Here is a 115343-nt window from a genome sequence, read left to right as displayed (position 1 = left end):
TTATGCAAACCTGTTAGTTCATCAGTCAGCGATAACTGCCTTACTTCCATTTCTGCTTGTTTGCGTTTGCGAACTTCCTTAATCAGCTCCATGTGAGCGATCGCCTGACGGCTCAAGCGGTGCAGTCCATCCAACTGCTTATCGGTCAGATAACGAGGAATTGTATCAATGACACACAACGTCCCTATGGGGAAGCCATTAGGCGTAACGAGTGGCGCACCTGCATAAAAACGAATCTTTGGATTACCTTTAACTAAAGGATTGTTAGCAAAGCGATCGTCCCGGATGGCGTTGGGAACTACTAATATATTATTTGGTTGAAGAATGGCGTGAGAGCAAAAAGCCCACTCTCTGGGTGTTTCAATGGCTTCTATCCCTACCTTAGATTTAAACCACTGGCGATTGGTATCAATTAAGCTGATTAAAGCGATCGGAGTCTTACAAATGTAGGCAGCAAGAGCAGTCAGATCGTCAAATGCTTGTTCGGGCAGAGTATCTAGAATATTGTAGTCTTCCAAAGCTTTAAGTCTTTCTGCTTCATTTTGAGGTAGAGGAGCAGGCTGCATTTTTACAGATGAGTGTCTGAACCTTGAGCAAGAGAGTTTGTGTGGCAGAAGATATTGCTGCAACTGTAGAATTACTTTCCTAGCATCAAGACTGTGGGATAAAAACATCTGTGCCAGGATTAACAGTCTTTTGACCGCGCAGAAATATTGTATTACTTTATGTTCTTCATGCCTTTGGTTTACTCTGTTGTCCATTTCGCTCTGACTATTGCTGTGCAAATTCCCTGAGTATATGGATGCTTACAAGGTCTTATCCCCGCAGCCAGGCTAAAACTTATCAAAATGGGCTGAAAATTATCAAAACTTATCAAGTTACTAAAATACTTCGCAAAAACTTAATATTTTTGAATACCGCTAATTTGCGTAGATACAAAGATAAGTCTAATTTACTTTAATATTGATATATTTAGGCAAACTAAGTGAGTTAGTGAAGCTGGGGCAATACGGTTCGGTCAAGGGGTACACTCCACTACGTTCTGGTCAGAATGACACTAATAATCTTCGGACTTTTGCAAGAGACTCCATGAGCGATGCTCACAAGGAACAATGAAAATGATGTTGTCACAATTCTGCGTTGTTTCAGCCTCTACTTTCAACGCAGGTCTATTGAAACTATCAACTACTTCTGTCGAATAGGAATCTCAATCACAAACTCTGCACCCTTTCCAGGTTCGGAAATACACTCAATCTTGCCCTGATGTTTTTCCACGACAATTTGATAGCTGATTGATAATCCTAAACCAGTACCTTGTCCCACTGGTTTAGTAGTAAAGAAAGGGTCAAAAAGTCTTTGTTTAACATCGGCATTCATCCCTATGCCATTATCCTTAATAGAGATAACTACCCAATCAGAATTTACTACTTGGGTACGAATTTTAATATTACTTGGATTTTTACTAATTTCTGCTGCTGTTCGTTCTTGGTTGAATTTACTCAGAGCATCAATACCATTAACCAAAACATTCATAAACACCTGATTTAATAGCCCTGCATAACATTCAACTTGTGGTAATTCACCATAATCTTTAATAATTTGAATAGCAGGATGCCCAGACTTTGTTTGAAGATGACTCTGTAAAATTAGCAAAGTACTGTCAATTCCGTCATGAATATTGACAGGTTTCATATCAGCCTCGTCTAACCGAGAAAAGTTACGTAATGTCAACACAATTTCACGAATGCGCTGCGTACCGATTTTCATAGAAGACAGCGTTTTAGGTATGTCTTCTTTCATAAAATCAAAGTCAATGTTTACCAAAAATTCATCAATTCCTGGTGCGGTGTTGGGGTATATCTCCTGGTAAAGGTTGATTAAGGTAAGTAGATTATGCATGTACTCATCAATGTGAGTAAGGTTCCCGTGGATAAAGGTGACAGGGTTATTTATTTCGTGAGCAACACCAGCTACCATCTGCCCCAAACTGGACATTTTTTCTGTTTGAATAAGTTGTGTTTGTGTAAGTTTTAATTCGTGTAATGTCTGTTCTAATCGCAGATTTTGCTCATTCAATTCTTTAGTTCTTACTGCTATTTTTTCTTCTAAACTCGTATATAATTGAGCATTCTCTAAGGAAATAGCTGCTTGCGAAGATAAGAGCTTTAATATTTGCAATCTGTCAGGAGTAAATGCTCCAGCAGTCAAATTGTTTTCTAAGTAAACTAGACCTATAAGTTTGCCTTGATGAATGATAGATGTACACAATATAGATTTAAGTTTATTTTTAGCAATATAAGTATCTGCTGCAAACCTCCCATCAGAATTTGCGTTTGCTAAAACTACATCTTCTTTAGTTCTTTCTACATAATTGATCACAGATACAGGCAACTGCTGACTAGTTTCAACTAGTATTGATTGACCTACTACCAATTCATCTTTATCTACAACTGCTTTAGCTTCAATGAATAGTTTACCTTCTTTTTCTAGAATCAGAAAACCAGTTTGAGCGCCTGCATTTTCAATTACAATTTTCATTAATTTTTCTAGCAAATTGCCCAGTAAGATTTCTTCTGATAGGGCTTGTGATGCTTTAATAACAGTAATTAAATCTAGTCCACTAGCTTTAGTGTTAGCAGTAGATGCAGTTATATTAGTATTGATTAGCCCTACTTGGTCTATTGTTGATGCCTTGGAAACTAAGTTTGGGTATCTCGACTCTAAATCTTTTACTTTAGCGATCGCACCCCAGCGAACATACCCATAGTAAGCTTTCATCATGTATAATGAGGCAAACTCATTTCTTCCTAGAGTTAGATAAAATTCTGCTGCTCGTTCATAAGCTAGGGTCTCTTCTTGAGTATATCCAGAACTATTTGCGCCCCGAATAGCACGGTCATAATATTCCATTGCTACTAGAGTTTGTCCTAAAACTCGTGCCTTTTCTGCCTCTACAAGATCATACTTATGCTGATTATTAACCGGAGCATGAAAAGCCCATTTTTGCAATTGTTTTTGATTTGCTTCTACTTTTTCTAGTGCTTCTCTAAAATCAGTCTCGTTATTTGAAGTTGACTCAGAAAACTGATATTGATGGAGAGCAAGAAGGGCCAGTGATTGATAAAAAGTATATTGAGCTAAATGCACAGTTCCGGCGACTGCAGCTTCGTATTTTTGAGCTAACTTAGCATTCTCAACAGATTGAATATAAATATTAAAATAATAGTAAACAATAGTTTTTGCTAAATATGCAAAAAAAGTTGCTGTATTATTTCCGGCAACTTTCTGCATCATTAATTCATTGAAACTTTCGCCTTCTAGATAACAATTATTTTCTAATTCTGAAGTCAAATCCAAAATCATTTGCTTCAAAATTCGCACAATAAAGATAAAATGGTCTTGTTTTATCTTATGTGCCAAAGTTATATATGGGTGAATTCTCCTCTCAAGAATTCCCAAATTTTCTCCAGCAAAGAAAGAATGCCAACAAGCTAGTATACCATTATAACCTGCATACTCCATATCCCCAACTTCTAAAGCAAGTTTAAGCCCATCTTGGAGAGGTTCTATTGTTTCTTGAATATGCTCTTTCCAATGGCAAATGAAAATATTAAACAGTCCGTAGACTTTACATTTTAGCTCTTTAGCATCAAACTGATCTAATACTTTTAAAGACAACTTACCAAATTGATATCCTGACTCAATATCCTGAAGATAACCACATAAAACTAATCCAAAAGAAGCATAAGCGTGGGATGCTAAAGATGAATTACCATATTTAAAACAAAGATTTACCAATGTAAAAGAAATTAACGGTACAAGTGTAGGTTCAACAAAATAAGCAGGAGGTAGTGCTGTCCTAAGCATCCTCATCGCAGCCAGTTTATTAGCATCATTCATTTCTGGCAGATGAGCTAAATCTTCAATAATTAGATCATCTGGTGGAGCTGTTGATAAAGACACTCCAAGCATATTGATAACTGCTAAATTTATGTCTAATGCTTCTTGCATCCTAGTCTGAGAAATATAGTACTGAATTTTTTTCTCATATACTTTAACTTTATCTAAAATAGTTTTACTATGCTGTATAACACTTTCAAAAAGTGCTTCGGCTTGCTCAAAATTCGTGTTTAAGTATGCTGTTTCTATTGTTTCTGTATGCAAAGAAAGAGTCAATTGATAATGTTCATGCCAGCTCTCATCTGCCAGCATTTCTAAACCTAGCTTAAAAAACTTGAGAGCGGATTCATAAGCAGCCGAATCCTTGGCTTTGCACCCAGCTATGAGATTCAATTGAGCCAAATTATATCTTTCTTCTTGTAAAACTACTAATTCAGCACCGATATTTAGCTGGTTAGCAATATCAAATATTTTTTCCTCTAGTGAAGTCTGGTCTATATTCTTTAAAAGTAATCGACCAATTTTTAGATGAACTTCCTTTTTTTGATTATCGGGAATTAAAGCATAAGCTGCTTGTTGTACTCGATCATGCAGAAATTTATAATCAATTACAAAATCATCAACCTGCTCTAAAAGTTGCGGCAATTTGTAAGCATCATTTAGAGGCAAAATTAGACCATCTTGAAGTGCTTCCCAAATTTCACCTGCTGTATCCTTTCGAGATTTTTCATTAATAACAGATAGTATATCCAAATTAAAGTGGCTGCCAATACAAGCAGCCAACTTTAAAGTTTCCTGAGTATTATTCTGTAATTTTTGAATTTTACCGATCATCAACTCTACAACATTATCAGTGATTTCTACCTCTTGAATTTGCTTAATTTCCCATTGCCAGCGACCTATACTCAAATCAAATGAAAGCAGATTTTTCTGATAAATAAACTTGAGTAACTGAGTTAAAAAGAAGGGGTTTCCACCAGTTTTATTAAAAATTAACTCTGCTAGGGGCTTAGCTTTTTGTATATCACATTTAAGTGTGTCGAGAATCAGTTGATATACGTCTGTTATTTTTAAAGGCTGGCAGATAATTTTCTTAACACTTACACTAGTCTTTTCAATCTCCTGCAACATCAACATTAATGGATGAGTAGTATCGACCTCATTGTCTCGATAAGCTCCAATCATTAATAGATATTGACTATCGGTATCTGTAGTTAATAGCTGAATTAGTTTGAGTGAAGCTGAATCTGCCCATTGTAAATCATCCAAAAAAAGAACCAATGGATGTTCTTTTTGGGCAAACACACTTATGAACTTTTGAAAAACTAAATTAAAACGATTTTGAGATTCCGTTGCTCCTAATTGTGGTACTTCTGGCTGTTTGCCGATAATCAGTTCCACTTCAGGAATTACATCAATAATAATTTGAGCATTAGGAGCCAAAGCCACTAGTAGCTTTTCTCTCCAAGCAGCTAGCTGTGCCTCACTTTCTGTCAGCAATTGTCGTGTCAGTTCTTGCAGGGCTTGAATTAGAGAGACATAAGGAACATTCCGCTTAAACTGCTCAAATTTACCTGTGATAAAATAGCCTCTTTTTTGTATAACAGGCTTATAGATTTCACTCACCAATGCAGACTTACCAATTCCAGAATAACCAGCAACTAGTAATAACTCTTTTTTCCCTTGATTTACTTGTTCAAAGGCAGTCAATAAAGTATCTATTTCAGCTTCTCTACCATATAGTTTCTCTGGAATTTGCAGTTGGCTTGATTGATCCTGTTGACCAATTTGAAAGCTAGATATTTGAGCAGTTTTCTCTAGTTGATTGAGACAATTTTCCAAATCAGTTTTAAGACCAAAAGCACTTTGATATCTATCTTCAGCAGTCTTGCTGAGTAACTTCATGACAATTGCAGAAATCACTTGAGGAATCTCAGGTATTAACTGATTTAGTGGTACTGGCTGTCTCGCAATATGACAGTGTACTAATTCCATTGGATCAGCAACATTAAAGGGTAGCCTACCTGTAAGCATTTCATAAAAAGTGACTCCCAAAGAATAGAAGTCTGTACGATAATCAACTGACCGATTCATCCGTCCTGTTTGCTCTGGAGACATATACGCTAGAGTCCCTTCGAGCAAATCAGGATTACTAAGTTTAGGTTTTTCTTTGGAAAGAAGAGATGAAATAGAAAAATCAATAACTTTAACTTGATGTGTTTCTTTGTTAACAAGAAGATTTTGCGGTTTAATGTCTTTGTGAATAATATAATTTTGATGTAGTTCACCTAAAGCTTGGGTGATATAAATTCCTATTTTCAGAAAATCGAATAATTCGATTTTTTGGTTTTTTATAATGTTGTAAAGAGATATTCCATCAAAGTTTTCTAATATTAAAGCCAAGCTCTTGTTATATTTTTCTAAGCTATGAGCTTTAATAACTCCTTTTATATCTAAATTTTTAATTAGCTCATACTCATGTCTTAATCCGGCAATATCTTTTAAGTCAGGATCTTCTAATTTTAATAATTTAATAACTACTAATTTGCCGTCTTGATTTCTTCGTGCTCGATAAACAGCGGTCTCTATTTCATCATAAATTAGTTCTAGAATTTCGTAGTTAGATAAGTTGATCATGGCTTCTGATAATATTCAAAACGGTTTTTGAGTCTTTTGAAAGGCTTATAAGGGAATCCCTAGCATAATCGATACATTCACAAGGTTAGTTTTAAGGCTAACTTTGTAAGTGTATCGATTGTACAGCTAGTATAGGTTTTAGCAACCCAATTAGTGCTTAATTCTGTTCAGATTGTCAAAATTACACAATTGAAATTCAACGTATCCTTAGAGCCAAGAATCCGACTCACGAATAATTTCCTTTGTATACTTGATCTGAAACTGTTGCTGTAAAATTGCTCGCGTCGCTTGCATTGCTGACATTACCGTAGCCTCGACACATCCAGAATTGTAACCGTTGTTAATCCAGTCACCTGCCAAGTAAAGGTTTTCAAACCCAGATTCGTCAGTTTTGAGACGATATTTAGTACTTCCAGGCACAGAAAGCACATAGCGCTCTGTAGGATTGATGTTAATTCGCCAGTATTGAGCGTCAAACCGTTCGACCCCTTGACGATTTTGAAAATCTACAAGCAAATCCCAGTTCAACCCTTGAGGGTTTTCCGGGAGAGTAACATCAGGCCAAAGATGTCCAATGTGATTTTTGAGGAAATTAATCGCTTGTTTCTCTATTTTTTTCTGTTCTTGTGCTGGGAAACCATATTCACTGTTGGGAGGAATTCCTGGGTCTGCAATCACTCCAGTGAAATAAGCAACGTTATAAGGATAGTGTTCAGAAGGCCAGTTTTCTCGTTGAAGTAACTCGCTCATATCTGCATAGACATCGAGAGGCTCAACATAAGCACCTAGCACAGAACTGGGCAACTTCCATCCTAATTGTGGCAAGCTAGGCTTGAGCCATAGCTGTCCGCCTTGAGTGGTAACTGTTTTGACTTGAGTTACCATATCGCGCCATTTTTGATGAGCCGGATTTTTCTGGGCATGAATTAATTCATCACACAAAGAGGGTAAAGCGGCTATAGAAATGCCAAGAAGTACAATATCAAAGTCGCCATTTTTAGCACTGAGGGTAAATTCTTCTACAGGCTGCCACGGTGTCCAATATGACTCTAAGTCAATGTCTTTTTCCTGGAGCTTTTTAGCCTCTTCATCCACAATCTGATCGTAGAGAGGCTCAGTGGGCCAACAAAGGAGGTCTTTAACCTTAATGAGCGGTTGATATTCCTGCTCTGGATTTTTTAAATTAATCTGACGAGCCATTGTAATACTGGCTATGGAATTTTGGTCTTCATCTAAGTGCAACTGCTTGGCGACATGAAAGAATTTAAATTTAACACCTCGACGCTCTAACACTTTATAGAGCGGAGCAATAACAGTATCACCCATCCCTGCTTGCATTTTCCACATGATCGCACCGTTGTACTGGAAAATGATCGTTGTGAGGATGCGAATAGCTGTTCCTGCTGCTAATTGTGGCTTAGCAACATTGCCCTCTGGAAACCCATAAACGAGGTCGTATAAAACTCGAACAAACGCAGAATTGACGCTTGCTTCCCGCGCTCCGTGTTTTCGTAGCCACTCCTTATAGTCATACTCATCTAAACTATCTAGGGAGCGATAATAAATTACCTCATCTATAAATAAACCACGGATATTTGCTAGTGCAAGGTCAATTAGTGTCAAGCGCCAAATGGTATGAGCATTTAGCCCAATATTAGCTGCTAGTTGACCGTGCAAGTGTTCTGTAAATCGCTCTACAAGCTTCAGAATTAGCTGGCGATGTTCACGTCTGTGAGTCTTAGGATTAATGGGCAGTAATTGAGCTAAGTTATAAGCAAGATTCAGAAACACTTCTTCGGAACTAAAGTCAAGTCCCTCTAAAGCTGTTCTGATATCTTGGTTGATGTTCCCAAGCCATGCTCCCCAACGACTAGGTTCTTTAAGTAATAACTGAATAAGCTGGTCAGAAAGTTGCAAGATGCCCCCATCACAGAGAAATTCGAGAACCTCTTTGCCAAATGCCATCTGTTGAGTGAAAGCTTCTAAGCAGCCTGAATTCTGAGAATAGCTATTCGTAGGCTGGAACTGCTTACATTCTGTATACATTTGCAGAACGAATTTAATAGTTGTACAAATGTGCTTCCACATCGAACAAGTACGACCACCTTGCCACGGAACTAAAGAATTTGTCGGAAAGTCGAAGGGCAAGTTTATCCAATGCTGATTGATGTATTCTTCTAAAACAATCAGACTGTGGGGCTTGAATGCGTCTTCTATAGTACTGAAAGGCCCATTGCCTCCTAATTCGTCATAACATTGCTTGAGCAGACGAAAGGCATTCTCATAGAATCCAAAAAAAATGTGCAACCCATGTTCTTCAATGCGGTAATCAGGCTCATGATAAGGTTCATGGGGTTTGATGTTACGTCCACTTGCACACTTTCCTCCCAAACGCCAACCCATTTGATAAATAGTAATTTCGTAAAGACTTTCCCACCCTGGCTGGCTTGTTAATTCAAATGCTGTGGTTAAAGATGCTATTCCTCCGCCCAAAATAGCGAGCTTTTGTGGTTTAAATTTTTCAGACATGGTTATTTGTCCTTATGTGATAACTATGAACAGGCAATAATTATTGAAAATCAGGCTTATGGCAATGGGCATAGCAAGAGAGATTTTCATCTTTCGTTGTGAGTGCAACTCATAGAGTCTTTTCCATAAATGCTTAGATTGTCATGTTGAGTGGAGTGAGATTCTTTTCTACCCAAGCAATCCACACCCTGCGGGTACTCTTTTGGAGAACTCGTAGAGTAGCCGCTTCTGCGGCTACAGAATGACATCCCTGATTTTTGGACTTTTGTAAGAGGTTAAATGATGAATAGCAAAGACGGTCTTAACGAAAAGTATTTACAACTTAAAAACGCATTAGCTAACGTTAGTTAGGTGAGCAAAAGTTATGCTCATTTCTGTGGTGCTTGCCAAACAGTAATGCCATTATTGAGAATGAAGTCGAAATTAAGCAAGAAAGCCAGCTTAACAGGAATACGTGTTGATTCGCTTCCTGGAGAATACCCTTTGTGCAAGCCCATATCTTGAACAAGAGGTTGGCTAGCGTAATTATTTATTGTTAACTCAAATTGATCGCCGAAATTCTTGAAGCCTAGGAGCTTTCCACTATAAAAGGTTTGTAGCTGCATCGTGGACTCAAGTAGCGCTTGGTAGCACGCTCGTTTGCTATCTTCGACATCGCGCAATTGCTTAAGACTAACGAAAGGCAAATCTTTCTCAATGAGGTAATCAAGCAGATTAAAAGGTAATCCCAAACCAGGAATAATAATCTGACTATTGTTGTCAAAAAGTAAGCCAGTGATCTCTCGGATTACTTGTTCAAAAGTGTCCCAAGTCTTAATTGCTTGATGTTTATCTCCTTGCCCAATTCGACGGACTTCTAATAGTCGCTCATCTTTAGCTTTGGCTTCGGGAGAAAATTCTTTAAATACCAATGTATCTGCGGTAAATAAATCTGGTTCCTGATCAATTGTTGGAATGTGAAGCTTGCCAAGTTCTTTCATGAAACCATACACTTCTCGTCCTGAAACTAAGACGGGTGAATTATTAACATAAAGGTAAGGCAAGAACCAAGCAAGACGTTCTGCAACAAAGAAGGGCCCGATTTTTTTCCCGACTACTGTCAACATCCAAAAAACTGCTTCCGCTTCATCTACTTTTCCTTTGTCACGATCAGGCGGATAGATGGAACTTAAGGAGTCTATAGTGTTGAAAGTAAGGATGACATAGTTTGTGGCTGGGCGATATTCGATTTCCCCGTTACTTGGATTGTTGAGATATTTATCACACATCTCTTGGAGCTTTGTCATTGAACCTTCGATGACAAAGCCATACATTTTTGTCCCTTTGATTTCATAGGGTTGATTAAAAGCCTGGCCATCTGCTCGTTCAATATATTGAGGGTATGATGGGCGAGCACCTCCGCAGAAGTAGGTTTTAACAAAGCTAGTAATGTCTTGCTCCATGTTTTTGCCTTTAACCGCCAGATCTTGGAGCAGTTGATCTGGTTTTTGTTGGATCTGGGTGAGGTAATTGGTTAAGTTTTGCGGTTCTTGAAGTAGTGCAGTAAATGCACTCATAGCACCTAGGGCTGTATGAAAACTAGTCTGCATTTGCTGAGATGGGTTATTGGGATTCAAAGGTCTGATCTATAGAATTCCCAAAAAGTTATCTCAAGTAACAATCTACATATAAAAAATACTAAATCTTTAAGTTGAAGATGCAGGCGATCGCTATCTTATCTTTCAAAGCGCAAATTGGTCTCAGCATTAATTGTGACACTAACAGCGTAAATACTATTTATGCAATAAATAATACTTAGGGAAGAATAGGTGAAATAACTGAAAGTCAAAAAAATGAGAGAGAAGCAAATTTTTCTTCTCTCTTCTTGAGTTTTAGTTAGTAACTTCTATCCTAACTATTTGAAGTTTCTTGGGAAAACTTCTTATGAATAGTTCTAGTGGGTTCGCCATCAGAAGCTACCGTCATGAGATAGTCAATTAAGCCATCCGAAAAAGGAACACGTAAGTGGAAAGTACCATCTGGTTTAATTTTGATGGTATGACCACCAAGGGTTACGGTTGTATTTGGTTCTGTTGCTCCGTGGATAATTAACTCTGCATCTGCCACAAACCAGGAATCTCCGTGGGGACGAGTGAAGATACGAACAATACTTGAACGGGCTATAAATAACCAGCGATTGTCATCAGTAGCATAGCCAATTTCAGCCATGTAGTCGCGATCGCTCACTGGAATAGCCACAAAGCGATCGCGTGTTACTTCTTCACATTCATACTGCTGTACAAGCTGAGGACTCTGATAACTCAAGTCAATATCAGTGACATCATAAAGCCGCACGATTAATTGAGAGCTGCCCTGTTGTCGCAGTTCTTCCTTTTTTGTGTCGGAAACGTACCAAGAGACATAAGCCCACTTGGGAGTACGGGGTGTGAGGATAATACTGCTTTCCTCATCTGCATTTACCAAGCTAGAGGCTGTTGTGTTGACTAAAGGTACATTTTCCTCTGTGGTATCAGTATGCAGAGGACTAAAGACACGAACAATGCCTGAACGGGCTATGAGCAACCAGCGATCGTTATCAGTAATGTAACCAATTTCAGTTATGTAGTCGCGATCGCTCACTGGAATAGCCACAAGTCCATCGCTTGTTGCTTCTTCAGATTCATACTGCTGTACAAGCTGAGGACTCTGATAACTCAAGTCAATATCAGTAGCATCATAAAGCCGCACTACTAATTGAGAGCCGCCCTGTTGTCGTAGTTCTTGCTTCTTGGTGTCGGAGATGTACCAAGAAACATAAGCCCACTTGGAAGTACGGGGTGTAAAGACAATACTGCTCTCTTCATCTGCATTTTCCAAGCCAAAGGCTTCTTCTACTGGTGCATTGTCAACCGTAGTATTACTTGGTGCTTGTATATTTAATTCCGCAGTTTCCTCAATGCCATAAACGCTAGCCCATGCTCCCATTGCTGCACCTGCTGCTAAAGTAGCATCACCAGCAAAGTTTGCTATAGGTGTTTGAGTGATATCTTTCTCTGAGATAGGCTCTGGCTGAGATACTTCCTCTGGCAAATCGGCAGTTGGTTCAGCTGCATCCGCTACCACATTCAATACTTCTTCTGGTAGATCTGGCAATTCGGGAATTGAGGTTGTGACTTCCGCCGAAGATATTTCCACTGTATTAGAGTCAGATGAGACTAATTCAGCAGAAGTACTGTCTTTAAGAGCCTCATCAGTTACTTGTGTTTCTGAGCCTTTGCCGGAGATGGTGGTAGTAGACAAGATGCTTGCGGCATCTGTATCTTGAGAGGTGATACTTTCTAGCCAGTCAAATTCTGCCTGAAGTTCTTCTTCTGTTGGGTCTTGAGTGACTTCTGTGTCCCAATAATCTTCTAATTCAAATGTCAATTCTGATACATCTGGCAATTCAGGCAGCACAGATGTTACCTCAGACACTTTTGAAGAATCAGGCGATTCCACAATTGAGTTAGGGATTTCAGCCGCAGGTAATTCTACATCGTCGGCTGCTTCTTCTGGAACATTAGGCAATTGAGGATATGAATTATTGACGACAGCCGCAGGTGCTTCTATATCCCATGCTTCACTAGATTCAGGACGAGTTACCTCAGTATAACCATTTACTACTTTTGTCTCATTAGTTTCTTTCCCGGAAATTGCAGACCACAAAGCTGCTCCTGCTCCTGTTGCTAGGGAAACACCACCGATTAAGGCTGCTCCTCCATTGCCAATGTGATTTTCTGCTCCATTGGATGCGGCTGAGGTTGTGCCTTGACTCTGGTTGGAGACATTATTTGATTGTGCAAGATTGGATGTTGCTTGAGGTGTCTGTGCCAGTTCAGATGGTGTTTGACTGTAGATGCTGAAAGAAGTACGCTCAGGAGCTTCCGACGTTCGCGGACTAGGTGAATCGGCGCTATCTGATTGTAACTTCGGGTGTGTTGAGTCAACAGAAGTTGCTCCGTTAACGGAAGAAGCTACACTGGCGTTTAGCGTCGTTGTTGGTATATTTTCTTCACTAGGCTGATTAGGAGATGATTCCGGTAGGTTTTCTTCCCCAGTTGACGATGAGCGTCTTCCTAAGAACCACCAGAGTAACAATCCACCTGTAGCAGTAACAAACAAAGGCAATAGTAACCAAAATGGGGTTTCCCTGTTCACAGCTGGATTGTTAGCAGGAGGGACAAGCGCTTGTTCGCCAGCAGGAGTAGCCGCAGGAGTCACAAACGGCTCGCTATTTGCGTTAGGTGAAACTGTTGCAGCAGGTGTAGTCTGTGGATTGGGTGAATCTGTTGTAGCAGGTGTCGGCTGAGTGACTACTTGCGATAAGCTTGAGGCGATCGCTTCTGCTTCGATTGTTCTAGCTTGTTCTATAGCCTGCTGTCCTGGCGGTGCAAGTGTAAAGCCAAGAAAGCTCGCTACATTTGGGCTAGGATTTTTCTTGTAAATGTAAACTAAAGGTTGCGAGAAAGGATATTTAGGATCATCTGGCAAGGTTTGATGCAGTTTGAGAACTCGCACGCCTTCCAACTTCGACACCTGATTAGCTAGCACATAGCTGATGCCGTCTTTGCCTAGTTGTTTGACGATTTCGGCGGTATTATCTTCAGCTAGTTGGGTAGCATTAGAGCCTGTGGCAAATTTAGCATTCTTGAAGGCTGGATAATCACGAAAATTCTCGCGGGTATCACTCGTTTCTGGGCGATCAATTACCCGAATCTTACCCGCTGATCTGCCTAGTTCCGACCAATCCGTAATTCTTCCCCGAAAAATCCGCGCGAACTGCCGACTGGTCAAACTCTGCTTAAAAGGATTTTCCGCGCCTACCACGATCGCAACTTTCTCTCGGCGCAAGCGGACTTGCTCTAGACCTTGGGCTTTTTCTTTTGGCGTCAAGCCACGACCGATTGCTGCTATGTCGATGTTGCCATCTAGTAAGGCTTTTAGTGCCGCATCTGTGCCGTTAGCCGCAATTTCAACTTTTGTCCCAGAAAATTGTTTTTCAAAATTTTCTTTCAAGCTTTGGTTGATTGTAGCCAAGCTACTTGACCCATCAATCCGTACTGTCGTCCCATTATCCACTGTTTGCGGCAGTGAAAAAGAGGGAGTATCAAGTGCAGATTGTGCCAGCATTGGTGCTGACACAAACATAGTTGCTGCTACAGGAGTCGTCGCTAAGGCAAGCCATAATGCCAAACTGACTATCGAATTATCTTTTTCTTGTTGCCACATATGCCCCTTATCAAAGTAAAGGAAATAGAAAGCCCGCCAGCCCTAATCATTATCTTTTTATGAATGATGGAGGAGACGCGCTAATTATACATCCCTGTTATCTTTCTGCTCGGTTTTGGTGGATACTAGTGTAAAACTATACTTTAAATCTACTTTGGCTTGTCTCAAAGTTATATTTAGCGACTGTTTATTGTTTTTTTCCGTATTTCAAATCAGCGCTTAAATCCAGAATTAAAGAGACTTTGGCTCATTTTAGGATATAGTTTTTTCAATTTGATTCTAGTGTTAGTTATCGGCCTGATTCAGATTAATTAAAATCATCAGAGCATTCATATTATGATAATTTATACCTTGATTGCAGAGTTTATTTACTTAAAATCCTGAAGGATTTATAGTGCAACTTATACCACGTTATTAGCATGTCGCCGCAATTATGGATTATTGAATTACTATAAAGTGGCTAAGTTTAATAAATTAAACATAATTTAACAATTTAGTGAAGCATCCTTCTTATAACAATGACAATCTGGCTTATCAATCAGTGACTCAACTAGGGCATTCAAGGTAGTAGCAGCTAAGGCCCCACCTCCTAAAGTTCCTTTAATAGTAATAAAAGGCACTTCGTTTTGTGTTAGTTGTCGCTTAGCGGCGGGAGCATGGCTAAAGCCGATGGGCATTCCAATCACTAGTGCAGGCTGAATTTTCTGGTTTGCAATGGCTTGAGAAGCTTCCAGTAACACTGAGGGAGCATAACCAATCACTAGTACACAACCCTTAGTTACTTGTTGCAACTTTTCTCGCCATTCCTGATGTTGCCAAAAAGCCAGTTCTGCCTCTGTGACAGTCGTGACGTGGGGATTATCAATTAATGTTTCAACTTGGCATCCCAAGTGAACTAATCGCGTTTGATCCAAAGCAGCAGCGACCGTGGGGATATCTACAACAATCCGACAGCCTGATTTGAGGGCTTCCCGACTAGCAGCGATCGCATCTTTACTCAATTTCACAAACGACACCAAGCTGACATCGCCACAAGCCAAAACCAACTGAGAAATTAAGTGTTGTTCAATTTCCGAACGGTGAGATAAATCAGGTAACAAGCGTTGTAGCGATTCGGGAAAAGCTTCTGAGTGCGTATGAACTTCGGCATCCAACCCACTCCAGAGTTGTTCGAGTCCTCCTAGTCCGGCTTGGGTTTCGACATCGAGTAATTTGAGTTGTGCCAAGACTTCAGCTTGCATAATTTGACAATGGCGATCGCGTCCTAGCAATCCTTCTAGTGCTGATGCAGTTTGCCGCAATTGGACAATTTGTTGCATGACATCTCGATATTGCTGTTGAAGTTGCCCGATCATGTTTATAGTTGTGTCTGCTTCTGGTTCCACTTCCAAAATGTGGCGGATATGGTTTAGTTGGAACCCTTGTTGTTTGAGTGCTACAATCCGTTGCAATCTGAGGACATCTTTCTTAGTGTAGAGACGATAATTGCTAGGCGATCGCACTGGTTGCGGTATTAGCCCCAATTGATGGTAATGCCGCACCATCCGAGGAGTTAAACCGCCTCCCACTGCATCAGTAAGTTCTTTAATAGTTAAGCAACTAGTATTCATCGGCAGCATATTATCTTTCTCACTGCTTCTCTACTTTATGCTTTATATACCCAGTAAAGATAATATCGTTCACTATCCACCCAAGCTCTCTCAAAGTTCTTGATAGGAATAATCTTTAAATTGTTTGAGTTTAAATTTAGTTTTTTATTTAAAATTAGTAAAATTTTGTTTTTGCTCTCTTGAGTCTTTAACAAAGAAGTAATTTGTCTTAATATCTCAGTTTGTTCGACATTTTGACGACCTTTTTTAAATATGGTAAAACTCCCCATTCTTTGAACTTCAGGATAGTAAAATTTCCGATTAAGATAACCTGATAATGCAGCCATATTTGCATCTCGACTAGCAACCATAAATTCATTCTCTAACTGAGATTTTTGAATGTAATGAGCCGTTTCATGACTAGCAGAAAATGGCATGATTAAATCTCTTGAAAAACTGCAAACTCCTCCAATAAACTGGATATAAAGGATTAACATAAAAGCAATATGATGCCATTTATGAGCCAATTTAAGTGAATTTTGTCGGATAGAAAGTTTGTTAATCAAAAATGTAGACTCTTGATAATAACTTTCCAGCCATAACGCGGCTATAAAAATTAAATAAAAATGACCAAAATGTCGAGGCGCACCTAAAAACCTTAAGTATGTAAATGCAAATATTATACAATTACCTATGGAATAGAAAAAGAGAGGAAATGGCTTTACACATAATTTAATTAAGGTTAAAGCTACAATAACTAGGGCAATTAAAGCACAAATAACTAAATCTAGCCATCTTTTATGTGATGGTATGATTAACAAAAAACTACCAAATAATCTACCTATGCTTCTCAACCAATGACGTATATCTAATTGAATCAACCATCCATTGTTTAACCCTCCATGAAGATAACTATCTGCCGGAGGAGTAATAATATAAATGGCTAAAAGAAAAGAAAATATGATAATAGCAATACTTAAAAATAAGTCATATTTTTGGCTTTGACTAAAATATTGCTTTCGATGTTCACTATCTAAACAAAATTCTACTAGCAAAGTCAATGACAAAGAAAATGATATAAATAAAGCATGTACACTACTATTCGCTAATAAACCCAATAATATCGCTAAGTAAAAGTAAGTTTTTTTTCTCGATGGGAAACCTATACAAAAGATAAAAATAAACAACATGCTGAATGCATAGTTTCTAGAAATTAGAAGATATTCATAAAAAGGAAAAAAGCCAAATGAAAAAAGAAGTTTTTGTTTGTAGTTAAAGGGGCTGTATAAGCAAAAAATAGCAACTGAAACAATTGTAATCGCCCAATGAAAAATTTGCATAACAACGGGAGTGTCAGCAAATTTCCTCAAAAAGGCAAGAGAAAAATACCACAGAACAGGATGTCCTTCATAATTAATATTTGCAATTAAGTTTCCAAAAGATTCACTGTCTCTGACAATTAACCAGGGATTTAGTTCATCTCGCCACATCGAATGGTTAAGAATACCTATTAAACCGAGAGCCGAAAAAATAATTATAATAAACCAAGGAGAACGAAAAGATAATATTGAAATATGATTGATTACTTTTTTGACTAGCATTGTTAATTAAGAGTTTTTTATCAAAATTAAAACTTTTAAAATAAATTTTCTTTTAACAATAAGTTTGTTAAAAGAAAGTTATTTCATATTTTTAAAGAGATCAACTTGTATTATTTGATAAAGCTAAATTCAAAATTTACTAACCTGCAAAATAGATACATTATTTCTAGTTTAGGATACAGCAAATTACTGAGGTTTCGTGATTTTTATGAAATTTAGAGTAAGTTTTTAATCTGTGCCTTTGTATGTTTATGACCTAGTAACTCTTGACATTAACATTAGTGTCAAGGTTTAGCGTGAGAAAGTCCCTGTTAATTCAACTCTCATGTACCCACAGCGTTTTACCCAATTTACCAAAGAACATACAGACACCTTAGCAGCCTTGCTCTGTGGCTTGCTGTTATTTCTCGGATGGTTCGCCTTGCATTTTGGCTGGTTGGGATTAGCGTTACTGCTGTTACCTGCTGCTTATGTGATAGGTGGTTACGAAAGTGCGCGTGAGGGATTGACTACTCTATTTAAAGAAAAAGAACTGGATGTAGATTTGCTGATGATTGTGGCGGCTGTTGGTGCTGCTAGTTTGGGCTTATGGCGAAGGGAATACTATTTAATTATTGATGGGGCGATTTTGATTCTCATCTTTGCTATAAGTGGCGCACTAGAAGGCTATGCAATGCGGCGAACTGAGCGGAGTATCCGCAGTTTGATGAGCCTAACACCAGACACAGCAAGGGTTTTGCGTCAGGAAAGGGAAGAGGAGGTTTCCATCAATCAGCTCAAGGTTGGTGATGAAATTGTTGTTAAACCCGGAGAGCTAATTCCTACTGATGGAATCATTGTGTCTGGTTACAGCACTATTAATCAAGCTGCAATTACAGGAGAGTCTTTACCTGTAGAGAAAACTGTAGGTGAGGAAGTATTTGCAGGTACACTCAACGGCTATGGTGCGTTACAAATTAAGGTACACAAACCAGCGGAAAGTAGTTTGATTCAGCGGGTGATTCGCTTGGTAGAACAGGCGCAGACTGAAGAACCGCCTTCGCAACAGTTTATCGATCGCTTTGAACGGGGATATGCAAAAGTAATTGTGGTAGCTGGGGTATTGCTAGCAATTTTGCCGCCATTTCTTTGGGGTTGGAGCTGGGAAACTACGATTTATCGCGCTTTGACTTTTTTGGTGGTAGCTTCTCCCTGTGCGCTGATGGCTGCAATTATGCCAACTCTGCTTTCAGGAATCGCCAACGGTGCAAGACAGGGAATTTTATTCAAAAATGGCGCTCAGTTGGAGAAGATTGGCAAAGTCCGGGCGATCGCCTTTGATAAAACTGGTACTCTAACAACAGGACAGGTGCAGGTATTCCAGGTAATTACAGCTAGTAAATACACGCAGACAGATGTATTGCAAGCAGCAGCAGCGGTGGAATCTGGCTCAGAACATCCCATCGGTAAGGCAATTGTGCAGGCGGCTAGTGATTTGGATTGGGTTAGTGCGGTTAAAGTGCAAGCGGTACCCGGACAGGGAATTGTGGGAATCGTCAAAGAACAAAAAATGATTGTGGGGAATGCCGCTTTTGTGCAACAGTATGTGATTGATTTACCTGAAGAATTGCGGGAAATGGCTCAATCCCTGGAGCAAGAGGGGAAAACCGTCGTTTGGGTAGCACAGGGACAGGAGGATAGGTATCAGGTGATGGGTGCGATTGCAATTGCAGACGAAGTGAGAAAACAAGCAGCCGCAACTATTACCCGCTTAAAGAAACTGGGAGTTGAGCAAATTGTCATGTTAACGGGGGATAATGAGGAAACTGCTCACAGCGTCGCCCAAGCGGTTGGGATTGATCGGGTATACGCCCAACTACTACCAGAAGATAAACTGGATATTATCCGTCGTCTACAGCAACAGTATCAAACTGTGGCTATGGTAGGAGATGGGATCAATGATGCACCTGCTCTAGCTCAAGCATCTGTAGGCATAGCAATGGGAAAAGCTGGTAGCGATGTTGCATTAGAAACCGCAGATATAGTACTGATGGCAGACAGGTTAGAAAAAATTGCCGTGGCGATACATTTGGGTAGGCGATCGCAAGCCATAGTCAAACAGAATATAGTCGTAGCATTAGGTTTTATTATGTTGCTTTTGGTGGGTAACTTTTTGGGAAATATCAACTTACCCATTGGCGTAATTGGGCATGAAGGTTCTACAGTGTTAGTTACTCTCAGTGGACTCAGATTGCTTAAATAAGTCAGTCATTGGCAAAGGTATAAATTCAATTTGTCCTGTTTTGCTATTCCGCACAACTTTAACTAAATGAATATTTTCTTGCTGGCGATCGCCATTTGGTTTAAAAGAGATCACTCCTGTGACTCCAGTTGCTTTAAAATTAGTATCAGCCATTGCCTGCTGCACATTTACACGACTGAGTGATGGGGTTTTTTCCAAAGCTGTCAGCAATGCACGAGTTGCATCGTAAGATAGTGCAGTATGCCAGTTTTCTGCTTTTCCCCATAATTTATCAATTTGTTTAGGTAATTCTTGCTTAAGAATACTTCTAGAATGCCAAGGTATAGCTACTACTGAGCCTGCTTCGTTTTCTGCTATTGCCTTGATTAGCTTGTTACTATCCAAACTATCGCCACCAACTATTAAATATTTATACTTTTTAGCATATTCGATTACTTGAACTGCTGGATCTGAGGTCAAACCGTCACTTGTAGGAAATAAAACTATAGCATCTGCTTTCTGTTCTCTTACCTGATCGATAGTGGATTCTAAATTATCAGACAAAGGTATCTCTGCTACTACTTGTCCACCTAATTCCGAAAATCTAGCTTTCATTTGTGCTTGTAGAGATTTACTATAGTTACTACCAGGATTAAAAAATATCGCTGCTTTACGTTTATTTTCTTGTTTGAGATAGTCAGCTAAAGTTTTGGCAATGACACGATTACTAGGAACAACACGAAAAAAGCAATTAGGATAATTTGTTTTACACACCGTTGACAAATCTTCAGATGTCGCTGTGGCAGAAACTAATAACAAGTTTTGTTCTTGATAAACCTTGACAGCTTCTATAGTTGTATCACTTCTGAAATGACCTATAACAGCTAAAACATCACGTTTTTTTACTAAATTTTCTGCTATTTTTTGGGAATCTTCAATTTTATTATTGTCACTAACAACTAAGACTTTTAAGCCAATTTTTTTAGTTTTATAGTCTCGATTAAATTCATCTTGTGCTTGAGCAACACCACGTAAAATCTGTCTACTTGAGTTGATACTGTCGTTATTGTTATCGCTGATAGGAGCGACAATAGCAATAGTGTAAGTTTTAATTTTTTCAACTGCGAGGCGGGCATTATTGAGGTAAATTAAAGCTTCCGGGTCATGATATTTTTGCCATGCTTGCTCTAACCAAATAATTGCTTCTTGGTAATTACCTGTTGCGATCGCCTTTACGCCCCTTTCTTTCTCTGGTAATTTGGTATTAATATTTGGCAAAAGAATTTCTTCACCACAACTCATATAGTCACCTAGCGGGAAACTCCTGAGCCAAATTTTTGAACACCCATCTACTCCATTTAAATACCAGTAGCCGCTAGGTAATCCCAGTCCAAATAAAATAGCAGCACCAGCTACCCAACTTGGAATACGCGGTAAAATAATAGGATTATTGAGGCGTTGCAAAATTACCTGCGTATTTTCAGGACGATTTTTCCAGTATGGCTCCATCATTTCGTCGAGTAAATCGAAAAGTAATCGCCTTCTGAATTTATCTAACCAATCTATCCAGTAACTTGAGTTATATGGTACTTTATCTCGCCAAATTAACTTAGCTGTTTGGTGATCTTCCTCAATGTTAAAAGGAGGTTTTCCAGTTAGTAAATGGACAAAAGTTCGTCCCAAAGCAAAGAAATCTGATTGCGCCACTGCGTTACCTTTCATCTGCTCTGGTGGTGAGTAACCTGGCGTACCAATTATTGTATGCTCTTGATGTTGCTGTAAATAAGTTTGTGCTAAATCTCTGACTGCTCCAAAGTCAATTAACACCAGTTGTCCATCTGGTCTGAGCATGATATTTGTCGGTTTAATATCGCGGTGGAAATATCCTTGAGCGTGAACTTGAGCTAAAATTTCTACTAGTTGCTTGAAATAGGCGATCGCTTGCTCTGGTGTTACAGGTTTATGATCGTGATTCTCTAACCATTGTTGCAAATTTAAACCCTCAATTTTTTCCATTACTAGGCAGTGTAATGGCTCTGGAAAATCGGGAAATTTCAATTCAAAATATCCGTCTGGATCAACTTTAGGAACTCCTGAATTGTTTAAGCGGCTCAATACCTCAGCTTCTCGCTTAAATAAATTGATGACTTTGTGTTTTTTTACTAAATCACTAAACCGAGATAGACTCAATACTTTAAGGACTTTTTTAATCCCGTTATCTTCTACCTCAAAAGTTCTAGCGAAGCCTCCAATACTCAAAAGTTTAATTACTCGATATCGATTTTCTATTAATAGATTTGCCCCACAATTACGGCAGAAAACTTTGCCGTTGTCATTCATTGGGTCAGCAGGGTTTGTACAATTGGGATTTAGGCAATAGCTCATATCTATCAGCTAAACGAGTATTTTAGTGGGGCAATCTGATCAATTCATCTAGCGCAGGCAACATCAACGGACAAGATACCCACGCTCTCAAGGCGTAAATTTGCTTGCAACCAAATTCACCCTAATACTTTTCGGATAAGCGCACTCTAAATCTCCTTTGTAGTATGGGTAAGGGTTAAAGGGTAAAGGGTAAGAAATAAATTTCAGCCTTTCCCCCTTGACCAAAAGGTATTGAAATCTACCCTGCACATCACAATTAAATTAGAGTTAAATTTATAATTTTTTAATAAAAATCAAATATCTTTAGTTTATAAAAAAATCAGCTTAATTCATCAGAGTTGTGATTAGAGAACGAAAAATAGTCAACAATGAGTACGACTGATTAATAACGATCATAGGATCTTCTTTGTTTATTTGTAGCTACATGCTTAGTAATGTATAATAAATTCCGGGAGTTCAGGCTGCTTGTCAAGTATTAAATTGCTTGCTAGTGCTGCTAAAGTATGTTGTATGTCTAAATCTGCAATTACCATTACCGTCAAATTATTTGCTGCTTATCAAGAAGCCTTTGGGGTTTCAGAACTGGTACTGAGAATTCCATCTGGTACACCGGTAAGTGCAGTATGCGATCGCCTCATAGCTGAACACCCTGAACTTACCCAATGGCGAGACGTAACTCGCTATGGGATTAATCTAATATTTGCCGAACCAGATACCCTATTGCAAGATGGCGACGAAGTAGTTTTAATTCCACCCGTCAGCGGCGGTTAAGCCTATTTCACCTTGGCGCGGAAGCGAATAAAGCCATAAGAGTTAGTTGGCGTACCAGATTGAGATGCTGCGGGTAAATTGGGTAAATCTGGACTGCGGGTAATATTCACCACCACAGCCCCATTAGTATTAATACCGCAATATGACGGTGTAGCTGGATCGTTAGCAAAATAAAAACGTCCGCGATCGCCTGAGTCTTCTATGTTGGTAAAGTAAACCGTAGGCGTATTAGAACTAATAGCAAAGGCAATACCTTGATTTGCTGTTGTTAAACCACCATCATTGGGAGTTTTACCATTAAAAGCAGTAGGAATAAAAGCAGTATTAACAGGAACTAAATCACAGAATTTAACATTAGTAGAGTTGCTAGGGCCCTTGGAGAGGAAGTAAATGGTGTATTCTAACTCATCCCCTGGCTTGACAGTGCCAGCATTAATCAATCCTCGTAAGTAGCTAGCAGGCCATTTACTATCATTATCGTCAGCAGCATGGGGTGCTGGTACATAGTTGGTAGCACTAACAGCAACATCGCTGCGACCATCCACAATATCATTTAAGTCCTGGCTATTAATGCGGGTGATGCGTTTAACTAATAAAAGCTTGGGAGTAGCAGTAACAACATTTGATGCTGTGAACAAAGTCGGATCATCGTCTGCGGTGTCGTTGGGATTGTTACCAGTATTCACATTATCGTTAGCAGTTTGTGAAAAGAAATTGCCGAGGGTAGGCGGGTTAGTAGTAGCGCCAGCAGAGTCTGCGTCAGTGAGCGCTGTGCCAACTGTTCCAGAAGGATTATCGGGTGTGTTAAAGTTAGCAATTGCCTGGTTACTGATTGCATTACCACCATTGGCATTATTAATTGTGGCAGTGATTGCGATCGTGATCGTGTCGCCTACACGCAAAGTACCAGAATTAGTAACAGCACCAGAGCCGTTGTAACTGGAATTGCGTGTAATATTATTCTCCGGAGTACTAGCAGTAATTGCCGCACTTACAAAGGTTAATTGTGCAGGCAAAGAATCATTAATGACAAAGTTGATAGCATCAGTGTTGCCTGGACTTAAGTTGGAGTAAGTTATTTGATACTGAACAATATCACCTACGGTAACTGTAGCGCTACCATCATTGTCTGTTAAGAAGCGAACAGATTTAGTTCCTCTAACATTTGCCTGGTTGTTTGTAGTAATCACTAGGGGAGTAGTTACTGCTTGACTAGAAAAGAATGTCCAAGTATCTATCCCCTTAAAGTCACCATAGCCGCTATTAAACTCATGCTCGCCTAGGGTACTATTTATTCCTCTGGCGGCATTACGGGGGTTAGTAACTCCTGTGCTACCCAAATTAATTAGTGTGCCATTAGCTGTTGTGTAATTGCTGTCGTTGTAATAAATTGTGGTTGAGCCGATGTTTTGTCCATTTTGATCCAAAATGTTGGGAAATGCCGCAGGAGGGTTTTCCATTGTAATTTTGAAGCCCGAAGGATTATTCTCAGCATCCAACATAGGAAAGTGATATTCCCCCACCCGGCTGGTAATTTGGGCATTGTAGGGCGCATTATTCGCCAAGGGTTGCAGGTTAACTCCATTAGCATCCTTGCCATCCCAAAACACCACATTAGAGCCGGCAGACACCGGATTTTGTAGCACTCTGTCAGCACTGGGGTCAAAAATGCCGTCGTTGTTGGTGTCAATGATGAGCTGATAACTTCCGGCTGTAGTAGAACTAAAACTAAAATAGCCCCCCACCCCAATGTAAGTTTGGTTCCCACTCCCCCCAGTCCCTCCAGTAAATTGGAAAGAAGTCGGTACTGCTGGAACAATTGGTGTTAAGGAAATACTTAAAGTATTTAGAGTCAGAAAGTCGGGTCGGTTAAAAAAAACTAAGTGGGTTATGTCCGTTGCTGTATCGGCAACATCGGGACGTTGGACTCTAACATTGCCAGCAAATTGGAGAGTATTATCAGTAGCACCACCAGCAGAATGGTAAACAGTGCTGCCATTTGTTTGGTCAATATACCCACGGCTATTAGCAAAAAAGACAAAGCCAAAGGGATCAACTCCATTCATATCGGTTTCGTACCGATAGCCATCTTTAGTTTGAATATAAAGCTTGGAGTTAAGTCCTAGGTCACTGGGAGCACCTAAACCAGCATTTGCTCCCATACTCATAGCAATGAAGTTAGTAAATACCCGCCCCTTTTGAGTAGTACCGTTACTATTTCTAACTGTGATATCCCAAGCAGCTACCGCATAATTTTGGTTGCCATCTATAGGGAAAGGATCAGTTACTCTTACTGGAGGAGGTTGAGCAGTAGCAGCAGGGTCGGGCGAACGAAACTCGACTGTATAAATACCCGTTTCTGTAGCAGTAAACTTGCAAGGGTCGTACCCACCTGTATTTGGTAAAGGGCCTGCTGTTTCTTTGATAACAGTGTTAATGAAACCCACACCAGTAGTGGCATTAACATTACAAAAACCATTTTGACCACCAAAGGGACTTGTATAAACAATATCTTGTGGGTTAGAGAAACTACTTTCAACACTAGAGCCAAGATTAACAGTTTCTCCTTGTTGAACGTAGACTTGAAATTTCGGTTTCCTGGTAATACCGGCAATAGTCGAGTTTGACCATTCCAAATAAGGTCTGTAACCACCATCGGAGACTAATTCTTTGCTGCCCTCAGCCCAGCCAGGCTGTATTCCCTGTCCCAGGATACATAGAAAAAAGGTTAAGTTACCCAATAATCGCCTTTGGTCGCTGCTTAGCAAGTGACATTTCATTTTTATGTTCATAAACAGTTTTTGCATTTGGCAACTATTATTTCCGGGTTAAGAAAAAGAGTAAATTAGGACATTTGCGTTAGGTTCCATGATGCTGTACTGACGATAAAAAGTATCTTCAGCTTTTAGATTACCCAAGGCGTAAGAAAATCTACCATTCACATTCACATTCCCTGTAGAGACGTTGCAATGCAACGTCTCTACAATGGGATTTTTTTAAATTAGTATTAAATAAAAATTTCATTGCATAATTCTAATAACAATACGCAATCAAAAAAAATGTCGTATTGCGACGTCTCTACGATGGAAGTATAAATATCACATCCATAAATTTGCAGTATTATTTTTGTCTTTGTCCCATTTGGTGGGATTATTAATGATATATTCTCGAATGCGGTCTAAAGAACCGTCAGCACGAATAATGTGTTCATAAAATCGGTTTTGCCAACCAAAATCTTCAAAACCATTTTTCCTACACCAACGGGTAACGGCAGATTTGTATGATCGCGCGATCGCGCCCAATGAACCCGCTTTAGGAGATATGTTAGACATGAATTGTTGTTGTGTAATGTTGCATAATACATCACGTTTTGTAGAGACGTTGCATTGCAACGTCTCTACATTTTGGGGGCGGTCGATCACAATAATGCCGTGTACGTGATTGGGCATGATTACATAGATATCGATGTAGATGTAATCAAAATGGTTGGGAATATCTGACCAGAATTGTTGGGCTATTTCTCCAATTGCAGATAACCGCATCTCACCCTCATTAATATTCCCAAATAAATGGAAGCAATCGCTCGTACAAATTGTCAGGAAATACGAACCGTTGGCAGCATAATTCCGATTTTGTAACCGAGTTGACTCGACGCGATATTTACCCTTAAATTTTGGTTTGGTTATAATGACAATTCCAAATTTGCGCCGTGTAGAGACGTTGCAATGCAACGTCTCTACACAACGTTTAAATTGATTCTGTTCTCTTCGGTTCTTGTTGCTGGGGTGGTGTAATTTTTTGCTGTCCAAAACCATCAAATAATTCGTTGAGTTTAACCGTTAAACCTAAATAGAAGCCACCTGCGGAACGTGTCCCGGAAAAATCTCGGTCATCGACTTGACCAAAAACATATCCAGTAGAAAGACGCAAGTTAGGAGTAAGATAGTAGCCTGTTTCTATAACAAAGCCTGTTTCAGTGTAGTTATCTTGACCAATCCAGCGAGCTTCACCCACTAAATCCATGCTGTATCCCAAACGATATGTAGCTCGGATTTGCGCTAGATTTACCATACTAGTGCCAGCTAAATCACTGGCTATGTAAGATGTGCTGTTACGCAAGGCATACTTGCCATAAAATTCCCATTGCCAATTGGGTGCATAGATAGCTTCTAAAGCAAAGGTATGGTCTTCAGAACCCGTACCAGTGCCTAAAAAAATGGTGTCAGGAATCACAGCGGGATTTTGACGATATTCATACCGCAACAAAGCATTGAACTGATCGTTGTTGGGGTCGCGGTAGGCTAAACCCAGCTTTAAGTTAACCGTATCTCCCAGTAGTCCCGTCAGCTTTTGATTAGAAGAATTGGCTTGTTGATAGCGGATTAAGGCTGTGAGAGCCGGAGAAATCTTACCCGTAGCAGCAGCAGAAATAACAGTGTTGGAACCACCAGACGAGGTGCGATGCTCGTAGCGAGCGCTGGCCTGAAACTGCGGATTATCACTGTATTCTAGTCCGACGCTGTAGCTATCGCCTCCATTAAATGCGATCGCCGATGCTGCTTGACCAAAGGCGTAAGGTTGAGCAAATTGCTGACCCGTCGCAGTCCGTCCGAAGAAGCTGCCAAATACGTGTTCATAAGCTAAGTTCAACCGCAACCCAGGAGCAATAGACCAACGGTTATTTAGACCAATTGCCCCTTGGGTAGTCATTTCGTTAGCACCACCCAAAATAGAATAACGACCAGTCAAAGTGGTATCGGGCCCAAGTTTGTGTTCACCGTTGACACTTAAACTGGTGATGGAGTTACCCAAAAATTGACCACGAGTGTAAAACTGTTGAGCAAGACTAACATTGACACCAGGAATCACCGCCCAATTCAACCCCAAGACGGTACGGTCTGGATAAACACTATCCGTATCAGAAGATAAGGTGAGTTCATTTTGCGCTTGGAAAGTCAGGTTCTTGACGATGGGAACTGAAAGGCGTGAACGCAACTGATCAGAATTACTATTTAGAGCATTGCTAGAGATGCGGTCTTCCCGATGACGATGAATCCAATCCACATCAACGGTAGCGCTACCCAAGCGTTGTTGAATGCCGGCAGTAATTGTTGTTAACGAATTATCAACTTTACTACCGGGTATCGCCTCAGAACGTGGTGCAAACAGTTCCTCAAAAGTATCTAGCGGTTGGGGTGCAATACCGAAATTATCTTCGTGGTCATATTGCACTCTGACGTTAGTGCTTGAGGTCAATTTTCCTGTTACCTGCGCTCCATAGCGAGTTTGTCCTGGGACAAAGCTGATAGTGGCATTATTAGCAAAGCCTGTATCAGCAAAGCGATAATAGGCCCGACCTTGAATACCATTAGCAATCTGTCCCTCAGCTTCCAAGCGGTAGGCATCACCGCTAACCTTTCCCATGAATTCAGAATCATTAGTAGAGTGGGCATATTCTGCGATTAACTTACCCTTGTCACCTAAAGCGATGAGTGCATCTGCGCCATAGAGTTGAAAGTCACGCACCCCCTGATTTTCTTGAATATAAGTTGCTCCTAACCAACTTTCAGAGTTGAGTTTACGAGAGAGGTTATATTGCAGGCGACCAGCATAGATATTGCTATCAGAGTCTTGGCTGTCATATTGATAGCTAACAACAAGCCGACGTACTAATACTTGTCCAGTCTGATCAATATCGGTGCGAAGCAGAGGTTCGCGGAATAATAAAGTACCGCGATCGTAATCTATCTCATAGTCTGGCCCTCGATTTAGTTGTTTGCGTTCTAGTACAGTCCCAGGACGATTGAGTTCTTCTAACTCGATAAAGACATTTTCGCTACCTGGTTGTAGTAGTCTGCGAGAGAGGAAATAATAACCACTAGTGCCATCGGGAGCAATGGTATCTCGTTGAAACCCTTCTAAGTGGTTGCCATAAAAACCTGTAATTTGTAGGTTTCCTAGGTTGTAGTTAGCTTTAAAGCCGTGAAGCTGACGAGTGATAGAAGTAAATTGCTGTGATAGACGAGCAAATTCTTCAGTATTGTAGTCACCCCACATGGCGTAATCAGGAGCAGATCCGGGGATACGAGTTGAACGCTCGAAACGCAGAAATACGCTATCAATTGAAGGGGCGATCGCATCAACTTTGGAGCTATCGCCGTAGACAGGATAGTTTTGCTCGCTAAATTGGTAGGTTCTAAATAGGCGATTATCACAGTTGCAATCTTCGTTGAGACTTCGAGAACTGTTGTATGCACCCGTAAACAGCCACTCACCGATCGCACCCGTCGCAAATACTGCTGAGTGAAAATCCAATTGCGTTCTATTGTCTTTGTCAGGAGGCAAGAAATCACGGAAACTTCCATAATAATTTGTCCCTCTAGCACCCAAACGCAAATCCACTACCCCTGTCACCAAGCTGGGACGCAATGCTGTTTCAAATTGCAGTTGGGTGAAGGCTTCTAAATTATTAGCTATTGCTCGAATTCGGACAATTTGCGCTTTGAGATGCGATCGCAAAGTAGCCGTGAATTGTCCTGCTTTCGCCTCCACCTGAAATCCAGGTTGATCGGGTTTGTAGTCAGTTCCAACCAAATCCCCAGCCGAAGGTATCAGGGTGACAACAGCATCCCGGTTAGAGCGATTACCATTTGCATCCACAAGTTGACCCCGAATTGTAGCCGTGGAACGTCCATCCGCTGGTATCCGAGATTCAACCGTTTCTATAGTTAGTTGCTGTGGCGCTCCTCGTACCGCTATCCGCACTGTCACAGGAAGTTCTGTCGTTCCCAATACTTGTGCAGAGATGGTGTTATCACCTTCTTTTAACGAGACACCGTACCATGTCTGCGTTACTAAGTTAGTGCTGACATCGCTCTGTGTCCGTCCCACTAAAGAAGGGTCTACCAACTCGCCATTCACTCGCAATTCCACCTGACTACCAACGGGAAATTGCACAATCACAGTGGTAGCTGCGACATCTACAACACTGTCAACCGTGGGCGTCAGTATTTTTACGGTTGTTGAGTTTGGGGAGGGGGGAATTTTGTCTTTGTCTTCAGCTACTACTGCAATTTTCTTTAAGCCTTTGGGTAATTGGGTATTAGTTGCTGGTTGAAATGGTTGTATTTCTCTTGTGTTTTTGGCTATTGCTGCAATTTCCCTTAAACCTTTGGGTAATTGGGTATTATTTGCTGGTTGAAATGGTTGTATTTCAGTACCAGTTGGCTTAAAATTTTGGGTTGTAGTTTCAGTGGATATGCTGTATCTTTTGTAATTTTCTTGATTATTGATACTAGTAACAACTGGTAAAGATGTTGTGGAAAAGAGGTTTTCGCTAGTTTGAGTTTGTATTTGCATATCCTCAATGGCTTCAGCTTTGACTATGGTGGGATACAAAACGAGGCTGATAGCTCCTATAAAAAACCATGTCCATAAGAGACGTGGTTTTTGGTCATTGGTAATTTTTCCATATCCCATATCCCGTATCCCCCAAGCAGCGAGGCGGCTTGACGACAACGCCACAAACAAGGTTCTCTCGCCGCTTTCCATAAAGTGAAGTCTCGGTTTCATTTATTGACTTGCTCCTGGAAAGTGGGAGTGACAGCGAAGTTCATGCGTACCAAACCCCCAGGCTCTAAGCGCACCAAGCGAGATTGGCTATTGCGTTCCCGAAATTTCCGGTTGGGCGCTAGGGTGTAACCGGGGAGACTACTGAGGTCTAATACACCCGTGTGGCTTCCAGGCAAGACATTGGCTAAGGAGAACAAACCGTTAGGATCTGTGGTGATACGGTTGCCATCCTCCATAAAAATCACTGCATTGGGTATCCCTGGTTCACCAGGTTGCTGTTCACCGTCAAAGTTTTTATCAACAAATACACGGCCGATGATCGTGCCACAATCTGAGACAATCCCCGGTCGAATTTTCAACTGATGTGTTACTGGGCCATCCTTGGTACTAAAACCGTTATCAGCACGTTGTGCATTGACGATCGCACTGTTGCGACCATTACCTCGTAGAGAATCACTCGTTAGTTGAGCAGCATAGGCAATATTTAGGACTTTCTCTGTAGGAATTATTGCCTGTGTGCGAAATAATACAGTATTGCCGTTACGTTCTGAGGTTATGGTAACTGGTTTACCATCGAGTTCACCTCGCACAGATTTAGGCGAGAAGTTAAATCCTAAAGGCAGATTGTCAGTGACAACTACATTATTCAAATCACTATCAGCCAGATTTTTCACTGACAGGCGATAAATCACCGTATCTCCAGGTTCAGCAGTGGCGCGATCGCCTGTTTTGATCACCTGCACCTGATTTGCTTGACACATATTTGTGGTAAGTTCAAATGCTAATAAGTCCAGTCCCACTACTTCTGCATTCGGAACAAAGACAACTGTGCCTTCTATCTTGGTGTCGCCTGTAAGACTAATTGGTTGACCGTCTAGAGATGTAGCAATATATCGAACTACACCGTTATTAACACTGACAGTACTTCCAACAATTTGAATCTTGAGCCGTCGCTGCTTGTAAATTGAATTTTGTGGTGGATTAACTACAAAAATGTAGGTTTTTCCTGCATCTGTCTGACCTTTACTCGGATCAAGTAGAAAATTATAGATACCTGCGGGATTATTTGTAATGAAGTAAGGGTTACTATTCTCAGTGTTCGGTGCTTTTCCACCAGGAATATTGTTGTTAGCAATATCAGGTAACTCTGTCCGAGTCAAAGAAGTCAATTTTCCTAATTCTGTCCCTGTTGGATCACTAAGATTCGGTTCGTATAAGCTGACTGAAAAACCTTTATAGTCAGGTATAAGTGCGCCTGCACAACCTAAAATCCGCCCTATTGGGTCAATTAATGGATTAGGACTCAGATTAATCTGACTAGAAATTCCTTGAAAATTATAATTACTGGTAGAATCTGTATAAGTATAAGTAGCTTGATTTATTAAGTTGATTACAGACTGAAGACCAACCTGATTGTTATTATGTTGCGCGATCGCTGGTATCGGTGTGGTATGCAAAACACTTCCTAAAAGAATAGTTGCTGTTAACCGTCGCCACCAGCGCTTACTAGAAGTAATTTGCTTTTTGCTGTTAGGAAGAATCACTTAACATATCTCCTCTGGGTCGCCACATCTTCTGTTAATTAATGGATTTGCTATCTCTGAAATCTATAACTTTTAAATAGCATTTACCCACAAGCTAACTGCTGCAAGTAGTTCCACTGGCTCTTTCAAAATCTATTTCTCTTAGTGTCTTAGTGGTTAAAAAATCAATTTTCTAACCACTAAGGCACAAAGACACTAAGGTGAAAATCCTAAAATTAGGGAAATGATTTTTACTCTGAACAACGCTGATTATTGTTAGCTAATTGCAAATCAACGCACCTGGGTTTGATAAGTTGCTTTGACTATCGTCTTCGCCGCCACTGATGGAACTAGCAATCGGATGTGGGTGTAAATACTCGCTGGTGCTGGTTTAGTTTCCACTTTGCCGTTGGGGAGAGTGACTTTAATAGTGGGATTTTCTACAAAACTGCGTCCGCCATCAATGCTGTAGGTAATTTGGGCATTGTTGGTGATATTGGCAGACTTCAGCACATATAGCATTCCTTGAGGAATAGGTTGATTGAGAGTTAAATTCTTAAGTTGGCGATCGCTCTTATTTTCACCAATCAAGGTATATCTCAATATGTCTCCTGGTCGCACCATAACCTGACCTTTCAACGGTTCCCATTTCTGGCTTTGCTTACCCTGCTGATCCTTTGACACCACTTGCTTTTCTGCTTCTAAGCGCAATTGTATTTGCCCTTGAGTTTTGATATTCTGAGCAACAGCACTTCCAGATTGCCAGAAAGAAGCCACTCCCGGTATTTGACTGACAAAAGGTACTGTTGTGATGAGCGCGAACGCTCCTATACCTGCAATAGAAACACAGTTCATATCAATAGCCTCAAAAAATTTCCCAAATATTGATTGCTGATTAATCTTTCTCTGCTTTTGTGAAGGGTGAAACTATCTAGTTCACCTTGCGTCTGAAGGTAAATGTTCTTTGAATACCCGGTGTGATCGCGCCAGTAACGGTATTCACATATTTGGTGACATCAGTGTTTACAGTGGTTCCAGTCTGGTCAATGCCAGAGGTGCTAGCTGGATTACCACTGTAGAATTGGATGGTTGCAGATCCAGAATCTTGAGCTGAGCCAACAATATTACTAGTATCAATTTGAGTATTGCTATCGTTATCTAGCGCCCAATTATTGGGAGATTGCGTACCATCTTCAGTAATCACCAACTTGTCAGCATTCAAAATCACATTACCTGTTCCAGCTTGAGCATTAGAGATATTTGTGTACTGAATTTGATACTCAATAATGTTTCCTGGTGCAGGTTTTTTCAGAGCAGTACTGAATGTGCCATCATTTCCCTGGACTACAGGCCCAGTTCCTTGTAAGACTCGTGATACTTTTAACAGTTTTAGGAAGCCAGTGTATACGCGATCAATAGTGATATTTTGACTATCAGGTGTGTTGTCGTTGTTGGTATCAATGGAGCTAACCATATAAACTGGGAAGCCAAATTCTTGATCGCCTGTGTAGTCGGGGATAGTATCAGTTGACAGGGATGTGTTACTTGGTAAATCAACTTCCACACCATAGTTGATGCTTGCACCAGCAGCAACATTAGAAATCACAATTGGTGTACCAGTGATTGTAAAGGTTCCTGTTGCTTGATTGTAGGTATAGACAGCAGACTGACTATTATAAGTAACTGTCACTTTAGTCCCATTCGGCAAATCTTTAGGATTCGCTGGTACTGGTACTGTTGGTGCGATCGTGATGTTACCGGGGCTAGTACCATTATTTTTAACTGTGTTTGTGAAGCCAACAGATTGCGGGTCAAGTTTAGTACCAGGTGCCGTAGCAGTAGGAACGAGGGAAGATTTGTTAGTGAAATCATCGTTAGTTTGACCCGATGGCCCGGTAGCATCTGGCGCACCCTGCGGCCCGTTGAGAATCGCTGAAGCCACAGGCGTCTGTAGTGTAAAGATGTTCGCTTCACCACCTGTTGTACCATCACCAGTATTGTTATTGCCGATGTCAACTCCTGTTTCTGGAGTTGTTGGGTTGTTAATAAAACCGTCATCAACACTATTAGGTGGTAGAATATCGGGAACACCATCACCAGGCTGACCAACAGCAACAGGAGTATCTGTACCCGCACGAGGTGTCATGTTGCCTGGAGGCCCATCGTAGTTGCTGGGATTTTGGTCGCCTGATTCGTCGTATACTGGGAAATTATTGGTAGGAGTTTGACCAAATAATTGGGCAATGTTGGCGACAGTCAACGGTGAAGTTGCAGTTGATTTAATAGCTAACTGAACTGAGAAGCCATTTACTGTTGTACCAGGAGCGATGGAAGTAATAGTAGCTGGTCTATTGATAAAACCAACGCGGGTTATACCTGCTAGTGTGTCAGCACCTTGCAAGGGGAAAGTTTTCCAATTAGCTGTATTGGCATTAGTTGTGACTGGATTTGTGGTGTAGACTGCTTGCCAACCAAGAGGCGCAGTCGGTATAGCTGCAAGCTGTGTATCTGTGGGAATCGCATCAGAAATTAAGATGTATGTACCAGGAGTACCATCAACGTTAATGCTTGTACCAGTTAGAGCTGCGGGGTTAATTCCTTGGCCTGTTGGATCATTGTTCTCAACCCGCAAATTTAGATCGTAGGTCAGCTTGTCATCTGTAATTGCGGTCGTGCCACCATTGTTGTAAGCACTACGAGTCTTGAGAATTGTTGCTAAGGCGTAGGTCTTGAGCGTTGAACCTACCTGGATTTGATCGGTAGCACTAGCTTCTCGTGTACCGTTGACTGGTGTCCCAGCGACTTCACCAGGACTACCATCAGGGTTATCTACGGTGAACACGTCACCACCATCAGGATTACGCAGTTGGTTTTGAGCATCACCAGGGGTGTTACCAAGGGTAACAGTAATTACATCGTTGGGGTTAGCACCATTCTGTACAGTAATTGGCACACGCACCAACACAGTACCACCAGACGGAACCGAGGGTGTATCTACACCACCTGGAGATACGTTTATCCAAGTTGTGCCGCCGTCGGTGCTGTATTGCAGGTTATTAAGCGTACCACCATTTGGTAATGTGCCAGAAACGATACCTGGCCCAGTTGTTGTGGCTTGATTAGGAATATGAAATTTGGTTGGGTCATTACCAACGTTCGTCAGAGTGTAGGTATAGATTAGTAAATCGCCAACTTGAACTGTCGTATTGGTAGAGCTAGAAGTGGCATCTGTGACACCAGCAGCCGTTACGGTAACACCAGCAACCTCTGCCACAGTCACAGTTACCGTGTTAGAAGTCGCATTTATGATTGTTCCTGGATTGTTGGGATCTTCATAAGTTGCAGTCGCAGTGTTGCTGATGGATTGACCCGCAGTAGTCCCGTCAGCTAGTACAGGAGCAATAAATTGAAAAAAGCTACCAGTTAATAATGCTGTTATTACTAAAAATTGGTAGTGTTGATTGTTAACAAATTTATTGCGTTTCACCATAGAATTAATTAATTTATTGGACTTGTATCCTAGATTTTTAGACAGCATAAAGTTTGGCACTTCCCTAAAGAATTACCAGTTGTATCAGCCCAAAACTTTAGTGTTTTGAGAATGCATATTTGAGGAGTTAAATTATTGACTTCCCTCAAAACCCATATTGAGGCGAGTGCAGAAATAAATTGCTATTTAATTCGCGCTAGTCCTTGTTTATCAAGGCTTGTAGCTATGAATATGGGCAACTTATTCTTACGTACTGCCTAATTGCCTATGTGAATAAGAATGTAACTTTCGCTGCAAAAAAAGTCTTCCGTATAAATAAGTAACTTCTCTAGGAGTGAATTTGTATGTTGAAGTAGAAAAATAAATTTTATTTGTGAAAAATATATACCAATTTTAGTAACTGATTATGATTTAAAAACTATTAAAACTTATATATGAAAAGGCTTTTAGGTATTTGCTGTTATATATCGAAACTACTCTAAAAAATTATTTAAATCAAAGAAAGAGAAAAAAAGTAAGTAATCTAAACTATTAATGAAGCGATATTAATTATAATAAATACAAATTTACCATACTTATAATGCAATTTTATCATAGTACTTAACAGTATTAAGACTGAGAAACTTAAACTACTTTTTTAATTTGGACAGAGAATAGTTTAAGCAAAAACACTGGCTATAGGTTTGCTCATATCAAAATTTTATAGAGCATTTCCAGGTAGAACCGAGAAACGAGATTTTAAAAGGATTTTGGCTTAAGTTAACACTACCCTGTTTGACGTTACTACCCTCAAAGGAATGCGGCGATGTCATATAATCGCCGCTACCTAATTTATCGGAATGTTAAGAAAGATTCGGATAATCGATAACTCTTTCCCTAACGAGTGTTGGGTATCAACCTACCGCAAGGATAAGTTGCTATTTGCTGTGAAGCACTCTCAGTTACGGCTGCTGGGATTTGGTCTGATGATTGGGTTTTAGCTGCTAGATAGTCTGTCTGAAGTTTGTTAAACATAGCTTCTCGTCTATCATACAGACGCTTCAGAGAACGAGGTTGGCACTTGTTTAAAACGTACGCTGTCACCAGAGGTATCGCAATTGTACTATCTGTGTAACAAACAATCGTATTAGGCAACTCTTCCGGGTCAATTTTACCCCAACTGACCGCTTCTGAAGGGGTTGCTCCTGATAAACCGCCTGTATCTGGACGAGCATCGGTAAACTGGACAAAGTAATCGTGTCCTCTTTCTTCTAGTCCGAGGACTTCGTGAATTTGCGGTTGAGTTTGTAGCAAAAAGTTCTTAGGACTACCACCACCGAGAATTACAGCCGCACTTTTACCTTCAGATTCACGCGCACTGTAGGCGATCGCTGCTGTCTCATTCACGTCAATTGACGGATCTAATACCAACTGCGAACCTTCTAAGGCCAAAGCTGCTACGTTCATCCCAATTGAACTATCTCCTGGGGAAGACGTATAAATGGGTACGCCATATTCATAAGCTGTTGCTAGTAAGCAGGAATGCTGCACTCCCAATTGCTTTTCTACTTCTCGGACATACTTACCTAGTAAATGGTGAAACTCAGCGGTTCCCATCCGCTTTTGAAACGGTTCTGCTTGCAAAATCTTGCGAATGAATGCATCGGTTTCCAGCAACACGTCGTAGCCAAAAATAATGTCGTAAATGCGGATAGTGCCTTCCTGGCGCAGTTTCACATCATCTAAAAACGGATTTCCAGCAAAGAGTTCAAAACCCAAACCATAGTGCATATCGTGGTAAAGGTTTGCACCAGTGCTAATCATCCAGTCAATAAAGCCGTTGCGAATTAAAGGTGCAAGTGCTGAAACCCCAAATCCTGCTGGTGTCATCGCACCGGAAAGACTAACTCCCACCGTGACACCCTCCGTCAGCACATCACGACTCAGTAATTGACAAATTTCCCGCAAACGCGCCGAGTTGTAAGCAGTGAAGTAGTTATCAATTAAATCCACCACCCCAATATCGGTTGATATCGGTGTGGGTGCGATTTTTTGACCCAGATGTTTAGACATTTTTGCACTCCCGAACAGTAAACACGCCGAATCTAATGTTAACTAGCTTTTAGCAAATTCTTGCATCAGCTTTAAAACAACAGGGGTGGGCGATCGCTCTTTTAGTATTGCAGATATACCTAAAGACTATGAAATTAGTAGCTATGAAGTGCTAACTGACTGCGTACTCATGATCAATCAGTGGATTTGGAATTTGGCATAGAAACTACTGAAATCCTGCAATGCCAGACCTTATGCTGTTATTAAAGAAGATTGGTTGACTAGAAATTTATTATTCGCGTTGCAGAAACCTACTATGCTCTTTCGTCAACTATTCGATAAAGAGACGAGTACCTATACTTATCTGGTCGCTGATCGCTCAATCAAAGCCGCCATCCTCGTTGATCCTGTTTTGGAGCGGGTGGAACGCGATCTTAAGATGTTAGAAGAATTGGATCTGACCCTAAACTATTGCTTGGAGACTCATATCCATGCTGACCACATTACTGCGACAGATAAACTGAGGCAAGTTACGGGTTGTCTGGGTATACTACCTGAAAATGCTGAGGCTACTTGTGCAAACCACTACATTGGAAATGGAAACAAGTTGCCACTGGGGAGCATAGAGATTTTGGCGATCGCTACCCCTGGTCATACCAATAGTCACATGGCTTACTTAATCAACGGCACTCACCTGTTAACTGGAGATGCACTATTCATTCGAGGCTGTGGTCGTACCGACTTCCAAAGTGGTGATGCTGGATTACTGTATGATGCTGTTACTCAGAAACTATTCACTTTACCGGATGACACCTTAGTATATCCTGGCCACGACTACCAGGGACAGACAATATCCACCATTGGTGAAGAAAAGCGTTGGAATCCCCGGTTTGCCGGACGCAGTCGCAGTCAATTTATTGAGCTAATGAAGAACCTTAACTTACCTCATCCTCAAAAGATGCTGGAAGCTGTACCCGCAAATCAACGTTGTGGCAGAGTTTAAGTTGCGTCGAATTATCAAATTTGAAAACTCCACAATGCCCTAGTCTCAGACAACGCTTTATTGCAAGGTCAATTTTGTTGATTAGCATGAGCAGTCATATGCTCTGCTAAGCTTCTAAATCCATTTCAACATCGTCATCATCATGATCGTATGGGATATCATCCAGATCGATCATCTCTGAAATTTCTTCTACTTCATTTAGATACTCAGATTCTTGAGGTTCCCGCTCTATTAAACGACCAGTTGATTTTAGCCATTCTAAGAGAATAAATTCATTACTTGTACGAATTACAGTAGCTCGTTGGTTGCGAGGTTCTTCACGCAAAGGGCCGTTAGTCATAAAAAACTCACTTTGAATTAAGGGTAATCATGTCAAAACAGGATAATTATCCGCACTTGGCTAAAATCCTTAGTAGCTAAAACGCATACTTTTTGGGAAGCATCAGCGAAGGGCGCTGCTTGGGTCAGATGGTATACGACTCATTGATTTTTTCACAAGACAGATGGAACCTTGGAGATAGTTTCATACATATCGGCGGGTAACGCGGATAACCTATTTGCTACAGCTACCGCATCAGCTAAGTTACTAAATTGGCATCGGACAATATCCTGTCCGTTCCCTGAAGGAAATCGCTTTCTAGCTTTGTTAGATACGGCACAAATAACCCCTAATGCTTTGGCAAATCCATCTTTTGTCAATATTCTTTCTTGAGCGAATCCTTCTACTGGAATAAGGCAAACTTCAAACCGATAGCCAGGTCTAGGAGAAACTGCTATATCAATATACGGTTTATCTTCTTTTCTAATTCTGCGTAAATATTGGGCGGTAGAATTACTATCATGTAATTCAGTCCCAAGTGCGTAAGTAAAGAAGCAATCTTCCGAAAGTGACTCAGGACGGGTAATTATAGTGTTGGGCATATTTTCAAGCAGTATGTGTATGCTATCTGCATTTGCGACATTATTTTACTGTCAGTTTTTCCGATATATTATTGACAGTAAGTATCAGTTTGTAGTAAATATTCCAACACGATTCAGTGAATTAAAAATTTGAATTTTTTGCAAGCTCAGAAATTAGCTTTTAAGCTCAATTATTGATGTAATTTTCAACAATTGGATTAATCCGAATCTGGTTGGGCGATATTTTACTAGAATTGCTCTGTTGATGAATTAGGAGATAAATTTAACCTTCCTTTAAAGTCTACTTTCATTCTTCCTGGTGAACGCGTCTTATGGAGTCTTTTGCAAAAGTCTTAACTCGAAAAAGACATGCATGTATGAAGTGAAAGATTATAACTCAATTCGACTTCATTAAGACAAATTACCAATATAAATTGACATAGCTATAAATTGACATAGCAAACCTCTAGAATCAAAGAGTGTAGAGATTTAGATTCGGAGAGGCGTCTATATAATTCAGTCACATGACCGAAAATATTTCTCGACAATCTCATCATAGCATAGTTGACTGTTGAACTTTCTTCAACACTTTTACTTGGTAACTATTGCTACCATGAAAAACGAAAGATGGGAGAGTAAGGCGAGTAGGGAAGCAAAGGGAGAATAAATACTAAATTTTGAGCCTTGACCAATGACAAATGACAGACAGATAACTATCGCAAAAAAACCCCGTCTCAAATCAAAATCTCAACGGGGTTATTTCTTACAAACACTTAATCTTAACTTGGTTGTGTTATGAGTTTTACCTGTGTATCAACTACAAGTCAGGAGGCAGAATCACCTGATCAATTGCATGGATCACGCCGTTACTACCCGTGATATCTGCTTGAGTTACTCTAGCATCATTGACAGTTACACCAACAGCAGGATCAACCTTGACGTTGATTGCGCCACCTTCAAGGCTTTTGACTTCACCAGATTTTAAATCGGTGGATAGTACTCTACCAGGTACCACATGGTAAGTTAAGAGTTTTAGCAATACTTCTTTGTTCTCTGGCTTCAACAAATCTCGCACAGCATCTTGGGGCAATTTGGAAAAGGCGGTGTCAGTAGGTGCGAAGATAGTTAAGTTATCTTTGCCTTGCAAAGCTTCTGTCAATCCAGCTGCTTTTAAAGCTTTGGTTAAGGTTGTAAAGGAACTATTCGACTCTGCCAATGCTAACAAATTTTTGCCTTGAGTATTACTCGTCCCTGGGGCTGACGGAGTTGTCGTGGGTGGGACTCCTGCTGGTGGTGTGGTGGGTGTTGCTCCGGGGGTAGTAGGTGGGGTTAGGGGTGCAGGTTCACTAGGCGTGGTAGTGGTGCTACGTCTATAGGGAGGCTCATCGAAAATACTTGGTCTAGGATTTAGCACACCCCCGCTTTGCGCCACTTGTTTCTTTTTCTTGGGTTTGGCATTATCCTTTTCTATTTCTGAAGGAGCTTCACCGGGTGTGTATTGAGCATTTGCTTGTAAGTTTTGCCCACGGTTATAGGGAGTCTCGTTGAAAACACTGGGTTGAGGATTTAGTGCCTCTTTTGCTCCAGATGGTAAAGTAAGAAGAAGACTGGCACTAGTTAATCCGGCTATGCCTGCCAAAGTAGTCAGTAATTTGCTGTAATTTGCCTTCATAAATTTTGTTTGTCTTTAATTTGTCCACAGGTTACATAAAGATTTATAACATTTTGCTATGCATAAAATCTAACCTTAGAGGGAAGTAAATTTTTTTTATAAAAATAGTTGGTGTTGGAAAAACTTAACATCAAAATCGGCTCATGCTGATATGTGTCATTTAATAAAACAGATTTTCTCCCTTCGCTTATTGAGCGATCGCACTAATGAATAGTTCCCAAGCCTCACTAAGCGGAATGCAAATTTTCAGAAAGTGCAAAATTCTTACATCTATAAAAGTCAGAATTTACAATATTTTCAGAAAAGCTATCCAGCCAAAGGTTATTTAATATACAAAAAAACACGTAATTATAATTAACTTTGAAAGCTTAAATTCCTTATATAAAAGGCTATATGCTGAGGCTACTCCTCAATTGCCTAAGTAAAACAAAAAATTAAATACCTAATGTCTTAAGTAGACTAGCAACATAAAATAACTACTAAAGAAGTTCAAGAATCCGAGGTTAGATTTATTTATGTATACTGAATTAAATCATTTAATTATTTGATGTTTTGCTAAATCAGAAAATAGGATTTTTGTAAATCAGTAATTGGTCACAACTCAAGCAAAAATTTAGTTCTAATGTTGCTCAAATGGGAAATTGAGCTATTCAGACCAATGAAAATCACCTTAACTGAAGATAGAATTATGTAGAATTATAAAGTCAATAAAATAACGAGTTACAAGGTATACAATATGCTGGAATTATACCAATGGGAACTATCTCAATACTCAGAAAAAGTACGCTTGATTTTAGATTATAAAGGACTAGATTACCGCAAAATTGAGGTGACGCCTGGAATTGGACAGGTAGAACTGTTCCGATTGACTGGTCAAAGACAAGTGCCAGTGTTGAAGGACAGGAATAAATATATTGCTGACTCAACAGCGATCGCCAAGTACTTAGACTTACAATATCCTGAGCGCCCACTGTTACCGCAAGACCCTAAAAAACGAGGTGTAACCTTATTGCTCGAAGAATGGGCGGATGAATCGATAGGACTCAAAGGTCGCAAAGCCCTATTTTCTGCTATTAGCCAAGATCAAAATTTCCGTAAGTCTTTATTACCCACCTCTGTACCAGATGTACTCAAAAGTCTGGTTGAAGGAGTTCCCAGTGATTTACTGACAGTTTTGGGTTTTGGAGTAGGTTATAGCCCAGATGTAATCAAATCAGCGATCGCGGATTTGAAGCAAGACTTAGACGCACTGACGTTACTGCTAGCAGATAGTCCTTATTTAACAGGAGATGAACCTACTTTAGCTGACTTGACTGTAGCAGGTTTATCGATATTATTGAAGTTCCCCAGCGGCCCTTACCTAGATTTACCAGCATCTATCAGAGGTAAAGGAGTGCCAATATTTGCAGAGAATCCTGATTATGAACCATTCTTCGCCTGGCGCGATCGCCTTTATGCCCAATTCCGCAAACCCTTAATCATGACTACCCCACCATCAGGGAGTGCGCCGACTTCGATTCAGATTGACTAGGTAATGAGCAAGGGAAGAGGGGGAAGGGGAATGGGCAATAAATACTAACTCTTGACTTTCGACTCTTGACAAATGACCAATGACAAATGACAAATTACCAAAATGAATTCGGGACAGCCATTAGGTTCGGTAACACAAGGTTCTCTGACAGGAGGGTTAGAAGTACGATTACACCCTGATATTTCTGTTGAAGATATGCGGGTGGGTAAATTTTTGGTTGTACAAGGGATGCGATCGCGTTTTTTTTGTATGCTGACAGATGTGGCACTGGGAGCTGCTAATGCCCGAATTATTGCTAATCCCCCCAGTTGGGAAGACACTTTTTTACGAGACGTTTTAGCCGGGAGTGGTACTTACGGTACAATCAACCTCGCGCCGATGTTGATGTTTACTCCCGAAGCTGAAGAATCTTTCTCACCCACAAATGGCAAATCTGCAAATCCCTTCGTCCCATCAACAACGGGATTGGCTTCATTTGTGCCACAAACCAGTACTACGATGGAATTGTTGCCTGTCAAAACTATTCCGAGTCACTTCAGCCAAGTTTATGAAGCTAGTGAAGAGGATTTTCGTCGAGTATTTGGTTGGGAAGATGACCCCCAAAGGCGCAACTTTTCCATCGGTAAACCTTTGGATATGGATGTACCGGTATGCATCGATTTAAACCGCTTTGTTGAACGTAGTAATGGGGTTTTTGGTAAATCTGGTACTGGCAAATCCTTTTTGACACGCTTGCTTTTAGCTGGCGTCATCCGCAAAAGTGCAGCGGTGAACTTGATTTTCGATATGCATTCCGAGTATGGCTGGGAAGCAGTCGCAGAAGGTAAGAACGTTAATACTGTTAAAGGTTTAAAGCAACTGTTTCCTGGTAAAGTCGAAGTCTACACCCTCGACCCGGAATCAACAAAGCGTCGGGGTGTGCGCGATGCTCAAGAACTCTATCTTAGCTACGAGCAAATTGAAGTTGAAGATATTAAGTTATGTAGTCGAGATTTAGGACTTTCAGATGCAGCCCTGGATAACGCTAATATTTTGTATAGCGAGTTTGGCAAGTCTTGGATTGTCCAGTTGCTAAACATGACTAATGAAGAAATCGAGATGTTCTGTGACGAGAAGCGAGGACACAAAGGCTCGATTATGGCATTGCAGCGCAAACTCTTACGCATGGACAGCTTGAAGTACATGCGTGCGGTTTGCCCCCAAAATTATATTAGTAAAATTGTCCAATCTCTGGAAGCTGGGAAGAATGTTGTGGTAGAATTCGGTTCCCAGTCTAATATGCTCTCTTATATGTTGGTGACTAATATGATCACCCGACGGATTCATGAGCATTACGTCAAGAAGGCAGATAAGTTCCTGCAAAGCAAAAATCCCTGCGATCGCCCAACACCACTAATGATTACTATTGAGGAGGCGCACCGTTTCCTTGACCCAGCAATAGTACAAAGCACCATCTTTGGTACTATCGCCCGCGAACTGCGGAAATATTTCGTAACGCTATTAGTGGTTGATCAACGCCCATCGGGGATAGATAATGAAGTTATGTCCCAGATTGGTACTCGCATCACCGCTTTGCTCAATGATGAAAAAGACATTGAAGCGATTTTTACAGGTGTGTCTGGTGGTGGCGCTCTGCGATCGGTGTTAGCAAAGTTAGACTCTAAGCAACAAGCCTTAATTTTGGGTCACGCTGTTCCCATGCCAGTAGTAGTACGTACGCGTCCTTACGATGCAACCTTCTATGCCGAAATTGGTGATACAGCCTGGGAAGAAAAGACTGACACAGAAGTATTTGCTGCTGCGGAACTAGCTAAAGCTGATCTTGGTTTTTAAATAGTCATTTGTCTTTTGTTCTAGGCTGTGGGAAGCATCTGACACATCTACGTCAGAACCGATGTGCTAATGACTAATGACTAATTGACGATTGACCAATGACTAATGACAATTGACAAATTCGTAACATCCCCCCATTAGCACAGCCAATAAAGTTCGGTTATCCGGCTAATTACTGGCAACAGAAGAGGGGTTTTTGGCGTCACTATAGATATACAAGCCTACTCAAGGAATTTTAATTTTTTGGCAACCGCACAATTTCGGATATAATTAAAAGCTTTATTTAAGCTACTTTACTATTCTCCTGATTTGTCGTAATATTAAGTTAAGTAGAACTCATACTGACTTCGTATTTCTCAGTCGCCGCTAGTGACTGTCCAAGTGAAGAATTCTCAAAAAACAACCCACCGTGCTTCTAAAAAACTAAAAAATTTAGGGAAGGTAGGGGGAACCTATCGCAGGGGCATACCGTCTCGACAACGGCTGTATTAACTGATTGCTTTTGGTAGCTCCCTATGTTCCGTGATATAAGTACTACCTTTCCCAATCCACTTAGCAAGAAAACCTTAGTAAGAAAATATTCATTGTGTTTACGGAGTAGAGGACAACGCACCAATGCCTACTGTTAACACCCAAACGGAAAACCTAAACACCAAATTTACAGCTGATATGGTGAGAACCTATCTGCGGGAAATTGGTCGTGTACCACTGCTCACCCGTGAACAAGAGATTGTGTATGGGAAGCAGGTGCAACAAATGATGACGCTAATCGACGCCAAAGAGGCTTTGGCGAAGAAACTGCACCGTGAACCAAGTATGTCAGAATGGGCTGACAATGTTCACCAAACCGAAACCGATGTCAAACAAACGGTAGCGCAGGGAAAGCGGGCAAAGCAAAAAATGATCGAAGCGAACTTGCGCTTAGTGGTTGCTATTGCCAAGAAGTACCAAAAGCGGAACATGGAGTTTCTGGATTTGATCCAAGAAGGAACTCTAGGATTAGAGCGGGGCGTGGAGAAGTTTGATCCCACAAGGGGTTACAAGTTCTCAACTTATGCTTATTGGTGGATTCGCCAAGCAATTACCCGCGCGATCGCTCAGCAAGGTCGTACTATCCGCCTACCTATTCACATTACCGAAAAACTGAACAAAATCAAAAAAGTACAGCGAGAACTGGCGCAAACTTTGGGGCGATCGCCCACTCCGGCGGAAATTGCCAAAGAACTGGAATTAGAACCAGCCCAGATCCGCGAATACTTGAATATGGCGCGTCAACCAGTTTCTTTAGACGTTAAAGTTGGCGATAACCAAGATACCGAGTTGCAAGAAATGCTGGAAGATGACGGCCCATCACCAGAGTATTACACCAACCAGGAATTCTTACGCCAAGATTTGAACAACCTACTAGCAGAACTAACCCCCCAACAGCGAGAAGTTTTAGCTCTGCGCTTTGGTTTAGAGGATGGTAACGAATTGTCTTTAGCGAAAGTTGGTGAGCGGTTAAGTCTCAGCCGTGAGCGTGTCCGCCAATTAGAACATCAAGCTCTTGCTCATCTGCGTCGCCGTCGCGCTAATGTCAAAGAATACGTTGCTAGCTAAAAGCGATCGCTTCCGATAATTTTAAGGGTTGGCTTTCGACCCTTGAGCTTTTCTTTAGTAACTTCCAGATAAAAAATATCCAACTATTTATTGTGGGGTGGCCGTTTACTCGCCCGTAATCAAAGGCGGACAGGATGATTCAAAGTTCTGAGCCGGGATTTTCTCATCTCAAACTTCTCCCTACAAGACTGGATAATTATCTTTTGGAAATTCTTTAGTTCATTAACATGCGCCTCCTGAATTCAGGAGGCGATTTTTTGTATTAAGTTATGAGCGATCGCAATCAATTACCTGGAATGTAGTGTTTCTAACTTAAAAATCCCCAAAAAAAATATAAGATACTCCTTGGAGTATTTAATTTGTGATTAAACTCACCCAAACGGGTGAATCCATTGGAGGAAGCTTGAAAAATCTAACCAATGGTAGATTAAGATTCTAGACCTAAGTTATAGAAAAACTTTATCTTTCGACATTTTTGTTTTTCGGACAATAGAAATCAAACCATTGACGGAGCCTTGAACGGTCAAGACTTAGTTACGGTTCAAATAAGTTCTAGAGAACTTGGTTATTTTTTTAACAGGAGAAGTAGGGTGCTTAACAACATTCGTCAGTTCTTACCCCCTCTTAAGTTGGGAATTCCCCTTGTGGGCTTACTTCTCACCCTCGGCTTTGTGGCTAAGCAGACTCAACCAGTGCTGAGTAGCCAAATAGAAAAAGCATCCATACTAGTTACAGATTCTCAAGTTTCATCTGCTCGAATTCAGAAAAGCTCCGAAACTCCTCTGTTATCGCGGCTAAGAGAAGTTCGAGAGCAAAGAAGTCAACGCAAGACGGCTTCTAGATTTAGGGATTCAGAGTTTGAGCAAAGAAAACTTGCAAAATCGACTCCCGTTCGCAGCAAAGTATCTAGACGCTCTCAACAGCGGTCTAAATATATTGCTTCTGCAAGCTTATCGAGAAAGAACCAAACCGTAGCGCTGGTTCCAGAACCCAAAGCATCTGTAAAAGAAGCAGGAATTCTACCGAGAGCAAACTTTCCCGCTAAAAATGGGATTTATCTTTATGGTCAATCCCCAAAACCAAACCAGCTTGGACAAGGATACATTATATTTCAGAAGCAACAAGGCAGAGTCAGAGGTGCATTATATATGCCTCAATCAGAGTTTAGTTGTTTCCAGGGTACACTTGATCGCTCAGGAGAGTTGGCGATGACGGTGAAGGGTTCACCAGATGAAGCCAGTTCGAGTCAGGTAGCTACAACCAATAGACTACCTAGGGTTGCTGACGATGAGTCAACTAGCTACGCCTACTCGGTAGCACTGCAAGATTATCATCAGTTAAATCGTATTAGCGCCAACGACAGACGGATATTGCAGATGTGCAATCAATCTTCAGCAAGTTCTTACAGTAAGTTTGTCAAATGATGAATACCGTCATTGGTCATTAGTCATTTGTCCTTTATAAATACAAATGACTAATGACAAAGAACGGCCCTGATGAGTTGATGTGTAATTGAAATACCTAACAAATTAATACTCAATTCCTGGTTGCGCTTTAACGCCTTGATCGCGGAAAGGATGCTTAACTAAGGTCATTTCAGTTACTAAGTCAGCTTGTTCAATTAAAGCAGCCGGTGCGCCTCTGCCTGTTAGAATAACGTGTTTATCATCTGGTTTTTGCGCTAAACCTGCTAAAACTTCTTCAACTTGTAAATAAGCCATTTTGAGGGCGATATTGATTTCATCTAACAACACTAGATGAAAATCTGGATTGCGAATATATTCTAATGATTTCTGCCAAGCGGCGCTAGCTTTATCGAGATCGCGATCGCGGTCTTGAGTTTCCCAGGTGAAGCCTTCGCCCATCGCGTGAAATTCCAACTGATCTTCCCAATAACTGAAAACCCTTTTTTCTGAAGGTTCCCAACTACCTTTGATGAATTGAACGATCGCCACTTTGTAACCATGACCAAGCGATCGTAACACCATCCCCAAAGCCGCAGTGGTTTTACCTTTACCATTACCAGTATTTACAATAATTAACCCTTTTTCTGGCACAGCTTGTGCTATTCGTCGATCCTGGACTTCTTTGCGCCGCTGCATCTTTTTGCGGTACTGTTCATCAGTTAGATCAGTTAGTGATGAAGACATGACCTCATCAATCAAGCGCCCAATCTCTTGGTCTTGGTTCAACTCTTGTGGTGTATCTTTTGTCATCAACCTTGTGTACAAAATAACTGTTAAAACTTTCGAGAATGAACTGAAATTTAGTTTATTATCCTATTTAATTTAAGTTACATGATTAGATATATCCAATAAGATTTTACTGAAAAATATGATAATACGTTAGCTTTTTTAACATGAGTTACAGACAAGTATAGAAAACTATATGATATACAAGCTAAACTTATAATTTGAGTTTAATATTACTTTTTTAAATAATTTAATATGTTCATTCAAGAACTTTACTAGTAAAATTTTTTCATTCTCTCCTTTGGTACAGTCATGAGTTAGACTACCAACTGAGAGCGTTAGTTAAACTATTAGGGGTATGATGTCTAATGTAGAGAATTGTGCGTTTATAGATGCTGTTGTGTCCATTTTTCCCATAAAGGCTGAATATCCTCTGGTTGCCCGTCATAGTTAAGCAATTGATCTGAAATTATCACCCATGACTGAGCACTGCTTGTCCAAAGGTTACCCACTGGGCGTAACCAACTTGTATCATCTAATGTTCCTGCTTTGACATTGATAGTATTTTGGTTATAAGTCCTTTCATGGAACAATCGCGTTCCACAGTCGCCACAGAACAGGTTATTTACTTCACGCCCGCTATCAGTTGTCCGAGTCCAAGCTTTCGGTTTTCCCTGAATAACCACAACAGCATCTCGTGGTACGGTAAGAGACATTCCAAAAGCACTAGAGGATTGTTTCTGACATTCCTTACAGTGGCATAGATAGAGGGTTAACGCTTGGGCATGAATTTCGTAACGAATCTGTCCACATTGACAACCTCCACTATATGGAAGACTCACAAGTTTTATCTCCTCACAATTTATATTACTTCATTTTAACTAAAGCTATCTCAATTTTGAGGCTAGTTGTAGGAAACACAATCAACTCATAAGCTTCTACAATGTCGCTTAGGTTAAATTAACTACTTACTAATTCAAAGAGAAATCCTTCATTCTTCCTCTTCATCTAATTCATTATCTTCACTCCAATACTGTTGAGGTGCATTTCCATGAATTTCCAAAATCTTTGCTTTTTTAATTTTATTATCAGGTGGATTAATTGCTTCTAATTGCACATCAAATTCCCAATTATCACCAAAATCATAAAGATAGATCATTTTAGAACCGGGTTCTAAAGGCAAATTACCAATTTGCACTTGATCTGCAAATGGTGGTGTTTCTATGTATGGATGACAAATCTTGATTGTGCGACCAAAACGGTCTTTATAACTAAACTCATACAAATGATCATAATCAAAGTCAAAAGCATCAAGAATTATCTCGGCTAACCAGCTTAATGGTTTTTTTGCTGGGATTGCAATGCGTCGCCAAGAACGAGAAACGGACACTTTAAAAATATAAATACCATCAGTGAAGCTTTGCATTGGCACATGTAAATTCTGCTGCCATTCTGGAAAAAATGCTTGCAGATGTGACTGCAATTTTCCAAAAGTCACATTTACATCATCCTGTAACTCTCCGCGTATTCCAATCGGAAACAATAACCGTAATAAAGCATCACCGAAAGGCAAGCGTTGTAAACTGGCAATGCGCCATCCTTTACCTGCTTGTGGTTTTCCCTGTTTGATAGATATTAGTCCAAATAACTCTAACAGGGCAACGTTATGAAGACCAGGGTAATAACTAATATTTTGTTGATCTTCATATTTGGCAAATTTTAAACCTTTATCTGGGATGCGGGGCCAAAACTGTATGCACCTAAATAAATTGCCGAAAGAGTCTTGGTGCTCACCCAAAATTTCGTTATTTCCCCAAATCAACCAGGCTTCTAGTAAGTTGAAATAGCGTTCTGTGGAGTTGAGATTTGACCATGATTTCAAAGTAGCTTCGTCTGATATTAAAATCTGCTTTTTTCCTTGAGATCTAATTTTAGCTATCCCAGAACTGCGTAATAATAGGTAGAGTCCATTAATGTAAGGGTATGATTTCTGTACAGGGCGTTTGAGTTGATGTTCAATTGGATGACTCAACCGAGAATTAATTTCTGATAGTACTTTTAATGGTAAAAGATTATTAACACTACTAACTTCTATCCCATCTGATTGCAAGAAATCTATCATTGTTTGAAAATCACGCCCAATTGTACCGGGTTGATTTTCATTAATACTGAGTTCTTGCAACAGTTGTTGTTGTGACTCAGTTAGGGAAGGCAGTTCAGGATTTAGTGTGCGTTCAAGCCGCGCAAATAAGTCTTCCATAAATAAGAAATTTAAATTTTAAATTCACAACTTTCGCTATCGTGTAACCCTGTTCTCTTTGTACTATAACTACAGAAGTTCTCTTGATAAACATCAACCCACCAAGTGTCAAAGTAGGACTCAAAAACCGTAATCTTTGTGAAATGTAAATAATAATATTTTCACCTTTTAGTTGACAATTCCAAAATTTTGATATGAATAGTAACACTCACCTACAAACGATTTTAGCTGATACAGTTATTGGTACAGTACTACCTGCGATCGCTCAACTCAACTTACCAAACTGGTGGTTAGCAGGGGGTGCAATCCGAAATACAGTTTGGCACTCAATCTTTGGCAATGAATGTGGATTAGGTATTAAAGATTTTGATATTGCATTCTTTGATATTGAAGGAAACCGTTCCCAAGAAATAGCCGCGAAAGCAACTTTAACAGAACAATTTTCTCATGAACAGTTTGATGTGAAAAATCAAGCCAGTTTTGCGCGTTGGCGTCTTGGTCACAGAGCCTACACCAGTGCAGAAGACGGTATCACAGATTGGCTACACACCGCTACTGCTGTGGGAGTTCGGCTAGATACAAAAGGTGAATGGCAATTTTTTACACCTTATGGGTTGGATGATCTGTTTGGTGGGATTATTCGACCGACGCCAGCACATACTCATAACTTAGATGCTCACAATAAGGCATCTGGATTTTTACAAAAATGTCCTTATCTGCGGTTGGCATAAAAGCTAGAGTCAGAATTTTAGCTACTGGTTTGAGTTACAGCCACGCAACCCTAGAGGACGGAATCGCAATGATAATAATCTCCTACCCACTGGGAATAATTAAACCAGAACCCCTTTCACCATAGAACAGGGGATGATGCTAATTTTTGTAACTTTTGTAGTCAAAGAATAATGTCAAATTGTACTGGATACCAAATCAATTCCACTCTCCACGAAGGAATTCAAACTATTATTTATCAGGCACAAGCGCTAAAGACGCAACAGCGATTTATCCTTAAACTTCTTAAAAATGAATATCCTACTCTTGAAGCTTTTACACGCCTGAAAAATGAGTATCAAATTCAGCAGAGTTTAGACCATTCAAACATAGTTAAAGCTATTAGTTTAGAAACCTTTGAAAATCGTATAGGACTGTTGTTAGAAGACTTTGGCGGTCAGTCTTTAGCCCAACTGCTACAAACAGAAAAACTCGACTTGATTAACTATTTAAACATTGCTATTCAACTAACTAAAGCCTTAGATTATTTGCATCAACACCAGATTCTTCATAAAGATATCAAACCCAGTAACATCATCATTAACTCCCAAACAGGTGTTGTTAAACTCACTGACTTTGGTATAGCCTCCCGCCTCAACAAAGAAAATCCCCAATTTACTAACCCTAACTGCGTTGAAGGCACACTTGCTTATATGTCTCCTGAACAAACCGGGAGAATGAATCGCATTCTTGATTATCGCACTGACTTTTATTCTCTTGGCGTGACTTTATACGAAATGGTAACAGAGAAACCACCATTTTTTAGTCAAGATCCTCTAGAAATAGTTTACAGTCACATTGCTGTTCAACCAATCAACCCACAGTCATTAAATCCCAAAATTCCTAATGCCATCTCAGAAATTATTATGAAATTGATGGCAAAAACTGCGGAAGACAGATATCAAAGTGCCACAGGATTATTAGCAGACTTAGAATTATGTCTCAACCAGTTAGAAACTAAGGGTATGATTACTGATTTTACTCCAGGTCGTTTAGACATTTTAAGTCAGTTATTAATACCTCAAAAGTTATATGGACGTGAAAAACAAGTAAGTGAACTATTAGCTACCTTTGAACGGATTACATTTGGAGCTAGCGAAATGATGCTAGTTTCTGGTTATTCTGGTATTGGCAAATCAGTTTTAGTCAACGAAATTAATAAACCCATTACTCGCCAACAAGGTTACTTCATCCCTGGCAAATTTGATCAATTTAAACGAAATATCCCTTATACTCCATTAATTCAAGCTTTTACTTACTTGATCCGATATTTACTAACAGAGAACAGCGAAAAAATAGAAACATGGCGTAATAAGATATCTTCAGCTTTAGGAATAAATGGAAAAGTCATTATTGATATTATCCCAGAATTAGAATTAATCATCGGTACACAGCCAGAAGTTGTCCAAATCGGAGCAACAGAATCACAAAACCGCTTCAATCGCGTTTTTAAAGAATTTATCCAAGTTTTCACCCAAAAAGAACACCCTCTAGTCATTTTTTTAGATGATTTGCAATGGGCAGATTCAGCCACATTAAACTTAATCCAACTGCTAATAACTGATACTGACAGCAGACATCTATTGTTTATTGGAGCATATAGGGATAATGAAGTTAGTCCCACGCATCCTTTAATCCAAAAAATAGAAGAAATTCAGAATGCTGGTACAGTTGTTAATAATATTGTATTGCAACCTTTGAATTTAGAGAATGTAACTCAGTTAATTGCTGAAACTTTACAAGAAATCCCATTTATTGAAAATGAATTTTCAGGTAACGCCCATCAATCAGAAAGCCAAGCTTTTAATAATCAAGTTATACAATTGGCTGAATTAATTTGTAATAAAACAGGCGGCAATCCATTTTTTATTACACAGTTACTTCAAGTATTTTATCAAGAAAAACTCTTAAAATTTAATTTTAGTAATGCGAAATGGCACTGGAGTCTAGAGGAAATTCAAGCAATTGGAATTACTGACAAAAATGTAGTTGAACTAGTTGCTAGTCGGGTTGAAAAATTGCCAAAATTTACTCAAGAGGTTTTGAAATTAGCAGCTTGTGTGGGTGACAGATTTAGTTTAGATGTTCTATCGATAATCAATGAAAAAGCTCCTTCTGCAACAGCAAATGATTTATATGCAGCTTTGCAAGCAGGGTTAGTTCTACCTTTAAATGAAGCTTATCGGATTCCTTTAATTTTTAATCAAGAAGAAGCAGCAAATTTGAATTTTGATACTTCACGTGTAGGTTATAAGTTCTTACATGACAGAGTACAACAAGCAGCTTATTCGTTGATTCCAGAACATCATAAAAAAATTACGCATCTAAAAATTGGGCAATTGCTGCTGCAAAATATACCTAAAGAGGAAATAGAAGCCAATATTTTTGATATCGTCAATCAGTTGAATGTAGGTATTGTTAATCTAATAGAGCAATCAGAAAAAACCGAATTAGCACGCTTAAATTTAATTGCAGGTCGAAAAGCCAAAGCTTCTACAGCTTATGAAGCAGCTCTTAAGTACTTGAAAACTGGAATAGAGCTTTTAAATATAGATGCTTGGCAAACTGAATATAACTTAACTATAGGTTTGTATGAAGGAGCCGCAGAGGTAGCTTATCTAAATGGTAATTTTGAGCAGATGCAGCAATGGTCTGAAGTAGTGCTGCAACACGCCAATATTCTTTTAGATAAAGTGAAAGTCTATGAAGTGCAGATTGTAGCTTCCATAGTTCAAAGTAAACAATTGGAAGCTATCCAAGTAGCACTATCAATTCTGCAATTACTAGGAATAAATTTTCCAGAGAAACCAACATCAGCCGATATTCAACAGGCGATGGATGAAATCGTTGCTCAAATGAGAGGAAAAACAATTGCAGATTTAATTAATTTACCTCTCATGACCGACCCGAACAAGATAGCAGCAATGAGAATCTTAATGGGAGTTCTCCCCGCAGCTTTTCAAACTGCTCCTGAAATGATGCCAATTATTGCCTGTGAAATGGTCAATTTATCTTTAAAGTATGGCAATACGGCTGTATCAGCCTATGGTTATAGTCTTTATGGGTTAATTCTTTGTGGAGTTCAAGGCGAAATTGATTCTGGCTATGAGTTTGGCAAATTGGCTTCAAGTCTGGTGTCACAATTTAATGCTGAAGAACTCAAAGCTAAGATTTTGACAGTTGTTAGCGCTCATGTTATGCATTGGAAAGAGCATATTAAAGAGACATTGTCATCAGCAAAGATAGGGTATTCTAGTGGTCTAGAAACCGGAGACTTAGAATATGCTGGCTATTGTGCTTATATTTATCCCTATCATTCATTTTGGCTTGGTAAGGAACTTTGGGTTCTAGAAAAAGAATTGATAGCTTACTGTGAATCGCTGAAAAAAATTAAGCAACAAGTAGCTTTAACTTGGAACCAAATATATTTACAAACAGTTTTGAACTTAAAAGGAAGTTTGAAAAATGTATGCTGTCTAATTGGAGAAGCTTACCATGAGCAAAGCATGCTACCAATTCATCAGCAAGTGAATGACCTTTATACAATTAACCATTTATTTCTCAATAAGTTAATGCTCTCTTACCTGTTTGAGGAGTATTTTCAAGCTCAAGAAAATGCTGCAATGGCAGAAAAGTCTTTAGGTGGTGTTACAGGATTGTTTGTTGTTCCACTGTTTTACTTCTATGATTCTTTAACTCAATTGGCAATTTATCATACCGCTAAAGAATCTGAGCAGCAGGCTATTCTTGAAAAAGTAGAAGCTAATCAGCAAAAGATCGAACTTTGGGCTACTCATGCTCCAATGAATCACTTACACAGATTTTATCTGGTGGAGGCAGAACGGTATCAAGTTTTAGGTCAAAAGCTTAAGGCAATGGACTACTATGAGAGTTCTATTGCCAAATCTCAAGAAAACGGTTGTCTTCAAGAAGAAGCTTTAGCCTATGAGTTAGCAGGAAAATTTTATAAATCTTTAGGTAAAGAGCTAATTCATCAAACTTATATAACTAAAGCCTATTATGCTTATATTCGTTGGGGTGCGATCGCTAAAGTTAAATACTTACAATCAAAGTATACTTTTCTAGTAGAACAAACTAGTACTATAGAGGCTTCTACTTTAAAACTAGATGCAACTCACATTGCTACTAACACTACCACTAATAGCAGTTTAAGCGACTTTCTAGACTTTAATACATTCGTCAAGTTTTCCCAAGCAATTACCAATGAAATTATTTTAGAAAATTTATTGGGTAAGTTAATTAAAATTTTACTAGAAAACGCTGCTGCACAAAAAGTAGAGCTACTACTACTTAAAGATAATCAACTATATATCGAAGCTTCTAGTAATACTACTAATGATGTAGTAAAAGTTTTACAATCTATTCCTGTTGAAACTTATGATGATTTACCTATCTCTGTTATTAATTACGTTTTCAGAACTCAGAAAAAGCTGATATTAAATGATGCCAGAATTACTGAACCTTTTAATGTGGATGTATACATTCAAAAATTTCAATCAAAATCAATTTTCTGTTTACCAATCATTTATCAATCGCAGCTTACAGGTATTATTTATTTAGAAAATCAGTTATCATCAGGAGCTTTTAGCTCAGAAAAAGTAGAAGTATTAAAAGTTTTAGTTTCTCAAATGGCTACTGCTATAGAAAATGCTCGATTGTATACAAGAGAACAAGATAAATCTAGGCAATTAGAACAGTCAATCAAAGATTTACAAGAAGCACAACTACAACTCATCCAAAGCGAGAAAATGTCTTCTCTGGGGAATTTAGTTGCAGGTATAGCGCACGAAATAAACAATCCTATTGCTTTTATTACGGGTAGTATCGCTCAAGCAAAAGATACAGTTACCGATTTAGTAGATTATCTGCAACTGTATAGAGAAAAATTTCCTAATCCTGGTGCTGAAATTGAGGAAAAAGCTGAAGAAATAGATATAAAATTCTTACTAAAAGATTTACCCAAAATAATTGATGGTATGACAGTAGGGACACAACGCATTTGTAATATTAGTACATCACTCCGTACTTTTTCCCGCGCTGATACTACCTCTAAAGTATTAGCTAATATCCATGAAGGTATTGATAGTACTCTGCTCATTTTACAGCATCGTCTGAAAGCTGATCATAATCGTCCAGCAATTCAAATTGTTAAGGATTATGGAAATATTCCATCAATAAAATGCTATTTAGGACAATTAAATCAGGTATTTATGAATATTGTTGCAAATGCAATTGATGCTTTAGAAGAAGCAAATATCGGTCGGACTTTTTTAGAAATTCAGGAAAATTATCCTAACTTTATTACTATCGTAACTAACATTAGTGAAGATAATAAAAATGTGATAATTAATATTCTAGATAATGCTAAAGGAATGCCAGAAGAAGTTAAAGCCTGTATTTTTGAGAATTTATTTACTACTAAATCTGTAGGAAAAGGTACGGGATTAGGATTATCTATTAGTCGGCAAATTATAGTAGACAACCACGGCGGAAGTTTGATTTGTGAATCAGTTTTGGGACAAGGAACAGAATTTATAATTTCTATCCCTATTTCTGGATAATTTTCTACAGCAATCTTATTTTAATTGTGTAAATTGTAAAACTTCAGAAAAACTACTTATTTATGAACTTTTTTTTGAGTTTTATGAATTATCGATGATTAATACATATCAATATAAATTTAGTTGTAATTAACAGTTACAAAGTTGTTGCTTACCTGCTATAAATGATTAGATACTTAAATCTTGTACTAGTTTAATCATTACACTAGGAATATAGTTTTCCTGGTTTACATGCAGGTAAGCTCTAGCCTAATGTGCAAGTATTTTAGCTTATTAAAATAAGCTAAAACTTTCATATAAAATTTTAGTTTGTGGCGAAGTACAAGATGCAAAAACTATAAAAATAAAGGATTCATTCCGTGGAAAAAAGAAAAGAAAATGGGCGAATAGTTTCAAAGGCTATCTCATTTGTGTCACATCGTATAACTTTGATTGTGCTTGCAGTCACTCTTGTTTTATTGCTTGGAGGTAGATTTGAACTAGCAAGTGCGGCTCAACCTAATGCAGAATTAGAAATTCAAAAATTAACAGCCTGTTACGCTCTGGGAACTGATGCTATTGGTGAAGGAAATCTTGCAGGGGGAAAAGAAATTTATCGAGATTGTTTTACTCAGGATGTAGTTATTACTGCCATTTTTCCTGATGGAGCAAGTGTAACACGTATTGGGACAGACGGTTGGGCGGATTTTGTCTATTCAGTATTCCAAGGAAATGGATATCAAGCTACTCAACACTTGATAGGTACGATAAACATTTCAGTTGAAAACAATCAAGCAACGATGACTTCTTACCTCCATGCAACCCACAAACGTTCAGAAACCAGCATTGATGTCGCTAATGGTACTTATCAAGATGAAGTCGTCAATATAAATGGACGTTGGAAAATCCGTCGTCGTACTCTTAAACTCATCGATTTCTTGAACCTCAGTTCGCCAACCGCTAATTCCTCAATTACTAATTCCCGAACTACTAATTCTTCAACTACTTTGGTAAGACCAAATATACCTCGTTTAAAGGAGTAATTGTTCGGGCATATAATGGCAGCAATACAGTTTGGATAAGTACTCTTTGTTTCTTTTTTATCTAGGAAGAGAGTAAAGATAAAAAAAGAAAAGTAAGGGGTGAATATTTGAATTCACCCCTTTTTTATTTCACTCTTAGCTGAACCGTGGTAGAGTACGAAACACAGTTTGGCATGAAAAAGTATTTTAGCGTTGGCAAACTTGTTAAGTCACCCATTATTCTGCTTGATGCGTGAGTAGAGAACTTCGCGATCGCTTTGAGGATTTACAATTAAGCATTGGCCATTGCCGTCACTTACCTCACTTACAAGAACTACAGCAACGCCAGTCCGGGGACAAGCGCCTAAACAACTGGTGCTAACAACCCGAAATTTACCCCATAATCCCTCAAATTTCAGACGAGATTTTAACCAATTCTGTAAGTCTTCGGAAGCCGTTGAGCTTCTGCTAGCTCGATGAGAGCTATTTGACTGCTCGTTTGCACATTGTGAACATACAAGCACTAAACCAGACTTCCATTGGGGAGAAGTAGGAATAGAAGTATCTATCAGGCGAGAATTGAGGGGTGAACGTTCTTGAGAATTGGATGAAACCTTCTTAAGGATGCGTTGGAGCAATGCTTTGATACGCCGAATCAACTTTTTCATAAACGACCTACCTATTTCTCTGACAGGATAGTGTAAATTTCCCGTTTAGTCTGTTCTAGTAGATCACATATATTGAGTTCCTGCAAAAATTAGCGCTTTTGAGCTTTTTGCTGCAAGTATGCAACTAGCTGCTCTCCTGCGGTGTCAATGTGTCGTTTCAATAACCGGACAGCAGTTTTTAGATCTCGCTGACGACAAGCATCCAAGAGTTGATAATGTTCTTTTTGTGATCGCTCATGATAATCCATTTGCGTCAATTGCACACGGACATAGCGATCGCAATTAACATGCAAGTTTTTAATCATCATCAGCAGCCGAGGACGTTCCGCAGCTGCGTACAGCGTCGCATGAAATTCCCAGTTGAGTTTTGCTAACACACCTGCATCGGTGGCTTGGTCAGTCGCTTCCAGAATCACAGCAGCCTTTTCTATATCTGCTTCGCTTAATTTAGGTATTGCTATTTGTATCGCTTTGACCTCCAAGGCGCTACGAATTTCGCAGATTTCTTGTGCCTCTGCGGCTGTTAGCACTGATACCATTGCGCCGCGATTTAGATGCAGCGTTACCAATCCTTCTGCTTCGAGTTGCTTGAGTGCTTCGCGCACGGGAATACGGCTGACTCCAAACTGAGTGGCGATTTCATCTTGTCTTAAGTATTGTCCTTCCTGAAAAATACCCTGCAAAATCGCTTCCCGCAAGGCGTCGGCAATTAAATCTGGGGTACTACGTTGCTGTTGTAGCACGTTGGCTACTAAGTCATTTAAGTTCATAATTTATATTGTATACAAAAAATCGTATACAATATCCAAAGTTACAAACAACAATCCCCTGAAAATTACGGGAGACAGTTATGAGCATTGCATCTCAAGCAGACCGAGTTATCATCTTCGACACCACACTACGGGATGGCGAACAGTCGCCAGGCGCAACATTAAACGTAGAAGAAAAGCTTGCAATCGCTCATCAACTGGCTCTACTCGGTGTTGATGTGATTGAAGCCGGATTTGCCGTAGCCAGTCCCGGAGATTTCCAAGCTGTTAAAAGTATTGCTGAACAAGTTGGGATACCGGGTGGCCCAATCATTTGCAGTTTGGCGCGAGCGATTCGCCAAGATATTCAAGCAGCTGCCGAAGCTTTGAAACCTGCTGCTCACTCCAAAATCCATACGATGATTTCTACTTCTGATATTCACCTCAAATATCAGTTGAAGAAGTCCCGCAGCGAAGTATTAGTGATCGCCGAAGAAATGATTGCATACACCAAATCATTTGTAGATGATGTAGAATTCTCTCCAATGGACGCTAGTCGCACTGAAAGAGAGTTTCTCTATCAGGTGTTGGAGGTAGCGATCGCCGCAGGTGCAACCACGATTAACATTCCCGATACGGTTGGTTACTGCACACCCAAAGAAATGGGAAATCTCATACAGGGAATTCGAGAAAACGTTCCTAATATTGATCAAGCGATTCTTTCCGTTCACACTCAAAATGATTTGGGTTTAGCTACAGCTAACGCTTTGGCAGCAATTGAATACGGTGTACGTCAGGTAGAATGTACGATTAATGGTATTGGTGAACGAGCAGGTAATGCAGCGTTAGAAGAGATTGTTATGGCCTTGCAGGTTCGCAAACCCTTTTTTAACCCCTACTTTGGTCGTCCAGTCGATTCTGAAACACCCTTAACTAATATCAAAACCCAAGAAATTTACAAAACCTCATCCTTGGTTTCCCAATTAACTGGAATGTTGATTCAGCCGAATAAGGCGATTGTTGGAGCAAACGCTTTTGCTCATGAGTCTGGGATTCACCAAGATGGTATCATAAAGCACCGTGAAACCTACGAAATTATGGAAGCTGCTGCGATCGGTTTGCCGGAAAATCGTATTGTTTTGGGTAAGCACTCTGGAAGGAATGCTTTTCGTACTAGGCTTAAGGAATTGGGGTTTGATTTGAATGAAGCAGATTTGAATAAAGCCTTCAATCGGTTTAAAGAAGTCGCCGATAAGAAAAAGGAAATATCAGATTGGGATTTAGAAGCGATCGCTAGAGATGAAACGCAAATTCAAGTAGAAAGTGGCTTTCAAATTGAACACGTCCAGATAATCTGCGGTGACTGCACCTGTCCCACTGCAACCATCACAATTGTCACCCCCGATGGCAAAATTCTCACAGATGCGACTGTTGGCACAGGCCCAGTGGATGCAGTGTATCAAGCAATCAGTAAAATGGTGCAAATTCCCAATCAACTAATTGAGTTTTCCGTCCAATCTGTAACAGAAGGAATTGATGCGCTGGGAACCGTTACAGTTCGCTTGAGGCATCAAGAGCGGATATTCTCTGGACAAGCATCTGATACTGATATTGTGGTGGCAGCAGCTTATGCTTATATAAATGCCCTGAATCGTCTCTATCGTTACTTGCAAACGCAAAGGCTACATTCGCAGGTGACAGACTCTACTGTCATCTCTAGATAGGTTATTGTTTGTAGTTGGCGCTGTCTTTGCTAAAGCACCAACTACGAAACTATCAAAAGCAGAATTGGTAGCATTAGTGACTGAGGAAGGCATTTGGAACGATGTCACAATCTTTTATGCGTTTGGTCGAAAGCCAATAAACAAAACTTCACTGGATAAACAACAGCTTTCCTAATGTGGGATTTTTCAAGAATAGCGACTGTGACAACTTGGTTAAACAAGCTTGACAGTCAAATACTTTTATAGTACATTTATACTATAAAGCATTTCAATAAAATTTAACACTCCCGCACTACGCCACCACGAGAGCAAAATAAATGAAGCTATCTAAGGTAGACTTGAGCAGTTTAGTAGCGATCGCTCACTCTGACGGATATTTGCAGTTGTTGCTTGACCGAGGCGACGAGTTAGAGTTTTTGGAAATTCCCGCCGCCAGTACAAGCTTATGAAGGACTACGAGTCTGAACGAGATTATTGCTGAGACTCCTGCACTGCCGTTTGAAGAAGAACCAATTGCCATGTTACCAGTTAGCTCATCAATGGCGATCGCTGTCGGCTACGATAGCGACGAACAGATTTTACAAGTTGAGTTTCAAAGTGGTGCAGTTTACCAGTATTCGGGAGTAGAGTCAGAAACTTGGGAAGATTTGCATTCAACAGACTCAATTGGTAGATTTTTCAATGACGAGATTAAAGGTAGATATGAGTGCGATCGCCTAGATTATGCAGATGATCATTGCTGTTGATGGCTTTGAATCAATTGCTGAAAACGCTTATCCTCTGCAATCTCATCAAAATCTAAGTCAACCGCTGCTTCTTCTTCGTATCTGGGATTAAGTTCAATTGCTTGTCGGAGAGTTTCTAGAGCTAATTCAACTTGGCTTTGTAGTGCATAACAAGCTGCTTTATTGTAATAAGCACTAGCATAATCTGGTTTAATTTCCAATGCTTTATTAAAACTAGTGATCGCTTCATCATCACGTCCCAATCGTACCAAAGTATAACCTCGTTTATCCCAAGCTTTTGGAGAATTAGGTTGAAATTGTAGCGCTTGATCAAAGGAAGCGATCGCATCTTCGTATTCTTCCAATTCTATCAGAGCCAGACCGCGATTCATCCAGGCAACTACATCATCATGCTTGACTTGCGTAGCTTGATCAAAAGAAGCAAAAGCTTGCTGATGCTGTCGTAAATAGCCAAAAGCCACACCGCGATCGCACCAAGCTTGATGGTCATTAGGATTAATGTTAATAGCTCTATCATAAGAAGCGATCGCATCTTTGTAGCGTTTTAGTCTTGCAAGAGTAATACCGCGTTTGAACCAAGTTACAGCATCATCAGGCTGGATTTGAACTGCTTTATTGTAAGCTGCGATCGCATCATCATATTGCTTTTCAGAAAATAGAAGATCGCCTTCTTTTACATAATCATCAGCAGAGACTTCCAATTCTTCTGGATCTTGCTGTATTTTTTCCTCAACTTCGTGATTTATGACTTCTGGAATGGATGTAGATGTGATATCTACTAATTCTTGAAGGATTAAATCTTTTCTTTGTTGAGCATCCATTTGTAGCTCAGACAACTGTGAAACAAACTCTGTTTTTAATTGCTCTAGTTTTTCTAAAATGAGAACTTTTTGATGTTGAGTATTTAATTGTAATTCTGAAAATTGTGAAGTAAATTCAGAGCCAGATTTTTCTAAATCATCAATAATTAACTCTTTACGTTTTTGAATATCTTCCTGTAATTCGGATAGCTCAAAGGCAAATTCTGATTGTAATTTTACTAAATTTTCAATAATCTTATCCTTTTGCTCCTGAGCATCTAATTGTAATTCAGATAGTTCAGAATTCAATTGACTATTTACTTTTCCCAGATTCTCAAACGTGATATCTTTTTGTTGTTGAGCATCTGCCTGTAATTCAGATAGTTGAGATGCAAATTCTGACTGTAATTTTGCTAAATTTTCAAATGTGAGATCTTTTTGTCGCTGAGCATCTAATTGTAATTCAGATAACTCAGATTTCAATTGACTATCTACTTTCCCAAAATTTTCAAGCGTGATATCCTTCTTCTGCTGAGTATCTGCCTGTAATTCAGATAGTTGAGATGCAAATTCTGACTGTAATTTTGCTAAACCCTCAAGAGTCTGATCCTTTTGTATTTGAGCATCAAACTGCCATATAGAAAGTTGAGATTTAAAGTCAGACCTTGATTCTTCTAAATCAGCAACAGCTAATTCTTGCTGTTGTTGTACCCCCGACTTTAAATTAGATAGTTCCTCAGCCAGAGCCGATGCTAATTTACCTAGATTATCCAGCGCTATATCTCTATTTTGTTGAGCGCTTAACTCTAATTTAGATAAACCAGAAGCAAATTCTGATTCTAAAGTTTGGATATTTTTTTGAGATTGTTTGATTTCAGTTTCTAATCTAGCTAATAACTGTACTTTAGTTTGATCTAGCTCAGATGTAAGTGAATAGAAATTACTTTCTTCGCTTTTGATTTTTTGTTGTAAAACCCCAGTTTCCTGTTCTAATTCATGAGTAATATTTTTAGCTTCTTGAATAATATTTTCGGCGTCTTGCTTAACAGTAGTGAGTTGAGTTTGTAATTTTTCCATTCCCTGTAGCTGTTTCATTGCTCTATCAGCAATTTCACGGATTGCCACCCGTCGCAATAGCCAAAATAAAGCAATTGCTGCAACTGGAAATAAACTTAATATGACTAGCCAAACATTGAGCAGGATGGTTGTACGGCTAAAAGCGCGATTGAAATCAGACTGGACTTGCTGTTGAAGTCGCCTTTCGGCTCGCAGCCGTGCCAATTCTTCCCGCTCCTGATTTGATAGGACTGGAGCAGGTGTCAGTGCTGGGGAGGGAGTAGGTGCAGGTTGTCCACTGACAATCCCAGTGGACAGTAGCAAAGGCGAAAAGACAATAGCGCTTTTCAACACTAAAGCAAAAACAGTTTGATTTTTGTTCTTCATAACAACCATCCCCATCTGTTGGTCAGCTTTGGAAGCGGCGTGCCTCTCTACAATCTATAACAAAATTAAGTTGTGATATATTCTGAGGGGTATCGATTGACTAAACCTCACCCCCCAGCCTTTACAGGTATAAGTTTCTTAACTGTCGCGGCGATCGCGCAGCGTTAGCGAGTATTCAAGCGTCGGAGTCCCCCACCATACGTAAAAAGTTGGTGGAGAAGAAACGCCGATCCGTGACTCTTTAATAGGAAAAAGTTTATTAGTGGTGATAATCGTTTACCAACAGATGTTCGAGATGTAATTTACAATCTAGACAACAAAGTCTATCTAAGTGTTATCTCGATGTGGGAGTCTATTATCAAATATCAATTGGGCAGACTACCATTACCAGAATCTCCCGAAACTTATCTTCCCAAACAACGCGATCGCCATCAAATTGCAAATCTTGACCTAGATGAAAGCAGCGTTACTCAACTTGGTAGTCTACCATCATTGCACAAAGACCCCTTTGATCGGATGCTTATTTGTCAAGCTTTACACCACGGCTTAACTATTGCAACCGTGGACGCAGAAATTATCAAATACTTAGTTGATCTCATTTAAGAGATAATTATCGAGAGCGATCGCATAATAAATAAAAAAGAGATATATCTCAATCCCTTTTTCAAAAACAAACTTAATTTTGAGTTGGTGTGATTAGAACAATCGAAAAATAAACGGATAACGGAACGGTACATCTGGCTGGCCAAAACAGTGCAACAATGCCCAAATTGTCAGCCCCCAGTGTATTGCAAAGCCAAGAGCAATAACGGGGAAAAACAAAAGTCCGCCAATACCAAAAGTTATCCAAGATAGAATCCCAATTGGTACTCCAATTAAAGTTGCCCAGAACCAAACATTGAAGTGAAAATTAATCGATTCTTTGGCATTACTTTTAACAACTGGATCGTCAGACATTAAGTTAATTACAATTGGAACTCCAATTGAAAACAATGCTGTACTAAAGAAAATCGCCCCATGAGACAGAGATGATAGCAATTTGCGTTTATCAGAATTGTATGTAACTTGCATCTTGGTGGCTCCTCCACTTACTTTCTAGTTTTGATTTTAACGGAGACTTAATAAGTTTTGTATTGCAGTTTACCGTACTCAAGAAGTTTTCCAGCTTTTCCTTGAGATAGATTAACTTTGACGGCTACTCAACAACTACGGATTATGAGGTTTACCGAACCCTCATAATAGAAGAGAAGTTTGGCGTCATTGCTTTAACGCCACTGCAAGGTGGGTAGACGTTAAACAGCTTGTCGTCAGACATCGTACTAATTTAGTGAAGCATGATTTGCTGCGATCGCAGTATTGGTATTGCAAAATGAATCTAAAAAAGCCGTTGAAAATCTGCTTTGATGTGGAGTAGCATCTTACCTACTCTTAAACTAACATCAGATTATATCAAGTGGACACAAGCCCACTATCAAAATTACTCTATAAAGGCGGTAGAAAATGAGTCGCATAAATCCCTACACGCTACAAATGCAAATTACCCGAATGTTTGGGCAAGGACAATCATTGTTTGCTACAACCAAGGTACATGAATGGTTGAAAGAAAGGAATCATAATCCACTAGATTATGATGTTATTTTTCATCAAAAACCTGCTCCCCCTGGCTCAAAGGAAGTGATGGTAGTGGAAATTGAATTACGCCGTAAGGATGGACAACCTGTAGATCCGTGGTTGCAAGAACAAGCAAATCTCCATGCTTAAATGTATCAATTCAGGACTTACGCACTCAGATCCCCAACCCCCTTAAAAAGGGGGCTTTAGAGGTTTTCCCCTTTTTAAAGGGGCTAGGGGGGATCTAGGTTTCAGGCTTCAGTGCGTAAGTCCTAAAATTATAAATTTCAATTCAAATTCACATTGTCTTAACAGATTTTACTAAAATAGAGCATTCCCAATTACGGAATGCTCTTTGTTGTATTTGTAGTCATAAACATCTTTTAAAATCATCAAAATGAAATTTAATCAGCGTTGGGTTTTTGCATTTTGGGTTTACTTTGGGATTTTAATGTCAATTTCTATATCCGCCTACCTAAAAGTCATACCATCCGAATTATCACAATTTCCCTATTACGATACAATCTTGCATTTCCTGTTATTAGGAATCGCTGCTTACTTAAGTCATCTGGCCTTAAATAAACGCAAGGTTCAATTCTTAAATATTTCTCTGCCACTTGCACCGCTAATTGTGGTATTTTTTTGTATAATTGACGAAACAATTCAATTATTTACGCCTCATCGCAGCTTTGATTTAGTTGACTTAGCCGCTGATTTATGTGGTATTGTCTTATTTACCTGGTTAGCAGAAAGACATAAACTTATTAGTAAATCTGAATAAAATCAAATTTTTTAGGCTTAGATTTCCGACTAAGCTTAAGATTCCCGACTTATTTGATAAGTCGGGAATCTATTTATTTTCCGAGATCTAAAGAATTGACAAATATATCAAAATATTTGTCATTGCAATGTCATACGTAGAATCAGATAATATTTTTAATACAAATAATCTTAGTCAATTTTTCTCACTTGTGTTTTACAAATATCTAAAGAACTGATAAATATATCAACATAATTTTCATTGCCGTTAGAGATTAAATTACCTAAATTGTTAAGTGTGAGTAGCATTGATTACAAACTGACTATCTACTTTCCATAAGGTAACAAAGCTACCTTAATAACCCAAGAGCTATTAACTAGCTCTGGCAACAAGAAAACAGTAAGAAAGTTACGAATTAGGCTTAGCTCTGTCTATCTAATGTTGTCAAGTTAACAAGATTCGTACTTTAACAATAGGAGGATTAATCCTGATGGCAGATTCTATTAATGCTGGTAGTGGCAACTCTTCTACTAATGATCCTAGTGAGCTGCTTCGGCGATCACCCTTTGGTGTCTTGTTTGACATTCCAGGTGTAGATTCAGACACCATCCTCAAGGGTTTTAGCAGCGCTGTTGGTGGTGGTGGTGATAACCCGTTTGGTACTGGTAGCAACCCAAATAGCGGTGATGCACCGTATGGCGGTAATCCCTTTGCTAACCTTGGCAATCCGCGTGCTGAGGGCAGCGTGTTCACTGGTGGTACTAACCCTTGGGCTGCTAGTGGTGGTAATTCATCTGGTGGTAGCAATCCGTTCGCAGGTGGTAGCAATCCGTTTGCAGGTGGCAGCAATCCTATTGCAGGCGGTGGCGATAATCCGTTCGCAGGTGGTAGCAATCCGTTTGCAGGCGGTAGCAATCCTATTGCAGGCGGTGGCGATAATCCGTTCGCAGGCGGTGGCGGCAATCCATTTGCTTAGTCAGATTATAACGATATCCATGAGTAAAAATTTGGATTTTTAAGTTCGTTTTTACTATAAGTTGATGACAGTTTTATTACTGTCATCAAAACTAATGTGTGAATCATTTTAATACAACCTTTCATGCAATCAAGTCATTATATTTAGCTATTAAAAAAATATATTAAGTAGCTATATGTAAATTAATTAAAGTTTGTAGTAAGGACTTTAGTCCTGATCATCCTTGTTTTGAGCGATGAATCGCTCACTAAGAGCTAAAATGTTTTTATATTTAATTATACCTATCTACTTAAAGAAAAAAAACAAATGAATACTAATATTATGAATTAAATTTCAAAGTTGCCTTTTTCGATATTTCTCTGTTTTGGTAAATTATTGAATTAAAAATAGGATAGTTATTGCTGATGAAAACGTCTACTAGTAACTCGATGAATGGTGGGGGTAATCCCTCATCTGGTGGTAATTTGCCTTCGCGATCGCCTTTCGAGAGTTTAGACTTTTTAGGTGGCACTGGCAATACCTCTGGTACAAATAGCAGTAACATTCCAGGTGGCGGTATTAACCCGTTTGCAGGTGATGCTGGCAGTAAGCTTCAGCAATTAGTTTCTAATCGCTTGAAGCTAGTTCTAGGTGAAGACTTTTTCAAGAATACCAATAAAGCTTTCGCAAGCGGAGGCAACCCTCCCATTTCTGGCGGTGGTAGCAACCCGTTTGCTGGTGCTGGCAGTCTGCCTCAGCGATCGCCATTCGAGCCGTTGAGAGAAGTTATTGGTGATAACATACCCTTTAGCGGTAACAATTCCAATACTGGTAGCAGTGGTAAACCTGTTGCCAATGCCGGTAGCCCGCCCTTTAATGCAAGCAACGCACCCGTTGGTAATGGTAATAGGAACTTTGGTAGTGGCAACGCAACTATAGGGAATTTCAACTCAAACTATGGTAGTGATAGCGCAACTATAGGCAATGGTAACTGGAACTTTAATAAGAACAATGCAACTATAGGTAATGGCAATTGGCTATTCGGAAAAGACAACGCAACCCTTGGTAACGGCAACTGGTATTGGGACGACGGAAGTAACAACGCTACCCTAGGTAATGGTAATTGGCAATTCGGCAGTGATAACGCAACCATCGGCAACGGCAACTGGGATTTTGGCGATAATAACACAGTAATTGGTAATGGCAATTGGATCTTTACTAGTGGTAATAAAATCGTTGGTAATGGCAACTGGATAGTAGATGATGACAACACAACAATTGCTGGTTTAGAGTCGTTTCCACAAGGGGTGAGAGATGATGTTGACAACCTAATTAACTCTCTCATAGGCAGAATAGGTAAAGATTTTGTTGGGTTAACAGGAAATCTTGAAGTATCAGACGCCCAAACGTTTAACCGACTCATTCTTTCTAAAGGTACTAACATTAATGGCGGAAATATATCTACCGATATTAAGCGGCTTTTAGCATCCCTCAACCCAAACCAGGGAAATACAATTTATCAGCCTGGGCATAATAGTCAACCTGTTCCAGAACCTACTTTTTCAGCATCGTTGATAGTAGCAGGACTTTTGTATTTACTGTTGTCGAAGTTCAAAAAAAGGAGCTTGAAAATACAGTAGTTATCTTAAGTTGCACTATTATCAATTAATCAATTGTCCAGATACCCGACTTTTTTGATAAGTCGGGTATCTGGATGTTCACGAATAATTTAAGATTGCTATATTGTGGATAGCGATCGCAGTTTAGATAAACTATATCAACAAAATAAGTAATTATTTAGAAATGGACATTATCTATGCGATCACCCAAATCAAAAACATTAAATTTAATTCCATCTAATTTCTGCTTTAAAGCCTCTAATAAGAGGTTGATTCTTTCCTCAACAAAAACGTTGAGAGCTTTTTCAGGAAGTGCATTGGCTCTTGACCATTCAAGAATAGTAGTAGGTATAAGATGGGAGCGTAGTACTGCCTCTAAATTAGGCTCGTCATATTCTTTTAGATAATCTAATGGATTTTTATCACTAATTTTTAAATTAGTTATTTGAGACAAATAAGCAATATTCATTAAGCTATCTGATTCTATTTGATTAGCAATGCCACTTTTTTTGAGAAAGTTAACTGGAAATATATGGTGTAAGCTAGGTTTATCTGTAAGTAAGTAATAAACATCAGATAAAACGTACCTATAGGGTTTCGCCCAATCTTGCGGCTGATGGTTTGCATAAAGTGATAGTATTGCTCTGGATAAACGACCTCTATAACTGTATAAAGATTTTCTTAACCGATTTTTATCTATTTCAAATTGATTGAATGAGTACGTATTTTGAGACTTTTGTTGATTAACAAAGTCTATATGTTGCCAAAGATGAGTAGTGTTTGTTAGTAAATCTTCATTGTGAAAGCTGTAATACCAAAAATACTTTTCTAAAAAACTATAGTCTGGTTTACTATTACGATAAAAATATGCTGTTACGGTCAAATATAAATATCGATAAGGAATTAACCTTGGTCCCTTGATATGTAAACAATTATCAAAAAAGTCGAAAGTCTTAGTAATCGCTGTTTGAAAATCTAACCATACAGCTTCAATATGCTCTGTTTTTAGTTCATTAAGATATCTGTCAGTAATATTTTGTATTCCTGCATCAGGCAATGTAATTTTGACTACTACAGTTAGCATTTGGAGTAATGTCCAATCATCAATGTTTGCATATTGACTACTAGCAATAGACTCTCTAAAATTATTAATTAGTTCACGAAGATAAAAACCAGGAATATTATTCTCTTCATCTTCAATACGAAAAGTTTTAGCAACTACAATATCAAAGATATATAATGGTTTGCCAGCTTGATTAATCCGCTCAAATATTTGGCAGACTTCTGCAACTTCAATACCTCGTAATTCAATAAAGGAAATTCTGTAATTATCAAAAACTTCTTTACACTTTGCTAGCTGTTGTCTGTAGGGATGATCGTAGTCACCATAACCACTTTGATACAGGTTTTTTTCTACAGTACTGTAATGATTTTTAATATCTTCTAACTTGACAATTAGTTTTTCTTCATAACGTTTCTTCTTACTGTGATTTCCTTTATTTTGACTATTACGATCATCAATTTCATCCCAAAATAAAAATCTTTTTGTATAGCTTGTGTCATCGGTGGCATCAGTAAATTCAATAGTTAAGTCTATATACAGCGTTGGATCAAAGTTTTCCTTGTCAACAATCTTTCCGCCATATATTGATGTTAAAAGGGCAGTTGTCCTTTGTTGTCCATCTAAAATATATTGGTACTCACCAGAGGAAAAATTATTAGCAAGCTTAATACCTCCTATTTCTCTATGGCTTTCAAGCTTCGTACTAGTTTTCCAAATCAATATGCTTCCTAAAGGATAAAATTTATAAATACTATCCCATAGTTTTTTAACATTTTCTTTCTCCCAGACAACATCTCTTTGAAAAGTTGGGACTTGATACTTCCTAGCTAAGAGATTATCTAAATAGGTAGCAATGGCAGAATTAGTTGGCTGAATGCGATCAGTATATGTAGACATTGAATTAACCTTACTTAATTTTGAGTAAATATCAGATTTGAGTAGAGAACTTCGCTAAAGTTAGTAAAATTCTATACAAAGTTAACTGATATTTAGCTAAGCGGCAACTCAGATACTAGAAACTGTTTGCAACCGCGCTTCCATGCCGGCATTGCCTTGCAAGCCGCCAGTGTGTACTAACAGCAGGCGATCGCTTTGAGAAAAAAATCCTTGCTGTAGCAAATTCATCACCCCATAAAACATTTTGGCAGTATATACGTAATCGAGAGGTATACCGTGCGCTTCTTTGAACTGTTGAGTAAACCTTAGCAACTCGTCGTTCACCTTTGCATAGCCGCCGAAGTGGAAGTCACATACCAGTTCCCAAGGGCCTGGCTTAGTTGGCGCAGGTAGACCAGAAGCGAGATAATTTGTCAACAGGTTGTCGATTTCTTGTGCAAGAAATGCCCCATTTTTGAGTACGGGAAAAGCGATCGCTTGCTGTCCTTCATGCAACGATAGTGCAATCCCAGCAAGTGTGGTAGCAGTACCACAAGCTACGCATATAGTATCAAATTCTGCTGTGTCAATTATCTCTGTGCAACCGCGCACACCGTTCAGATTGCAGCCACCTTCGGGAACGATAAACACTTCACCAAAGCGTTGGCGCAGATATTCTTGTAGCGCTGTTGTGTGCCGCTGGCGATACGTCTCGCGGTTGAGATACACAAGCTGCATACCCTGTTCTACAGCAAAACGCAGCGTGGGGTTTAGCGGTAGCCTTTCCTCCCCACGAATTACGCCAATGGTGCGAAAACCGAAAAGATTCCCAGCCGCCGCAGTTGCATAGATGTGGTTAGAATAAGCACCTCCGAAAGTAAGCAGCGTTGTGAAATTTTTTTGTTTGGCTTCCAATAGGTTGTACTTCAGCTTAAACCACTTGTTGCCGTTAACCCACGGATGTATGAGATCGAGGCGCAGCACATATAAATCAACATTAGCGCGGTGGGCGATCGCACTCTTAATCTGCTGTATATGAGGAAGAAGAAACATTGACGACATGGGTAAATAATCTAACTTGAAAGTTATATTTTCTCGCGTTTATTCTTGAGGAGAAAAGTAATGATAAACATTGAGTAATTTCAATGGTGATTCTATCAGAATAAACAATAAATATTTCTAATGAATAGCCTTAGGAATTGGCATTTTACTAATCTAGGAATTCAGGTAATTATAAAAAGAACACTCGCTCTAGATAATATCTTTTTGGAAAAAACAAATGGTTGCACTCACACAGCCGACTCAAGTTCTTCCCAATCCAGGACGTTTGACGATTGAAACTGTTGAAATTGCTCCCCAAACTACTGCTATTCGCTGTCTCGACTGGGATAGAGAACGTTTTGATATCGAATTTGGTTTACGGAATGGGACAACTTATAATTCTTTCTTAATTCAGGGAGAAAAAGTTGCCTTAGTTGACACTTCGCACCGCAAGTTTGAGCATTTATATCTTGAGATACTTGCGGGATTGATTGATCCAACTAAAATAGAATACTTGATTATTAGTCACACAGAACCCGATCACAGTGGCTTAGTGAAAGATATTTTACAATTAGCTCCCTCAATTACCGTTGTTGGTGCTAAGGTAGCTATTCAATTTCTAGAAAATATGGTTCATCAACCATTTAAATCTATACAAGTGAAAAGTGGAGAACGTTTAGATTTAGGTAATGGACACGCATTAGAATTTATCTCTGCACCGAACTTACATTGGCCTGACACAATCTTTACTTATGATCACAAAACTTGCACTCTCTACACCTGTGATGTGTTTGGGATGCATTACTGTGATGACCATACCTATGATGAAAATCTCAACTCAATAGAAGAGGATTTTGCATATTATTATGATTGTCTCATGGGGCCGAATGCGCGGTCTGTCTTGGCTGCTCTAAAGCGAATTGAAAACTTAGAAATAGGAACAGTTGCAACGGGACATGGCCCCTTACTGCAACACTATATTCCAGAATGGCTTGGACGGTATAAAAGCTGGAGTCTAGAACAAGCGAAAACAGAGACATTAGTAGCATTATTTTACGTTGAAGATTACGGATTTAGTGAGCATTTAGTACGTACCACGGCACATGGATGCACAAAAACAGGTGTAGCAGTAGAATTAGTAGATTTAAATAGCGCCGAGCCTCAAGAAATTCGAGAGTTAGTCGCACAAGCTTCTGGTTTAATTATTGCAATGCCATCCCAATTTTCGGTAATGGCTCAAGCTGCCTTGAGTACCATCTTAGCTGCTGCTCATAATAAACAAGCAATTGGTTTATTAGAGTCGGGAGGGGGAGAAGATGAACCGCTTTATCCCTTACGAAATAAGTTTCAAGAATTGGGATTAATTGAAGCATTTCCCCCTATTTTAGTTAAAGAAAATCCAACACAAGCAACCGAACAACTTTGTGATGAAGCGGGGACAGATATAGGTCAATGGTTGACCCGCGATCGCACAATCAAACAAATCAAATCCATCAATACAGATCTAGAAAAATCCCTAGGACGTATTAGCACGGGATTGTATATTATCACAGCCAAAAAAGGAGAGATTCAGAGCGCAATGTTTGCTTCTTGGGTGACACAAGCAAGCCTTAATCCTTTAGGAGTAGCGATCGCAGTAGCTAAAGAGCGAGCAATTGAATCTTTTATGCATGTTGGCGATCGCTTTGTTTTAAACGTTTTAGAAGAAGGAAACTATCAAGGATTAATGAAACATTTTCTCAAGCGTTTCGCTCCTGGCGCGGATCGTTTTGCTGGAGTGAAAACATATCCTGCTACTAATGAATCTCCCATTTTAGCAGAAGCTCTGGCTTATATGGAATGTGAAATTACTAGCCGCATGGATTGCGGAGATCATTGGGTCATTTACAGCACAGTCCAAACCGGACGAATTGCCAAAGTAAATGCACTTACCGCCGTCCATCATCGCAAAATTGGCAATCATTATTGAGGAGCTAGAACACCAATTATTTCGTAGAGATGTTGCATTGCAACGTCTCTAAAGTCGACGATAATTTGTCATTTTACCGAAAATAAATCGGGTTTTTACGATTACTGAATCGATGCTCTAGAAGGCACAAAGCAGAAATTAGTTATTTTCACCTTTTAACCTTTAACCTTTCACCTCATTCCCTATGTACAAGGCTGCTGAGAATACCCCAATTACTATGTACGAAATCAATCGGGGGCGCGTCGTGCGAACCTTGGAATTTATTCAAGATGTGATTGTAATTTCTTTGTGTATCGGTTTATTTAGCTTCATGGTGCTTCAGGTGAGAGATATGTTTCTCTCTCTACTTCCCCCTTTAGATTTTCATGCTGTTACCGCCGATATTCTGTTTTTACTCATCTTAGTTGAGTTATTCCGACTGCTGATTATTTATCTACAGGAACATCGAGTATCTATTGGGGTAGCTGTTGAAGTTTCCATTGTTTCGGCTTTGCGAGAAGTCATCGTTAAAGGTGTTCTAGAAACAAGTTGGAGTCAAGTTTTAGCAACTTGTGCTTTCTTATTAGTTCTGGGAGTACTACTGATACTCCGAGTTTGGCTACCCCCCACCTTTGATGGCATTGATCCTGAACAAGAACTATCTAAACGTTACAAAAATCGCATCAAATCAGAATTAGCCCAAACCAATGGCCGGGAATAGAGACTGAAGACTCTTAAAAAGGGAAAAGGGTAAGGGGATAGTCTTTCCCTTTCCCCCTTACCGCTTTCCCCAATCGCTAATCCACAATCCCCAATATTTAGAGAGGTTTACTGTGTCTGTTGCTACATTAACGCCTAACCGTAAGAGAGATGTACAGGTTGCGGAAATTGGTAAAGATACCCTAATCTTGCGATCGCGGACTTGGGAACGCCTAAAATTTGAGGTTGAGTATTCCCGTCAACGGGGAACTACAGCAAATTCTTATTTAATCCAAGGTGATAAAAAAGCCTTAATTGATCCTCCCGGTGAATCTTTTACCGAAATTTACCTTGAGCAACTCGCGCAACATCTAGATTTCAACACCCTAGATTACATCATTCTTGGTCATGTCAACCCCAACCGCAGAGCAACTTTGAAAGTGCTGCTTTCTCAAGCTACTCAAGTTACTTTAATTTGTTCTCGCCCCGCAGCCAATGCCTTAAAAACCGCCTTTCCTCAATGGGAATCACGCATTCAATCCGTGCGTGAAGATACTTTAGATTTAGGACAGGGACATCATCTATCATTTATTACTGTACCAACTCCTCGGTGGGCAGATGGACTTTGTACCTATGATCCCATCACCAAAATTCTTTACACAGACAAGTTTTTTGGCGCTCATATTTGTGAAGATACCCTATTTGATGAAGACTGGAAGGCGTTAGATGTGGAACGTCACTATTATTTTGACTGTCTCCATGCGCCCCAAGCAAAACAAGTTGAAGTTGCTTTAGAAAAATTTTCGGTTTTTGGAGCAAAATGTTATGCTCCGGCTCATGGCCCAGTTGTGCGTTATAGCCTCAGCCGTTTTACTTATGATTACCGTCAATGGTGTCAAGGGCAAAAATCTCAAGAGTTGAGTGTCGCTTTACTCTATGCTTCTGCTTATGGGAATACTGCAACTTTGGCTCATGCGATCGCTCAAGGTTTGATTGAAAATGGAGTCAATGTAGAATCGATCAACTGTGAACTAGCAGATTCTACAGAGATTACCCGCATTGTAGAAGCTTGCGATGGATTTATTATCGGCTCACCTACTTTAGGCGGTCATGCACCGACTCAAATTCAAACCGCTTTAGGAATAGCCCTCTCATCAGCAGCTAAAACGAAGTTAGCAGGGGTGTTTGGTTCCTACGGTTGGAGTGGAGAGGCAATTGATGTATTAGAAAGCAAACTCAAAGATGCCAATTATCGTTTAGGGTTTGAAACAATCCGAGTCCGCTTTAGCCCAACTCCTGAAATTTTACAGCAGTGTCAAGAAGCAGGCGCTTCCTTTGCCCAAAACTTGAAGAAAACCAAAAAACTGCGTACTCCCCGCCAAGTAGTGACAGAAACCCAAGTAGATCGTACTGAACAAGCAGTAGGGCGAATCATTGGTTCTTTGTGCGTTGTCACAACTCGTGATGAAGAAACCCACAAAGGGGTTTTGACCTCTTGGGTATCTCAGGCAACTTTTAACCCACCAGGGATCATGATTGCCATTGCTAAAGAGCAGAATGCAGATTTAATGCGTCATCCCGGTGATAAATTTGTACTGAATATCCTCAAAGAAGGCAGAAATATCCGGCGTTATTTTTCTCGTCAAAGTACTTTAGGAGATAATCCCTTTGCCAATCTTTCCACACAAACTGCTGTTAATGGTTGTCTGATTCTAAATGAGGCATTAGCTTATTTAGAATGTACGGTAACAAATCAACTTGAATGTGGTGATAGATGGTTAATTTATGCTGTAGTCGATAAAGGAGAAGTATTAGAAAATGATGGTGTAACTGCTCTAGAACATCGTAAATCAGGCAGCTACTATTAAAATCATTCTCTGATTAACCCAAAAGCGATCGCCCCAATACTACTAAAAATTCTGAACTTTTCAAGATGTAGGTTGGGTTGAGCAACGCGAAACTCAACATGGATATTGGGGTTGGGTTTCACTTCCCTACGGGACGCTACGCATAGCTTGCTTCCTCGCAGAGGTACGTTCAACCCAACGCTACAATTTTTTTGCAACATTTTAGCCTTGCCACGCCACTACTAAAAATTCTGAACTTTTCAAGACAGGGTACACCGATAAACACAGATAATTTATCGGTGTTTATCTGTGGTTATCGACCTGCATTGTTATTGCATCGGTCTGCATTGCTATTGCATTGCTAATTTTATACGTTCCCAACTTTGTCTAAAACACATCGCCTATCTCTTCCAGTAGTTTTGCATGAACTTTTGTAACAAATTGCAGAATTCTGCACTACCACAACCGAACCGTCAATAGAAATACTCAAAGCAAACTTCATACTACGGAGGAAACAATCTAAATCAAAAGGCAACACAACCTAGTTTGTCTTTTTTGAAAAAATTGGTTTTAAACTTTACCCCAATGGTGAATTAAAACTGGAGGAACAAGGAGACTTAGATAATGAATGAGGGTTTTGAGAGTGCTTTATCAGGCGATGACTTTGATCAGTTACTTCAACGGCTAGTAGAAGAAGCTCAACAACACCCACCTCAGAGTCCTCAAAGGCAGCGAGCTTTACAAAAATTGGTCAGTGAAATTTTACAATCAAATCGGCTGCGTCATCCTCAAAGAGATTCATGGCTGCTTAATCTTTACGAAGACCTTTATAACGAGGCACTCCAGAAAACTTTACTGGAAATCTGTCAAAATATTGATTACTACAACTCAGAACATCAAGTCATGGCATGGGTTAATTTTCTTTTGAAAAACCGCTTTATTGATGTTGTCAATGACTATAAAAAACAAGGAATAACCTATATTCCCAAATCTGAGAAAGAGCAAATAACTTGTTTTCTATTTTTGGATGATTTAGAACAGTGCATACCATTAGAGGATCAGCGTTCTGATGACGAATTGCTCCGACATTTTCTAGAGGATGATCCAGAAAACTTGCTCAAGAATGAACGACTAAGAAATAATTCCGAAGTTACTTTTCAGGATTTAGCTTTAGCAAAATTTGTTGAAGACAGAACTTGGACAGAAATCGCCGCTAACTTAGGAATCTCAGTTCAAACACTTTGTAGTTTTTTCAATCGCCGATTGCAGAAACTCATGCCTTATTTCAAGAAATATTTATAGGAATAATTAGAGAAGCATATAGAGAGACGACGATGAGCCAAACTGCCAAACCTTTAATTTTTACAGTACCGTTATCTTTTGAGGCACATTCGCTTGCACAAAAGTTTCGTAGCTGGCATTCTAATCCTCAAAAAGCTAAACAGGTTTATCTTAATACTTTAGCGTTATATGCAGTTGATTTTTATATCCGTTGCTTGGGATTTGAGACAGATTTAGAGCAGAGTGATAGTCACAATCCTGTTTGCTTAAAATTTATGGATGTGGCTGATTTATTGGTTAAACATTTAGGCAAATTAGAATGTCGTCCAGTGCTACCAGATGCACAAGTCTGTAAGATTCCCCCAGAAAGCTGGTCTGACCGAATTGGCTATGTAGCTGTCCAGCTAAGTCCATCGCTGAAACAAGCTACGCTGTTGGGATTTACTCAAACACCATTAGCAGAGATACCTCTTAATCAAATGCGATCGCTTGCTGAGTTTCCAGATTATCTTTATCAAATCCGACAAGCCGCCTTAACTGCTCATACTGCTTCACCTAATAATACAGCAGTGAAGTTGAGTAATTGGTTAGAAGGATTATTTGAGGCTACCTGGAAGGAAATTGCAGCTTTTTTAGAGCCGACAGCAATTCCATCTGTCAGCATAAGACGTACAATAGAACCTTTTGTTAGAAGAGGTAAGCTGATTAATTTAGGGACTCAACTGACGCAGCAATCAGTAGTTCTCGTGCTTACACTTACTCCAGAAGATGAGCAGGCGATCAACATTATGGTAGAGGTATGCCCAACAAATGGTCAAATGTATCTAACAGAGAATCTGCAAATAATGGTTTTAAATGAACAGGGGGTCGCTGTCATGCAAGCGATCGCTAAAGGTACAAATCAGAATATACAATTTCACTTTAGTGGTGAACCGGGAGAACGTTTCAGCATTAAGCTGGCACTAGACAATACTAGCGTCATAGATAATTTTGTCATTTAGAAAAATGGCTGATAAATAAACAATTATTAACTGGAGCCAATCATCCTATGATCAACTATGCAATACCAAAATAAGCGTGTTAGGTACTGCTATGAAGAAAGTAGCTGTCCTGAGACTGGATGGGGATTTAGAGCAGGGAGTGCGGACAATCCTGACGATTGGAGAAGAGGATAATCGCCCTAATACAGAAACCACTGGGAAATTACCCCCAAACCTAGATCTAGCTACAGCGATTGACCAGTGGCAATCAAACTACCGCAGCCTTGGAAACCCTAACCGCATCCAACCGGGCAAAGTCATTTATGATAGCTCGATTCACCAATGGCGCACAGACTGCCAAAAAGCAAGTGATAAACTGCGGCAGCATCTAAACAACTGGCTTTTATCAGAATCCTTTCGTCCGATTCGAGACCAATGGCTCAAACAATTAATGAAAGATGAGGTGCGAGTATTAATTCGCACTGCAAATCAGCTTTTGTTGAAACTTCCCTGGCATTTATGGAATTTAGTTGATCAAAACCCACTTGCGGAAGTTGCTTTAAGTGCGCCAGATGCTAAATCAACAGCAAGAGCGAAAACGCCTACTCTGCGAAATAAAGTCAGAATCTTAGCAATTTTGGGCAATAGTACTGGTATTAATGTTCAACGCGATCGCCAGTTACTAGAAAATTTACCAGATGCAGAAACCATCTTCTTAGTGGAGCCGCAACGCCAAGAAATCAATGACCAGCTATGGGAGCAGACTTGGGATATCCTGTTTTTTGCCGGTCATAGTCGGACAGAGGATAAGAAGGGGCTAATTTACCTTAATCAGACCGATAAAAGCTTAACCATTCCTGAACTTGAGTATGCCTTGCAAAAAGCTGTTAATAAAGGAATGCAACTAGCAATATTCAACTCTTGCGATGGCATGGGATTGGCGTTTGATTTGCAACAGTTGCACATACCCCAAATCATTGTCATGCGAGAGCCAGTACCGGATCAAGTGGCGCAGGCATTTCTCACATATTTTCTCCCGGCATTCGCTGGCGGTCAGTCCTTATACCTGGCAGAAAGGGTAGCACGAGAAAAGCTACAAGGTTTAGAATACCAATTTCCCTGTGCCAGTTGGTTGCCAGTGATTTTTCAAAATCCTGCGACTGTGCCGTATACTTGGTCAGAGTTGGGGCGACGTCATACTGATACATGTCCGTATCGCGGTTTATTTGCTTTTCAAGAGAAAGATGCACAATTCTTTTTTGGACGGGAAGCTTTCACAAATAAACTTTTGGAAGCCGTGCAAAAACAATCCTTGGTTGCGGTTATTGGTTCAAGTGGTAGTGGTAAATCTTCAGTCGTATTTGCTGGTCTTATTCCTCGTCTGCGAAAAATCGGTAACTGGCTGATAGTTCCTTTTCGACCAAGCTCCAGACCTTTTCATGCCCTTGCAAACGCACTCCTAAATCAGCTAGAACCTCAAATGAGTGGCAGAGCACGGCGACAGGAAATCAGAAATTTGGTTACTGATTTACAGCAAGAAGACAATGCCTTACGGGATGTAGTAGAAGATATAGTCAGAAAAAACCCTAGCAGTAAGCTGTTGCTAGTCGTAGACCAGTTTGAAGAACTTTACACCCTGTCTCCCAACCTCCAAGATTGCCAGATTTTCTTAGATAGGCTGTTGTCAGCAATCAAAATTTCATCTAATTTAAGTCTCGTTATCACTCTCAGGGCAGATTTTTTAGGACAAGCTCTTGCTTACCGCCCCTTTGCCGATGCTTTACAGTATCGTGATCTGAAATTGGGCCCAATGAATCATCAAGAACTACAAGCTGCGATCGAACAGCCAGCGGCTTTGTTTGGCGTAACACTAGAGTCTGGACTAACTGAACGCATTATCAGCGCAGTGACTCACCAAGCAGGGAATCTACCCTTATTGGAGTTTACCCTGACTCAGTTATGGGAAAAACAAACAGATATCCTGTTAACTCATACGGCTTACAATCAGATTAATGGTGTAGAAGCTGCTGTGGCTGGTTACGCCGAACAGGTATATGACAAACTCAATCCAGAGGACAAAGAACGCACACGACGGATTTTAATTCAGTTGGTGCATCTTGGTGAAGGAACAGAGGACACGCGGCGTTTGGCGACTCGTGCGGAAGTCGGAGATGAAAACTGGGATTTAGTGACGCGTCTTGCTTCGGAGCGTTTGGTAGTTACAGGGTGCGATGAAGCGACAGGCAAAGAAACTGTCGAGATTGTCCATGAGGCTTTAATTCAGAAATGGGGACGACTACGCCAGTGGATTGAACTAGACCGCGATTTCCATACCTGGCAACAAGACCTCCGGGCAACAATCCAGCAGTGGGATAAAAGTGGTCGAGATGAAGATGCATTGTTACGGGGTAAACCTCTAGCTAATGCTAAAGAATGGTTACAAAAGCGCCCAGATGAATTGACGCTAGAGCAGGAATACATAACAGCTAGTCTGGCACTACGACAGAAGCAGCAGAAAAAGCAAGAACGCTTGAAAAGGCAGAATAAGAGGCTAATTCTGGCTGGCAGTGCGGCAGTGAGTTTGATTGTGACAGGAGCATTGGGATTCGGATGGTGGCAAGCAGAAATTCAGAGGCGACAAGCAATTATCAATGAGATTAATGCCCTCACCGTTTCCTCAGAAAAGCTTTCAATAGCAGGTCAGAAATTTGATGCGTTGATATATGGTTTAAAGGCAGGGAAAAAACTCAAGCAAGCAGTAGAGGCAAACCTGGAATTAAAAAAGCAAGTTGTACAGGCGTTGCAACAAGCTGTTGATAATGTAAAAGAATTCAACCGCTTGCAAGGACACACCAACTGGATTTATGGTGTCAGCTTCAGCCCAGATGGAAAAACTATTGCCACTGCTAGTTTGGATAAAACTGTTAAACTTTGGAACCTAGATGGCAGTTTGCGTAAAACCCTGCAACACGATGATAAAGTTCATGATGTTAGTTTCTGTTCTCAGGGCAAGATGTTTGCAACTGCTAGTTTAAATAAAACTGTTAAACTTTGGAACCTAGATAGCAGTTTACGTAAAACCCTGAAACACGATGATAATGTTCTAAGAGTAAGTTTCAGTCCAGACTGTAAAATCCTTGCTAGCGCCAGTGAAAAGCAGGTATTACTGTGGAACGTAAATAATGGCGATCGCAAAATCTTCAAGAAATACAGTAATACGGTTAATTCTATAAGTTTCAGCCCTAAATATCAGATCATAGCGATCGCTACTGATGACAACAAGGTAAGACTTCTAAATCTCGATGGCAAGGAAATTCAAAATCTCAACGGTCATACTGACAAGGTTTATAACATCAGCTTCAGCCCCAACGGTAAAACCATTGCTACTGCTAGTTGGGATAACACAGTCAAAATCTGGAACTTAAATGGAACTTTGCGGACAACTCTGCGAGGACACACAGATAGGGTCTTTGGCGTGAGTTTTAGCCCTAATGGTAAGACTATTGCTACTGCAAGTTGGGACAGAACGATAAAACTGTGGAACCCAGATGGAACTTTGCGTATAACAATTAATGGGCAAAGCGATCGCATTACTAGCGTCGGTTTCAGTCCAAATGGTAAAATTGTTGCCTCCGGTGGCGCTGACAACACCGTAAAACTTTGGGCAATTGACGGCAATTCGCTGCCAATTCAGGCACACAGTAGTGCAATTCGGAGTGTAAGTTTTAGCCCAAGCGCCAAAATGATTACTACTGCCAGCGAGGATGGAACCGCTAAACTTTGGACACTAGATGGTCAGTTGTTAAGAACCTTTAACCACACCGGCGGGGTTTATGGTACTAGTTTCAGTCCAAACGGCAAGATAATTGCCACTGCTAGTATCGATAACACCGCTAAACTATGGAAACTAGATGGCAAGGAGATTTCAACACTCAAGGGACATCGAGATCAGGTATTTTATGCTAGTTTCAGTCCAGACGGTGAGATGATTGCTACCGCTAGCGCTGATAAAACTGCTAAATTGTGGAGTCGAGATGGCAAGGAAATTAGAACTTTCAGGGGTCATCGCGATCGCGTTGTGGATATCAGTTTTAGCCCAAACGGTAAGATAATTGCCACAGCCAGTGATGACCATACTGCAAAAATTTGGAAACTAGATGGCACTTTATGTGCAACCCTACAGGGACATGAAGATGAAGTCAATGGTATTAGTTTCAGTCCCAACGGTAAGATGATTGCTACTGCTAGTGATGACAAAACCATCAAACTTTGGCAACTGGATAATACTTTATGTCAAACACCAAATAGAATTATCAAACCTGATAAAACCCTTATAAGTCATCAGGAAAGAGTTATTGGTGTCAAATTCAGCAAGGATGGCAAGCAAATTGCCTCTGCTAGTTTTGATAAGACCGTCAAACTTTGGAAAATAGACGGTAGCTTATTGCATACTTTCCAAGGACATGATGATTGGGTTTGGAGCGTAGATTTCCGAGCGGATGGTAAACAACTTGTTTCGGCTGGTAGTGATACAACTGCCAGATTTTGGAATCTTGACAAAACACAAACACAAATCTTGGATTTAGATTCAGATTTAGATATTCAAATGAGAAAAGGTTGCTCTCAGGTAAATGACTACCTCAAAAATAATAGCAAAGTCACCGAGAGCGACAAGCAGCTTTGTGATGAGATTAAAAAGATTAAGTATTGAGCAGTATATAGCAGTCGAAAAAGAGTCAGTAATTATTCCCCTTGTCCTCCTTGTGCCTCACTCCCCTGGGTTCTTAGTGATCAGTCTTCAACTGAACACGATATCAGCCAATCGCCGAACTCCTTCTTTTATTTGCTCCTCGTCGATGTCAGCGTAACCTAAAACAAATTCACTACCAGGGCTATCTTTTAAGTAATAAAGATATGCAGCATTAATACCCACGCCAGCTAGTGCAGCACGCTGGATTATTTCTTCATCACTCAGGGTTGTATTTATTTTTACCATTAGATGCATTCCGGCATTTTCCCCTAGGATTTTGACTTTTTCACCGAAGTGGGAAACTAAGGACTGCGCCAAGGTTTGACGCCGTTGGTCATAGAGCGATCGCATCCGCCTGATATGGCGTTCTAAATGTCTTTTGGTAATAAAATCTGTAAGGGCGTGTTGTTCCAATAAACTAGATTTACACTTTACCGCTCTAGAGCGAGAAAGATAAGAAGCGATCGCCTAGTCGTAGCGAGTTGGCTGGAACTTCAGTGCTATCTTTACCTCTAGTTGAAGCTTCCGCAAAAGTCCGTACTGGTGGGCCTAATGATGATGCCGCTGATTATGATCTGCTAGTATGGGCTGGAGAAATTCCCTTGCAATTAACAGCCACAGCAACAATTGCAGATTCGCGTTTACCCTCTCAAATCGAAGTTCCTACCTACGTTAGCCACTACAAGCGTAGACGCGATTAAGGCGAACAGAACTTCCCTACGGGACGCTACGCGAACGGAGGGTTTAAAACCTTACTTTCAACTCAGCACTCGATACTCAGGACTCAGCACTCAGCACTGTGCTGGTCAGTCGGCATTTAGGCCTTGCTAGATATCTAGTGAAGGCCTAGGCTGAGAAGATGGGAAATTTGCAAATATAAATCAGACAGTCTATGGCTAAATTTTTTGACTGTATTACTGAGGAACTGCAAGAGTTTATTACCGCCCAACACCTTTTTTTTGTTGGCTCTGCACCTCTGAGTCCTACGGGTCACATTAACTTATCTCCCAAAGGATTGGATTGCTTTCGCATCCTCTCGCCTAACCGGGTAGCTTATCTAGATCTTACAGGTAGCGGCAATGAAACCTCAGCACATCTGCAAGAAAATGGGCGGATCACTTTGATGTTTTGCGCTTTTAAGGAACCTCCGTGTATTCTACGACTTTACGGCCAGGGACGCACGATTTTGACAAGTTCCCCTGATTGGAACGCCTTGTACTCTCTCTTTTCGCCGCTACCAGGAACTCGTCAAATAATCGTCGTTGATATCGAGAAAGTGCAAACCTCCTGTGGTTTGGGTGTACCACTTTATGAATATCAAGGTCAACGCCAGACTATAGTAAACTGGGCAATCAAAAAAGGGGAACAGGGAGTTCGTGACTATCAACAACGGAAAAACCTCGTCAGTATTGACGGTTTATCGACTCCGCTAAGTAAATTACCTTAACTTTAACAAAAGTAGACTTGCAAGCAGAAATCAAGATGTTGTTATGTTGAAAGTTAAGCTGTTTTGATATTCTTAGGACAACTGAGGCGCTCCCACTTCAGCCGTTAGGCAGGTGGGAGTAGTTTCCTTCCATAAGAATGGGAATGTCTTTTTGGTTTATATCTCTAATTAAGATATTTGTGCGGATTGCAGCTTTTCCCAGCGTTGCTAATCATTTACTGCCAAAAGTGATGTCTACATCTGGCTACGCCTATGCATATTTTTATTGTTTAAAATAAATTTTACAGAATCAATTGCACATAATTAATTATTTGGACAAAATTACTTTAAACAGGTCTTTATTAAATTCTATTTTCAAAGTTTTTATAAACAACAAAAAATAAATTTTATTTAAAAACTTTGTTTTGAGCAGACATAAATCTCTGCTTTATGTCTTGAGAAATATGATTATTGTTGGGAGTTTTTCAGACAGATAAATTTATATATCTCACGTACAAAGCTCCAAAATTGAATGTATCTTGGAGCTTGAGAAATTTTATTGTTGGTTTAAACTACGTGGATGTTGATTGTTCGTAATAGCAAAATGGCATTTGTATTGCTACTGCTTATTGTATTTAAATCAGAGTGTCTATAAATCAAGCAAGTATTATATATTTACTTATTTGATTTCACGCTCTCTACCACCTTTGCACAAAAACTATATTTTATATAAATAAAGTCCGCTTTCGCGGACTAAAGTAAGGGCTTCTGTCACTTTTATCGGCTACAATCATGTATAGAACATGATGCTTTTATTGTTGATTATTAACTCGGAAAAATCAAGTCTATTCAATTAAATTATTAGACATAATTACTTGAATTATATCTCTTGTCCTAAATATCAAAAGGCTTTTTTCTATTAAAATAGTAATGTTTTTTAATAAATTTGTATAAATTATAAATGATAATAAATGCAACTTAGATTAACATAAACTTATTACTTTATACAATAAATATTTCGGACTAAATTCAGATATTTATGTCTTTCAGACTTGAGAATTTAGCATATTTTTCAATTAAAAAGGTAAATGTGGTCAGGTATAACAGCCCCAGGAGTGTAAATTCATTCCTGGGGTTTTATTTATAGCCATTTTTAAATGAATGAAATACACCTACTCAAAGAAGTTAGGAGATATTTAGATTCTGAATGGCAATTTTTGCGTAATTCTCTGAAGCTGAGTTGCCTACCATGCCTATTAGTCAGTATATCGACGCGGTGTATAAACCCAGAGACTACCATCACTGCGGTTGATTGTTCGGGTTTTTGTTGAACCGATGAGAATAATTGTTCGCATATCGGCTGCTGTTGGTGTTAATTGACTAAGAGCGATCGCCTTGACTGTTTGTCCTTGTCTGCCAAGATTTTTTGCCAGCACTACTGGTGTATCTGGTGTTCTATATTGCAGCAAAATATTTATGGCTTGTGCCAATTGCCAAGTCCGCTCTTTGGAAACAGGATTATAGAAGGCAATTACGAAATCAGCTTGGGCAGCAGCGGCTATTCGTTGTTCAATAATTGACCAAGGTTTTAAGATATCTGAAAGAGAAATAGCACAGAAATCATGTCCAAGGGGAGCGCCAATCGCTGCCGCCGCCGCTTGCATAGCGGAGATACCTGGTGCAACCTGAATGTCGATGCTGTCCCATTCGGGTTTGGCATCGCGATCAAGTACTTCAAAAACTGCTGTTGCCATCGCATAGATACCAGGGTCGCCAGAAGAAACTATCGCTACTGATCGCCCTGCTGCTGCTAAATCAAGCGCCATCCTGGCTCGCGCTTCTTCTTCCCGGTTGTCGGACTCATGTCGTTGCTTGCCATCACCCAAAGAACCAACTAAATCTAGGTAAGTTTTGTAACCTACTAAGTCTGTTGCTGATTTGAGTATTGTTTTTACTTGAGGAGACATCCACTCTGATGCACCTGGGCCCGTGCCAATAATCGCTAACCGCCCGCGTGGCTGACCTATAGTTTTGGGGTCAATTGGTTCGGGGGCAATGGCGATCGCAAGGTGAGGAGAAACAGAGACAGGAAGAAGGGGGGATGTACCTGTGGCGGCGATCGCTGCTGCCTGGGCGGGGCTATAACCTTGTGACAATAAACTTTTTAGTTGATTTGGGGTGAAAAAGCGAGTAGGCACTTCCAAGGCTCTAGCAACGGCATGAATAGCTGGGTCGCTAGCGGCGCTGATGGGTGCAAAGATCCCGGCGACGGATGCGGGTGCAAGTTCAGCATCAACTAGTAACTGCTGCACTAGAGTGATTGCTTCATTTTCACAGCCAATGATGTCGCTAATGGCGATCGCGATAGTTGCCGGGTGAAAGACTAGACAGTTGGCTGTAGGAGTCACCAAGCGTTCTGTGATCTGAATGGTTAAATCTCCGTTAGGGTCAATAGGCAGTTGACTATTGCTCAACCAAGCTGCTCTACCTTCAAAATTCACTTGCGCCCCAGCTAGTAAATCTGAGATAAATTTCTTAGCATGGTCTGGGTTTGCTAAATGGTATCCAGCAGGAGGAGACAATAGTGCTGTGCGAAAACGCAAGTCACCTGTAGTTGTGATTGCTGGTAGAACATCCAGTACCTCGGCAATGTGGCGTGCTAAGTCGTTTACCCCATTGAGTCCACCCAAGAGGGGAACAACAGCACTACCATCCTCAGCTACAGCTAGCACAGGCGGTTCCTGTCGTTTATCCGAGAGCATGGGGGCTAGGGTTCTAATCAGAATGCCAGCAGCACAAATACCAATCAGCGGCGTTCCTTGAGCGAATAACTCCCGTAGCGTTTCGCCAAAATTTGTGAAGCTGACATCAACCCCAGACGTGCGACCCGCCAAACCGTATAGCGTTGCTTCTGGCAAGACGCTGATTATTTTGCGTGCTATTGCTACACTATTTTGACCTAGTACTACAACTGCGGGTGCAACTTTTGTCATCATAAGAATTATTGAACTTAATAGAGATATCTTGCACAACTTCGATATCTTTGAAATGAAACCACAGATGAACACAAGATAATTCAAGCAGAATTTTTGCCAGAGTTTTTAGCGTGCGATCGCCACACCAATAAACCACTAGTGTGATGCCGTGAACTTTACACAAAAACCGATCATTAGTTTACTTTCTAGTTGGCAACACACACTCCAACTCTTTGGCGTTGATCAAGTAGCAGCAAAGAAAGCTTTTACTCATCTGACTGAAGCTTACTCTAACCCCAATCGCCACTACCACACACTAAAACACATTGCCTATGTTCTCAGCACAATTGAGACTTTGCAAGCGTACACTCAAGACTTAGCTGCTATTCAACTCGCTGCTTGGTTTCACGATGTAGTGTATGACACTCAGGCTAAAGATAATGAGGAAAAAAGCGCAAACTATGCTTGTGAATTGCTGAGTAATTTGGGTATTCCGGCAAGTACTATAGCTCATGTCACCCATCTGATTCTAAGCACCAAATACCATCAAGCTGTTGTGGATGACTATGATAGCCAAGTTCTACTTGATGCAGACTTAGCGATTTTGGCTGCTAACCCAGTCTATTATCGAGAATACGTCCAAGCCATTCGCCAAGAATATGCATGGGTGTCAGAAGTAGAGTACATCACAGGCCGGCGGCAGGTTTTAGAGCGATTTTTGCAGCGATCGCAAATCTATTTTACAGATTTTATGTTCGAGGTTGCGGAACAATTTGCCAGAGCAAATCTCAAGGCGGAAATTTACATCCTTGACAACTGGGAATCTCAGAGGAAATAAAGAAAAGTAATTGATTTATTTAATAGCAAAACCAGCGATAACATCTAGGAAACAAACTGCTTTAAATTAGTTAACTTTAACAGAGCAATTGTTCCCACTGTAGAAAATACTACTAATATCCCTACTATGAAAAATAATATATTAAAAGGTATTCCAATATTTATGCTAACTGGATAATTTATAATTAACAAAATAAACAAATACTGCCAGTACTGATGTAATACAAATAAACCAAGCGAATATTTCGCTACTTTTTGGGTGAACCAATTATCTTTTATTTTTAATGTATGAATAAAGCAGAATAAAGTTAACGCTCCACAAACCACAGAAATTCTGCTATAAATTCCTGGAGAATAGTTGTAATGACGTAAACAGATGTCATGCAGAGAAAATAAGATGTATGCAGCTAAGTAGTAAAATTTAAATTTTACTATTTTATTTGTATGGTTAACTAATGCAAAAGCTACGGGGATATAAATCAGAAAATTTCTCAGATAATAGTAAGGTACAGAAAATTTTGTTAAGCTAGTTAACTCAAACAATAGCAAAGAAAATATTACGATTATGTAAGATAATAATTTTTGATGATTGGAATTCAACCTTTGGTAGAAATAAGCTAAAGTAATTAAAATAATCAAATTGAAAAGGAAAAAGAGAACTGAATCGCCTACTAAAGGTAGAACTGGCTCTATCCCTACAATAACTTCCCAAGATAAATCTGGAAATTTAGAACTTATGATAGTAGCAAATATAATTTTTATTACTGACCAAAAGAGAAATACACTAGATAACTTTATCAGGATTTTTTTGATAGAGTTTCTATTATGAAATTTCTGAAAAAATAAATAAAGAGAAACAATATAAAATATGGGAATCGCAATAAGAGTTAATTGCCAATTAAAGATTTCAACCAAGCTGTCAAGAAAATTTACAAGCGTATGGTTATCATTTCTTGCAACAAATCTAACTGGTTGCAAATGCCAAAATAAAACCAAAATAATACTAATAGCTTTTAAAGTATCCAATCCTTGATATCTTTCTATTTTCATCAAGTTTTTACACCATCATCTAATCTTACTTAACTAACTTTACTAAACAAATTGATGCCTAATCTAGAGATTTTATAGTTGATATATGCTGACATGAAAAAGTCACTGGGTCTAATCTCCACTTAACACAATATGCAGCTAATAAAGAAACTACAGACTAATCTTCACATCGACGCAAAAACTAGACCCAGTATTAAATATTAACGCCTACCACCGCCACGATACGGCACTTTAGCACCTTCTAGCTTTTTGTTAGGTATCAATACTTCTTGAGGTTGCTGTTGAATTTGTTGCTGTGCCAGCCTTACACGGGTGCGAACTCCGAGATCTGCGTCTGTATCAATCATTTGCTGAAATCGCTCTGTAATGCGCGATACTTGCTCAGGTATGATTGCTATTAATATTGCTAGTGTTTCTAAACTGGTTACTGCTGCATAGCGCACTACCCACTCTGGGTCTTGAGAGATTAGTAGTAATGCCTCTAGTACCTGCGTCTGAACAGATTGTACTTGTTCAGGTGGTACTTGATGCCAGCGTAAAGTGCCCAATCCTCTGGCAGCTGCCCGCCGTACACTTAAGGAAAAATCGTTTTTTGCTGCCTCTAGCAAAGTATCCAGTGCCCGGAAATCCCCAATACCCGCTAAGGCACGAATTGCCCAGGCTCTAGCCCCATAGTTGTAGTTATCAATTAGTTCCAATAGTGGCTGCACTGCGACTTCACCAATCGCTATCAGTCCATCCACCGCAGCCACCGCAGCCCCCGGATTGTTGTACCCTAAAGCTGCAATCAGAGTAGGAACAGATTCTTCTATACCGGCTGCTGCTAACTGCTTGACTGCATCTAATAAGCTATCTGAAGAATCTGCTGCTTCTACTGCATGGATTAGTTTTTGAGCAAGAGCATGATCATTCATAATAATTTTTCAATAGTCATTAGTTGTCAGCCAATTGTAGCTTATTGGAGTTTTCTAGGTAATCCTAAAGCAGACTCAGTTTTCGTTTCAATCTGTGATTGCAAAAACAAACAAGGGAACACTAAAAGTAGATATTTTATTTTCCCTGCACCTTATGACAATAAATAATAATCATGAAACGTCAAATCTCTTGCAAGAGTGTCACAAACAGCTAGAGCTGGCGGTTCATCACCAAAAAATCTTGGCGAGAATTCTGGCTAAGATTCGCGCATCTGTAAATCTAGAATCGCTGTGTTCGACTTCTTGTCAAGATATTTGTCGGCAATTGAAGATTGAGCGAGTTGCAATCTACCGCTTTAAGCCTGACTGGAGTGGTAGTTTCATCAATCGTTTTGGCTTTGCAGAACCACCCTGGGATACACTGACTGCCTTTGGGCAGGACTTGGTGTGGGAAGATTCGCATTTGCAAGAAACTCAGGGAGGGCGATATCGCAAAAATGAACCGTTTGCCGTAGCTGATATTTACGATGCAGGACACGCTCGCTGTCATATTGAGGTGTTAGAACAATTTCAGATTCGAGCGTATGCGATCGCCCCGATTTTCGTTGGTGCAAAACTGTGGGGCTTGCTGGCAGCTTATCAACACTCCGCTCCCCGGCAATGGTGTCCTCACGAAGTCGAATTTTTAGCGCAAGCCGCAAGCTATCTCGGCGTGGGAATGCAGCAGGCAGAAATATTAGAACAAACCAAACAACGCACAGCAGAACTGCAAGATGCGATCGCGCGGCAACGTGCCTTAACGGAAGTGGTAGGAAATATTCGCTCGTCTTTGAACACCGAAATTATTCTAGACACTGCCTGTCAGGAACTCTGCAAACTCCTGAAGTTAGAGCGAGCAGCAGTTTATCGCTTCAATGAAGACTGGAGCGGCGAATTTGTTAGCCAATTCGGCATGGTAGAGGCGCAATGGAATAGAATCAATCCGTTTGGCAGAAGTCTGGTTTGGGAAGATACCCACCTCCAAGAAACGAAAGGTGGGCGCTACCGCAATAACGAAAGTTTTGCTGTCAACGACATCTACCAAGCCGGACACACGCGCTGTCACCTAGATATTTTGGAGCAATTCAAGATTCGGGCGTATACCTTAGTGCCTATCTTCATTGGGCCAAAACTATGGGGATTGCTGGCAGCCTATCAACACTCTGGGCCGCGCCAATGGGCAAATTACGAAGTTGAGTTCCTCGGACAGGTGGGGGCACAATTGGGAGTAGCGATTCAGCAAGCCGAGAATTTGGCTCAGTCGAAACAACAGGCAACTGCCCTACAAGATGCGATCGCTCGGCAAAGGGCGCTGACTGAAGTGGTCGGGAAAATTCGCTCCTCTTTAAATATTGATTTGATTCTGAAAACCAGTTGCCAGGAAGTGTGTAAATTGCTGCGAGTTGAGCGGGTCGGTGTTTATCGCTTTAATGCAGACTGGAGTGGCGAATTTGTCAGCCATTTCGGCATGGTTGAGGCACAGTGGGACAGCATCAATCCGTTTGGCAAAAATCTAGTTTGGGAGGATACCCACCTGCAAGAAACCAAAGGCGGACGCTACCGCAACAACGAAAATTTTGCTGTAGAAGATATCTACCAAGCCGGACACTCGCGCTGTCACCTAGATGTTTTAGAGCAGTTTAAGATTCGTGCCTATGCGTTGACCCCAATTTTTGTGGGACGGAATCTGTGGGGATTGCTGGCTGCCTATCAACATTCTGCACCGCGCCAGTGGGATAGGGTGGAAGTGGAATTTTTGGGACAAGTTGCCAGCCAACTCGGAGTGGCACTGCAAGGTTCTGAAATGGTGGCCCAAATCCAAACTCGCGCTGATGAACTGCACCAATCGGCTGAACAACGCCGGATTTTATTTGATCTGGTCGTTAAAATTCGGGAATCGTTGGATTTGGAGACAATCTTTAAAACCACGGTACAGGAAGTGCGGCGATCGCTACAAGCAGATCGAGTCGGCATCTTCCGCTTTGACCCTAATGTGGGTTTTTGCAGTGGTGAATTTATTGCTGAAGATGTGCTACCCACGTTCGACTCTGCCCTCGCTGTGAAGGTGCAAGACTATTGCTTTGGCGACCAATACGCACCCCAATATCGTCAAGGGCAAGTGCAAGTGATGTCTGATGTCAACAGCGTTGGCTCCAAAGTGCCTCATCTGGATGTGATTGAGCGATTCCAAGTCAAAGCACAGATTATTGTACCGTTGATGGAAGGTGACGAACTGTGGGGGCTATTGTGCATTCACCAATGCACCCATGCGCGTCATTGGGAAGAGGCTGAATTGGAATTTGTCACCCAAGTAGCCGCTCAACTCAGTGTAGCGCTGCGTCAAGCCAACTTGTTCCAACAATCCAGTTTGTTGGGTCAAACTCGTGAAGAGGCGAATCAGCTCGCACAGGCACTAAATGAGCTACGTAATGCTCAAACGCAAATTATCCACGCTGAAAAAATGGCTAGCTTGGGACAACTGGTAGCAGGAGTTGCCCACGAAATTAATAACCCGATTAATTTCATCCACGGCAACTTGGAACACGCTCACCAATACACCCAACAGTTGCTTCGCTGTGTGGCGCTTTATCAGCATTATCATCCCGATGTCGCACCAGAAATCCAAGAGTTTTTCCAGAAAGCCGAAATAGAGTTTTTATTCGACGATTTACCTAAATTATTCCAGTCCATGCAGGTCGGCACTGAACGCATTAGCGAAATTGTCACCTCTTTGCGGAACTTCTCACGTTTAGATGAAGCCGACTTTAAGACAGCAAATATTCACGAAGGCATCGACAGTACGTTGATGATTTTGCAAAACCGCTTGAAGCCCTCAGCCGATAGCCTCACCATTCATGTAAGCAAAGACTATGATACGTTACCTCTGATAGAATGCTATCCCGGTCAGATGAATCAAGTATTTATGAATTTGCTGTCCAATGCCATTGATGCCCTAGAAGAGAGAAACGCACAAGCTACTCCCGAAATAATTGCTGCAAACCCCAGTGTAATCAGAATTTCTACCTCCCTACTCAATAAAAACTGGATTATCATTCGGATTGCTGACAATGGACTCGGCATAGATAAAAAGGTACTCTCTCGGCTGTTCGATCCATTTTTTACCACCAAGGTTGTCGGTAAAGGCACAGGACTGGGGCTTTCTATCAGCTACCAGATTGTGACAGATAAACACAATGGCAAGATCTACTGTCAATCTGAACTTGGCAAAGGCACAGAATTTGTGGTTGAGCTTCCGATTCATCAGGCGACAACTAGAAAACCAGTAGCTAAAGTTAAGATATCAGACCAGAAATAAGCAAGAAGGCAAAGTGATGATTCTCGCAGGCTCACCTTGAAAATCATCACTATGGCCACGAAGTGTTAATTGTTTACTACTGGAGTTTAGGTTCTATTTAATAGAATAAGGGGACTCTAAGTTATGTCTTAAAAATAGATTATGAAAGATTTAGAACAACAAATGAAAAAATTTTATGGTCAAGACTTGGAACAAAGAAAAAACTGGTATAGCGGAGTAGCAGATGCGTACAATAAAACCAGACCGCGCTATCCTCAAGAGCTAATTTGTCGTGCTGTAGAGTTAGCAAAACTTCCTACAGATGCAATCATTCTTGAATTAGGATGTGGGCCTGGGAATGCAACGATCGCGTTTGCTCAATCTGGTTTCTCAATGGTCTGTCTTGAGCCAAGTGAGGAAGCTTGTAAACTAGCGCAACAGAATTGTAAACAGTATCCATCTGTAGAGATTAAGAATACTTCATTTGAAGAATGGGAGCTAAAAGCTAAAAGATTCCATGCTGTTCTAGCCGCAAATGCTTTTCATTGGATTCCGCCTGAAATTGGTTATCCAAAAGCTGCTACTGCACTGCAAGACAACGGTTCTCTGATTTTACTGTGGAATATGACTCCTCAGCCACCGTATGAAGTTTATCAAGAGTTGCATGAGGTTTATCAAACTCAGGCTCCTTCTCTGGCACGCTATGAAGATCAGGAAACTCAGCAACAGATCGTCAAAGGGTTTGGGCAGAAGGTCATTGACTCAGGTCACTTCAAGGGCTTAATGTCCGAACAATTGGCGTGTAAAGTCACCTATAGTATTGATGATTATCTGACGCTTTTGAGCACTTTCTCAACTTACAGGATGCTAGACCCACATAATAGGGATGCTTTGTTTGAAAGTTTGAGGGAAGTTCTAGATAGAAACTGCACAAACAGTATCCAGACTTCGTATCTCTCAGCTTTTCACGTTGCTCAAAAAATATAGACCATCAGAGTCTTAAATTATGGGACTATAATAGCGAGTCCATCAAATTCATGATTCTAATAGCACCTTCTGATAAGGAGCTTGCTGCTGTCTGATGCACTTGATGTTCTAATAATCCTTTGAGAGCAATTAGCTTCAGGCTGTTTTCTGCCAGAGTTTTGGCGATCGCCTCCGCTGCGGGTAGGTATCCAATCGCTCCTAAGTCTGCCAGTACTGCCCGACGTAATTGCAATTTATCACCATTTAAAGCCTGCACCAGCCGTTCTCCATAAACTGGTTCTTGGCTTAATTGATACATGGCTCTTGCCGCAGCATATTGCACCAGTTCTACTGGATGCTCCAGAAAGGGTTTGACCCAAGGGATGCACTCACTAGCCCTCAAGGTTCCCAAGGCTTCTAGAATCGCATCATAAGGTTGAGATAAATCAGGCTGTGATCTTAGTTGCTCTCCCTGTAAGCCTACTTTTAAGAGCTTGATCAGGGCAGGAATACAAACCGGATCGCCCAGCATTTCCAAAGACTGCGCGGCTGCTTCCCGCACATAAAAATCTGAGCAGTCTAAACACGCAATTAAAGGTGATACTGCTTGGCGATCGCCCAGTTTTCCTAATGCTCTAGCTGCATTCCGGCGCAAAGGATATCCGCCTTCTGGTGTCCTGTCGGCTTCATCCTCTAACGCTCTAATCAATCCTGTAATAGCAGCAGCTTCACATACCCGAAACCTGCCCAACCACCAAGCAGCATAAAATCGCAGACCTAAATCTGCACTTTCCAGATTAGCGATCGCCTGCTCCACTGTCAAAGACTCACCGTCGGCATTACCTCTCGGTGATAAATCTTCAAAATTCTGCGAACTGGAATTCATTCAGAAGGAGCGTTTTGTGTGTTATTTGATTGACTATCAGCATTCAATGGCTGAATGTTGACTATTTTGCCACCCAAACGAACAATCCGTTGCATTTCTTGATTCATCCTGTGCTCAGGCACCGTGATAAATACAGTTGCACTAGAACGAATGGGATAGTCTACTTTGTCCGTTTCTTCGCTTTGGCGCAGACCGACTACTTCATAGCGAAAGTAGCGGCTACCAGTTCTACCACCGATAATTTGTCCAAGCATAAATTAATTCCCAATTCAATATTGTCATTAGTCCTTTGTCTCAAACGAATGACCAATGACTAATGACACTAAAGTGGTTTCACACTAGCGATTTTACCACCTTGCTTGAGTACTCTCTGGTAGTAACCAGATAGTTCTTCATAAGGGATGATTACAGCTTGATTGACACGGCGGATGCTAGGATAACCAGCTCCAAAAACGCCTGCCACTTCAACGCGGTACATTCTGCCTTCTTTACCAAAAGTTCCTGCACCACCGAAAGTGCTGTTAGGGGTAACGCCTTTTCCGGGAGCAACATAGGCAAAGCCTGAGCTACCACTACCAGAGGGAGGAACAACAGAGGAAGCACTATTGCGACCTAGTTCACCAGCCAGGCGGGAGGAATTACCTTTGAGTTGGGAGCGATCGCTACTGGCATAGCCGCGATAAAGTTGAAATATCCGGCTAAATCCTACAGTTTTCTGCCCTTGTTGGGTTTGAAAGCCGCGATAGTAAGGCACAATGTTTTCACCAAAACTAGCCTGATACTCTGGCGAATCAATATAGGAATCAATGTCGGCTTCGTAACCCTTATTTTGGTACAGGTCTAAGTGATAGATCACCTCTGACTCATCATAGGGAGCACGACCCAACAAATGTTTATAATTCAGCTCAATTACGCGAGTTTGGAAACTGTTGTAGAAAAACTTAGATTTGTACAGTTCTGATTTAGCTACTTGACGCACAAACTCTTGCACTGTGGTCTTACCATCGCGCAGGAGAGATTCAGCACTTGTAAGCCGCTCAGATTTCATTAAATAGTCGTTGCCCAACAACTGACGATAGACGGCAGAAATTACTGTCTCTATCTCTTCTTTAGTTGCATTCAATCGCAATTCTGCAGGAGCAATATCACTAAAAGCTTCTGTTCCCAGACGGGACGCGGCTGTTGTAATAGCCATTGGTAATTCTCCTTTTGTAACTTAGTATTTGGTGACTGGTGACTAGGGATTGGGTATCGGGGATTGGGTACTAGAAATTGGGAAAAATCTTCTCCCTGTCCCTTCTCCTATGTCCTTTGATTTCCCAGTTCCCAGTTCCCAGTCCCCAATTCCCATTTATACGGGTGTGATGCTAATCACCTTACTGCCCTTACGATTCAGCTGTTGCAACTTACTAGAAAGTTGCTCGTAGGGTACGACTAATTCTGCTGTACCCCGCCGCACTACTGATGAGTTCGGGGAAGCAGCTTGTAGTACCCGAATCCGGTATGTTTCTCCACGATTACCTGTAGAGACACCCGTCAAGGCTCCTGTAGAGACTGGGTAGATGGGTGAAGCAAGATTTTTAGCCACTTCCCAAGTTAGGCGTCCTTGTTTTTGCCCTGGAGCGCGATCGCTACTGGCATAACCCCTATACAGTTGGAACATTCGGCTATAAACAACGTTTTTTTGTCCTACTTGGCTTTTAAAGCCTCGATAGTAGGGTACAATATTTTCGCCAAAGCTCTCTTGATATTCTGGTGAGTCAATATAAGAGTCAATCTCTGCTTCATACCCCTGTGAGTTATAAATCTCAACGTGGTAAGTAATTTCTGACTCATCGTTGGGTGCGCGACCCAATAAATGCTTATAATTTAGCTCAATGAACCGAATTTGGGAGTTGTTGTGGAAATACTTCTCCCGATAGAGTTCTGATTGAGCGATCGCCCGCACAAAACCACGAACTGAGATCAAACCTTGGTGCAAAAGTGATTCGGCACTGACAAGTCGTTCTCCTTCCAGCAGGTATGCATTACCCAAAACCTGACGGTAAGCTGCCCGGATGATTACTTCCACATCCGCTTCTGTTCTATCAGGACGTAGTTCTGCTAGTACTGAGTTTTCAAAGGGCCCAATCCCTAATCTTGCTGCTTGTGCCAAAGCTGCCATCTTTAAACCTCCCCAGTTTTAACTGCAAAACCGAAAACTTTTTAGAAATTTTTTTCTAGTCTTTTAACAGTCTTTCTTCTGAAAATAAAACTGCCCAGAAAGGCAAACCAACTCCTAGCTAATTGCTAACAGAGCTTGTTTCCCTTTCCGGGCTAAGTACACTCTCTAGCTTAGAGCGTTAATTGCGTAGTCGATGTAAGAATTTGCTTCTACCGCTGGATCACCACTTAGACCGTGGTTAGCCTTGATGTACTTCAGGGCTTCAACGTACCAGCTAGGAGACAGGTCAAAGGTGCGGTTGATTTCAGCCAAGCCTGAAACCAAGAAATCATCCAATGGGCCTGTGCCACCTACAACTAAGGAATAGGTAACTATCCGCAGGTAATAGCCGATGTCACGTACGCACTTAGCTTTACCAGTGTTGGTAGAAGCGAAGTTAGGGCCTTGCTGTTGGGTGGTGTAGGGGAACTTGTTGTACACCGCTTGAGCTGCACCTTCAGCCAAACGTTGAGCATTAGCGGTCAAGCTTTTTGCTGCTTCCATGCTAGCTGGAGCTTGGCGGAAACGACCAAAAGCAACTTGAAGCTCTGTGCTGGATAGAAAGCGACCTTGAGAATCTGCGGCTGCGACTGCTTCGGTAAGAGGCGTTTTCATGGGTTTGGTATCTCCCTTTTTACAATCTTGTTGAAATTTGTTTTGTCCAACTGACAATTGTCAGTTAATAGCTAATAGCGGTGATTGGGTTTAGCCTACTGCTGATGCTGCGCGGTCAAAGTAACTAGCAACTTCAGACATTAGAGCACTACAATCGCCTCTGGTGATACCGTTAGGATCGCCAGCAATAGCTAGAGCAGCTTCCTTCATTTTTTGCACGCCAACTGCTACAGAAGCGCCAGGAGTTCCTAGAGCCAAGTAGGTTTCGCGCAGACCGTTCAGACAACGATCATCCAATACACTTGCATCACCTGCGAAGATTGCATAGGTAACATAGCGTAGGATGATTTCCATATCCCGCAAGCAAGCTGCCATCCGGCGGTTGGTGTAAGCATTACCACCAGGAGCAATCAACTGGGGTTGTTCAGCAAACAGAGCGCGAGCCGCATTGGCAACAATTGCAGAGGAGTTGCTGGTAATCCGGTTAACGGTATCCGCACGCTTGTTGCCGTCACGAACAATAGCGGTCAGAGCATCCAACTGAGCGGCGCTGAGGTATTCACCACGTGCATCAGCTTGAGAAACTACTTTTGCAAATGCATCTAACATTGCTTCAATCTCCTAGTTTGCTTAGTTAACAACTGTTTTGTTCAAAACTGAAGGCTTCAGTTGAGTAAGTTTGATGTCAGACTGTCTGAGCCATTTGGAAAAGACCAACAACAGACATCCCAAGGTATAAGTTTAAGGTTTCCAGCGTTTCTAATTAAATTTTTTTTTACAAAACTTCAAATTTATATGAGCGACTGGAAAACCTGATTAAGATGTTGTTTTTTCCTTCCAAGTAATCTTTATACAATGCTGCCGTGTCATTGTTTATTACAAATTATTGTGATACTTTTTAATTTCCTTTACAAAACTTAATTTTTTCTCTGTAACCATGAGAACATTGTGTCTAAAATGACACTTAAGTACCCGGAGCAGTCAATAAAGTCAGCCCAAAGGTAGAAGGCGGGAATGAGAAATGGGGAATAGGAAGAGAATAATTAATGACTCTTGTCTCCTGTCTCCTGCTCACTAGACGGTTGTCAGTTTTCTCTCTAAGTCAAATAAAAACCCGTGAATATATTCCTCTGTCCATTCAGCTCCATAAAAGCGTTTGAACATGCCTCGTGCGGGGTCTTTTTCAGATCGATACCGTAGATAACGCAGTTGCGCTTGCTCAATGGTTGCCAAATTTTGAGCATCAGTTATGGGTTCTGCCTGCTCTACGAAATCTAGGTAAGCTTTCAGATAGTCCTGGAAAGCAGCAAAGACGCGAGTTTCTACTACAGCAGTTTCTTGGGGGCGAGTCCAAAGGAAAGCGGGAGAGAAAAAGGGTCGTGCTTCTTCGGGAAAATCCCCTCCCCAGGTTAAATGCTGTTGGTGGGTGTGAAAAATGGACAAGATTGGGTTGGTATACTTTGCTTGATATGCTGGATCATCCCGAAATAGGGGTTGCATATCTAGGGCGATTAGGTGTCCTCCTGGCAACGTCACCAAATCCGCACCGAAAAAAGGTAGGTCGTAGTTGAGACGTGGAAAAATTACAAAATTGAGTACTTGTAGCGAATTCCCACCCTGTACGTGAGCTGCTCGAATTTGCCGCAATTTTGCAGTTTGAAAGGCGTAACTAGTGGTGACAACTTCTTCCTGATTCTTTCCTTTGCCAACAGTAGCGCTCTTGGACTCAAATCCAGTGGGGATGGGATAGGGTTGCAAATCCAAGCGCGATCGCATGTAGGAAATTGCATAGTCGAGAAATGGCTGATAAAGTGTCATCTGAAGTATGAAGTATGAAGTGTAAAATCTAAAGTTAGGTAAAGCGGTCTTTTCTTCTTTCTCCTTACCTCTGAGCCTCTTCACCCCTCAGCCTCTGCGGTTATCTTTTACCAGCACTAACTGCTAGAGGAACAGCGTCTTCAAATAAAAATTCATGGAGGAAGCGCTCAGCCCATTCATGACCAAAATAACTGCTAAATAGACCAGATGCCGGATCACGGTCTGCACTATATTGGTCGTAGTCTTTTTGAGCTTTAATAATCTGCTGGATATCCTCTGGATCTTGAAGCGCTTGGGCATCTGCTAGCATTTGCCAGTACAAATTTAAATAATCCTGAAAAGCTGCAAAGACTCGCGTCGCCACTGTTTCCGGATCTGTCTTGGCAAACAGTAAATACTTAGAAAAATACTGATTGGCATCGTAAAACTTCATTTCTAAGTTTTGTGCTAGATCTGGGTATTTATCATGCAGAGATTTCAGCGGGACTATGTATTTTCTTTGATAATCTTCATCCTGAAATAAAGGCTGGAAATCAAGCACAATCAAGTTTTTAACTTTACCAAAAGATAAAAAATCAATTCCTAATAGCGGTAAATCGTATTGATGGCTGGGATAAATTACGCTGTTAAAAATTTGGGCACTTTCCCCTGCATCAATGTAGGTGTAGCGAATTTTACGCAACTCTGGACATTGGTAACACCAACTGCGAATAGTTGCTGGATTTCTGCCGCGATCGCTAACTTTGAATTCCAAACCAGGCTCAATCGCCCTACTTTGTAAATCAAACCGCCCAAATAGCTCTTTTTCCAAAAATTCCAGGAAAGGTTTATACATGGAGCATGACTTGTTAACCCTTCGATAGAAAATAAGGGATGTGTATCATGCAAGTCTCATTTCTTAGAAACAAAGCAACATTCCGTAATGGTCATTTGTCATTCGTCATTTGTTATTCATCATTTGTCAAGGGTCAAGGGTCAAGGGTCAAGAGTCAGTATTTATTCTCCTCCTGCCCCGGTTGCTGAGCGACTTGTCCTGAGCGTACCCCTCTCGTAGAGAAGCCGTTGGCGCAGCCTCCCGTAGGGAAGGAAGTCGAAGCACTGCCCCTCTGCTCCCTTCCTCCCACTAACATCTCGCATGATTCCGGCTGATCATTTGCTCCAGCACTTCTTGGGAAACACAGCGGCGTTCAGAGCAATAAGTCATTAAGTTGACTCCGTTCATCATCCGTACGGTACTAACCCTGACTCGAAAATCATCCGTAACAAACCAACAACGCTCTTGACCTTGGTTATTTTCATAGTCAGTATCAATAGTCAACACTCCATCATCAGCAAACCGATACCGACTCACAACTGGAATGCTCTCAACATAGCCTTGATTGCGAATTAGTTTTCCAGAACGATTTGTTTTGTCGTCAGGAACATCAACCAAAATCGCAGCATTATCAGTATTCAACAGCCTTACGTCTAGGTTAGCCTGCCATGAAAAGCTAGCACCCCCCGTTGCTTTTGTAGGGTCTATCCCTTGCGCTGTGCAGACTTCTTGGACTCTCGGATCATCCTTTTCCATAACTATAATTGTTAAATTCGACTCTCCCGACTCATCCGCAGCCGAGTCAAAGTGATGAACAGAGCGTTCCGTAAACCATGTCCCTTCACTTTTGCGGAAGAAGTCATTCATGGTTAAGGGTGGTATTAGATACATATTTTCTTAAACCTCGTTTTTTAAAAGTCAGGATTCTTTAGTGAGGAGTATAGGAAACAAATTGTTAACTCACAACTCCTAACTCTTAGCTTTTAGTAGGAATAGCGCTGCTTTAATTGCGATTAAATTTCATCTCTCGCTCTAAAGTGTAGAATACTTCAAAAGTCTTATTTTAATCAGATGACAAATAGTGAAATTCAAAATATTACAAGCGATGCTTACGGCAATGGCTCAGCCGAACGCCCTAATCTAACTCCAGAAATTTTATCAGCCTTCAAAACCGGACTTGCTCTAGAACAAATAGATTTATATCAATTCAATTTAAGAGGAGCCGATTTACGACAAGCTAACTTAAGTAAAGCCAAGCTATTAGGAGCTGACCTTAGCGAAGCAGTATTAAGTGATGCCAATCTGAGTGGGGCGGATCTGCGAGGAGCTAACCTACGGGGAGCCGATCTAAGTGGAGCTAATTTGCAGGGAGCTTATTTGAACCGTGCTGACCTTGAGCAAGCAAATTTCAGTGGCGCAAACTTAGAGGCAGCTAAATTGCAAGTAGCACGTTATGATACACAAACGAAATGGCCCCAAGATTTTAACTACAAAGCTTCTGGAGCAGTGGGGCCTGGTGCTAATCTGAATGGTGCTTTTCTCAATACAGCTTCTTTACGAGATGCAGATTTGCAAGGAGCTAATCTGCGTGGAGCCTACCTGAGTGGTGCTGACTTGACAGGAGCTAATTTACAAGGTGCGGCTTTGAGCGGTGCTGATTTGAGTAAAGCCTATTTGACAGGTGCTTGCTTGCGGAATGCTAGATTGAATGGATCTGATCTGCGGGGTACGGATCTGCGAGCAGCCGACTTGAGTGATGCAGCGATGGAGCATCTTCAGAGTATCGCTGGAGCAGATTTTACTCTTGTGCAAGGACTCACGGACGCAGCTAAAGCTATGCTTCACAGCCTTCCACCTTCAGAACTCGATGTTTGGAACGCCTACACTCGCAGAACAACCCGTGAAAGTTTGAGTAGTTGACCAGTTGCACTGTAGTGAGTTTACAAAGATTGCCAGTTTTGTTTGAGGAGTGCTAAAAATGTCGCGTATCCTTCAGAAAAACCGGGCGGATCAGGTACAACATATTGGGGAAAATCTTTATACGATCGCCAAGGTTCCGAAGCATTATGCCGCAAATGTAAGGCACATTCTGAGGAGCCTGGTGGCCGCCAAGTCATTTGTCCAGAGGGGATATCAGTCACAAATGTCTCCTGATCTCGAAAAAGTTGATCTTTTCTTCCAGCTTTTGGAAGACTATCCAGATATTTCTGTCAAGATTTATATTTTTTTGGTAAATTTTTGATATTGAAAATGTGTTTGCTAGGACTCACCTGAGTTTTCTAACGTCAAATAAATCCTCAAATCTAGCCCTTTATTGTGACGACAAGTCTTCTAAAGTAGCTCCAACAACTCGATGATCTGCATCTTGTCTAAGTTGCTCTAAGGCTGCTTTTGCTTGCGGTTGGTCAAATCGTTTGAGAGCATAGGCTACTCGTACGCGCATCCGCCAAGATTGATTATTCACCAACATCAGCAATTGGGATAACGCCGCAGCATGTTGATTTGAATTAGCTAGTAAGCCGAGTGCATCAACAGATGATTCTTGAACTGTGAAATCTTCATCTTTTAAACCTTGAACGCAGATATCAAATAGTTCTTCAGGACAATCCATTTCGGCTATGGCTGCCAAAATGCTGCGCCGCACTAGCCAGTGGTCATCTTGATAAAATGCCAGAACTAGATGAGAAACTGCTACTCTGCCAAATAGCGATAAAGAATTTGCTGCCTCAGCTCGCACGTTAGGAGTATCGTCAAACTTCATGATTTGCATCAAGGCGGCAAAAGATTCTGCTGATTGTTGGCTACCCAGACCTCTTGCCACAAAGGAACGTACCAGAAATTCTGAGTCTTGAAGTTTACTAGTTAACAGAGGAACTGCAACTTCTGATTCATAATCCTTGAGGGCGGCGATCGCCTTCAAGCGGTACTGAAAATCTGGATTCTTCAGTTCAGCTTTTATTTGATGGATTTCCATACGAGCATTTGATAGGGTCATTCTTTAACTTTATTTTACAGATGTCAAAAAAAGGCGATCGCATTTGGGAAGATTCAAGGAGGATAGATTAAGTATTTGGTCAAAAGTCAAGAGTCATTATTCTCCCCCATTCCCCATTCCTATGACTCAATTAAGCGAAACTGTTAAAGAATTAATAGCTAAAGCTAGAATTGTCAGCTTTGCTGAGTGGGAACGGTCTCATCCAAAAGCTGCGATCGCTATATTCCAATCTGCGGACGATGCAGGTCGCTATCTCAACGACGAAGATTTAATGCAGATTCAACACTTGTCACCGGATAATTCGGCGTTGATTCCTGTTGCTCAGTTTTTAGGCGATCGCATAGCCGAAATTGTTGATGAAGCCAGAGAAAGAGTTTTGACGAGTTATCCCGAAATTGTCCAACCTGGAGGAGGTCTTTATCCTCCTGAACGCGCCCAAGCTTGCTGGCGAGACTTCTGGCATTTTCTCCGCTGTATTACCTATGGCATAGCAGGTAGCCATACCAGGTATACCAGTTCTACAGGACTACACTATATGAACTTGCTCTATCAAGAATTACAAATTCCTTTAGATGCAATGGTTTTAGGTTTAAAAAGCATCAAAGCAGCAAGTTTGAAACGATGCGAACCCAATCAGCAAGAAGTTCTTGCTCCCTATTTTGACCATTTAATTACTCAATTGGCGGCTTTCCAATAATCTCAGTGACATAACGACTTATGCAAGTATCAAACTTCCGTCTTCCCTCTGACTTCTGACTTCGTTGAACTGAACTTTTGTTCAAGGCAGCAAGAGGTCTATCGAACTCACCTTCTGTTGATGCTCCCAGTTGCACTTGGGCGGTTATTAACCTTACCATCGCCTGTAACGCGATTACTATTCCAATACTAAAAAAAAGCTGAAATTCTTATAAAGGATCATTTAACTTAACAATTATTAACAAATATAACTTCAGCATCGTATCAGAATGTGTAAGAGCATAGATTTAAAAACTCAAATCATCAAGATTAGAAAAATTTAAAGGCTTTATGGCCTTTCTTCGTCAGAATGATGTAAATTTTTTTGACATCTACTGAAATTATTCTCATAAAATTTTGTTGTTAATTGGGAGATAGTTTGAATGGCGTTCGGATCAGCATCACGATTGGGGGTCGCTCTTTTTGAAGATACCGATCCCATTGAGCTGTGGCCAGGCCGCTCTGAAGAAGAGGTTGAAATCGTAATACGAGCAGTCTACAGACAAGTTTTAGGCAATGCTTATGTGTTGGAGAGTGAGCGCCTCTCGGTTCCTGAATCTCAACTCAAACGGGGTGAGATAAGCATCCGCGAGTTTGTGCGTCAAGTCGCTAAGTCGGAACTTTACCGTTCACGTTTTTTTGATAGTTCCCCTCGCTATCGAGCGATCGAGTTGAATTTCAGACATCTTCTAGGACGTGCTCCATTAGATCTAGAAGAAACCCGCGCTCACAGCACTATTCTAGATGCCAAAGGCTTTGAAGCTGATATTGATTCCTATATAAACAGCGACGAGTACCAAGAAATCTTTGGGGAAAATACCGTACCTTATATTCGGGGCTACAAAACAGAAGCCATCCAAAGTTTAGTTCAGTTTACCCACTTATTCCAACTGGTACGTAGTGCTTCTAGCAGCAGCCTCAAAGGTGACTTAGCTGGCAAACAGCCGAAATTGAACAGCTTAGTAATTCAAGGTACGCCTACCCCCGTGGTTTCACCAGCTAGCGATGGGTCTACATTCCGCAATCCAGCATTTACTCCTCGCACTCGTCAAGGTGTGGGAGCAGGTGACGATGGTAAGGTATATCGGGTTGAAGTTACTGGCTACAAAGCAAATGCGGTAAATCGGATCTCCAAGTTTCGCCGCAGTAACCAGGTTTTGTTCGTGCCCTACAATCAACTTTCAGAAGAGTATCAGCGGATTCACAAACAGGGTGGCGTGATTGCCAGTATTACTCCTGTTAACTAGATAATCCTTAGTTTGGGAAAAACGTACATGGGAAGCTACAAGCTTCTCTTTACCCATATGGCTGCCCTCCCTTGGTGGTTCAAAAGTCAATTTTTCAACCACCAAGACAATAAGACACCAAGAAAAATACATTTAATCTTTGCACCAATTAGCATGGATGCGCTACTAGGTGAGTTGTACGGATATTTAACGCACTTTAGTAGATTAGCGTTTAACAAAAGGCTGGTCAGTAGCAAAAACAACTGATAACTGACACGAAAATCCACCCATAAAGTGGAATGCTCGTAAATTTATTTAATTCACACGTTTTTCAGGAGATACTTCAATGTCACTTTGGGCTATTGATTCACCTAGGGTAGAACTGCGTCCGAATATCACCGAAGATGAATTACAAACGCTGATTCGGACAGTTTATAAACAGGTTTTGGGTAATGGGTATTTAATGGAAAGTCAGCGCCTAGTAAGTGCTGAATCATTATTGCGCGATCGCAAAATCACGGTACGCGAATTTGTCAACGCTGTTGCTAAATCAGAACTTTATCAATCTCTGTTTTTTAATTCTTCTTCCCAAAATCGGTTCATTGAACTGAACTTCAAACACCTGCTAGGGCGTCCTCCTGCTGATCAGTCAGAAATTGCTGAACACGTCCGCATCTACAATGAACAGGGCTACGATGCTGAAATCGAGTCTTATATTGATAGCGAAGAGTATCAGCAAAGTTTTGGCGATAGTATAGTTCCCTATGCTCGCAGCACTAGCAGCCAAACAGGGCTGAAGAATGTCAGCTTTAACCGCACTTTTACCTTATTGAGAGGAGCGGCTAGTAGTGATAGCGATCGCAAAGCTAAGCTGATTAGTGATGTCGGTGCAAATTTACCCACATCTATCAAAGCTCCCGCTGCTGGTGGTGCAAGCACTACCAGCAAACGCTTCTTGATTAAGGTGATCAAAGGTGCTTCTGGCCCCCGTACTCGCTTAGGCAATATAAAATATGTGGTTGACTATAACCAGCTGTCTCAACAAGTGCAAAATATTCATAGGACAGGCGGCAAAATCGTCAGCATCACTGAAGTTGCTTAAATTTATCTGAGTACAGATAAAAAAGTCAGAATAGCTGATCAAACAGCAGCCAATACGGTTCTGTTAACAAGAAACAGGAAAAGATGAACCAGCGCGCGGTCTTCTCTACCAGACCAAGACGTTGGCGGAGTCTCTGAAGGGGGAAATATTTGAATTCCCCCTTACCCTTTTCCCAGACCACAATATAGTTGGAGTGCTTATCCCAACCGTATTAAAATAGCGGCAATTCTGACCTTTTTTTTCTAAAATCGCACTAGGTCGTAGTGGTTACGTTACAAACGGTGTCCTCCGCATTTACGCCCCCCTAAACATAGTTGCGGTTGTGAGCAAGGGGACTACCATATAGACTGGGAGAATAATTCTTTAGCCAAGATATCTCTTGGATTGTAAGCTACTTTTTCAGATCACTTTTGTAATGAAAATTACCGAATTCTTTGAACAGTCAATTGGGCAATGGCGATCGCAGCGTAGCGGTCATCATTTAGCATTTGCTCACTTTGAAGAAGTGCTTTCTACGATTGACATTGAGGCTCTTACCGTCGAAGAACCGGAGGTTTTAGAAATTTGTAAATTGTACGACGTTGACCCTGCAAGTATCACCCACCCCTTTCGGATGACTTGGGAGGGAGAGTCAGACTGGGACGACAAACCGCTTTCTGGTAGTACTGTGTTAGTACCAATTCCCGATCTAGAAAATCCCTCTAGAGGTAAACTCTTGCGAGACAAGGGTTACGCGGAAACAATCCCAGCAGTGAGCAAATATCACCTAAGTGACGACGGTATTTTTACCCTGCTAACAGAGTATGACCACGCGGCGGCTGAAGAACGAATTTGGTTTGCTAACCCGAATCTCAGATTTCGGGTAGCGATGATTAAAACCAGTGACGGTAAAGGGGTAACTACAGCTTCATTCTCTTCAGAGATTCGTTCTTTGTCGAGTCAAGCTAGTTAATAATCTTGAGTTAAAACATAAAAGAATCATTTAGTTTTGTCTTGTTGCTCCTGAGGTTGAATATGACGATAGCGCCTAGTGGTTCTAGCACCAACGCTAGCGATTTGCTCACCTTAGCTTGTTGGATGGCAGGAGATTTTAGCAACCACAAGCAATCTTTTGTAAATCCTCAACTTTACGCTCACATCCACATTTTTTTTCGTCCTTTATCATTTGATTTTTTTTCTGCCATTGGTTTTTATTCTGAGCAAGTATATGACTACGATTTATGGACACCTTATCGCCAGGGAGTACATAGATTAGTAGATTTGGGCGATCGCATTTATATCGAAAACTACGGTTTAAAAGACCCTGTGCTTTATGCAGGCGCAGCTCGTGAATTAGATATTCTCAGAACTATTACCCCAGATAGCATTGAACGGCGTGATCACTGTTCGATGGTTTTTGTGCGAGAGGGTGAAATGTTTCGGGGTAGCGTGGAGCCAGGAAATCAATGTCTGATTCCTCGCAATGGTCATCAAACATATTTAATCAGCGATGTCGAAATAACCGAGCATACTTGGACAAGTCTAGATAAAGGTATGGATGTTGAAACCCACGAGCAAATATGGGGTTCAAAGGCTGGCCCTTTGCAGTTTGAAAAGCAAGAAAGTTTTGCCGATGAATTACATGCGGTGAGCGCATTATGTTAATTCAGCTTGAGGCTATTGAAACCAAAATGTTGCCTCCACAGGCTGAAAAAAAGATGCGTTGCTGGATTCGCAGTCGCCACTTGATTTGTTCCGGTAACTTTTTTATATTCGAGACATTAGAATATACGACAATTGAAAGATTTTCTGAATGTGTTGCTTCTTTAGGAGGATCAGTAATATCTGTTGACCCAGTTAATAAAATTTGGATGGGTGAGCATCGCCAAGTCATTCTATATCAGGCAAAAGCTAGTTTACATACGCCTCATCATACCTTGAAACAATACTGGATAAAATACGGTGGTTTCTACACTAGATTTGATGAGCGTGTTTGAAAATAAATAGATAAGTTGACATAAAGTTAACAGTTGGTAACGGCTAATTGTTAATTGCTAATTGCTAATTTTTTCGTACTATTAGCTGTTAGTTATTAACTGTTAGCCGTCTAATTTTGTTAGAAAATGTAACTAAAAAACTCCTCAAAACTTGATAACTTAATCCTGACTGTAAAGGGGATAAGAAATTGTTAGTGCTTATTTGTACTATAAAACGCTAACAAATACTTAGTTTCCATTACCTTTAAAAATATTGTTTTTTAGGAGGTTGTTGAAATGGTTAGTAGTTTTATCAACCCTGTGATTAGCAGCGCCTCGCAATTGGGTGTAGGATTGTTTGAAGACTCAGACCCGATTCAGCAACGGATAGGTAGCTCTGAAGAAGAATTTGAAACCTTGATTCGAGCCGTATACAGGCATGTTTTAGGTAATACTTATGTTATGGAAAGTGAGCGACTCACAGTCCTAGAGTCGCAACTCAAGCAGGGGGAATTTAGTGTCCGCGAGTTTGTGCGTCAGGTGGCTAAATCGGAACTTTACCGATCGCGCTTTTTTGATAATTATCCTCGCTACCGTGCCATTGAACTTAATTTTAAGCATTTACTTGGTCGTGCGCCCGATGACCACGCCGAGGTAGTACATCACACTAATCTACTGGATGAAAGCGGCTTTGCAGCTGAAATCGACTCCTATCTTGATAGTGATGAGTACAAAGCGGCATTTGGTGAAGATACAGTACCGTTTTACCGGGGTTATAAAACTCAAACAGGTAAAAATCTGGCCGGGTTTACCTACCTGTTCCAATTGCTGCGCGGTGCTTCTAGCAGCGACAAATCCAGCGTTAAGGGAACTCGCTCTGGACTGAATCGCTCGCTAATCACCAATACTCCCAAAGCGATCGCGCCGCCTTTGGGTGCGACATCAGGTGTTACAACCGATGTCAATAGATTTCTGGCGAATATCCTCAACCTCAAGTCTCAGCCATTAGTAACTCCTACCCGAACCAACCCAACTATGCAAACCTTCTCAGACGACGAAATCAGACAAAGCCAGTATCAAACATTTTCCAAAACACAACCAATTGAACTATGGTTTGGTGCTTCATCTGATGAAATCGAAATTGTGATTCGAGCAGTTTATCGACAAGTATTGGGCAATGCTTACGTTATGGAAAGTGAGCGGCTCACCGTCCCAGAATCTCAACTTAAGCAAGGTGTAATCACCGTCCGCGAGTTTGTCCGCCAGATTGCCAAGTCGGAGTTGTATCGCTCCAGATTTTTTGACAACGTTTACCGCTACCGCGCCATTGAGTTGAACTTTAAGCACCTGCTAGGTCGCGCTCCCGATGACTACTCTGAGACTATTCATCACAGTAACATTCTGGATGAACAAGGTTTTGAAGCAGATATTGATTCCTACCTTGATAGCGACGAGTATTTAGATGCTTTTGGGGAAAACATCGTGCCATATTACCGGGGTTATAAAACCCAAACAGGCACAAAGATATTGGAATTTACCAACATGCTGCAATTGGTGCGTAGCAATTCCAGCAGCGACAAAAACCTAGCATCGAATAATAAACCTCAGTTGGTGCGATCGCTAATTACTAATACTCCTTACGGTAAGCTGAAATCCACCGATGTTAGTGCATTACTGGCTGATCTATTCAAGCCTAAGCCAGATGCCCAAGTTAATACGTTTGTTGCAGCTCGTACAGAAGCCGAAAAAGGCTTGCGGCAAAAAATTCAAGAGCAAGAAAGCCAAATTACAACTTTGCAACAACAACTAGCAGACTTACGACCATTTGCCAGCATCGGTACAACACAATTTAGTAGTAGTTGGCAGTCTTCCAGTTCTGTGACAAGTACAGACGAATATACATCTCTGCAACAACAAGCTGACGCCCAGGCAAAACAGATTACTTCTTTACAAGAGCAAATTGCTGATGCTCGACGGTTTGCCACAATTGGGGAAGCCCGGTTAAATAAGTGGCGTAGTCGCGTTTTTAATGGCTAATATCATATTCGGTTGATTAACCATAATAGTTAGAACCCCACCCTTAGCCCCTCTTCGCAAGCAGTGAAGGAAATCTTGGCGTCAGCTAAAAGCGTGGTGGGGTTTTATAATTTCGGTTGTCCAGCTTGCCTAACAACTTGTTCGTCCAAACCTAACGCTTGAGCTATCTGCTCAATACTTAACCCTAACGCCAACAACCGAGGTATTGTTTCTAACTTACCTTCTAACTTGCCTTCTAACTTTCCTTCTTCTTTACCTTCCTGTTTGCCTTCTGTAAAAACTTCTTGGTAAAATCTAGTTTGCTTTAACTCACTTAATCCAAACATTTTCGCCATCTCCTCCTAGCTCAAGCGAAGCGAAATTGAGGATGAGCGTTGCATTAAGTACCAAAATTTACATAACACAGACTAACGCGCATCACACCATTTTATGATTTCGGTTGTGCAGCTTGCCTAACAACTTGTTCGTCCAAACCTAACGCTTGAGCTATCTGCTCAATACTTAACCCTAACGCCAACAACCGAGGTATTGTTTCTAACTTGCCTTCTAACTTGCCTTCTAACTTGCCTTCTAACTTGCCTTCTAACTTGCCTTCTAACTTGCCTTCTAACTTGCCTTCTAACTTCCCTTCTTCTCTACCTTGCTGTTTCCCCTCTGTAAAAACTTCTTGGTAAAATCTAGTTTGCTTTAACTCACTTAATCCAAACATTTTCGCCATCTCCTCCCGACTCAAACGCGGCAATTTGTAGATTAATATCGTTTCTATCAATTGTATAATTTCCCGCTGTTGGGCGGCATCCATAATTTCTTGTCGGGCGCTGTTTACTATTTCTATAGCTTTTGCTGTCGCAGTTGATTCTGGTTCTACAATTAATCTAACTGTCTCAATCCCGATTGATGATGCTTCCATTGAGGTTAATTCGTCTAGATAGACGCGAGTTACTCTTTGTGAGTTGAGTAATTCTGCGTATCTTTCTGTATCTCCAGTATCAATGCTGCTACTAGGGAATATAACAACACTACGCCAGGTATTAGTTAATTCGGTTTTATCAAGATAGTTAAAGATTTCGGTGAACAAACGTGAATAAATTTTTTTGTCTGGTTGAAATTGAACTTCGGCGAAGTAAATCGGTAGTTCTGGTGTATTAGGGAGGAATACGCCATCGATTCTGAATGCGAGTTGTTTGACTTCAACTGAGGAAAATTGGTAAACGCTGGCCAGTTGTGGAGGTTGGTTAATCAGTTCAAAAAAGGTGCTGGGCAGACTTTGGAAGATGCGATAAAAAATACTGTCGGTTTTCAAGAAAGCTGGTTTTTCTGTTGATAAACGTATTTTACAGTTAGGCGATCGCTTGATTATCAAACGTGTAAAATCAAGGACGGGCAAGACGCCCATCCCTACTAATTATGACTCGTCGCTTTTGCTCGAATTAACCAGTCAGCATCAGTAGCACACGTTTCCCGGCCTGATGAGTCTCCTAAACGGTCTAGCGCCAATAAACAAGCATATTTCAAATCCCAAATCGGCGTACTCAGGCAAGTTTTGAGTTCGGTAACTGCACGTGAATCACCCAATTCCCCAAGAGCGATCGCACAAGCAGTACGGGATTTTTGAAATTGGGGTTCGCGGTTGTGCAGGTTTTCCACTAATAAATCGTAGCCAGAAGTATATTTCAGCCAGCCGAGAAGTTTCATGACATGATAGTGAGCACCATAATCGTTATATGCTTTGTCCATATAAGTTGCTAGCAGTGCTTGGGGTGCTTCCTGCAAATAGATATCCAGTAAGGTTTTTGTTGCTAAATAGCACCGCCCAAAATCGGTTTGGTAGAGTTCGTCAATAACAAAATTTAGTAAAGGGGTAACGTCGTACTCATGTACCATGTCAATGTCATTGGGATGATCGTATAGCACTTGCTCTAGATCGGGCTGAACTTCTGCAAATGTAATTTCACCTGTGGGAACACCTGCATCTAAAAGCATCCGTAATGCTCGCAGTCGGAACACCAGAGATACAGGACAACGAGCAATTTGGGGGATGGCTTTGTAGTAGTGCGAATCAATGAGGTCTTGAATGCAACCGCGCCGTGCATTGACGTTGGGACTTTGCAGCAGCGTTATCACTTCAGTGATTTGAGAGTAATCACCCGTAAAGCGACAAACTGTGGCGATCGCTGCACTCCGGGTAGGTTCGTCCTCAGCTTGCGTAAATTTTTGCACACGTTCTAGAGCAGGTTGATAATCAGCATTAGCCAGGGTATGAATAATCACTCGATAGATTTGACCTGGTTTATCTAGCAGTTGTGCCACTTCTTCGAGGATTTCTGAATCTTTAGTCCCGATTTCCCCTATTGCCCACACGGTATTTTCAACAGTATAAATATCATCATCATTGAGGCACTGTCGAATTACAGGTAATGCTGATTCAGCCTGCAATCGCCCCAGACTTTCTACAGCTTTGCGTCGAACAATGCGGTGATCTAATTCAGCCGGATTACTAGTTTCAATTGCACGTACCAAAGCTGCAATTGATTGCTCAGTTGGGAAATTAATCAGATGTGAAACAGCAATGTATTTATCAGTGGGGTCTTCGAGTTGTTCTAATGGTGTATCGATAATTGCGATCGCTTGATCTTCTGTTAAACCAAAAATTTTAAAAAAACGTTTATCCATTGATTTGTAAATGATTGAAGAGAGTTACTTAAAGGTCACGTTTACTATCGTACTAGGGACTGGGGAGCCAGTCGCGTGCGGAGGCGTCCTCCGTTGAGCGAACTGGCGTGACTGGGAAATAGCGTTAAATTTTAACAGGAGATAAAATCAATACCAAAGAACGCAAGTTAGTGGTTAAGTAGGAGTTTACGCCCAAATAAAATCCGCTGCTCAAGCTTTGAGTGATAGTTGCAACCGCAAGCATTTGAGAATGATCGGAACAGATATGAGTGCTTACTTAGATGACTACGAATTTAATAACCTCGATTTTTACAGAAAAAATCATGGTTTACAGCTTTATTACAACTGGTCTGGAGAAATTTTGTGGCAAGAGACACCAGATAAGCCAAAGGAAAAATTGTTTTCTATTATTGGTATGAATGCTACGAAAGTATTTATCAAGCCCGATCCTGAATATGGCGAAGTCGGGTATCGAATTAATAGAGAAATTGGTTTATTCTGTAACCCAGTAACCCAAGAGATTCTACACTTTTGGCAGTCACCAACAGCAAGTCAACCAGTACCAGTAGTACACATTGCTAATCGAATTGTCCAAGGCTCAGTCAAACCAAAAAAGTTTGTCATCCCCAAAGGTTGCGGATATATTACCTCTGTCATGGAAATTCCTTTAGAATACCCGCATCCGTTAGCAGGAGATAGTAAATACTTAGACTATTGCCCTGGAGAAAAGTTTAAGGGAGTTGAATACTTTATATCAAATACTTGCCGACCTGATGCTACTGATGTCCCTCCTGCTCAGTGGGCAAGAGACTGTCCTTGGATGCCCTGGATGAAATTAGGATATGGCAATCCAGCTAAATTAAGATTTGAAACAACAATCTTTAGAGTAGATTCTTTTGAGCAGCTTCATCCTCAATTGGTCAAATTGGTGAGGGAAAAAGTCCCAATTTATGAATTCACGCCGACAGAAAGCGATGAACCGAATATGACGAGTATTCAGTACTTTAAGAAACACTTTGAGTCTTACTTGCGGGGGGATATTTTTCCACTAGAGGAAACCACTTGAGGAGTCACGAGGAGTCAGTGCGGTCTTCTGCTGACTACTTCTTCAAAAAGGTTTACTAGTGGTAACGCGATCTGAGAAGATCAAAATATATGCATTTGACAGTTAAACACTGACAACAAATCATTATATAGATACGCGTTCAGGAAACAACAGATATGGACGAAACTTCAGAAATCATCTCAACCGATAATGTAACCGCTCAAGATCTGGCAGAGGTCATTGAAGAACTGGAGCAATATCGGGAACGTCTGGTTAGAGAAACTACGGAAGCGGCAAAACGAGCTAAGGTGATGAGGGTAAGCTTAATGGGGCAACTGGA

At 40.5% G+C, this 115343-nt stretch carries 81 protein-coding genes and 3 pseudogenes (2 of these 84 cut by a window edge); 38 read left to right on the top strand and 46 right to left on the bottom strand.

Annotation, left to right across the window (positions count from 1 at the left end; genetic code table 11):
- The 7 genes from HCR01_RS40425 to HCR01_RS13275 form a co-directional block, all read right to left on the bottom strand.
- On the bottom strand, positions 1–566 hold the 5' portion of the coding sequence (locus HCR01_RS40425; RefSeq protein WP_193196640.1) for a diguanylate cyclase domain-containing protein. 448 nt of this gene lie to the left of the window's left edge; only the first 566 of its 1014 coding nucleotides appear in the window; the start codon lies at positions 564–566; its stop codon lies beyond the left edge, outside the window.
- A 619-nt stretch (positions 567–1185) separates the two neighbouring features.
- Positions 1186–6537 (bottom strand): ATP-binding sensor histidine kinase, encoded by a 5352-nt coding sequence (locus HCR01_RS13300; RefSeq protein WP_193196639.1) that lies wholly within the window; start codon positions 6535–6537, stop codon positions 1186–1188.
- Between the two features lie 207 nt (positions 6538–6744).
- Entirely contained in the window at positions 6745–9066 is a 2322-nt protein-coding gene (locus HCR01_RS13295; protein WP_193196638.1) for an NAD(P)-binding protein, read from the bottom strand.
- 368 nt (positions 9067–9434) lie between these two features.
- Positions 9435–10655, bottom strand: a complete 1221-nt coding sequence (locus HCR01_RS13290; RefSeq protein WP_226889308.1) for an acetoacetate decarboxylase family protein — start codon at positions 10653–10655, stop codon at positions 9435–9437.
- 301 nt (positions 10656–10956) lie between these two features.
- Positions 10957–14313, bottom strand: coding sequence for a DUF4912 domain-containing protein (locus HCR01_RS13285; protein ID WP_193196636.1), 3357 nt, complete (start codon positions 14311–14313; stop codon positions 10957–10959).
- A 485-nt stretch (positions 14314–14798) separates the two neighbouring features.
- Positions 14799–15923, bottom strand: a complete 1125-nt coding sequence (locus HCR01_RS13280; protein ID WP_193196756.1) for a precorrin-8X methylmutase — start codon at positions 15921–15923, stop codon at positions 14799–14801.
- A gap of 35 nt (positions 15924–15958) precedes the next feature.
- On the bottom strand, positions 15959–17503 hold the full coding sequence (locus tag HCR01_RS13275; protein WP_193196635.1) for a hypothetical protein: 1545 nt from the start codon (positions 17501–17503) through the stop codon (positions 15959–15961).
- Between the two features lie 325 nt (positions 17504–17828).
- Here HCR01_RS13275 and HCR01_RS13270 point away from each other — a divergent pair, with 325 nt between their 5' ends.
- On the top strand, positions 17829–19745 hold the full coding sequence (locus tag HCR01_RS13270; protein ID WP_193196634.1) for a heavy metal translocating P-type ATPase: 1917 nt from the start codon (positions 17829–17831) through the stop codon (positions 19743–19745).
- Here HCR01_RS13270 and HCR01_RS13265 read toward each other — a convergent pair.
- Positions 19710–22109 (bottom strand): bifunctional serine/threonine-protein kinase/ABC transporter substrate-binding protein, encoded by a 2400-nt coding sequence (locus HCR01_RS13265; RefSeq protein ID WP_193196633.1) that lies wholly within the window; start codon positions 22107–22109, stop codon positions 19710–19712. The genes HCR01_RS13270 and HCR01_RS13265 overlap by 36 nt on opposite strands.
- A 510-nt stretch (positions 22110–22619) precedes the next feature.
- On the opposite strand from HCR01_RS13265, the gene HCR01_RS13260 reads away from it, so the two are divergent.
- On the top strand, positions 22620–22880 hold the full coding sequence (locus tag HCR01_RS13260) for a MoaD/ThiS family protein (protein WP_193196632.1): 261 nt from the start codon (positions 22620–22622) through the stop codon (positions 22878–22880).
- A 2-nt stretch (positions 22881–22882) separates the two neighbouring features.
- Here the strand turns inward: HCR01_RS13260 and HCR01_RS13255 are convergent, their stop codons facing one another.
- The 7 genes from HCR01_RS13255 to HCR01_RS13225 all read right to left on the bottom strand — a co-directional run bounded on the left by HCR01_RS13255 (position 22883) and on the right by HCR01_RS13225 (position 37517).
- Positions 22883–25660, bottom strand: coding sequence for an isopeptide-forming domain-containing fimbrial protein (locus HCR01_RS13255; RefSeq protein ID WP_226889307.1), 2778 nt, complete (start codon positions 25658–25660; stop codon positions 22883–22885).
- Positions 25661–25978: 318 nt separating this feature from the next.
- A complete protein-coding gene (locus HCR01_RS13250) occupies positions 25979–26611 on the bottom strand; it encodes a transposase (protein ID WP_226889306.1) in 633 nt (210 codons plus the stop codon).
- Positions 26612–26627: 16 nt separating this feature from the next.
- A complete protein-coding gene (locus HCR01_RS13245; RefSeq protein WP_413773946.1) occupies positions 26628–30452 on the bottom strand; it encodes a TonB-dependent receptor in 3825 nt (1274 codons plus the stop codon).
- The gene (locus HCR01_RS13240) at positions 30449–31996 is read right to left on the bottom strand and encodes a hypothetical protein (protein ID WP_413773945.1); all 1548 of its coding nucleotides are present in this window, start codon (positions 31994–31996) and stop codon (positions 30449–30451) included. Before HCR01_RS13240 ends, HCR01_RS13245 begins: the two co-directional genes overlap by 4 nt.
- Before the next feature lie 270 nt (positions 31997–32266).
- Entirely contained in the window at positions 32267–32830 is a 564-nt protein-coding gene (locus tag HCR01_RS13235) for a DUF11 domain-containing protein (RefSeq protein WP_193196630.1), read from the bottom strand.
- Positions 32831–32906: 76 nt separating this feature from the next.
- Positions 32907–35465 (bottom strand): beta strand repeat-containing protein, encoded by a 2559-nt coding sequence (locus HCR01_RS13230; protein ID WP_193196629.1) that lies wholly within the window; start codon positions 35463–35465, stop codon positions 32907–32909.
- Positions 35466–36341: 876 nt separating this feature from the next.
- The gene (locus HCR01_RS13225; RefSeq protein WP_193196628.1) at positions 36342–37517 is read right to left on the bottom strand and encodes a homospermidine biosynthesis protein; all 1176 of its coding nucleotides are present in this window, start codon (positions 37515–37517) and stop codon (positions 36342–36344) included.
- A 295-nt stretch (positions 37518–37812) separates the two neighbouring features.
- On the opposite strand from HCR01_RS13225, the gene HCR01_RS13220 reads away from it, so the two are divergent.
- Positions 37813–38499, top strand: coding sequence for an MBL fold metallo-hydrolase (locus tag HCR01_RS13220; RefSeq protein WP_193196627.1), 687 nt, complete (start codon positions 37813–37815; stop codon positions 38497–38499).
- Between the two features lie 106 nt (positions 38500–38605).
- Here HCR01_RS13220 and HCR01_RS13215 read toward each other — a convergent pair whose 3' ends face one another.
- From HCR01_RS13215 to HCR01_RS13205, 3 genes are all read right to left on the bottom strand, one after another.
- Positions 38606–38839 carry a DUF3134 domain-containing protein gene (locus HCR01_RS13215; RefSeq protein WP_193196626.1) on the bottom strand — a complete coding sequence of 78 codons (234 nt, stop codon included), beginning with the start codon at positions 38837–38839 and terminating at the stop codon, positions 38606–38608.
- 152 nt (positions 38840–38991) lie between these two features.
- Positions 38992–39420, bottom strand: coding sequence for a hypothetical protein (locus HCR01_RS13210; RefSeq protein WP_193196625.1), 429 nt, complete (start codon positions 39418–39420; stop codon positions 38992–38994).
- A gap of 796 nt (positions 39421–40216) precedes the next feature.
- Complete coding sequence (locus tag HCR01_RS13205) at positions 40217–41071, bottom strand: fasciclin domain-containing protein (RefSeq protein ID WP_193196624.1); 855 nt, start codon at positions 41069–41071, stop codon at positions 40217–40219.
- A 736-nt stretch (positions 41072–41807) separates the two neighbouring features.
- Here HCR01_RS13205 and HCR01_RS13200 point away from each other — a divergent pair.
- The 4 genes from HCR01_RS13200 to HCR01_RS13185 all read left to right on the top strand — a co-directional run bounded on the left by HCR01_RS13200 (position 41808) and on the right by HCR01_RS13185 (position 47458).
- Positions 41808–42602, top strand: coding sequence for a glutathione S-transferase family protein (locus HCR01_RS13200; protein WP_193196623.1), 795 nt, complete (start codon positions 41808–41810; stop codon positions 42600–42602).
- A gap of 102 nt (positions 42603–42704) precedes the next feature.
- A complete protein-coding gene (locus tag HCR01_RS13195; protein WP_193196622.1) occupies positions 42705–44435 on the top strand; it encodes a helicase HerA domain-containing protein in 1731 nt (576 codons plus the stop codon).
- Positions 44436–45050: 615 nt separating this feature from the next.
- Complete coding sequence (locus tag HCR01_RS13190) at positions 45051–46034, top strand: RNA polymerase sigma factor, RpoD/SigA family (RefSeq protein WP_193196621.1); 984 nt, start codon at positions 45051–45053, stop codon at positions 46032–46034.
- Between the two features lie 590 nt (positions 46035–46624).
- Positions 46625–47458 (top strand): hypothetical protein, encoded by an 834-nt coding sequence (locus tag HCR01_RS13185; RefSeq protein WP_193196620.1) that lies wholly within the window; start codon positions 46625–46627, stop codon positions 47456–47458.
- A 105-nt stretch (positions 47459–47563) separates the two neighbouring features.
- Here the strand turns inward: HCR01_RS13185 and cobO are convergent, their stop codons facing one another.
- The 3 genes from cobO to HCR01_RS13170 form a co-directional block, all read right to left on the bottom strand.
- Complete coding sequence (gene cobO, locus HCR01_RS13180) at positions 47564–48250, bottom strand: cob(I)yrinic acid a,c-diamide adenosyltransferase (RefSeq protein WP_193196619.1); 687 nt, start codon at positions 48248–48250, stop codon at positions 47564–47566.
- A gap of 362 nt (positions 48251–48612) precedes the next feature.
- The gene (locus HCR01_RS13175) at positions 48613–49068 is read right to left on the bottom strand and encodes a GFA family protein (protein ID WP_193196618.1); all 456 of its coding nucleotides are present in this window, start codon (positions 49066–49068) and stop codon (positions 48613–48615) included.
- A gap of 149 nt (positions 49069–49217) precedes the next feature.
- Positions 49218–50486 (bottom strand): plasmid pRiA4b ORF-3 family protein, encoded by a 1269-nt coding sequence (locus HCR01_RS13170; protein ID WP_193196617.1) that lies wholly within the window; start codon positions 50484–50486, stop codon positions 49218–49220.
- 194 nt (positions 50487–50680) lie between these two features.
- On the opposite strand from HCR01_RS13170, the gene HCR01_RS13165 reads away from it, so the two are divergent.
- The 3 genes from HCR01_RS13165 to HCR01_RS13155 all read left to right on the top strand — a co-directional run bounded on the left by HCR01_RS13165 (position 50681) and on the right by HCR01_RS13155 (position 57858).
- Positions 50681–51217, top strand: a complete 537-nt coding sequence (locus HCR01_RS13165; RefSeq protein WP_193196616.1) for a nucleotidyltransferase family protein — start codon at positions 50681–50683, stop codon at positions 51215–51217.
- Between the two features lie 171 nt (positions 51218–51388).
- Entirely contained in the window at positions 51389–56836 is a 5448-nt protein-coding gene (locus HCR01_RS13160) for an ATP-binding sensor histidine kinase (RefSeq protein ID WP_193196615.1), read from the top strand.
- Between the two features lie 410 nt (positions 56837–57246).
- Entirely contained in the window at positions 57247–57858 is a 612-nt protein-coding gene (locus tag HCR01_RS13155; RefSeq protein WP_320073111.1) for a nuclear transport factor 2 family protein, read from the top strand.
- 209 nt (positions 57859–58067) lie between these two features.
- Here the strand turns inward: HCR01_RS13155 and HCR01_RS13150 are convergent, their stop codons facing one another.
- Positions 58068–58505 (bottom strand): (2Fe-2S) ferredoxin domain-containing protein, encoded by a 438-nt coding sequence (locus HCR01_RS13150; protein WP_193196613.1) that lies wholly within the window; start codon positions 58503–58505, stop codon positions 58068–58070.
- Positions 58506–58594: 89 nt separating this feature from the next.
- Entirely contained in the window at positions 58595–59275 is a 681-nt protein-coding gene (locus HCR01_RS13145) for a GntR family transcriptional regulator (RefSeq protein WP_193196612.1), read from the bottom strand.
- Positions 59276–59355: 80 nt separating this feature from the next.
- Here HCR01_RS13145 and HCR01_RS13140 point away from each other — a divergent pair, with 80 nt between their 5' ends.
- Both HCR01_RS13140 and HCR01_RS13135 read left to right on the top strand, forming a co-directional pair.
- Positions 59356–60978 carry a 2-isopropylmalate synthase gene (locus HCR01_RS13140; protein ID WP_193196611.1) on the top strand — a complete coding sequence of 541 codons (1623 nt, stop codon included), beginning with the start codon at positions 59356–59358 and terminating at the stop codon, positions 60976–60978.
- 317 nt (positions 60979–61295) lie between these two features.
- Positions 61296–61724 (top strand): annotated as a pseudogene (locus HCR01_RS13135) (KTSC domain-containing protein).
- Here the strand turns inward: HCR01_RS13135 and HCR01_RS13130 are convergent.
- Positions 61712–63967, bottom strand: a complete 2256-nt coding sequence (locus HCR01_RS13130) for a tetratricopeptide repeat protein (protein WP_193196610.1) — start codon at positions 63965–63967, stop codon at positions 61712–61714. The pseudogene HCR01_RS13135 and the gene HCR01_RS13130 sit on opposite strands and share 13 nt — an antisense overlap.
- 258 nt (positions 63968–64225) lie before the next feature.
- Here HCR01_RS13130 and HCR01_RS13125 point away from each other — a divergent pair, with 258 nt between their 5' ends.
- A complete protein-coding gene (locus HCR01_RS13125) occupies positions 64226–64570 on the top strand; it encodes a type II toxin-antitoxin system VapC family toxin (protein ID WP_193196752.1) in 345 nt (114 codons plus the stop codon).
- A gap of 93 nt (positions 64571–64663) precedes the next feature.
- Here HCR01_RS13125 and HCR01_RS13120 read toward each other — a convergent pair whose 3' ends face one another.
- Positions 64664–65038 (bottom strand): DUF4870 domain-containing protein, encoded by a 375-nt coding sequence (locus HCR01_RS13120; protein ID WP_193196609.1) that lies wholly within the window; start codon positions 65036–65038, stop codon positions 64664–64666.
- A 429-nt stretch (positions 65039–65467) separates the two neighbouring features.
- Here HCR01_RS13120 and HCR01_RS13115 point away from each other — a divergent pair, with 429 nt between their 5' ends.
- The 4 genes from HCR01_RS13115 to HCR01_RS13100 all read left to right on the top strand — a co-directional run bounded on the left by HCR01_RS13115 (position 65468) and on the right by HCR01_RS13100 (position 68933).
- Positions 65468–65728: a hypothetical protein gene (locus HCR01_RS13115; RefSeq protein ID WP_191758721.1), complete on the top strand. Its 261-nt coding sequence runs from the start codon at positions 65468–65470 to the stop codon at positions 65726–65728.
- A 247-nt stretch (positions 65729–65975) separates the two neighbouring features.
- Positions 65976–66359 (top strand): VanZ family protein, encoded by a 384-nt coding sequence (locus HCR01_RS13110; protein ID WP_193196608.1) that lies wholly within the window; start codon positions 65976–65978, stop codon positions 66357–66359.
- A gap of 469 nt (positions 66360–66828) precedes the next feature.
- Positions 66829–67314, top strand: coding sequence for a hypothetical protein (locus HCR01_RS13105; RefSeq protein ID WP_193196607.1), 486 nt, complete (start codon positions 66829–66831; stop codon positions 67312–67314).
- A gap of 404 nt (positions 67315–67718) precedes the next feature.
- Positions 67719–68933, top strand: a complete 1215-nt coding sequence (locus HCR01_RS13100) for a hypothetical protein (RefSeq protein WP_193196606.1) — start codon at positions 67719–67721, stop codon at positions 68931–68933.
- 157 nt (positions 68934–69090) lie between these two features.
- On the opposite strand, the gene HCR01_RS13095 is transcribed toward HCR01_RS13100, so the two are convergent.
- Both HCR01_RS13095 and HCR01_RS13090 read right to left on the bottom strand, forming a co-directional pair.
- A complete protein-coding gene (locus tag HCR01_RS13095) occupies positions 69091–70872 on the bottom strand; it encodes a DUF262 domain-containing protein (protein WP_193196605.1) in 1782 nt (593 codons plus the stop codon).
- Between the two features lie 108 nt (positions 70873–70980).
- Positions 70981–71913 (bottom strand): 1-aminocyclopropane-1-carboxylate deaminase/D-cysteine desulfhydrase, encoded by a 933-nt coding sequence (locus tag HCR01_RS13090; RefSeq protein ID WP_193196604.1) that lies wholly within the window; start codon positions 71911–71913, stop codon positions 70981–70983.
- Positions 71914–72130: 217 nt separating this feature from the next.
- Here HCR01_RS13090 and HCR01_RS13085 point away from each other — a divergent pair, with 217 nt between their 5' ends.
- The 3 genes from HCR01_RS13085 to HCR01_RS13075 all read left to right on the top strand — a co-directional run bounded on the left by HCR01_RS13085 (position 72131) and on the right by HCR01_RS13075 (position 76407).
- Positions 72131–73861 (top strand): diflavin flavoprotein, encoded by a 1731-nt coding sequence (locus HCR01_RS13085; RefSeq protein WP_193196603.1) that lies wholly within the window; start codon positions 72131–72133, stop codon positions 73859–73861.
- A 184-nt stretch (positions 73862–74045) separates the two neighbouring features.
- Complete coding sequence (locus HCR01_RS13080; protein WP_193196602.1) at positions 74046–74561, top strand: phosphate-starvation-inducible PsiE family protein; 516 nt, start codon at positions 74046–74048, stop codon at positions 74559–74561.
- Between the two features lie 112 nt (positions 74562–74673).
- Positions 74674–76407, top strand: a complete 1734-nt coding sequence (locus HCR01_RS13075) for a diflavin flavoprotein (RefSeq protein ID WP_193196601.1) — start codon at positions 74674–74676, stop codon at positions 76405–76407.
- Between the two features lie 2 nt (positions 76408–76409).
- Here the strand turns inward: HCR01_RS13075 and HCR01_RS13070 are convergent, their stop codons facing one another.
- A complete protein-coding gene (locus tag HCR01_RS13070) occupies positions 76410–76607 on the bottom strand; it encodes a hypothetical protein (protein WP_193196600.1) in 198 nt (65 codons plus the stop codon).
- A 403-nt stretch (positions 76608–77010) separates the two neighbouring features.
- Between HCR01_RS13070 and HCR01_RS13065 the strand changes: the two genes are divergently transcribed.
- The 3 genes from HCR01_RS13065 to HCR01_RS13055 all read left to right on the top strand — a co-directional run bounded on the left by HCR01_RS13065 (position 77011) and on the right by HCR01_RS13055 (position 83358).
- Positions 77011–77688 (top strand): sigma-70 family RNA polymerase sigma factor, encoded by a 678-nt coding sequence (locus tag HCR01_RS13065; RefSeq protein ID WP_193196599.1) that lies wholly within the window; start codon positions 77011–77013, stop codon positions 77686–77688.
- Between the two features lie 32 nt (positions 77689–77720).
- Positions 77721–78668, top strand: a complete 948-nt coding sequence (locus HCR01_RS13060) for a DUF1822 family protein (protein ID WP_193196598.1) — start codon at positions 77721–77723, stop codon at positions 78666–78668.
- A 91-nt stretch (positions 78669–78759) separates the two neighbouring features.
- Complete coding sequence (locus HCR01_RS13055; RefSeq protein WP_193196597.1) at positions 78760–83358, top strand: CHAT domain-containing protein; 4599 nt, start codon at positions 78760–78762, stop codon at positions 83356–83358.
- 87 nt (positions 83359–83445) lie between these two features.
- Here the strand turns inward: HCR01_RS13055 and HCR01_RS13050 are convergent, their stop codons facing one another.
- Positions 83446–83811, bottom strand: a complete 366-nt coding sequence (locus HCR01_RS13050) for a hypothetical protein (protein WP_226889304.1) — start codon at positions 83809–83811, stop codon at positions 83446–83448.
- Between the two features lie 47 nt (positions 83812–83858).
- Here HCR01_RS13050 and HCR01_RS13045 point away from each other — a divergent pair.
- Together HCR01_RS13045 and HCR01_RS13040 are read left to right on the top strand one after the other, a co-directional pair.
- Positions 83859–84098: pseudogene (locus HCR01_RS13045) on the top strand (pyridoxamine 5'-phosphate oxidase family protein); the annotation flags it as partial.
- Between the two features lie 191 nt (positions 84099–84289).
- Positions 84290–84844, top strand: a complete 555-nt coding sequence (locus tag HCR01_RS13040; RefSeq protein WP_193196596.1) for a pyridoxamine 5'-phosphate oxidase family protein — start codon at positions 84290–84292, stop codon at positions 84842–84844.
- Positions 84845–86079: 1235 nt separating this feature from the next.
- Here HCR01_RS13040 and cobJ read toward each other — a convergent pair.
- Positions 86080–87819: a precorrin-3B C(17)-methyltransferase gene (gene cobJ / locus HCR01_RS13035; protein WP_193196595.1), complete on the bottom strand. Its 1740-nt coding sequence runs from the start codon at positions 87817–87819 to the stop codon at positions 86080–86082.
- A gap of 148 nt (positions 87820–87967) precedes the next feature.
- Here cobJ and HCR01_RS13030 point away from each other — a divergent pair, with 148 nt between their 5' ends.
- Positions 87968–88636, top strand: coding sequence for a hypothetical protein (locus HCR01_RS13030; RefSeq protein ID WP_193196594.1), 669 nt, complete (start codon positions 87968–87970; stop codon positions 88634–88636).
- Between the two features lie 44 nt (positions 88637–88680).
- Here the strand turns inward: HCR01_RS13030 and HCR01_RS13025 are convergent, their stop codons facing one another.
- Together HCR01_RS13025 and HCR01_RS13020 are read right to left on the bottom strand one after the other, a co-directional pair.
- A complete protein-coding gene (locus HCR01_RS13025; protein WP_193196593.1) occupies positions 88681–89685 on the bottom strand; it encodes an acyltransferase family protein in 1005 nt (334 codons plus the stop codon).
- Between the two features lie 200 nt (positions 89686–89885).
- A complete protein-coding gene (locus HCR01_RS13020) occupies positions 89886–90599 on the bottom strand; it encodes a HEAT repeat domain-containing protein (protein ID WP_193196592.1) in 714 nt (237 codons plus the stop codon).
- A gap of 154 nt (positions 90600–90753) precedes the next feature.
- On the opposite strand from HCR01_RS13020, the gene HCR01_RS13015 reads away from it, so the two are divergent.
- Together HCR01_RS13015 and HCR01_RS13010 are read left to right on the top strand one after the other, a co-directional pair.
- Positions 90754–93954 (top strand): GAF domain-containing protein, encoded by a 3201-nt coding sequence (locus HCR01_RS13015; RefSeq protein ID WP_193196591.1) that lies wholly within the window; start codon positions 90754–90756, stop codon positions 93952–93954.
- A 141-nt stretch (positions 93955–94095) separates the two neighbouring features.
- The gene (locus tag HCR01_RS13010) at positions 94096–94920 is read left to right on the top strand and encodes a class I SAM-dependent methyltransferase (RefSeq protein WP_193196590.1); all 825 of its coding nucleotides are present in this window, start codon (positions 94096–94098) and stop codon (positions 94918–94920) included.
- A gap of 25 nt (positions 94921–94945) precedes the next feature.
- On the opposite strand, the gene HCR01_RS13005 is transcribed toward HCR01_RS13010, so the two are convergent.
- The 9 genes and pseudogenes from HCR01_RS13005 to HCR01_RS12965 form a co-directional block, all read right to left on the bottom strand.
- Positions 94946–95785: a HEAT repeat domain-containing protein gene (locus tag HCR01_RS13005; RefSeq protein ID WP_193196589.1), complete on the bottom strand. Its 840-nt coding sequence runs from the start codon at positions 95783–95785 to the stop codon at positions 94946–94948.
- A gap of 23 nt (positions 95786–95808) precedes the next feature.
- A pseudogene (locus tag HCR01_RS13000) lies at positions 95809–96039 on the bottom strand (phycobilisome linker polypeptide); the annotation flags it as partial.
- Between the two features lie 68 nt (positions 96040–96107).
- On the bottom strand, positions 96108–96980 hold the full coding sequence (locus HCR01_RS12995) for a phycobilisome linker polypeptide (protein WP_193196587.1): 873 nt from the start codon (positions 96978–96980) through the stop codon (positions 96108–96110).
- Between the two features lie 156 nt (positions 96981–97136).
- A complete protein-coding gene (locus HCR01_RS12990; protein WP_193196586.1) occupies positions 97137–97949 on the bottom strand; it encodes a phycobilisome linker polypeptide in 813 nt (270 codons plus the stop codon).
- Positions 97950–98114: 165 nt separating this feature from the next.
- The gene (gene cpcA / locus HCR01_RS12985; protein WP_162396186.1) at positions 98115–98603 is read right to left on the bottom strand and encodes a phycocyanin subunit alpha; all 489 of its coding nucleotides are present in this window, start codon (positions 98601–98603) and stop codon (positions 98115–98117) included.
- Positions 98604–98693: 90 nt separating this feature from the next.
- A complete protein-coding gene (locus HCR01_RS12980) occupies positions 98694–99212 on the bottom strand; it encodes a phycocyanin subunit beta (protein WP_193196585.1) in 519 nt (172 codons plus the stop codon).
- Positions 99213–99677: 465 nt separating this feature from the next.
- Positions 99678–100421, bottom strand: coding sequence for a phycoerythrobilin:ferredoxin oxidoreductase (locus HCR01_RS12975; protein WP_193196751.1), 744 nt, complete (start codon positions 100419–100421; stop codon positions 99678–99680).
- 100 nt (positions 100422–100521) lie between these two features.
- On the bottom strand, positions 100522–101256 hold the full coding sequence (locus HCR01_RS12970; protein ID WP_193196584.1) for a 15,16-dihydrobiliverdin:ferredoxin oxidoreductase: 735 nt from the start codon (positions 101254–101256) through the stop codon (positions 100522–100524).
- A gap of 288 nt (positions 101257–101544) precedes the next feature.
- Positions 101545–102126: a phycobiliprotein lyase gene (locus HCR01_RS12965; protein ID WP_193196583.1), complete on the bottom strand. Its 582-nt coding sequence runs from the start codon at positions 102124–102126 to the stop codon at positions 101545–101547.
- Positions 102127–102306: 180 nt separating this feature from the next.
- On the opposite strand from HCR01_RS12965, the gene HCR01_RS12960 reads away from it, so the two are divergent.
- On the top strand, positions 102307–103155 hold the full coding sequence (locus HCR01_RS12960; RefSeq protein ID WP_193196582.1) for a pentapeptide repeat-containing protein: 849 nt from the start codon (positions 102307–102309) through the stop codon (positions 103153–103155).
- Between the two features lie 20 nt (positions 103156–103175).
- Here HCR01_RS12960 and HCR01_RS12955 read toward each other — a convergent pair whose 3' ends face one another.
- Both HCR01_RS12955 and HCR01_RS12950 read right to left on the bottom strand, forming a co-directional pair.
- Positions 103176–103376 carry a hypothetical protein gene (locus HCR01_RS12955; protein WP_162396180.1) on the bottom strand — a complete coding sequence of 67 codons (201 nt, stop codon included), beginning with the start codon at positions 103374–103376 and terminating at the stop codon, positions 103176–103178.
- Between the two features lie 170 nt (positions 103377–103546).
- Positions 103547–104230 (bottom strand): HEAT repeat domain-containing protein, encoded by a 684-nt coding sequence (locus HCR01_RS12950; protein WP_226889303.1) that lies wholly within the window; start codon positions 104228–104230, stop codon positions 103547–103549.
- Positions 104231–104351: 121 nt separating this feature from the next.
- On the opposite strand from HCR01_RS12950, the gene HCR01_RS12945 reads away from it, so the two are divergent.
- From HCR01_RS12945 to HCR01_RS38620, 7 genes are all read left to right on the top strand, one after another.
- Positions 104352–104927, top strand: a complete 576-nt coding sequence (locus HCR01_RS12945; RefSeq protein WP_193196581.1) for a phycobilisome protein — start codon at positions 104352–104354, stop codon at positions 104925–104927.
- Between the two features lie 421 nt (positions 104928–105348).
- Complete coding sequence (locus tag HCR01_RS12940) at positions 105349–106212, top strand: phycobilisome linker polypeptide (RefSeq protein ID WP_193196580.1); 864 nt, start codon at positions 105349–105351, stop codon at positions 106210–106212.
- A gap of 325 nt (positions 106213–106537) precedes the next feature.
- The gene (locus tag HCR01_RS12935; RefSeq protein ID WP_193196579.1) at positions 106538–107293 is read left to right on the top strand and encodes a phycobilisome rod-core linker polypeptide; all 756 of its coding nucleotides are present in this window, start codon (positions 106538–106540) and stop codon (positions 107291–107293) included.
- Between the two features lie 415 nt (positions 107294–107708).
- Complete coding sequence (locus HCR01_RS12930; protein ID WP_193196578.1) at positions 107709–108245, top strand: phycobiliprotein lyase; 537 nt, start codon at positions 107709–107711, stop codon at positions 108243–108245.
- A 62-nt stretch (positions 108246–108307) separates the two neighbouring features.
- Positions 108308–108937: a chromophore lyase CpcT/CpeT gene (locus HCR01_RS12925; protein WP_193196577.1), complete on the top strand. Its 630-nt coding sequence runs from the start codon at positions 108308–108310 to the stop codon at positions 108935–108937.
- Positions 108931–109269 (top strand): CpeR family transcriptional regulator, encoded by a 339-nt coding sequence (locus tag HCR01_RS12920; protein ID WP_193196576.1) that lies wholly within the window; start codon positions 108931–108933, stop codon positions 109267–109269. The genes HCR01_RS12925 and HCR01_RS12920 overlap by 7 nt, the downstream gene beginning before the upstream one ends.
- Positions 109270–109545: 276 nt before the next feature.
- A complete protein-coding gene (locus HCR01_RS38620; protein ID WP_226889302.1) occupies positions 109546–111285 on the top strand; it encodes a phycobilisome rod-core linker polypeptide in 1740 nt (579 codons plus the stop codon).
- Positions 111286–111389: 104 nt separating this feature from the next.
- Here HCR01_RS38620 and HCR01_RS12905 read toward each other — a convergent pair whose 3' ends face one another.
- The 3 genes from HCR01_RS12905 to HCR01_RS12895 all read right to left on the bottom strand — a co-directional run bounded on the left by HCR01_RS12905 (position 111390) and on the right by HCR01_RS12895 (position 113958).
- Positions 111390–111620 carry an Rpn family recombination-promoting nuclease/putative transposase gene (locus HCR01_RS12905; RefSeq protein WP_264299903.1) on the bottom strand — a complete coding sequence of 77 codons (231 nt, stop codon included), beginning with the start codon at positions 111618–111620 and terminating at the stop codon, positions 111390–111392.
- A gap of 92 nt (positions 111621–111712) precedes the next feature.
- Entirely contained in the window at positions 111713–112588 is an 876-nt protein-coding gene (locus HCR01_RS12900; protein ID WP_193196748.1) for an Rpn family recombination-promoting nuclease/putative transposase, read from the bottom strand.
- A 98-nt stretch (positions 112589–112686) separates the two neighbouring features.
- The gene (locus HCR01_RS12895; protein ID WP_193196575.1) at positions 112687–113958 is read right to left on the bottom strand and encodes a HEAT repeat domain-containing protein; all 1272 of its coding nucleotides are present in this window, start codon (positions 113956–113958) and stop codon (positions 112687–112689) included.
- Between the two features lie 250 nt (positions 113959–114208).
- Here HCR01_RS12895 and HCR01_RS12890 point away from each other — a divergent pair, with 250 nt between their 5' ends.
- Both HCR01_RS12890 and HCR01_RS12885 read left to right on the top strand, forming a co-directional pair.
- Positions 114209–115024 carry a DUF1838 family protein gene (locus tag HCR01_RS12890; RefSeq protein WP_226889301.1) on the top strand — a complete coding sequence of 272 codons (816 nt, stop codon included), beginning with the start codon at positions 114209–114211 and terminating at the stop codon, positions 115022–115024.
- Positions 115025–115179: 155 nt separating this feature from the next.
- Positions 115180–115343, top strand: the 5' portion of a protein-coding gene (locus tag HCR01_RS12885; protein ID WP_193196574.1) for a hypothetical protein. Its footprint extends 76 nt past the window's final position; 164 of the gene's 240 nt are visible here — the first part of the coding sequence; the start codon lies at positions 115180–115182; its stop codon lies off the right edge, out of view.

The organism is Nostoc sp. MG11, from assembly GCF_014904695.1.
Classification (GTDB): Bacteria; Cyanobacteriota; Cyanobacteriia; order Cyanobacteriales; family Nostocaceae; genus Komarekiella.
The sequence above is the reverse complement of the archived record's forward strand: the minus strand, read 5'-3'. Positions and strand labels throughout refer to the sequence as shown.

Excerpts from the sequence above, each read along its gene's own strand:
- HCR01_RS12890 (WP_226889301.1), top strand. The coding sequence starts at position 114,209 with ATGATCGGAACAGATATGAGTGCTTACTTAGATGACTACGAATTTAAT.
- HCR01_RS12940 (WP_193196580.1), top strand. The coding sequence starts at position 105,349 with ATGGCGTTCGGATCAGCATCACGATTGGGGGTCGCTCTTTTTGAAGAT.
- HCR01_RS13010 (WP_193196590.1), top strand. The coding sequence starts at position 94,096 with ATGAAAGATTTAGAACAACAAATGAAAAAATTTTATGGTCAAGACTTG.
- HCR01_RS13085 (WP_193196603.1), top strand. The coding sequence starts at position 72,131 with ATGGTTGCACTCACACAGCCGACTCAAGTTCTTCCCAATCCAGGACGT.
- HCR01_RS12960 (WP_193196582.1), top strand. The coding sequence starts at position 102,307 with ATGACAAATAGTGAAATTCAAAATATTACAAGCGATGCTTACGGCAAT.
- HCR01_RS12920 (WP_193196576.1), top strand. The coding sequence starts at position 108,931 with ATGTTAATTCAGCTTGAGGCTATTGAAACCAAAATGTTGCCTCCACAG.
- HCR01_RS13105 (WP_193196607.1), top strand. The coding sequence starts at position 66,829 with ATGGCAGATTCTATTAATGCTGGTAGTGGCAACTCTTCTACTAATGAT.
- HCR01_RS38620 (WP_226889302.1), top strand. The coding sequence starts at position 109,546 with ATGGTTAGTAGTTTTATCAACCCTGTGATTAGCAGCGCCTCGCAATTG.
- HCR01_RS13255 (WP_226889307.1), bottom strand. The coding sequence starts at position 25,660 with ATGAAATGTCACTTGCTAAGCAGCGACCAAAGGCGATTATTGGGTAAC.
- HCR01_RS13060 (WP_193196598.1), top strand. The coding sequence starts at position 77,721 with ATGAGCCAAACTGCCAAACCTTTAATTTTTACAGTACCGTTATCTTTT.
- HCR01_RS12980 (WP_193196585.1), bottom strand. The coding sequence starts at position 99,212 with ATGTTAGATGCATTTGCAAAAGTAGTTTCTCAAGCTGATGCACGTGGT.
- HCR01_RS13090 (WP_193196604.1), bottom strand. The coding sequence starts at position 71,913 with ATGTCGTCAATGTTTCTTCTTCCTCATATACAGCAGATTAAGAGTGCG.
- HCR01_RS12930 (WP_193196578.1), top strand. The coding sequence starts at position 107,709 with ATGAAAATTACCGAATTCTTTGAACAGTCAATTGGGCAATGGCGATCG.
- HCR01_RS13065 (WP_193196599.1), top strand. The coding sequence starts at position 77,011 with ATGAATGAGGGTTTTGAGAGTGCTTTATCAGGCGATGACTTTGATCAG.
- HCR01_RS13205 (WP_193196624.1), bottom strand. The coding sequence starts at position 41,071 with ATGAAGGCAAATTACAGCAAATTACTGACTACTTTGGCAGGCATAGCC.
- HCR01_RS13225 (WP_193196628.1), bottom strand. The coding sequence starts at position 37,517 with ATGTCTAAACATCTGGGTCAAAAAATCGCACCCACACCGATATCAACC.
- HCR01_RS13150 (WP_193196613.1), bottom strand. The coding sequence starts at position 58,505 with ATGAAAAAGTTGATTCGGCGTATCAAAGCATTGCTCCAACGCATCCTT.
- HCR01_RS13210 (WP_193196625.1), bottom strand. The coding sequence starts at position 39,420 with ATGCCCAACACTATAATTACCCGTCCTGAGTCACTTTCGGAAGATTGC.
- HCR01_RS13295 (WP_193196638.1), bottom strand. The coding sequence starts at position 9,066 with ATGTCTGAAAAATTTAAACCACAAAAGCTCGCTATTTTGGGCGGAGGA.
- HCR01_RS13055 (WP_193196597.1), top strand. The coding sequence starts at position 78,760 with ATGAAGAAAGTAGCTGTCCTGAGACTGGATGGGGATTTAGAGCAGGGA.
- HCR01_RS13145 (WP_193196612.1), bottom strand. The coding sequence starts at position 59,275 with ATGAACTTAAATGACTTAGTAGCCAACGTGCTACAACAGCAACGTAGT.
- HCR01_RS13025 (WP_193196593.1), bottom strand. The coding sequence starts at position 89,685 with ATGAAAATAGAAAGATATCAAGGATTGGATACTTTAAAAGCTATTAGT.
- HCR01_RS12990 (WP_193196586.1), bottom strand. The coding sequence starts at position 97,949 with ATGGCAGCTTTGGCACAAGCAGCAAGATTAGGGATTGGGCCCTTTGAA.
- cpcA (WP_162396186.1), bottom strand. The coding sequence starts at position 98,603 with ATGAAAACGCCTCTTACCGAAGCAGTCGCAGCCGCAGATTCTCAAGGT.
- HCR01_RS13015 (WP_193196591.1), top strand. The coding sequence starts at position 90,754 with ATGACAATAAATAATAATCATGAAACGTCAAATCTCTTGCAAGAGTGT.
- HCR01_RS13270 (WP_193196634.1), top strand. The coding sequence starts at position 17,829 with ATGTACCCACAGCGTTTTACCCAATTTACCAAAGAACATACAGACACC.
- HCR01_RS13245 (WP_413773946.1), bottom strand. The coding sequence starts at position 30,452 with ATGAAACCGAGACTTCACTTTATGGAAAGCGGCGAGAGAACCTTGTTT.
- HCR01_RS13160 (WP_193196615.1), top strand. The coding sequence starts at position 51,389 with ATGTCAAATTGTACTGGATACCAAATCAATTCCACTCTCCACGAAGGA.
- HCR01_RS13115 (WP_191758721.1), top strand. The coding sequence starts at position 65,468 with ATGAGTCGCATAAATCCCTACACGCTACAAATGCAAATTACCCGAATG.
- HCR01_RS13070 (WP_193196600.1), bottom strand. The coding sequence starts at position 76,607 with ATGTTGCAAAAAAATTGTAGCGTTGGGTTGAACGTACCTCTGCGAGGA.
- HCR01_RS13285 (WP_193196636.1), bottom strand. The coding sequence starts at position 14,313 with ATGTGGCAACAAGAAAAAGATAATTCGATAGTCAGTTTGGCATTATGG.
- HCR01_RS13140 (WP_193196611.1), top strand. The coding sequence starts at position 59,356 with ATGAGCATTGCATCTCAAGCAGACCGAGTTATCATCTTCGACACCACA.
- HCR01_RS12895 (WP_193196575.1), bottom strand. The coding sequence starts at position 113,958 with ATGGATAAACGTTTTTTTAAAATTTTTGGTTTAACAGAAGATCAAGCG.
- HCR01_RS12925 (WP_193196577.1), top strand. The coding sequence starts at position 108,308 with ATGACGATAGCGCCTAGTGGTTCTAGCACCAACGCTAGCGATTTGCTC.
- HCR01_RS13280 (WP_193196756.1), bottom strand. The coding sequence starts at position 15,923 with ATGAATACTAGTTGCTTAACTATTAAAGAACTTACTGATGCAGTGGGA.
- HCR01_RS12905 (WP_264299903.1), bottom strand. The coding sequence starts at position 111,620 with ATGGCGAAAATGTTTGGATTAAGTGAGTTAAAGCAAACTAGATTTTAC.
- cobJ (WP_193196595.1), bottom strand. The coding sequence starts at position 87,819 with ATGATGACAAAAGTTGCACCCGCAGTTGTAGTACTAGGTCAAAATAGT.
- HCR01_RS13195 (WP_193196622.1), top strand. The coding sequence starts at position 42,705 with ATGAATTCGGGACAGCCATTAGGTTCGGTAACACAAGGTTCTCTGACA.
- HCR01_RS13275 (WP_193196635.1), bottom strand. The coding sequence starts at position 17,503 with ATGCTAGTCAAAAAAGTAATCAATCATATTTCAATATTATCTTTTCGT.
- HCR01_RS13265 (WP_193196633.1), bottom strand. The coding sequence starts at position 22,109 with ATGAGCTATTGCCTAAATCCCAATTGTACAAACCCTGCTGACCCAATG.
- HCR01_RS13300 (WP_193196639.1), bottom strand. The coding sequence starts at position 6,537 with ATGATCAACTTATCTAACTACGAAATTCTAGAACTAATTTATGATGAA.
- HCR01_RS12975 (WP_193196751.1), bottom strand. The coding sequence starts at position 100,421 with ATGACACTTTATCAGCCATTTCTCGACTATGCAATTTCCTACATGCGA.
- HCR01_RS12950 (WP_226889303.1), bottom strand. The coding sequence starts at position 104,230 with ATGACCCTATCAAATGCTCGTATGGAAATCCATCAAATAAAAGCTGAA.
- HCR01_RS13130 (WP_193196610.1), bottom strand. The coding sequence starts at position 63,967 with ATGAAGAACAAAAATCAAACTGTTTTTGCTTTAGTGTTGAAAAGCGCT.
- HCR01_RS13190 (WP_193196621.1), top strand. The coding sequence starts at position 45,051 with ATGCCTACTGTTAACACCCAAACGGAAAACCTAAACACCAAATTTACA.
- HCR01_RS13040 (WP_193196596.1), top strand. The coding sequence starts at position 84,290 with ATGGCTAAATTTTTTGACTGTATTACTGAGGAACTGCAAGAGTTTATT.
- HCR01_RS12995 (WP_193196587.1), bottom strand. The coding sequence starts at position 96,980 with ATGGCTATTACAACAGCCGCGTCCCGTCTGGGAACAGAAGCTTTTAGT.
- HCR01_RS13235 (WP_193196630.1), bottom strand. The coding sequence starts at position 32,830 with ATGAACTGTGTTTCTATTGCAGGTATAGGAGCGTTCGCGCTCATCACA.
- HCR01_RS13220 (WP_193196627.1), top strand. The coding sequence starts at position 37,813 with ATGCTCTTTCGTCAACTATTCGATAAAGAGACGAGTACCTATACTTAT.
- HCR01_RS12970 (WP_193196584.1), bottom strand. The coding sequence starts at position 101,256 with ATGTATAAACCTTTCCTGGAATTTTTGGAAAAAGAGCTATTTGGGCGG.
- HCR01_RS13005 (WP_193196589.1), bottom strand. The coding sequence starts at position 95,785 with ATGAATTCCAGTTCGCAGAATTTTGAAGATTTATCACCGAGAGGTAAT.
- HCR01_RS13230 (WP_193196629.1), bottom strand. The coding sequence starts at position 35,465 with ATGGTGAAACGCAATAAATTTGTTAACAATCAACACTACCAATTTTTA.
- HCR01_RS13200 (WP_193196623.1), top strand. The coding sequence starts at position 41,808 with ATGCTGGAATTATACCAATGGGAACTATCTCAATACTCAGAAAAAGTA.
- HCR01_RS13215 (WP_193196626.1), bottom strand. The coding sequence starts at position 38,839 with ATGACTAACGGCCCTTTGCGTGAAGAACCTCGCAACCAACGAGCTACT.
- HCR01_RS12965 (WP_193196583.1), bottom strand. The coding sequence starts at position 102,126 with ATGTATCTAATACCACCCTTAACCATGAATGACTTCTTCCGCAAAAGT.
- HCR01_RS13165 (WP_193196616.1), top strand. The coding sequence starts at position 50,681 with ATGAATAGTAACACTCACCTACAAACGATTTTAGCTGATACAGTTATT.
- HCR01_RS13080 (WP_193196602.1), top strand. The coding sequence starts at position 74,046 with ATGTACAAGGCTGCTGAGAATACCCCAATTACTATGTACGAAATCAAT.
- HCR01_RS13120 (WP_193196609.1), bottom strand. The coding sequence starts at position 65,038 with ATGCAAGTTACATACAATTCTGATAAACGCAAATTGCTATCATCTCTG.
- HCR01_RS12945 (WP_193196581.1), top strand. The coding sequence starts at position 104,352 with ATGACTCAATTAAGCGAAACTGTTAAAGAATTAATAGCTAAAGCTAGA.
- HCR01_RS13290 (WP_226889308.1), bottom strand. The coding sequence starts at position 10,655 with ATGCAGACTAGTTTTCATACAGCCCTAGGTGCTATGAGTGCATTTACT.
- HCR01_RS13260 (WP_193196632.1), top strand. The coding sequence starts at position 22,620 with ATGTCTAAATCTGCAATTACCATTACCGTCAAATTATTTGCTGCTTAT.
- cobO (WP_193196619.1), bottom strand. The coding sequence starts at position 48,250 with ATGACAAAAGATACACCACAAGAGTTGAACCAAGACCAAGAGATTGGG.
- HCR01_RS13020 (WP_193196592.1), bottom strand. The coding sequence starts at position 90,599 with ATGAATGATCATGCTCTTGCTCAAAAACTAATCCATGCAGTAGAAGCA.
- HCR01_RS13110 (WP_193196608.1), top strand. The coding sequence starts at position 65,976 with ATGAAATTTAATCAGCGTTGGGTTTTTGCATTTTGGGTTTACTTTGGG.
- HCR01_RS13100 (WP_193196606.1), top strand. The coding sequence starts at position 67,719 with ATGAAAACGTCTACTAGTAACTCGATGAATGGTGGGGGTAATCCCTCA.
- HCR01_RS13170 (WP_193196617.1), bottom strand. The coding sequence starts at position 50,486 with ATGGAAGACTTATTTGCGCGGCTTGAACGCACACTAAATCCTGAACTG.
- HCR01_RS12935 (WP_193196579.1), top strand. The coding sequence starts at position 106,538 with ATGTCACTTTGGGCTATTGATTCACCTAGGGTAGAACTGCGTCCGAAT.
- HCR01_RS13095 (WP_193196605.1), bottom strand. The coding sequence starts at position 70,872 with ATGTCTACATATACTGATCGCATTCAGCCAACTAATTCTGCCATTGCT.